Source organism: Nocardioides sp. (assembly GCF_964229035.1).
Taxonomy (GTDB): Bacteria; Actinomycetota; Actinomycetes; order Propionibacteriales; family Nocardioidaceae; genus Nocardioides.
In genome coordinates, this window is record NZ_CAXRAZ010000044.1 from 1 (window position 1) to 115,343 (window position 115,343).

A 115,343-nucleotide genomic window follows, 5' to 3' on the forward strand; every position below is an offset into this window, starting at 1 on the left:
TTTCCGGGCGATCGGTTGCAGTTTCCCACCAATCGACGGGCTCCCGCCGGCGGGCTCACGCCGACGGGCTCCCGCCGGCGGGCTCACGCCGAGCGGCCCCTCGATCAGCGGTCGAGCCCCGACCACCGAATCAGCCGCGCGGCGAGGACTCACGCTCCTCGAAACCGCCGCCGATCCGCGCCGCCACCGCCCGCAGCCGCGCGCGGGTGATCGCCGAGACCGTGGCGAACCCGGCGCGCTCGGCGCGCGAGCCGGCGCGCGTGGGCTCGGCGGCGTTGATCGAGAGACAGGTGCGGGTGCCGTCGTCCGCGAGGTTGGCGAGGGCGACGGCGTGGCCGGTCGTGCCGCTGCCGGCGTAGGGGTCGAGCACGCGGGCGTCGGCGGGCATGGTCGCCAGCAGCCGGAGCAGCAGCCCGGTGGGTTTGGGCGAGTCGAAGACGGGGCCGACGAGCTCCTTCAGCTCGGCGACGGCGGTGTCGGTGGAGCCGATCTCGGCGGCGAGCCACACGGTGCGCAGCTTCTTGCGTCGTCCGCCCGGTGGGTGGCGCCAGTCGCGCTGGAAGACGTCGACGCGATCGCCGCCCACTCCGCGCACGACGCGGCACTCGAGGTCGTCGCCGCGCTCGTCGATGCGGGGGCGCGACCAGCGCCACACCGCGGGCGCGCCGTCGCCGAAGACCGGCGTGATGGCCACCGCACCGTCGAACGGCACGGTGGCGACGCGGCCGGTGGTCGGGTCGCCCCAGACCTCGAAGTGCAGGGTCGGCGCGCTGACGGGGTCGAACCTCTTGTTCGTGTTGCGCAGCGGTAGGCGCCGGTAGCGGCGACCGTCGTCGGTGAGGAGGGGGAAGTCGGCGTCCACGACGCTGCTCTCGGTGGAGGCGTCGAGCACGCACCGGGCGGGATCGCGCGCGTAGACGAGGAGGTACTCGTGCGAGGTCGCGAAGCCGCGGCCGAGCTGGCGCCCCTTGGGGTTGAGGTTCACCACCACCTGCGCGAGGAACGCCTCCTCGCCGAAGACCTCGTCCATCAGCAGGCGCAGGTGCGCGACCTCGTGGTCGTCGATGCTCACCGCGACCGCGCCCCCCGGGGTCAGCACGCGCCGCACCTCCTCCAGCCGGGGCCGCTGGTAGGCGACCCAGGCCGCGTGGCGTCCCGCAGCGCCCGAGCCGCGGCGTCCCTTGAAGTCGTCGTGGTAGGCCAGCCCCGAGCCGGTGTTGTAGGGCGGGTCGAGGTAGGCGAGGTCGTAGGAGGCCTCCGGCTCAGCGGCGAGGACGTCGAGGTTGTCGCCCTCCGCGAAGGTGTTCCACACCCCCGCACTGCCTGCGCCGCCGACCTCGCCCACGCCGCGATCCTGCCCGATCCCGCGGCGCCGCGCGGGAGGTGTGCGTGGCAGGCTCGGGGCGTGTCGAGTCGCCGTTTCACCCGGGCCGAGCTGGAGTCCTTCCGCGATGCCGAGGTGCCCGACCTGCTGCCACGCCCCGGGCAGGCCCTGCGCCTGCTCTTCGTCGGCATCAACCCCGGGCTGTGGACGGCGGCCACCGGCACCCACTTCGCCCACCCCGGCAACCGCTTCTACCCCGCGCTGCTGCAGGGCGGGGTGATCACCGAGCCCGTCCACCCGGCCGAGGGCATGGACGACGCCCAGCGCGACGTGCTGCGCGAGCGCGGCATCGGCATCACCAACCTCGCCCGTCGCGCCACCGCGAAGGCCTCCGAGCTCAGCGCCGACGAGCTGCGGGTCGGTGGCCGGCAGCTCGTCGAGCTGGTGCGCCGCGAGCGTCCGGCGGTCGTCGCGGTCGCGGGCATCACCGCCTTCCGCACCGCCTTCGGCCGCCAGAAAGCGGTGCCGGGCCGCCAGCCCGAGCACCTGGACGACGACCTGCCGGGCGAGCTGTGGGTGGTGCCGAACCCCAGCGGGCTCAACGCGCACGAGACCGTCGCCAGCCTGGCGGCGGCCTATCGCGAGGTGGCGGTGGCGGCGGGCGTCGTCCACGGGGAGGGTTGAGGCGCCCCCTCGGCGTCAGGCGGGGCGGGCGCGCCCCACGACCATCGGGACGACGGTGGCGGCGCCGCCGGGCATGGGCCGGTGCTCGACCTCGACGACCTCGAAGGGTGCGGCGGAGAGCAGGGCGAGGAAGTCGCGGTTGGGCCGGCAGCCGTCGGCGAGTCGACGCTGCACGGGAGCGGCGACCTCCTGCAGCACGCGACGCAGACCCTCGCCGCGCACGTGCTCGTGGAACAGGAAGGTGCCGCCGGGGCGCCGCACGCGGGCGACCTCGCTCAGGGCAGCGGCCGGGTCGGGCAGCGAGCAGAAGAGGAGGGAGGCGGCCACGGTGTCGAAGGCGTCGTCGCCGAAGGGCAGGTGGGCGGCGTCGCCGTCGACGATCTGCCAGGCCGCGGCACGGATGCCCTGGGTGCGGCGCTGCAGCTGGGCCCGCAGCGCCGGGTTGGGCTCGAGCATCACCAACTCGGTGACGCTGCTCGGGTAGTGGGCCACGGAGAATCCGTTGCCGGTGCCGATGTCGAGGGTGCGCCCCCGGGCGGCGGCGAGGTGACGGGCCCGGATCTCGGCCTGGCCGGCCCGCTCGGCCCGGTCCATCACGCCGGGGTACCAGCGGGCGAAGAAGCGCTGCCCGCGCGTGCCGCGGGGTGAGGTCGTCGTGGCCACGCCCCAACCCTAGGGGCGCGGGTCGCGACGGATGGCCAGCACGGTGACGTCGTCGGCCAGCGGCGCGCTGGATCCGAGGGAGCGCACCTCGGCGATCAGGGACCGCGGGCTGCCCGCGCCGGCGGCGAGCGCGACGAGGGGGGCGATGTCGTCGGGGTCGGCGTGGACGTCGACGAGCTCGAGCAGGCCGTCGCTGAAGCACACGATCGTGTCGCCCGGCTCCAGGTGCACGGTGCCGGCCTGCCACGGGTAGGTGTCGAGGATCCCGAGCGGCACCTCCTCGGAGGCGAGGCGCTCGGTGGTGCCGTCGGCGCGCAGCACGACGGTGAGCCCGTGGCCGGCGTCCACGTAGTCGATGCGGCCGGTCACCGGGTCGGCCCATCCGACGAAGGCGGTGACGAAGGCCTGGCTCGACCCGAGGTCGTCGAGCACCGCCTCGTTCACGGCGCGGACGACGTCGGCGACGCTGCCCCGCCGCTCGGCCGCGTCGTAGCGGCCGGAAGCAAGCGAGCGCAGCTCGGCGCGCAGCACCGATCGCACGTTCGACATCAGGATCGCCGCGCCCATGCCCTTGCCCATGACATCGGCCACCACGAAGGCGTGGCGCTCCCCCACGGGCAGGTGGTCGTAGAAGTCGCCGGCCACCGCTGCGGCGGGCAGGCAGACGGCGGCCGCCGAGTACCCGGACACGTCCGGGACCTCCCGGGGCAGCAGGCCCTGCTGCACCGACCGCGCGTGGGCGACCTCCCGCGAGGTGAGCAGCTCCGACTCCACCCAGGTGGCGAGCTGCGTGGCGACCGTCAGCTGGTGCTCGTCGAGCGAGCGGGGTTCGACGTCGTAGAGGCAGAGCGTGCCGAAGGTGACGCCGTGGTGGTCACGCACCGGGAAGCCCGCGTAGAAGCGCAGGTTCGGCTCCCCGGTGACCGTCGGCAGGTGGGAGAAGCGCGGATCGAGCAGCGCGTCCTCGACCACTGTGATCCGACCGGTCGTCACGGCGACGTCGCAGAAGGACTCCGATCGCGGGTTGACCGTGACGTCGGCCCCCACGCAGGACTTGAACCACGAGTAGTCCTGGTCGAGCAGCGTCACCGCGGCGATCGGCACCCCGAAGATCGTGCGGGCGAGCTCGGTGATGCGGTCGAAGCGCTCCTCGCGACCGGTGTCGAGGATGTTCAGCGCGGGCAGCGAGCGGCGCCGCAGTGAGGCGTCGCCGGCGGCCGCACGCCCTGGGGTCGGCGCGGCAGCCAGCCGGGTGCTCGCAGCGCGGTTGTCCATCTCTCCCCCCGAGGTGGGCGCAGGGGCCCGTGGGACGTGGGCCGCTTCGCCAGCCGGCCCGTTGACGTGCCCGAGACTCGGGGGAAGACCCTCGAACGCGCCGAGCGTAGTGGCCGTACCCGGTGCTGCACCCGGAATCCGTGGAGTCGGTCGAGAAAGTCCGCGCCGACGCTTGACTTCCTCAATTTCCTTCAGGAGCCGCGTGGTTCAGGTCGGCACGACCTTGAACAGGAAGCGCTTCTTCACCATGACCCAGATGAGCGCCAGCACGGCAGTGTGGATCGCCAGCCCCTGCCACCAGCTCATCCGGTCGAGCCCCGGGATGTTCGCCACCGCCACCACGAAGAAGACGTGCACGATGAACACGTAGAGGCTGACCTTGCCGAGCGGCAGGTAGAACCAGCCGAACGCCCGGTCGAGCGGCTTCCAGCAGCAGGTGAGCAGCGCGTAGGCCACCACGACCACCAGCACGAGGTCGAGCAGGCGTCCGGGCTGCAGGTCGGTGCGCTGGAACAGGTGGGTGTAGACCCAGGGGTACGGGTCGCCCGCCGCGGTCGGCACCCCGGGCACGCGGGGGAAGGAGGCGAAGGTGTGGGCCGCCCACACCCAGGCCATGAGGACGGCGTAGACGCCGAGCACGGCACCGATCACGATCTTCCCGGTGCGTGCGGTGAGCGCGCGGATCAGCGGCGTGCGGTAGTAGCCGATCACGAGCCCGTGGGTGAAGGCGATCTGCCAGGTGAGCAGCGGGAAGACGTCCTCGAACTGCGAGGGCAGCACCCGCAGGTGCTGGGTGGTGTCGAGCACGTAGAGGCCCCAGCTCGCCGCCAGCACCAGCCACCACAGCCCGCGGCGGATCAGCCACATCAGGGCCGGCAGCAGCAGCGCGAGCACGACGAACAGGCCCATGATGTTGAAGACCCACGGCCCCATCTCGAGCAGCAGCAGCGAGCGCACGGCGTACCACGGCGGCGGGTAGTCGAGCAGGCGGTCGACGTTGGCGTACAGGTCGTAGACCTGCCCGGCGGCGGCCTGGCCGTTCTCGCCCGTGCCGCGGTCGGTGAAGGTCGTGACGCTGGAGGCCGACACGAGGGGCAGCAGCCCCACGAGGTACACGAGGACGACGACCGCCAGCGCGGTGACGTACTGCTTGCGCGCGCGGCGGAACGCCGTCACCGCGGCGGCCCACTCCCCCAGCTTGGCCACCACGACCGGGTGCACCATGCCGAGCACGATGCCCGAGAGCAGCACGAACAGCTCGGCGCCCGTGATGCCGCCGATGCTGTTGAGCGTGATGGAGGAGTACGGCCCGGCCAGCTCGATGTGGGTGATGACGACCGCGACGATGATCCAGCCGCGCAGGAAGTCGAGCCGGTTGTCGCGCGGGTCGTTCTCGCGCGGGTAACGCCAGCTCGGCGCGAGCCGGCTCGCGAGGCCGGAGCCGAGGTAGAGCACGAGCGCCAGCACGACCGCGCCGATGATCCAGGTGAGGTTGCCGGATCGCCAGCACCGTGACGTCGTCGGCGAGCGGCGTCCGGAGCAGCCCATCGACGCGGTCCACGAGTTCCTGAGGCGTCACGTCGCGCGCGGCCAGCCCCGCGAGCACGGCCATCTCGTCCTCGCCGTCGCTGGCGACGAGGTCGAGCAGGCCGTCGCTGAAGCACACCAGGTGGTCGCCGGGCTCGAGGTGCACGGTTCCGAGGTGCCAGCCGAAGGCGTCGGTGATGCCCAGCGGGAGGTTCTCCGAGGTCAGCCGTTCCGCCCGCCCCTCGGCGCGCAGGACGACGGTGAGGCCGTGCCCGGCGTCCACGTAGTCGATGCGGCCGCTGGCCGGGTCGGCCCACCCGATGAAGGCGGTGACGAAGGCGCGGGTGGAGCCGAGGTCCTCCAGCACCGCGTCGTTCACCGCGCGGACGACGTCGGCCACGTCGCCCTGCCGGTCGCGGGTGTCGAAGCGGCCGAGCGCCAGCGAGCGGAGCTCGGCGCGCAGCACAGCCCGCACGGTCGACATCAGGATCGCGGCGCCGATGCCCTTGCCCATCACGTCGGCCACGACGAAGGCATGGCGATCATCGAAGCCGAGGTGGTCGAAGAAGTCGCCGGCGACGGTGGTGGCCGGTCGGCACAGGGCGGCTGCGGAGTAACCGGGCAGGTCGGGCGCCTGCTGCGGCAGCAGAGCCGCTTGCACGGCCCGGGCCCGGCGCACCTCGCGGGAGGCCGCCAGCTCGGCCTCGACCCAGGAGGCGAGCTCGGCGGCGACGACGCGGGCGTGGTCGTCGAGCCGGCGCGGCGTGAAGTCGTAGAGGCACAGCGTGCCGATGGTCGTGCCCTGCTGGTCGCGCACCGGGAAGCCGGCGTAGAAGCGCAGGTGCGGCGCGCCGGCCACGCTGGGCAGGCCCGCGAAGCGCGGGTCGAGCCGGGCGTCCTCGACCACGGTGACGCGACCGGTGGTCACGGCGACGTCGCAGAAGGTCTCCGAGCGCGGGAGCTCGGTGAGATCGAGACCGACGCACGACTTGAACCACGCACGGTCCTGGTCGAGCAGCGTGATGGTGGCGATCGGCACGCCGAAGACGGTGCGCGCCAGCTTCGTGATCCGGTCGAAGCGCTCCTCCCGACCGGTGTCGAGGATGTTGAGCGCCTCGACCGCTCGCTGGCGACGGCGCTCGACCTCGGGGGCTCCGAGGAACAGCTCGGGCGGCTCGGACGGACTCGGCCCTGAGGGGGCCGGGTCGTCGGCGGCGCTGCCGGTGGCGTGCTGATCCTTGGATGTACTCCCGAGCGGGGCCGCGCTGCGGCCCCGGACTACCGGCCGCCCGTGGGCGACCGTTGAAACGGTCGGTGACACGGGCGGGTACCCGCCCGTTCCGGAATCGTGGCGCCCCCTTGCCGTCCGGTCGGACGGGTTGCTCGAGACCGCGTCAGTCCACCTCGGACCGCTCCTGCGAGCGCTCGCCGGCGTTCGGGCCGGTGAGCACCAGCGTGCGCTCGAGTCGCTCGTCGCTGCCGCGCACGATGGTGGTGAGCTCGAGCTGCCGGACGCTGGCGTCGGCGCTGTCGAACTCCAGCGCGACCCTGGCGGTGAAGTACTCGACCCCGTCGACGGCGCGCAGACCGGCCCGCACCTCGCGCACGATGCGATCGAGGTCGAGGTCGTCGAGCTCCAGCGCCGGTGGCACGTAGTCGCCCACCGGCGAGACGTAGACCCGGTAGCCGGGGTCCCCCGGACCGACGCTGAACTCCCGGACGACCCGCGGTGCGTCCGGGGCCGCCTCCGATGGCTCAGCGGAGGGCTGGGCGGGGGGCTCCGCCGAGGGCGCTGCGCCGACCGATCCGACCGAGCCGATCGATCCGACCGAGCCGACCGGCAGCGGTGCCGAGCGGACGACGAGGGAGTAGTCGCTGATGCTTACCTCCAGTGCGCGCCCACCCGTCTCGCGCTCGGCCGCGGTGAGTGCGCCGGTGAGGAAGGCGGTGTCGAGGGTGCTGGTGTCGACCGGGTCCGCGTCGTCCTCCCCACCGCCGACGGCGATCCCGAGCACGACGGCCAGGCCCACGACTCCGATGGCCCCGACCGCCCCGAGTCCTCGGCGGCGGCGACGGCCGGTGGTCCCGCGGGCGCCCGACTCGGCCGCCGCGGGCTTGCGGGTGCGTGTGCGCGTGGGTCTGCCGGCGGGTGTGCGGGTCGGCCTGCGTGCGGGCTTGGCTGCCGGCCGATCGTCGTCCGAAGGGGTTGCGGCGGACGGGCCCCCGCCGTCCTCGGTGCGGGGCTTGCTCGGACGCCGGTAGCGGCGCCACCGCTGCGGCGGGGAGGGCGTGGGCGGATCGGCGTCCGACCACGCGAGCGTCTTCGAACGGGAGCGCCGAGCCATGGCCGCGATGCTAACCCCGCCCCCGGGGCGTCCTCAGACCCGCGCCTGGGCCTCCAGCCACCCGTGCACCAGCGACACGGCGGAGGCGCCCTCGCCGCTGGCCGAGGCCACCCGCTTCATCGAGCCCGAGCGGATGTCGCCGGCGGCGAAGACCCCGGGCACGCAGGTCGCGAGGTTCTCGGGCGGCCGGCCGTCGACCCAGCACTCGGTGGGCACGTCGCGGCCGGTGAGCACGAAGCCGTGGTCGTCGCGGCGGACCGCCTCGGGCAGCCAGTCGCAGTGCGGCTCCGCGCCGAGCAGCAGGAACAGCCCGCCGGCGCCCACCTGCTCGGTGGAGCCGTCGCGCACGTCGCGCAGGGTGAGCCAGCCGAGCTGGCCGTCGGTCGCGCCGCCGTCCACGATCTGGGTGCAGGGGCGCACGCTGATGCGCGGGTTCCACTCGATCTCGTCGATCAGGTAGCGCGACATCGTGCTGGCGAGGTCGGGGCGGCGCACCAGGATGGTGACCGAGCGCGCGAAGCGCGAGAGGTGCACGGCCGCCTGGCCGGCCGAGTTGCCGCCGCCCACCACGAAGACGTCGCGGTCCTCCATCTCGCGCGCGGCCGTCATCGCCGCGCCGTAGTGGACGCCGGCGCCGACGAGCTCCTCCAGCGGCTCGACGCCGAGGCGGCGGTAGTCGACGCCCGAGGCCACGAGCACCGCCCGTGCGCGCACCTCGCCCCCCTCGGTGCGGACGACGTGCGGGGCGCCGTCCACGCCGGGAACGAGCTCGGTGACCGGCCAGCCGGTGAAGAAGCGGGCGCCGAAGCGCACCGCCTGGATGCGGGCGCGCTGGCCGAGGCGCATGCCGGAGATGCCGCGCGGGAAGCCCAGGTAGTTGCGGATCATCGAGCTCGTGCCGGCCTGCCCGCCCACGACCTCCGACTCGAGCACCACGGTGGAGAGACCCTCGGAGGCGCCGTAGACGGCCGCGGCGAGGCCCGCCGGGCCGGCGCCGACCACGACCAGGTCGACCACCGAGTCGAGCTCGATGTCGGAGGGGCGGCCGTAGACGATCGCCGCCAGGTCGCGCACCGACCTCGGCTGCACGAGCGGGGTGGACGCGAAGGGGCCGGTGGTCAGGTGGATGAGCGGGTAGCTGGGCTCCGCGCCGTCCTCGAGCAGGGCGTGGGCCTCGAGACCCTCGGGCGAGTCGGGCGCGTAGGTGCGGTGCGGGAAGCCGGTGCGGTCGAGGAAGTCGCGCACCGCGAGCGCGAGCCGGGAGGCGTCGGGCGTGATGATCCGCACCGTCGCGACCTCGGACGTCGCGACGGTGGCTCCCCAGTCGCCGAGCAGGTCGGTGATCGCGTGGTGGAACTCCTCGTCGCGCACGCCCTGCGGCAGCACCACGTAGGTGTCGATCTTGCCCTTCTGCGCGGCCCCGCGCAGCCAGGGCGTCTCCTCGCCGAAGCGGGCGATCGGCACGGTGATCACGCGCCGGGCGGTGGGCACCGCGGCCCGCCAGTCGTGGAGCGCCTCGTGCATGGGTGCGTCCGGCAGCACCGAGTCGCTCACCACCAGTGCCACCGGACGACGCGATGCCGCGGCGTCGCGCAGCACGGCGGTGGCCTCCGCCGCGGTGCCGGCGCCCCGGACGTCGTACTCGCGCTCGTAGCGGGCGAACTGCGCCTGCAGGGTGGGCAGCTCGTCGCCCGAGACGAGCACGATCAGGGGGGCGTCGCTCACGGGCCCGAGTCTGCCAGTCGGGCGTGACCGGCGGGTGACGTCGGCGTCACGGGTCCGCGAGCCCTGCCGGAGGGCGAGCGGGGTGCACTCGGGCGTCGGGGTCCGGACTCCTGCCGGTCACCTCGGGGCGCCCGACCTCGACTAGGCTCGGGTGAGTGAGCGACCCCGGCACCCACCCCACGCCCGCGATCCCCACCGAGGCCGAACCCGAGGCCGATCTCGAGGCCGCTGCCCAGGGCTCGGACGTCGGCGAGGGGCCGGATCTCTCCGACCTGGTCGACGACCTGCGCCTCGAGCAGTACGAGGTCAGCCAGCCCCTGCCGGGCGTGCTGCACGTGACCGGACGCTTCTCCAACCCCGAGCGCATCGCGCTCAAGGCCGCGGCCGACGCCGGCGACGTGGCGCTGGCCGTGTGGGCCACCAGCCACCACGACGACTGGGCCCTCGTGGCGTGGGACCGTCCCGAGCTCGTCACCGTCACCGTCAAGGGCACCGCGCCGCAGCGCTGGCGCCACCGCCAGCTCCCCACCACCCTGCGCCCCGACGCGCAGACCTTCCTCGAGGGCGCCTCGTCGCCCTTCGACATCGTCACCCGTCCCAAGCACCAGCCCACGGACGCCGCCCGCGAGGTGATCGCGCGCTTCGGCATCACCGACCCCCCTCCGCCGGGCTGGGTGCCGCCGGTGGTGGAGGAGCCCGTCGCGGAGGTGCCGCCGGTCCGGCGCTCGACCGTTCCCACGGCGAAGCCGGCCGGCGAGCGCTCGGCGTCGGCGCGATCGCGCACTGCAGCGCCCGCCAAGCCGGTGAAGCCCGAGCCGGTGGTCGCGGTCTGCCCCACCTGCTTCATGGCACTCCCCGCCACCGGCATCTGCGACAACTGCGGCTGAGGGCGGCTGCGCCGACCAAGGTGCGCGCGGAGGCGCGCCAGCGCCTTCACGACGCCTGGGTGAGGTGAGGGGGAACCGCGGGGCAGGCGGCTATTCGCGCTGGGGGTAGGTGCCGGTGGGGGTGACGAGGAACCGCCTGCCTAGGGGGCTGGTCCACCGGTAGATGCCGGGTGCGAGTGCGGTGTAGCGCCAGCGGCTGTGGGTCTTCGCGCGGTGGTGGCGCCGGCAGAGTGGTGTGAGGTTGCAGGGGCAGGTCGCTCCGCCGGCGGCGTAGGGGTCGCGGTGGTCGAGGTCGCAACTGGTCGCGGGGATGGTGCAGCCAGGGAAGCGGCAGGTGTGGTCGCGCCAGGTGGTGTGGCGGCGCAGGCGGTCGGGGATCTCGTAGGCATCGACGTGGTCGCAGTCGGCAAGGTCGACGACCGGTCGCACGGCGATGTGACTGGCCTGCTGCAACCACTCCCGGATCTGCGCCGTGGCGACAGGTCGGTTGTTGCAACGGCCCACCGGGTTCTCACCGGTGAAGGATTCGGGGGTGACGTGGACGACGACCTCCGCCTTCCTGCCCACGGAGGCGGTGACGACCTCGCCGGTCGTCTCGTCAACCTGGGTGAGGTCGAGCTCGAGATCGTTGCGCGCCATGTCCCCCAACGAGCGTGCCATTCGCACCTCCTGTGTCGACTCGTCGCCGAACTGCGCCCGCGTCGCGGCACGGCGTCGGGCGGCGGCCTCCAAATCGGCGGCATCACCGGCGTCGAGGGTGGCATCGAGGTAGGCGATGCCGTCCGGCGTCGGGTCGGAGAACCGCACGCCCAGCTGCTCGCACTCACGCTGACGCTGCGCCTCAGCCAACTCGGGGGCGAAGCGTTTGATCGCCTCATCGATCAGCCGGTCCAGCTGGGCCCACGACACCTTGTGGGCGGCGAACAACTGCCGGTCCACGAACCCGGCCGCATCAGCGTTGAGGTCGATGGTGCGTTCGGCGATCTTCGCGGCTCGCCACGGCGCCAACCGGCCCGCAAGCACGGCGGCGTAGACGTGCGGGAGCCGCCAGGCGCATTCCAGGATCCGTGCGACGTAGCGGCGTCCACCCTCCGGCGTGCGGCCCAGCACCGCCACGAGCTCCATGAGGGCGAACTCCGCCACCAACGGGGCACCGTCACCCGCCAGGCGCACGCCGGTGTCGAGCGCGGCGACCACGTCTTCGACTGGCTTCTCCGCCTCGTCGTGGAGGTTGCGCTCTGCCCACGCGACGATGCCCTGCCAGGTGCGGATCTCGGAGGCCTGACGAGCCTGCTCCTCACCCACCAACACATCCAGCAGCACCGACGAGGAGACGCCGTCGAACGGCGCGTGCGGGCCGTCGTCCACGCCACCGTTCACGTCGTCGAAGCCATCCCCGAGAGTCATATGAAGATGGTGGCACGAACCCCCGACACAACCCGAACAAGCCGCAGAACCCTGTGGACAAGCCAGTTCCCGCGTTGCCCACCGCGGCGAGTGAGGCCGGCTGGATCAGCCGTAGTGGCAGACGTAGCCGAGGGTCTCGGTGACCTCGATGTCGAAGGAGGAGTCGCCGGGCACGCTGAAGGACTCGCCGGCGGCGTAGGAGGTCCACTCCTCGGAGCCGGCGAGGCGGATGCGGCAGGCGCCGGCGGTGAGCTCCATGACCTCGGGGGCGGCCGTGCCGAAGGTGAGCGAGGCCGGGAAGATCACGCCGGCCGACTTCTTCTCACCGTTGGCGAGGTAGAAGGTGTGGCTCACGCAGGCCCCGTCGAAGTAGACGTTGGGCGTGGTGTCGAGGGTGACGTTCTCGTAGCTGCTCACGGGCGCAGAGCGTAGCGACCGGGCGGCACGACCGGCGGCCGCGGACGCCGAGCGGTCAGGGCCGGTTGCGACCGAGGTCGTCGTGGGCCTGCACCCACTCCTCCGCCACCACGGCCGAGCCGAGGGAGAGCTCGCCGGCGAGCACGGTGGCCGCGATGATCTCGGCGAGCTTGAGCACACCGCCGGTGCCGTAGCAGCCGAGCACCTCGAGGCACTCGCGCTGGGTGGCCAGCCCGGTGCCGCCACCGTAGGTGGCGACGATGAGCGAGGGCAGGGTGATGGCGGCGTAGTAGTCGCCGTTGGGCAGCAGCTCGGAGAAGCCGTAGGCGGCCGAGGACTCCGCGACGTTGGCGACGTCCTGCCCGGTGGCGATGAAGAGGGCCGTGATGCCGTTGGCCGAGTGCAGGCCGTTGTTGTTGACGCCGGCCATGAAGCCGCCGAGGTTGCCGACGAGTCGGGCGCGGAAGAGCTTGTCGGTGCTGACGTGCATCTGCTCCTCCACCAGCGCGGCGGGCAGCGTCACCTCGGCCACGACGCGCTTGCCGCGGGTGTGGAGCATGTTGACCATCGAGGACTTCTTGTCCGTCGCGAACTGGCCCTCGAGGTAGAAGTTGAGCTCGCCAGGGTAGTTCTGCTTGATCCACGCGCAGGCCGCGAAGGTGGCCTTGCCGGTCATGTTCTGCCCCGCGGCGTCGCCGGTGGCGAAGTTGAAGCGCGTGTAGATCATCCGTGCGGCCGAGAACTGCTGGATGTCGAGCAGCCGGCCCGAACGGGTGGTCGCCTCGGCGGCCGCGGCGACGTCGTCGTGGTGCTCGGTGAGCCACCGGCCGAAGTCGCGGGCCTCCCGGGCGCTCGGGAAAAGGAAGACGGGAGCGCGCTGCATCCGGTCGTCGACGACCGTGGTGCGGATGCCACCGGCCGCGGCACACAGCTTCATGCCCCGGCTGTAGGACGCCACGAGCGTGCCCTCGGTGGTGGCGAGCGGCACGTAGAACTCGCCGCGGGCGTGCTCGCCGTCCACCAGGAGCGGCCCGGCGAGACCGATCGGCACCTGGGCCACGCCGAGGAAGTTCTCGATGTTGCCCGGGAGCGTGCCGGGGTCGAGCGAGTACGACGCCACGTGCTCGAGCGCGCTGCCGGTGTGCTCGCGCACGAGCTGCTGGCGCGCAGCGACCGCGCCCTCGGAGTAGTCGTCGGAGCGGTCGCGCGGGATGCGAGGGAGCGAGGACACGAGGGCGAGGATCGCACGCGACGCGGCCCCGAGGGCGTTCATCCGAAGTTCGGCGAGCCGACACGCGTCGCGCGCACCGAGGGACCGCGCCGCGGGCCAGGATGGACGACGGCCGGGTCGCCACTCGGGGCGGCCCCGATCGAAAGGGTGCTCCCATGCGCCTGCCCTCCCGTTCCTCCCGCACCGCGCAGTCGGTGCTCGCCGCCGCCGCACTGGCATTTGCGGCCCTCGCCGCCACCGCCGCACCGGGCAGCGCGTCGTCCACCGTGGGCGCGAACGCGACGACGAGCTCGGCCGCTGTGGCGACCTCCGCGCGCGTGCTGTTCGACAACGCCCACGCCGAAACGGCGGGCAACGCCGACTGGATCATCTCGACCTCGCAGCCGAGCCCCTACAACCAGAAGTCCGCCCCCACCGTGGAGACCGACTGGACCGGGGCGATCTCGGCATGGGGCGTCGCGCTCGCGCAGTACCCGGCGGAGTACACCCTGGCCACCAACCCCAGCGGGCGGGCACTCACCTACGGCAACACCTCGAACGCCCAGGACCTCACCAAGTACGACGTGCTCGTGATCCCCGAGCCCAACACCGCGTTCACCGCCGCCGAGCGCACGGCGATCATGACCTTCGTCAAGAACGGCGGCGGGCTGTTCCTGATCGTCGACCACGACCAGTCCGACCGCAACAACGACGGCGTCGACTCGGTCGACATCGCCAACCAGCTGTTCAACAGCAACGGGGTCGACAACACCGACCCGTTCGGCATGACCGTGGCCTACCAGAACATCAGCAACGAGAACACCGCCAACCTCGGCTCCGGCGCGTCCACCCACCCGGTGGTGAACGGCGCGTGGGGCACGGCGACGAAGTCGATCCTGCGCGGCGCGACCACCTTCACCCTCGACAAGACGGCGAACGCCAACGCGAAGTGCCTGCTGTACCGCGCCTCGGTGTCGAACACCGGCTCTACCGGCTGCTTCTTCGCCGTGTCGACCTTCGGGACCGGTCGGGTCGCGCTCTGGGGCGACTCCTCCCCCGCCGACGACGGCACCGGCCAGTCGGGCAACACCCTCTACGACGGGTGGAACGACCCCGCCGGCACCAACGCCGAGTGGGCCCTCAACGCCACCGACTGGCTCGGCAAGCTGAGCTGAGCCCGCCGCACCCGCCGGCCGGCCTCACAGGGCGAGGACGCCGCGCAGCCCGGCGTCCACCGCGGCCATGAGGTCGGCCGGCAGGTGGCCGGCGGGGATCGGGTCGAGCGCGGCGCGGTCGAGCGTCACCAGTGCGGTGACGTTCACGACCGAGTCGCGCGGCAGGCCCGTGAGGACGGCGGGCGCGGTTTTCGACGCAAGAGCCCCTGCCGCTCTCAGCCCGTCGCCCCGAGGTCGTCAAGGGTGGCCACGCGCAGCTCGAGGTCGTTGGCCAGGTGCACCGGCCAGGGGCTGAGGTCGGCGAGCACCCGCGCCCAGGCGAGGTCGGCGGGCGTGCGCATCGCGCCGCCGGGGCGGGCGTAGAGGAAGGCGGCTTCGGCGCCGGGCGCCACCGCGACGATCTCGGCGATCGCGCCCGGCAGCGACTCGAGGTCGTCCTCGTGCGGTCGCAGCGGGACCTCGAGCTTCATGATCGGCCCCGGCCGACCGTCGAGGATCAGCAGCAGCCACAGCTGCGGCGCGGCGAAGCCGAGCTCGCCCATCAGCAGGCACCAGGTGCGCTCGAGGTCGTGGGCAGTGCGGATCGCGGGCATCCGGTCGGGCGGAACGAGCGCGTCGGGGAAGGGGGTGCCGTGGGTGTCGAAGGGGTCGGGGCGGCTCTCGTGCTGGGTCATGCCCCTACCCTGCGACGGATCGACCGGCGGCGTCGGCGCTCATCCACAGGCCTGCTCCCGACACGCGCCGGCCCTCGCGGAACGGCACCGGCCGGCGTCACTAGGCTCGCCCGGTGACCGCTCCCGACCGCCGAGGCGACCCGCCGACCATCCCCGTGGTGGCCGCGGCGATCGAGCGCGACGGCCGCGTGCTGTGTGTGCGGCGTGCGCCGGGCGGCGAGACCGGGGGCCTCTGGGAGCTCCCCGGCGGCAAGGTGGAGCGGGGCGAGGACCCGCGCGCGGCCCTGCAGCGCGAGATCGCCGAGGAGCTGGGGTGCCGCATCGCCGTCCACGCCGAGGTGGCCACCACCGCGCACGCCTACACCTTCGGCACCATCGAGCTCACCACCTACCGCTGCACCCTCACCGAGGGCGAGCCGCGGCTGCGCGAGCACGACGACGCGCGGTGGGTGGCGTCGTCCGAGCTGCTCGAGCACGCCGACCTGACATGGGCGCCGGCCGACGTGCCGGCGGTGCGCCTGCTCACGGTCGCCGGTCGCGCCGAGCCGGTGCTGATGGCCGACCCGCTGATCGCGTCGATCGGTGTGCAGGAGTGCGGCGAGCCGCTGGTCGACCTGCGCGTCGACGGCGCCGTGGCGAGCACCCCCGAGCAGAACCCCGGCAACCCCTTCTACGCCTGGCTGCGCCGCGGTCTGGCCGAACGGCTGGTGGCGGCGCAGAGCGCCCTGCCCGACGGTCTGCGCCTGCTGGTCGCCGAGGGTTACCGCCCCTATGACCGGCAGGTCGCCGCGTTCGAGGGCCACCGCCGCCGCCTCCTGGACGACGACCCGACCCTCCCGCACGACGAGTCGCACCTGCGGGCCAGCGCCTTCATCTCACCGCCCGCGATCGCCCCGCACGTGGCGGGCGCAGCGGTCGACCTCACCCTCGTCGACGCCGACGGACGCCAGCTCGACCTCGGCACCGTGATCGACGCGAGCCCGGAGGACAGCGACCGCGCCTGCTACACCGCCGCCGCGAACATCTCGGCCGAGGCCCGGCGCAACCGGGCGATCCTCGGCGCCGCGCTCAGCGGCGCTGGCCTGGTGAACTACCCGACCGAGTGGTGGCACTGGAGCTACGGCGACCGCTACTGGGCGCTGCTCACCGGCGCCTCGCACGCGCTCTACGGCCCGGTGGACGAGCCGCTGCGCTGACATCTCCGCGCCCCGCCAACGACCGGCCGAGGTTGTGTCGGACCCCTGCGCGAGGATCGTCGCCGTCGGGCCAGGCGCCCGGCGACTGGGTCACGAGTGTCGACCGCACGCCTGCGGACGGGTCGACCGGCAACCGCGTTCCGACACGGTGCCTCCCGCAGAAGACCTGGGCCATCACTCATCAGTTGGTCAACGACGGAAGGGGCACCTCATGGGGCCTTCACTCACACCGCTCGCCTGGCGCGGGCACCGCTACGACGTCCGGATGCCGGGTGCCGCCTTCGAGTGGCTCGCCGCCCGCAGCAGCGCCGACTGTGCGCTGTCCGCGGGGCAGGATCCGGGTCTCGCCGGGCTCGCCGCGCTGGAGGCGCACGAGATCGTGCTCGCGCAGGCGCGCGACGTCCACGAGCTCTCGGGCACCCGCGACGGCGACGACTCGGTCTGCTCCTGCGGGCTGATCGTTCCCGCGGGGCTCGCCCTCACCGAGGCCACCGGGCACCTCGACCAGCGACGCTGGGAGCCGGCCGCCACGGTGGTCGTCGCGATCGGCCCGGAGCAGCGCGGCTGGGGCGAGGAGCCCGCCGAGGCGCTGGCCTGCTGCCAGGGGTGCGGGTGGACGTCGCCGACCGGCCCGGTGCCGCAGGCGCGGCGGTACGCATCGGCCCACCAGTGCACCGCGGGCGGCTGATGGTCGGCACGGATGGTCAGGTGAGCCCGAGACGCTTCGCCACCTCCGGGCCGCCGGCCGCGCGCACCCAGTCGGGGTCGCCGACCACGACGAGGCGGTCGGTGGCCCGCGACATGCCGACGTAGAGGCGTTCGCGCGCGCGGTCGCCCGCCGACTCCTCGTTGAGGCAGAGGACGACGGCCGCCCGCTCGAGCCCCTTGCAGCCGAGCACGTGACCGTAGAAGACCTCCTCGGCGTCCCAGAAGCTCTGCCAGTAGGCCTCTTGGCCGTGGCGCTCGGCCTGGTCGCGGTGACTGTCGTGGCGGCGGCCGGTGGTGATGAGGGCGACGCGGCCGGGCGCCCAGCCCTCGTCGTCCAGCAGGCGCACGACCTCGTCGTCGGCGACCTCGACGGCCTGCTCGGCCGACGCCGGCACGAAGCGCACCTCGGGGCCGTGGCCGCCGCGCGCCTGCATGCGGGTGGGGGCGAGCGGGGCGAAGGCGCCGTGGATCTCGCGCGTGTTGCGCAGGCAGTGGTCGAGCACGAGCGGCACCAGGGTGACCGGTGGCGCACCGAAGCGCCCGAACACCCGCTGGTGCTCGTCGGAGAAGACGTAGAGCCCGCCCTCCTCCTCGTCGCGCAGGGACTTCAGCACCGGGCGCCACCACGACTCGGCGAAGTCCTGCGCCTCGTCAACCACCACGGCGTCGTAGCGCTTGCCGTCGGGCAGGTCGGCGGCGAGCTCCCCCATGAGCCGAGGCAGCTCGACCTCCCAGAACTCGCTGTCGGCCCGGTCGCCCTCGGGTGCGCCCCACTGGCGACCGAAGTCGTGGAAGGTGCCGACGAAGGCGGGCTGGTGCCGCCGCGGCCAGGTGGCCACCACGCGCTTGAGGTGGGCGGCCAGGCCGAGGGAGTAGCAGAGCAGCGCCACCCGCTGGGCGGGGCGACCGTGGCTCCCGCGGCTGAGGTCCTTGGCCTGCTGCAGCGCCAGCACGGTCTTGCCCGACCCCGCACCGCCGCGCACCTCGACACGGCGCAGCAGCCGGGTGACCGCGAGGATCGTGGCCTGCTGCTCGGTGAGCCGGTCGGCGGCGGCCTCGCGCTCGGCGGCCTCGGCGTTGACGTCCCACGCGGTGGCGTCGAGGCGGCCGGTGAGCGCGTCGACGATCGCCTCCACGTCGTCGGGCTCGGGCGGGCGCTGGGTGTCGCCGGTCGAGGCGTTGGCGCGCAGCCGGGTGAGCAGGGACGACGTGCGCGCGAGGTCGTCGGCGTCGTGCAGCGACGTGCGGGGCAGCTCGGGCACGCGGAAGTCGGCGGGGAAACGCGAGTAGGGCGTGACGACGCCGTGCGCCCACCGCACCCGGGTGCGACTCCCCCACGCCGGGTGCTCCTCGACGTAGGTGCGCAGGGCGTACTTGCCGTCGCGCGCCTGGTCGACGGGGTGGATCCAGTGGGCCTCCCCGCCGCGGGTCTGGATCCAGCCGCCGTCGTACCAGACCGAGGAGCCCTTGACCTCCAGCGTCAGCGCACCGAAGCCGGGCAGCACCACGAGCAGGTCGATCTCGTGGTCGCGCTCGCCGGTGGTGAGGCGCTGGTTGGCGATGAGCACGTCGTCCGGGCCGAGGTGCTCGCGCAGCAGTCGCCAGACCTCCTCCTCGGAGGTGGTGGTGAAGGTGGGGTTCTCGGGGAAGCACCGCGGCATGACGCGCATGCTGCCACCGGGGTCCGATGGTGGGCGTTCGACACCGCGGCTCGACCCCGCGGATCGCCCTCGCGGATCGACCGGGCTCAGGCGCCGGCGGCCCAGCGGGTGAGGTTGGTGATCGCGGCGTCGCGGTGGCGGGCGATGCGATCGATCGCGCTCTCCAGCTCGGGCGAGCGGGCGTCGTCCGGGATGCGGCCGGGGTTGATCGCCACGCCCGCCGCCCACGCGCGGATGTCGGCCTCGGCACCCCACGAGGCCGCCGAGCGCAGCCCGCGCGCGTTCATGTCGGCCCAGTCCTCGAGGCGGTCGCCGAAGGGCGCCGGGTGGCACAGCGCGTTCTTCGTCGCGTCGTCCGCGCGGGTGGCCTGGACGTAGCCGATGAGGGCGGCGCCGAAGCACGGGAACCCGGCGCGCACCGGCTGCAGGCTGATCCGCTGCGGGCCCCACACCGGCACCAGCGGCGGGTTGCGCAGACCGTCGGCCGCACAGTGGACGACGAGCGCGTCCGGCCCGAGGTCGACCTCGCCGTCGTCGCACACCAAACGCCCCTCCTCCGCGCGACGCACGTGCCCGAGCCGCACCACGTGGGTGATCGAGCGCAGCAGGTCGAGCTCCCAGCGGCCGAGGGTCGGCGCCTTCGCCATCGTGGGGCGCACGGTGCGGTCGATGCGTAGCATCACGCCGGCGTCCTCGAGGTGGCCGAAGAGGTCGTCGAGCGTGGCCGAGCTCGCGGCGCCCTCGACGATCTCGGCGAACATGCCCTGGTAGGTCTCGGGCACGGGCTGGATCTGCGCACGGTCGAGCATCCACGGCTCGCGCGGGCGCACCCAGGTGATGGCGTCGGGGTCGACGCCGTTGCGCAGCAGCCACACGCAGGCGTCCGTGGCGGTCTTGCCCGAGCCGATCACGGCGTAGCGGCGGGCGGCGCCGGCGTCCGGCAGGTCGTTGACCGCCACCACCCGCGCGCCGGGGGCGACCTCGAACGGCGGCGGCACCTGGCTCGGGATGAGCGGCGAGAGGTAGGTCGCGTCGACGACCCTCGTGCCGGGCGCCACCGGCAGCGTCGTGCCGTCGGCGAGGCGGCGCACGCGCCCCGCGTCGTCCACCTGCTCGAGCTCGTGGGCGCCGAGGAAGCGCACGCGACCGGTGGCCTCCAACCGGTCGAGCACGCGCGCGTAGTAGGCGGTGATCTCGGCAGCGTTCGAGCGCACCTGCAACCCGGCCTCCGGCCCGTCGGTCTGCAGCTGCCCCCCGCCGAGCACCTCGGAGGCGACCCCGTAGAAGCAGGCGGCCTGGTGCAGCTGCACGAACGGGTAGGCGCTGAGCCAGTGCCCGCCCGGCGCCTCGCGCCGGTCGACGATCGTCACCGTGGCATCGCTGTGGTCCACGAGGGTGTCGACGAACGCCATCGCGGACGCCCCCGCCCCCACCACGAGGTAGTCGGACTCGACCAAGTCGCTCATGTAGGTATCGAACCAGCCGCGTGGGTGGCTGTGGGAGTCGGTGGTCGCCGTGGTGTGCGGTTCACCAACGGATTTTGTCGCTTTTCGCGTCAGGAAGGACGAATTTCGTTGGTGCGTGCGCCTGCCCTGACACGATGCCCCCGTGTTCCGCCGCCGTCTCGCCGTCCCCGCTGTGATCGCCAGCCTGCTCGCTTCGGGCTGCGCACCCCAGCAGCAGGACGCCGCCGAGCCGGCCGACGTGCGTCCGACCCGCTTCACGATCGCTCCCGACGACTACCACGTGCCCTACGCCGGCACGGCCGAGGACGGACGGAGGTTCTTCCTCACCGACGAGCTCTTCGACCCTTCCTCCGAGCCCACGACCGGCTTCGTCGGCCTCTTCCTGTGGAATGCGGACGGCACCTTCGACGAGGTGCGGGTCGACCCCGTCGCCAAGGGCGACGGGCCGCCGGGGCAAGCCGTGAGCGCAGCGGCGGGCGATCTGGTCGAGCGACGACTGCGCGAACTCGGCGACTACACCCTCGAGCCGATCACCGTGGAGCCCTTCACCACCGTCGTCGACGGCGCCACCTTCGGCTGGGAGGTCGGCCGCTACGACGAGGCCGACGGCGGCGGCTACTACATCGGCATCAGGCCGGGCGACTTCATCGTCTACTACGCCCCCTGGGACGGTCTGGACTACGACACCTGATCGCCCACCATCCGCGCGGAGTAGGTTCGAGAAGGCGGCGCGGACGGCGCCCGCCCACCGCCACCCCGCCCCTGGGAGGAACCGTGCAGTACACGAGACTCGGCTCGACCGGACTCACCGTCAGCAGGCTCGCACTCGGCTGCATGAGCTACGGCGACGCCAGCCGCGGCGGACACCCGTGGGTGCTCGACGAGGACGCCGCAGCGACGTTCTTCCGCCAGGCCGTCGAGCTCGGCATCACCTTCTGGGACACCGCGAACGTCTACAGCGCCGGCTCCTCGGAGGAGTTCGTCGGGCGCGCGATCACCCGCTTCTCCCGTCGTGAGGACGTCGTCCTCGCCACCAAGCTGCACGGGCGCATGCACGACGGGCCGGGCGGGTCCGGGCTCTCGCGCCGCGCGGTGCTCGAGCAGGTCGACGCCTCGCTCACGCGCCTCGGCACCGACTACATCGACCTCTACCAGATCCACCGCTTCGATCCGGCCACGCCGGTGGAGGAGACGATGGAGGCGCTGCACGACGTCGTCCGCGCGGGCAAGGTGCGCTACCTCGGCGCCTCCTCCATGGCCGCTTGGCAGTTCGCCACGATGCAGCACGCCGCCGACCTCGGCGGCTGGACCCGCTTCGTCTCCATGCAGGACCACTACAACCTGCTGATGCGCGAGGAGGAGCGCGAGATGTTCCCGCTGCTCGCCCACCAGGGCGTCGGCTCGATCCCGTGGAGCCCGCTGGCCCGCGGTCGCCTCGCCCGCCCCTGGGACGCCACCACCGACCGGGTCGCCACCGACGAGTTCGGCAAGACCCTCTACCAGCCGGACGACGCCCGCATCGTCGCCGCGGTGGCCGCGGTGGCCGAGCGGCACGAGGCCTCGATGGCCGCGGTAGCCCTCGCGTGGGTGCTGCGCAACCCGGTGGTCGACTCCCCGATCGTCGGTGCCACCAAGGCCCACCACCTCACCGACGCCGTGGCCGCGTTCGACGTCCACCTCAGCGAGGACGACGCCGCCGAGCTCGAGGCGGCCTACACCCCGCGCGAGCCGGTCGGCTACGCGCACACCGGGCCGACCGCGCGCAGCTGAGAGGCGGAGGGAAGACGTGGCCAGCAAGCGCAAACAGGCACGGTGTGTCGCTTGTGACTGATCAAGCGACGAGTGCCGATAAGGCGTGGGCAGAGCAGCTTCTCGAGCACCTGAAGCGCGTCCACCGGATGGATGAGAGCGGCGCGTGGCGGTTCCTGTCGCCGTCTGCCCTCGCTGGAGACGAGAGGATCGGCCTCTCGCTCGTTCCCGACGGCGGTGGAGTCAGCGTCATGGTCAGCAAGAAGCTGAGCGGCGAGACCCTCTCGTACGAGATTCGCCTGTCGCCGGACGCGATCGCCAGCAGCTCCGTGTGGGCGCCCGTCCACCGAGGCGAGCCTCTGCGGCGGATTCCGTTGCGGTCGATCGCGCTGGTCGTGGCGATCCACATGATCGACGAACCGCTGGGGGCCGAGTTCATCCAGCGAAGGGACGGCCGCAACATCTTCGTCTACTAGAGCCCCCGAGGCCGACGCCGAGCGCGCCCTGCCGACGCACCAACGATCTTTGTCGCCCCTCGACCCGAAACCCGACAAAAATCGTTGGTGCGCGCGACACCACGGCGACCACCGCCCACCCCGTGGACGACGAACGCCCCCGGCCGCCTCGCAGATGAGGCGCCTGGGGGCGTTCAAGTCAGCTCAGGGCTGACAGGTCGAGCCGATCAGCTGCAGCCGCTGGTGGAGCCGCAGCCCTCGCAGACGTAGCAGGAGCCGGCGGGACGCATCTTGGTGCCGCAGGTCATGCACAGGGGCGAGTCGACGGCGGTGCCGGTGAGCTTCTCGAGCAGCTCGGCGGTGGTCTTGGCGACCTTGACCTCGGGGGCGCCGGCGAGGGGGTCCTCGTCGACGACCTCGGCGGTCTCGGCCGACTCGACCGGCGCGGCCTTGGCGATCGGGGCCGACTCGACGAGCTCGGAGGCCGAGCCGGTCTCCTCGATGGGCTCGTACGAGCCGGTCTCGAGGTGGCGCTGACGCTCGTCGGCGGAGTAGATGCCGAGCGCGGCACGCTCCTCGAAGGGCAGGTAGTCGAGCGCCAGGCGGCGGAAGACGTAGTCCATGATCGACTGCGACATCCGCACGTCGGGGTCGTCGGTGAGGCCGGCGGGCTCGAAGCGCAGGTTGGTGAACTTCGAGACGTAGGTCTCCAGCGGGACGCCGTACTGCAGGCCGATCGAGACGGCGATCGAGAAGGCGTCCATCACACCGGCCAGGGTCGAGCCCTGCTTGCCGAGCTTGAGGAAGATCTCGCCGAGCGTGCCGTCGTCGTGGGCGCCCGAGGTCATGTAGCCCTCGGCACCGGCCACCGAGAACGAGGTGGTGCGTGCCTGGCGCGACTTCGGCAGGCGCTTGCGGGTGGGGGCGTAGACGACCTTCTCCACGACCTTCTCGACGACCTGGGCCTCGGCACCGGCGGCCTCGGCCGCGGCGGCGTCCTTCTTGGCCTTGCCGCCACCGTCGGCCAGGGGCTGGCCGACCTTGCAGTTGTCGCGGTAGATCGCGGTGGCCTTGAGGCCGAGGCGCCACGACTCCATGTAGATCTGCTCGATCTCCTCGACCGTCGCCGACTCCGGCAGGTTGACGGTCTTGGAGATGGCGCCCGACAGGAACGGCTGGCAGGCGGCCATCATTTTGACGTGGCCCATGGGCTTGAGCGCGCGCTCACCCATGGCGGTGTCGAAGACCTCGTAGTGCTCGGTGCGCAGGCCGGGGGCGTCGACCACGTGGCCGTGCTCGCCGATGTAGTCGACGATCGCCTCGATCTGCTCGGGCTGGTAGCCGAGCTTCTTCAGCGCGCGCGGGATGGTCTGGTTGACGATCTGCATCGAGCCGCCGCCGACGAGCTTCTTGAACTTCACCAGGGAGAAGTCGGGCTCGATGCCGGTGGTGTCGCAGTCCATCATGAAGCCGATGGTGCCGGTGGGCGCGAGCACGGAGGCCTGCGCGTTGCGGTAGCCGAACTTCTTGCCGAGCTCGATGACCTTGGCCCACTCCGCGGTGGCGAGCTTGAGGGTCTCGGCGTCGGCGATGTGCAGCGGGCGGACGTCGTCGTTGGCCGCCTGGTGCTTGCGCATCACGCGCTGGTGGGCCTCGGCGTTGCGGGCGTAGCCGGCGTAGGCGCCGACGATGCCGGCGAGCTCGGCCGAGCGGCGGTAGGAGGTGCCGGTCATCAGCGAGGTGATGGTGGCCGCCATCGAGCGACCGCCGTCGGAGTCGTAGCCCAGGCCCATGGCCATGAGCAGCGCGCCGAGGTTGGCGTAGCCGATGCCGAGCTGGCGGTAGTCGCGGGTGGTCTGGCCGATCGGCTCGGTCGGGAAGTCGGCGAAGCAGATGGAGATGTCCATCGCGGTGATGATCAGCTCGACGGCCTTGGCGAACAGCGGGGCGTCGAAGGTGTCGTCGTCCTTGAGGAACTTCATGAGGTTCAGCGACGCCAGGTTGCACGAGGAGTTGTCGAGCGACATGTACTCCGAGCACGGGTTCGAGGCGGTGATGCGACCGGTCTCGGGGTTGGTGTGCCAGGCGTTGATGGTGTCGTCGTACTGCAGGCCGGGGTCGGCGCAGGCCCAGGCGGCCTCGCTGATCTTGCGGAACAGCGAGCGGGCGTCGACGGTCTCGATGACCGAGCCGTCCTTGCGGGCGCGCAGGCCGAACTCGCGACCCTCCTCGACCGCACGCATGAACTCGTCGTTGACGCGCACCGAGTTGTTGGCGTTCTGGTACTGGACGGAGGTGATGTCCTTGCCGCCGAGGTCCATGTCGTAGCCGGCGTCGCGCAGGGCGCGGATCTTGTCCTCCTCGCGCCACTTGGTCTCGACGAACTCCTCGATGTCGGGGTGGTCGACGTCGAGCACGACCATCTTGGCCGCGCGACGCGTGGCGCCGCCCGACTTGATGGTGCCGGCCGAGGCGTCGGCGCCGCGCATGAAGGACACGGGGCCCGAGGCGGTGCCGCCGGAGGAGAGGAGTTCCTTGGAGGAGCGGATGCGGGAGAGGTTCAGGCCGGCGCCGGAGCCGCCCTTGAAGATGAAGCCCTCCTCCTTGTACCAGTTCAGGATCGAGTCCATGGAGTCGTCGACCGAGAGGATGAAGCAGGCCGAGACCTGCTGGGGCGACTTGGTGCCGACGTTGAACCAGACCGGGGAGTTGAAGGAGAAGTACTGGTGCACGAGCAGCCAGGTCAGCTCGTGCTCGAAGGTCTCGGCATCCGCCGCGGACGCGAAGTAGCCGTGCTCGATGCCGGCCTTGGTGTAGGTGTGCACGACGCGGTCGATGAGCTGGCGCAGACCGGTCTCGCGCTCCGGGGTGCCCACGGCGCCGCGGAAGTACTTGGTGGTGACGATCGTGGAGGCGTTGAGCGACCAGAAGTCGGGGAACTCCACGCCCTTCTGCTCGAAGACGGTCTCGCCGGTCTTCCAGTTGGTCTGGACGACGTCGCGACGCTCCCAGGTGATCTCGTCGTAGGGGTGGACGCCGGCGGTGCTGAAGACCCGCTCGATCTTCAGGCCGCGCTTGTGGAAGCCCGACACCTCTGCCGTGGTCGGGTTGGCCGTCTCGGTCATGACTCTCCTGGATCTCCTGGTTGGGGGAACTGCTGCGGCGTGGTGGTGCTGGTGCTGAGCTGCTGCTCAGAAGGTGCGCGGTCCGCGGCTCGCACATCGGGGAAGGCGGAGGTCGGGGCGGGGTCGGGGAAGGGCGTTGGTGTGCCCGGCAGGCAGCTTCCCCACTACCTGCCGGGCGATCGTGGTCAGCCCGTGGGGGCCGGTTGAGCGTGCTCGCTCTGCAGCTGGCGCTCGGCGCGCAGCAGGGCGATCTCGCTCTCGAAGTCCGCGGCGGACTCGAAGCCGCGGTAGACGGAGGCGAAGCGGAGGTAGGCGACCTCGTCGAGGCGCCGCAGGGGCGCCAGGATCGCCAGGCCCACCTCGTGGGCCGCGATCTCCGGGCTGCCCGCCAGGCGGAGCTGGTCCTCGACCTCCTGGCCGAGGCGGGCCAGGTCGTCCTCGTGGACGCCGCGGCCCTTGCAGGCCTTGCGGACGCCGGCGATGGCCTTCTCGCGGTGGAACGGCTCGGTGGCACCCGAGCGCTTGAGCACGGTGAGCTGCATGGCCTCGACGGTGGTGAACCGCTTCTCGCACTCCGGCGAGAGGCACACCCGGCGGCGGCGGATCGAGCAGCCGTCATCGGCCACGCGGGAGTCGAGGACCTTGGTGTCGCTGTGCTTGCAGTAGGGGCAGTGCACGGGTGGTCCTCCTCTCCGAGCGGGGCGTGACGGTGGCGTAGCGGGAGCGAGCGACGTCGTGACGGCGCACGTCGAAGCCCACCTTCGTACACAGGTAGAACGCTGATCTGTGCACAAGTAGTCCGAATCTGTGGACCTCCACCCCGGCCGCTGTGGACTAGATGTGGAGAACTACATCGTTGTAACTACTAGATGTAGTGGTAACCGTACGCCCCTCTCCCCCAGCGCGCAAGAGCGCGTCGACGCCGATCGGCGACGAGCGGTGACGGGCGCCGATCCGCGCCAACCTCTCGCGCGGGGGCACACCCAGACGGCAGGCTGGGCCCATGGATCGCTCCCTCCACACCGCACTCCACACCGCATCCCCCACCGCGCCCCACACCGCACCCGACACCGCCTCGCAGCTCTCGACGGCACCCAGCCGCCCTGCGCCTCGGCGCCGCGCGGCCCGCACCACTCTCGCCGTGCTCGCCTCGACCGCCGCGCTGGGCATCGCTGCCGCCGGGTGCGGCACCGAGACCAAGAAGGCTGACCTCGGGGGCGACGCCGCCGCGTCCTCCGGCCCGGCCAGCGACGTGGGCGCCGGCGCCTCGGGCGTGCCCGTCGACCTGCCGGACGACTTCCCGCAGCAGGTGAGCGTGATCGGGACCCCGACCTTCGCGAACAAGGCCACCACGTCGGCCGGCGATCCCGGCTGGACGGTGACCACCTCGGTGGACGCTGCGGCCGCCGACGCCTTCGCCCAGGCGACCGAGGCCCTGACGACGAAGGGCTTCACCCTGGGCAACCTCTCGCAGGGCACCTACGCCAACGCCACCGGCAACGGCTTCGACGTGGTGCTGACCGCGGCGGACGCCGACGGCGGGGCGAGTCTCACCTATGCCGTGTCGCCCACGAACTGAGCTGTCACCGCAACCACGCCGGCAGGTCGGCCCCGTCGCCGCGGCGGGTCCGCCTCCGCGGCGGGCCCACCATCGGCAACAATGGCGCGCGTGACGGGTAGGCGAGCAGGATCCTCGGGGCGCAGGCCCCGCCTGCGCCTCGACCTGCTCGGTCTCGCCGCCGGCGTCACGCTCGCAATCGTGGCCTGGGGCTACCTCGTGCTCGCCGCCATCGACTTCGGTGCAACCGCCCGCCACGACGGCAAGGCGAGCGCGTGGCTCTTCCTCGCGGTGGCCGCGCTCGGCGCGGTCCTCTGCCTTTTCCTGGCCTTCATGCTCGCCGTGCGCATCGCCCGAGCACTCGGCCTGGTGGGCGAGCCCGCCCCTCCGCGCCCCAAGCGCGACCCGAACGCCCCCAAGGGGGGCAAACGGGCCGCCCGCTGAGACAGCGGACGGCCCGTCTGCGAGGCTCCGCCGGGGTCGAGTCGGCGGAGGGACCATGGGGGTGACGCGGTGGCTCATCGCGTCGGGACGCGGAGCTCCTGCCCGGCGTAGACCACACCGCCGTCGATCACGTTGAGCTGCTCGACGCGCTGGACCGCCTCGCGCAGATCGATGTCGAGGTCGGCCGCGACGTCGCCGGCGATACCCCAGAGCGTGTCGCCCGGGGCCACGGTGACGACGTCGACCCGGGCCGCGCCGCCGGTGGAGTCCGTGGCCGCCGAACCGGCGGCCACCATCACCGCGATCGCGGCCACGACCGCGCACGCCAGCACGAGGACGACGAGCCGACCGCGCCGCGTCAGGCGCACCTCGCCGCGACGGACCGGGCTCGCCACGACCTGCGTGCGCGAGACGGCGACACGACGGGCGGCGGTGCGGTGGGCCGACGTGCGAGGGGCGGCCTGGGGAACCAGGGTCAGCGTGCTCATGGGGACCTCCGGGGGAAGGGACGGAGTGGGTGGTGCGGGCGGTGCGGGCGGTGCGGCCCGGCGAGGAGGAGCGTGGCGGAGGGGTCCGACACAAGTCCGTGGGAGCCGGGCGCGGGGCCCGAACGCCGGGTCGTTCGATCAGAGGTTCGATCGAACATGTGTACGAGACTAGATCACCTGTTCGAACAAATCCAGCATTCGATCGATCGGATGTTCGAACGGCGTGTCGCCCTCACCCGCAGCGCTCGCCCGCAGCACCGCCCGCAGCACCGCCCGCAGCCCGCCCGCCACCGAGGGGCCGAGCAGCGCGCACCCTCGCGACACGCCGTTCGAACAGGTGTTTGAAACCGGGGGGCGTCGATGACTACCGTCAGCGCAGGACGCCGACGCACCACCCGGGCGCCACCGATTCACCACCGAGTCACCAGCGAGTCAGAGGGGCAGCACATGGCCGACCAGCACAGCGGCACGCCACGAGACGCCGGCAGCGGCACCAGCGCGCGGCGTCCGCGGGTGAGCGAGCTCCCCGACGGACCGCCGGACGCGACCGGCCTGACCCCGCGCCAGCAGCGGGTGCTCGCCCACATCAAGGACAGCATCGAGAAGCGCGGCTACCCGCCCAGCATGCGCGAGATCGGCCAGGCGGTGGGCCTGACCAGCACCTCGAGCGTGGCCCACCAGCTGCGCACGCTGGAGGAGAAGGGCTACCTCAAGCGCGACCCCAACCGTCCGCGCGCCCTCGAGGTCTTCCTGCCCGAGGTGATGGCGGCGCGGCGTTCGATCGGCAACGTCGGCGACCCCGACAGCGGGATCGACGAGACCGGCATCAACGACGCCGCACCGGCGCCGGCCAACGTCCCGGTCGTGGGGCGCATCGCGGCTGGCGGGCCGATCCTGGCCGAGGAGCGCATCGAGGACGTCTTCCCGCTGCCGCGCCAGCTCGTCGGCGACGGCCAGCTCTTCCTGCTCGAGGTGCGCGGCGAGTCGATGATCGACGCTGCGATCTGCGACGGCGACTACGTCGTCATCCGCCAGCAGCCCACCGCTGAGAACGGCGAGATCGTCGCGGCCATGATCGACGGGGAGGCCACGGTGAAGACCTTCCAGCGCAAGGACGGGCAGGTCTGGCTGCTGCCGCACAACGACGCCTACCAGCCCATCGACGGCACCCACGCGGTGATCCTGGGCAAGGTCACCGCGGTGCTGCGTCGCGTCTGATCGCCACACCTGCACCGACACGACCTCGAAGCGGTCGGCGACGGCTCCCCGCGAGCCGTCGCCGACCGCTTCGCTGCGCTCGAGGTGACGTAGGGTCGGGCCATCACCGACGAACGAAGGTCACCCATGTCATCTCGGTCCTCTCGGCCCTCCCCCCTGCACGCCCGCGTCGGCGTCGCGCTCCTCGCCGGCCTGCTCCTCGCACCCCTCGGCGCCGCGGGCGCCCGTGCCGACGAGCCTGCGCCCGCAGCACCGGCCACGCCGTCCGCGACCAGCGACCCGTCGTCGCCGGCCCTGTCGGTGCTCGACACCCCCCGCGAGTTGGCCGAGCAGGCCCTCGCCGCGGTGCAGCAGATCGTCTCCCCGGACGACGCGCCCGCCGTCCCCGCGCCCGCCCCGGCGCCGTCCACCACGGCCGCACCGGCGGGCGGCAAGGACCTCACGCTCGCGCTGCGCGACCTCGCGCTGCGCAAGGCCGACCTCGCCCCGGCCGACCGGCGCACTGCCGCGCGCCTGCTCGCGCGCCCCACCGACTCGCGCAACGGCACCGGCGACGGCAACTGCACCGACGAGGGCGAGATCGCCTGCTACACCACCACCGAGCAGCGTCCCGTGTGCGGGCCCACGATCTGCGTGCACTACGTGGCCACCACCAAGGACGCCGCCACGCTCACCTACGCCCAGCAGGTGCTCACCCGCATGGAGGGCGTGGCCTCGCAGTACGTGGCGGCGGGCTACCGTCGTCCGCTGCCCGACGGCACCACCGGTGACACCGCTGGCAACCCCAGCGGTCGCTTCGACGTCTACCTGGCCGACCTCAACGTGCCCGACCTCGGCCAGCTCTACGGCTTCTGCGCCCCCGAGGTGCCCACGCAGAACACCCTGCACACCACCTCGACCGCCTACTGCGCGCTCGACAACGACTTCGCGGCGAGCCAGTTCGGCACGGCCAACAGCCCGGCTGAGAACCTCGCGGTCACCGCGGCCCACGAGTTCTTCCACGCCATCCAGTTCGCCTACGACGTGGGCGAGGACACCTGGATCGTGGAGGCCACTGCGACCTGGGCCGAGGACCAGCTCTTCGACAGCGTCAACGACAACCTGCAGTACCTGCCGTTCGGCCCGCTCGGCCGTCCGCAGCAGCGCCTGGACTCCTCCTTCGGCATCACGCCCTACGGCTCGTGGATCTTCTTCCGCTACCTCAGCGAGCGCTTCCCCCGCGCGCAGGCCGGCCTGCCGGTGATCATCCGCCGCATCTGGGAGTTCCTGGGCGCGCGCCGCTACTCGGTGCAGGGTGTGGCGCTGGCGCTGCGCGAGCTGCGCACCGACCTGCCGCTGCAGTTCTCCTACTTCACCGCGTGGAACCGCCAGCCCCGCACGTACTACAGCGAGGGCGCCTCCTACCGCCCGGCCCCGCTGCGGCTCTCGTACCGCATCGGCGCCTCGGCGTCGCGCACCACGACCTTCGACCTCGAGCAGCTCTCGGCCAAGCACTTCCGCTACACGCCGAGCATGAGCGGGGCCTGGACGCTGCGCGTACGCGTCAACATGAGCAGCATCGCCGCCGGCGGTTCGGCGATCATCACGGTGAAGCCGCGGGGCAAGGCGCCCTACCTGCGCAAGATGGCCCTCAACGCCTCGGGCGACGGCGTGCTCGCCGTGCCGTTCGGCAGCCGGGTCGACTGGATCGAGCTCGACGCCATCAACGCCTCGACCCGGTTCGCGCGCTGCGGGAGCCTGGGCACCAACACCGACGCCACCTGCCAGGGCGTCCCCGTGGACAACGGCCTCAAGCAGGGCGTGATCGTGCGCGCCGTGCGGGGCTGACCCCGGCTGGACGCCGACTACGACGACCCGGCCGCCAGCCGCGTGAGCGCCGCGCGGACGACGGCCGGGTCGCTCGTCGGCCACATCGGCGGCAGGCTGGCGCGCAGGAACCCGCCGTAGCGGGCCGTGGCCAACCGCGGGTCGAGGACGGCGACCACGCCGCGGTCGCTCGTCGTGCGGATCAGCCGGCCGGCGCCCTGCGCGAGCAGCAGCGCCGCGTGGGTGCCGGCCACCTGCAGGAAGCCGTTGCCGCCGGCCTGGTCGGCGGCCTTCTGCCGCGCGCTCATGAGCGGGTCGTCGGGCCGCGGGAACGGGATGCGGTCGATGAGCACCAGCTGGCAGGTGTCGCCGGGCACGTCGAGGCCCTGCCACAGGCCGAGGGTGCCGAACAGGCAGGTGTGGGGGTCGCTCACGAACTGGCGCGCGAGCTCGGGCAGCTGCGCCTCGCCCTGGGCGAGGGTCGTGAGGTGCGGGAGCGCCGTGCGGACGTGCTCGGCGGCCGCCTCAGCCGCGCGGCGACTGGAGAACAGTCCGAGCGTGCGGCCGTCGGCGGCGTCGACGAGCTCGGTGATCTCGGCCAGCTGGGCCGGCCCCAGGCCGTCGCGCCCGGGCGGCGGGAGGTGCCGGGCGAGGTAGAGGATGCCCTGGCGGCGGTAGTCGAACGGGCTGCCGACGTCGAGCCCGCGCCAGGGCTGGGCGTCGTCCGGAAGATCGCCGAGCCCGGACGAGCGCTCGCGGGCCCCCTCCCCCACCCGCTCGGAGGGCTTGAGGCCCACCGAGGTGGCCACGGAGTCGAAGTCGCCGCCGAGCATGAGCGTGGCCGAGGTCATCACGACCGTCTTGTCGGCGAGCAGCCGGTCGCGCATCGGCCCCCACACCTGGAGCGGCGCCACGCAGAGCGTGGGCGGCATCCGGTCGGAGCCCTCGGTGCGCCAGATGACGTCGCCCTCGGAGGCCGCCGCCATGCGCTCGGCGGTGGTGAAGACCTCCTGCAGCGAGGCCTTCGCCTGGGCCAGGGCGGGGTCGGCCTCACCCGCCTCTCCCGGCTTGGCACGGGGGAACGCCGACAGGCAGGCGCGAGCGGCGTCACGCACCAGCGCCAGCGCGTCGGCGAGCTCCTCGGGCAGCGGGTCGAAGCGGCCGGCGGGGGCGTCGGCCACGGCCGCGCGCAGGGCGTCGGCGGCGTCGGCGAGGTCGTCGCCCTCGCTGCCCTCGACGTGGCGCACGCTGCGGCGCGCGGCGCGCTCGACCTCGGCGGCCCACAGCTCGTCGGTGGCGGCCTGCGTGACGCGGGCGGCGAGCTCGTGGGCCTCGTCGATCACCACGGCGTCGTAGTCGGGGATCATCGGGATCCCCTCGATGGCGTCGATCGCCAGCAGCGAGTGGTTGGTGACGATAAGGTGGGACTTCGCCGCCTTCTCCTTGGCGCGCTCGGCGAAGCACTCCTCGGCGAACTGGCAGCGCGTGGCGCCGAGGCACTCGCGCGCCGACACGCTCACCTGGCGCCACTCGCGCTCGGTGTGGCGGGGCGCGTCGTCACGCTCGCCGGTGCCCTTGTCGGCCGACGACCTCTCAGCCCATTCGCGCAGCTCGAGCACCTTGCGCCCGAGCGCACCGAGGGCCTCCTCGGCCTGGATCAGCTCGCCCTGGTCGTCGGGCGCACCCTCGCGCACGCGGTGCAGGCACGCGTAGTTGGAGCGCCCCTTGAGCACCGCGAACTTCGCGTCGACGCCCGGGGTGGTGCCCACGGCGTCCACGAGGCGCGGGAGGTCGCGCTCGACCAGCTGGTGCTGCAGGGCCAGGGTGGCGGTGGCGATCACCACGCGGCGATCGTGGAGCAGCGCGGGCACGAGGTAGCCGAGCGACTTGCCGGTGCCGGTGCCGGCCTGCACGAGCAGGTGGCGGCGCCTGCCGAAGGCGTCGGCCACCGCCTCGGCCATGGCCACCTGGCCGTCCCGCTGCTGGCCGCCGAGGGCGGTGACGGCCTGTGCCAGCAGCTTCTTCACCGCGGCGGCGTCGGCCTTCGGACGACGCGCGGGGGCGCTCGCAGTCGTCTTCTCGGGCGGGCTCTCGACGGGCTCGGCGGTGGTCACCGGCAAACCCTACGGCGTGGACGACGCCCGCCCGCACCTCCCTCCACACCCCCGACCCGGCGGCATGGCATCGACCACACGCCCGTATCCGAGCGGGGGCGAGCGGGGGCGAGCGGGGTCAGCGCGCGGCCAGCAGGCCCTCGACACGCGCGGCGACGCGGTCGCCGAACCGGCGCTGGCCCGCGGAGGTGGGGTGGAGCCGGTCGGGCAGGTAGCCCAGCCGCAGCCCCAGCATCGAGACGTAGGGCAGGTCCGCCTCGGCGGCGAGGCGCGCGAGGGTGGCATCGACGCGTCGCACCTGGGCACGTGGGCGCGCCGGGGCCGGAGCAGGACCGACGACGAGCGCGGGGCGCCCGTCGAGCACGCGGACGACGCGCGCGAACCCGCGGCGCAGCTCCACGTCGGGGCGGTCGGTGTCGTTGAGGCCGCCCTCGAGCACCACGAGCGCGGGTCGGGGGTGCTCGCGCAGGGCCAGCGCGAGGCGCGTGGCGTAGGAGCGGTCGCCGCAGGGGCTGGCGTAGCGGGTGAAGCCGCTGCCGCCGAAGCCCGCCACGTGCACCCGCCCGGGCAGTCGCACGGGCCAGCTGCGCTCGGGCGGCAGCGAGGCTCCCACCGAGTACGAGTCGCCCACCACCAGCACCTGCTCCCCGGCGCGTGGGCCGGTGACCAGGTTGGCGCGGGCCACCGAGCGCTCGGCCAACCACGTGCACCGGTCGGTGCCGGCGCCGGCGCGGGCGAGCAGCACCGTGGAGAGCACGCCGGCCAGGAGCAGGCCGCACAGGAGGGCGACGCGCGTGCGTCGTCCACGCGGGTGGGGGGGACGAGGCAGGGCGCGCGGGAGGCGCGCGGCGGGGGCGTGGTGCCGAGTCACGCGCACATCATCACCCACGGATCGCCATGGCGTTCATCGAACCCGCGGGCAGCCCACCAGCCGACGTGTCGGGGTGGCCCCGGGGGCCGACCGGCCCGCTCAGACCGCGTAGGCGGCTAGCTCGCCGGCGAGCGCCTCGGAGGCGCGGCCGGTGACGTGGGTGCCGTCGGCGGTGTGCTCGATGGTGGCGATCTCGCCGTCGCGGTGGATGCGGTCGATGAGGTCGCCGCGGGCGTAGGGCACCAGGGCGGTGAACTCCACGCGCGGGCGCGGGAGGTCGGCCTCGATGGCGGCCAGCGCCTCGGCGATGCCCTCGCCGGTGCGGGCGGAGACGGCCACCGAGTGGGGCTCGCGACGGCGCAGGCGGTCGACGACGAGCGGGTCGGCGGCGTCGACCTTGTTGATGACGACGAGCTCGGGGACGTCGCCGGCGTCGATCTCGGCCAGCACCGCGCGCACCGCGGTGAGCTGCCCCTCGGGGTCGGGGTGCGAGCCGTCGACCACGTGCACGATGAGGTCGGCGTCCGCGACCTCCTCGAGGGTGGAGCGGAAGGCCTCGACCAGCTGGTGGGGCAGGTGGCGCACGAAGCCCACGGTGTCGCTCATCGTGAACACGCGACCGTCGGGGGTCTGGGTGCGGCGGGTGGTGGGGTCGAGGGTGGCGAACAGCGCGTCCTCGACGAGCACGCCGGCGCCGGTGAGGCGGTTGAGCAGCGACGACTTGCCGGCGTTGGTGTAGCCGGCGATCGCCACCGACGGGACCTGGTTGCGACGGCGCCCCTGGCGCTTGGTCTCGCGGGTGCCGCGCATCTCCTTGAGCTCGCGGCGCAGCTTGGCGATGCGGTCGTTGATGCGGCGGCGGTCGGTCTCGATCTTGGTCTCACCGGGGCCGCGGCCACCGATGCCGTCACCGCCGGCAGCGCGTCCACCGGCCTGGCGCGAGAGGTTGCCACCCCATCCGCGCAGACGCTGCTTCATGTAGTTCAGCTGCGCCAGCTCGACCTGCGCCTGGCCCTCCTTCGACTTCGCGTGCTGGGCGAAGATGTCGAGGATCAGCGCGGTGCGGTCGACGACCTTGACCTTCACGCGGTCCTCGAGGTTGCGCAGCTGCGAGGGGGCGAGCTCGCCGTCGCAGATCACGGTGTCGGCGCCGGTGGCCTGCACGATCTCGGCCAGCGCCTCGACCTTGCCGCGGCCGATGTAGGTGGCCGGGTCGGGCGAGGACCGGCGCTGGTAGATGGCCTCGAGCACCTCGGAGCCGGCCGTCTCGGCGAGCAGCGCGAGCTCGGCCATGGCGTTCTCGATCTCGGCGACCTTGCCCTCGGTCCACACCCCCACGAGGACGACGCGCTCCAGCCGCAGCTGGCGGTACTCGACCTCGGTGATGTCGTCGAGCTCGGTGCGCAGCCCGGCCACGCGGCGCAGCTCGTGGCGCTCGACGAGGTCGAGGTCGCCGGTGGTGGGCTCGTCGGCGTAGCCGGACTCGAAGTCGTCGGCCACCATCGCGTCGGGCGCGAGGTCGTCGACCTCGTCCCACCCCTCGGTGGAGCGCAGCGCGACCTCGAGGGTGAAGTCGGGGTCGACCGGTGCCGCGCCCTCGCGGGGGTCGCGGTCGAGGTCGTAGTCGGGGCTGAGTCGTTCGGCAGGGTTCGTCATAAGCGTCCTCAGGGTAACCACGGGGTCCGCGTGATGCTTCCCGATTTCGGCTGGACGACGCCCCGGGACCCTGCGGGACCTGTGGCTCAGATCGCGCCGCCCACGGCCTCGCGGCCATGACGTTGTCGGGGCGGCGTCGTTGACCTCCATGTGATCCCGAACGCCTTCCGCCACTGGCGCCACGTGCTGGCCCACCGCTGGCGCCACGACCGCCGGCCCTTCTACGCCGTCGGTGCTGTGGCCGCGGTGCTGCTCGCCGCGATGGTCGCGTTCGTGGTGCTGCCGGGCGACGACGATGTCTCGGCCAACCAGAAGCCCCTGCCCGACCCCTCCGGATCGGGGTCGATCACCGACCCCTACGTGATCCGCGACGACCCGCAGGCGGGCGCCAGCGGCTCGACGACCGCGACGAGCGGTCGCGGCGCCGGTACCGCCGACAACCCGTTCGCGAACCTGCCGGGCTACGACCCCGACGGCCTCGGTGGCACGGGCGGCTCGAAGTTCGCGGTGCCGCACCGCCTCGTGCTGCGGGTCTCCTCCTCCGCCCCCATCCCGGTGGTCGGCTACCAGGTGCCGACGAGCACCGACAAGCCCACCGGCACCGTGCGCGACGTCGGCCGCGAGTGGTCGCTCGCCACGATCGTGTACGGCAAGCCCGACTACGCCCGCCTGTTCGTGCAGGCCGGGCCCACCGGTGCCGGCATCACCTGCACCGTCACCGTCGACGGCAAGGTGCGCGACCAGCGCACCACCCAGGGGCCCTACGGGCTCATCATGTGCCAGGGCTGAGCTGTCGGTCGCCGGCTCATCACGCCGGCGCGTCAGCGCCTCGGCTGCTGCTCGTCAGGCTCGAGCGTCGTCGTCCACAGCACCGAGCCGGCCGCGTCGCGCAGGTTGACGGTGAGCTCACCGCTCACGGCGATCTGCAGCTGGCCGAGGTACTGGTTGGTGGGGCGCGGGGCGACGTCCAGGCGGCCCTTCTCCGACTCGCCCTGCGAGAAGACGACCTGGGGGCCGAAGGTGCCGTCGAGCTCGTCGTCCTTGCGCCAGAAGGGTGAGGCGGCGAGCGGGCCGGAGATGAACTCCCAGAACGGGTCGAAGTCGGTGAAGGTGGCGCGCGCCGGGTCGTAGCGGTAGGCGGCGGTGTAGTGGACGTCGCCGCTGAGCCACACGACGTTGCGCACGCCGTCGCGCTTAAGCGTCGAGAGCACGCGGGCGAGCTCGGGCTCGCGACCGAGCGGCGGGCCGTCGTCCTTGTTGGCGTAGCCGTCGAGGTCGGTGACCCGGTTGGTGGGCGCCGAGAGCGGCAGGTCGGCGCACACCACCTTCCACGTGGCCCGCGACTCGCGCAGCGTGCGGATCAGCCACTCCTCCTGCTCCGCGCCCAGCAGCCCGTCGGTGGCCTGACGCCGGGCCCGGCGCGGATCGGTGGCGGGGTTCGGGCCGCGCCAGCTGCGCATGTCGAGGCAGATGACGTCGAGGTGACGACCACGCGGGATGCGGCGGTACATGCGGGCGGTTGCGAAACCGTCGCCATCGCCGCCGACCACTCGCCGCAGCGGGACGGGCTGGTACTCCTGCCACGCGCGCAGACCGCGCCGAGCGAGGACGTCGGCGCGCCGCTCGGTGTAGCGGTCGTCGCCGATCGTCTCGCCGGGGTACCAGTTGTTGGCCGTCTCGTGGTCGTCCCACATCGACACCGTGGGCACGGCCGCGTGGAAGGCGCGCACGTTGGCGTCGCGCAGCGGGTAGCGGTGGCGGCCGCGGAACTGGCCGAGCGTCTGGGCGACCACGAGGACGTCCTCGGTGAGGTCGTTGACCCAGGTGGTGCCGTCGTCCAGGTGCACGGTGGAGGTCATCGGCTCATCGGCGTAGATGGTGTCGCCCACGTGCACGAAGAGGTCGGGGCGCAGGTCGAGCACCGCGCGGTAGGAGGTGAGGCCGCCGCGAGCGGTGTCGATGCCCCAGCCCTGGCCGCAGGTGTCGCCCGACCACACCAGGCTCTGCGCGGCGGTGTGCACCGGCGCGGTGGAGAACTCCACGAGGTGCGGCGCCGACCGCTCGCCCTCGGGCGTCTCGAACCAGACGTCCACCTCGTAGGCGCGGCCGGGGGCGAGGCCGGTGAGGTAGTGGCGGGCGGTGAGGTCGACGCGCGGGTCGGTCCACGGGCCGCGCACCCGGCGCAGCACCCGCCCGCCGCTGCGCACCCGCAGCATCATCCGCCCCGGTTGTGGCGCCCGCGACCAGATGAGCGCGGACGACGTGGTGACCTCACCGCTGCGGGCGCCGTCCACGAGGTCGCGGCGGCGCTCGACGAAGGCGGGGCTGCCGCCGAGGAGGCCGGGGAGGCCGAGGCCGGCCGAGGAGCCGACGACGGCGGGCACCGCGATGCCGGCGAGGCCGGCGACGATGGTGGTGCGGCGCGGGAGCCGCAGGTCGCCGGGGGCCTGGGGACGCAGGCGCCCCGGACCGGCAGGTGCGGGAGCGGGAGCGGGCGGACGGGGCTCGGGCCGGAGCGTCACGACCCACAGACGACACCCGCGCGTCGACCGGCGGTGGAGCGCCGGTGGACGCGCGGGTGAAGTCCGGCCGTCGGGCCGGGTTCGATCAGGCCCTGGTCACTTCTCTCATCACTTGGGAGGCATCCGGATGCCGCCGTCGACGCGGATGACCTCGCCGTTCATGTAGGCGTTGGTGAGGCACTCGATGACCATGCTGGCTAGCTCGTCGGGAGCACCGAGGCGCTTGGGGAAGAGGACGTTCTTGCCGAGGTTGGCCTTAAACTCCTCGGCCGCCTCGCCCTCGCCGTAGATCGGGGTGTCGATGAGGCCCGGCGCCACGGTGTTGAGGCGGATGCCGGCCGCCGACAGGTCGCGGGCCACCGGCAGGGTCATGCCGACGACGCCGCCCTTGGACGCCGAGTACGACGCCTGGCCGATCTGGCCGTCGAAGGCGGCCACGCTGGCGAGGTTGACGATCGCGCCGCGGCAGCCGTCGGCGTCGGGCTCGTTCTGGCTCATCACGGTGGCGGCCTGGCGCACGACGTCGAAGGTGCCGATGAGGTTGATGTGGATGACCTTCGTGAAGGCCTCCAGCGAGTGGGCCGACTCGAGCTGGCCGTCGCGACCGATGGTGCGCTGCGCCCAGCCGATGCCGGCGGAGTTCACGACCGCGCGCAGCGGGGCGATCTCGGCGGCCGCCTTCACGGCACCGGCGATCTGCTCGGTGTTGGTGACGTCGACGGCGGCGAACACGCCGCCGATCTCGGCGGCGAGCGCCTCGCCCTTCTCAGCCGACAGGTCGGCGATGACGACGGTGGCACCGCGCGCGGCGAGCTGGCGGGCCGCGGCAGCGCCGATGCCCGAGGCGCCGCCGGTGACGATGGCGGAGGATCCGTTGAGTTCCATGGGGCGGAGCGTAGCGGGCGGTGGAACGGGTTCTCGGCGACTCCCCCGGGTGGCCGAGGGCGAGGGTCGGCGACGTCGCAAGACCCGTCGGCGGAGTGGGTCCTAGAGGTCGGTCGTGCCGCGCGCGACGACGACGGCCGGCCCGGTCATGAGGATGCGGTCGGCATCGGTCCAGGTGATGCGCAGCGTGCCGCCGGGGAGGTCGACGACGTACTCGGTGCCGCGCGGTGCGTCGTCCTCGAGGCTGGCGGCGACCATGACGGCGCAGGCGCCGGTGCCGCACGACCGCGTCTCGCCCGACCCGCGCTCGTGCACGCGCATCGCCACGTGCTGTGGGCCGCGGCGCACGACGAACTCGACGTTGACGCCGTGCGGGTAGGCCGCGGGGTCGTGGTGCGGTGCGTCGAGGAGCGGACCGACGGGGCCGGTCGGCTCGAGGCCGACGCCCTCGGGCAGCAGCGCCACCGCGTGCGGGTTGCCCATGTCGACGTGCCGTGCGGCGAAGTGCACTCCCCCGATGCTCACCTCGGTGACCCCGTGGACCCCGGGCCGCCCCATGTCGACGGTGATCTCGCCGTCGGCGTCCCCGCCCTCGAAGGTGAGCACCGTGATGCCCGCGCGGGTGGCGACCGGCACCGGCTGCGCGGGATCGACCAGGCCCTCCTGCGCGAGGTGACATCCGAAGACCCGCACGCCGTTGCCGCACATCTCCGAGATCGAGCCGTCGGCGTTGCGGTAGTCCATGAACCACTCGGCGTCCTGACCCTCGGCGTCGGGCCCGGCCGCGGCCGTGCGGACGACGCGCAGCACGCCGTCGCCGCCGATGCCCGCGCGCCGGTCGCAGAGCGCGCGGACGCGAGCCTCATCGAGGTCACCGTGCACCGTGCCGTCGTGGTCGGGCAGGAGCACGAAGTCGTTCTCGGTGCCGTGACCCTTGAGGAACGGGTAGGGCGCGGTCACGGGGCCAGCCTACGGGGCCTCGGCCGACGAGCCGTTCGCGATCTCGAAGAGGTTGGAGCTGAGGAGCTCCGGCTCACGAAGCACTTCCAGGTAGTAGGTACCGCTCAACGTCGCGTCGGCTGTGGCCTCGAAAGTGACTGACGTACGGCCCTTCGCAAGCGTGACCTCCTCAGGGACCGAGAAGAGGCCGTTCACAGGATGAAACCGCTGGTCGATCGACGAGGGACCGTCGGCTGTGATCGTGACGGTGAAGGGAACACCAGCCTCCACCTGTGCGGGCACGGCCACCGAGGCCGTCGGATGGACGGTGATCGGCGTCCTGAGGTCGAACCCGGCGCCGACGGCGCGGACGCGCAGGGTCGTGGTGCGAGTGACCCTCGGAAGCTCGATGCTGAACAAAGTGCTCACGCCCCCGGTAGCACTGATGCGAGTCGGGTTCGCCGGGTTCTCCACCGCGGAGCCATCGGGGTAGATCAGCGAGATGCGCGCGTCGACGTCGTCCGTGCCCGGAGGCCTCATCGATCCGAAGGATGCCGTGACGACCTGCCCTCCGAAGGTCAGGGGTCCGGGCTCGCTCGTTACCAGTTTCAGCGGGTCGCCCGGGCGGTAGGGCCGCAGGACCAACGACCGTGCCGTCACGACCTGCGTGCCCAACCGAGCGGCGACGGTGACGACCGTGTCGCTGCTGACCGGATCCATCGCGACGTCGAGATCGGAGCCACGAACGCTGCCGGAGAAGGACTTCTCCCGCTGGAGGTGGAGGTTCTGGTTGTCCGAGCCGAGGGCGACCGCTATCGGTCCACGCTCCCCGGGCGACTCGGTCAGCTGCAGGTTGAGGCGGGGGGAGGAGGCCCCGAAGGAGGTGAACGTGAGCGTCGCGATCCCGATGTCGAGCTGCGCCGATTCCGTCCTGGCCCGGCCGACGTAGGTCGCACTGATCGTCGTTGCGCGAGGACGGTCGAAGGGCAGCCTCGACGCATCGACGCGGACCGGGAAACGCGCCGCGCGGCTGCCGGCAGGAACGGTCACGGTCGTGACGTGAACCATGGGATGATCTGCGGCGAGGTTGACGCGCACAGGACTGCCGGGGGCGCACGCGAGGCGCACAGTGGCCGAGGCGGTCTCGCCAGCGTGGATCAGTGGCGGGACGGCCAACGACTCGAGCCGCGAAGCACATCCGGAGTGGATCCTCAGCAGTGCCGACCGCCCCGCTCCGATCGAACGGGCCTGGATCCGAACGGCTCCGGATCGGGGGCGTGGTGCAGTCGTCACGTTGAAGCGGGTGAGGCTGCGCCCCCGCGGCACAACCACCGTCGCCGGCAGCGCGACTCCGTCACCGCCTGTCAGCCGGACGGTGACGTCGCGGCGGACCGCGCAGTTCAGCACCACACGGCCAGCGACGGTGCCGGTGGCTTCGACGGTCGACCGTGAGAGCGAGAGCGTCCGGACCTTCGAACAGGTGGCCGCCTGCGCGGGGGTCGCGCCGACGACGGCCACTAGCCCTCCGATGCACGCCAGCAGCAGCACGCGGGCGGTCAGTGACTCGAAACGCAGCATGGTGATCCCTCCGAGAGGGCGTCAGTGCGCCCCGCGGCCACCATCCCATCACGGCCGGCAGGCACGAGGACGCGAATCCGTCAGGAATTCAGTCCAGCGCTCAGCGGTACAGCCCCTCGGCGTACGCCGGCCCGTAGTACTCGTCGAGCGCGGCGAGATCCTCGTCCGGTCGCTCGTGCAGCTTCGCGAGCACCGCGCGCCGGGGCACGGTGCCCTCGGGGTCCCAGGTCTCGGGCTGCCACAGCTGCGAGCGCAGGAACGCCTTGGCGCAGTGGCTGAAGATCGTGTCGATCTCGACCACGAGGGCGAGCACCGGCCGGTGCCCCTTCACCACGAGGTCGTCGAAGAAGGGCGCGCCGCTGACGAGGCGGGCGCGTCCGTTGATGCGCAGCGTGTCGCCGCGGCCGGGGATGAGGAACTCCAGGCCGACGTGGGGATTGGCGAGCACGTTGCGGTAGCCGTCGGCGCGGCGGTTGCCGGGGCGTTCGGCGATCGCGATGGTGCGCTCGTCGACCACGTGCACGAGCGAGCCGGCGGGATCGCCCTTCGGCGAGACGTCGCAGTTGCCGGCCGCGTCGGCGGTGGCGATGACGCAGAACGGCGAGGCGGCCAGCCAGTCGCGATCGGTTTCGGTGAGGGCGGAGCGCTCCTTGTCGCGGGCCGCTGCGGTGGGCTCACCAAGCAGCGCGGTGAGCGCGGCGTCGTCCGTGATCTCGTGCCAGTCGTCCCGGGGGCTCATGCCCCCGAACCTAGGCCGTGGACGACGCTCAGCGCCTCCCGATTCGCACCACCATGGCCGAGCCGCCACCGCGACGCGTGGGCTCGGCGACGGCGGTGAGGGCACCGCGTCGTCCGAGCTCGATGGCGGCGACCGCGCCGATCTCGGCGGCGCTCGTGCCGGGGGCACCGGCGGGCGTGAAGGTGTGGCCGTAGGCGCCGAGCGCGGTGCCGTAGCGGTCGATGAACGCCTGCTCGGCGGTGACGGCGGCAGTGTTGCGCTGGCTGGCGCGCGGAGCGGCGACCGCGGCGGGCAGGCTCATGCCGAGGTCGAGGCGGTTGAGCAGCACCTGCAGCACGGTGGTGATGATCGTCGACCCGCCGGGGCTGCCGATGGCGAGCACCGGGCGGCGCGTCGTCGGGTCGAGCACGATGGTGGGCGCCATCGAGCTGCGCGGCCGCTTGCCGGGCTGCAGGCGGTTGGGGTCGGCGGGGTCGTAGACGGTGGTGAAGTCGGTGAGCTCGTTGTTGAGCAGGAAGCCGCGGCCGGGCACGACGATGCCCGAGCCTCCGGTCTGCTCGATGGTGAGCGTGTAAGAGACGACGTTGCCCCACCGGTCGGCCGTGGTGAGGTGGGTGGTGGAGATGTTCTCGGTGTCGGCGTCGTCGCGACCGGTGGCGGCGGCCGGCGTGGCGCAGCGACCGTCGTAGCCGCGGACGTCGCCCGGTGCCACCGGCTTGTTGGCCGCGCGGGTCGGGTCGATCGAGCACGCGCGCTCGGCTCCGAAGCGCGGGTCGAGCAGCGCGCCCGTGGGCACCGGGGTGAAGGCCGGGTCGCCCACGTAGGCACCGCGGTCGGCGAAGGCGAGGGCGCTCGCCTCGAGGTACCGGTGCAGCGCCTGGTCGCGGGGCAGTCGACGCAGGTCGCTGCGCGCGAGGATGGTGAGGGCCTCGCCGATCGTCGTCCCACCGGACGACGAGGGGGCCATGCCGTAGATGTCGTGGCCGCGGTAGCGCACGCGGGTGGGCTGCTGCACCAGCGCGCGGTAGCGGGCGAGGTCGGCGGTGGTCATCGTGCCGACCGGCACAGGGAGATCGGTGGCAGCGCTCTTCGGCGGGGCCTGCACGGTGCGGGCGACCTCGCGCCCGAGGTGCCCGCGGTAGAGCCAGTCGGTGCCGCGGCGGGCGAGCTCGCGATAGGTGCGCGCGAGGTCGGGGTTGCGGAAGCGGGTGCCGACGGCCGGGGCCGTGCCGCCGGGGCCGCGCAGGAAGAGATCGGTGCTGCTGGTGAAGGTGCGGAAGCGCTCGGCGTTCTCGCGGGTCTGGAGCGCGAAGGTGGGGTCGACGACGAAGCCGCGCTCGGCCAGCCGGGTGGCGGGCGCGAGGGCGCGGCCGAGGGAGAGGGTTCCCCAGCGGCGCAGCGCGGTCTGCCAGGTGGCGGGCGTGCCGGGCACGCCGACGCTCACGCCGCTGGTGACCAGCTCGGGCGTGAAGGGGTACGGCTTGCCGGTGGCGGGGTCGACGAAGCTGTCGGGGCGCACGCCGGCCGGTGCGGTCTCGCGGCCGTCGATGGTGTGCACGCGCCGCGAGCGGGCGTCGTACACGACGAAGTAGCCGCCTCCCCCGACCCCCGCGCTGTAGGGCTCGGTGACCCCCAGGGCCGCGGCGGTGGCCACGGCGGCGTCCACGGCGTTGCCTCCGCGGCGCAGCACCTCGATGCCGGCGGCGCTGGCGTCGGCGTCCACCGAGCTCACCGCTCCCCCGTAGCCGGTGGCGACCGGTTGCTTGCGGGGTGGGGACGACGGCCGGTCGGCGTCGGCTGTGGGCGCGGTCGGCGCAGCAGCGGCTGGCCCGGTGACGGCGGGTGGGGCGGCCAGTGCGAGGGCGGCGCTGAGGCCGGTGGCGAGCAGGGCGGGGACGGTAGTCCGCATGGTTCCTCCCGAGAACGCGGTGACCCTGGTCCGGTGCCCCGATGCCGGGCGTCGAAACGGTGCTGCGGTTGGCGCGCGGCGGTGGGCTCCCGTCGGGGCGCCCGGGGCCGGCGACGACCGCGAGTGGTCAGCGGTCCTCCAGCAGCACGCCGTCCACGGCGTAGCGCGCCACGACGAACGCGCGGTTGCGGTCGGCCTCGAGCAGGCGCAGGTCGAGGCGTCGCGGCAGCAGCGGGGCGCCAGCGCCGAGGGTGATCGGCGCGATCGACACGATCACCTCGTCGAGCAGGCCCGCATCGGCGAACTGGCCGGCGAGGTCGCCGCCACCGACCACCCAGACGTCGCGCTCCCCCGCGGCGCCCACGGCGTCCTCGTGGACGACGCGCACGTCGCCGCGGGCGAAGCGGACGTCGGCTCCCGGGACCTCGGCCAGCTCGCGGGAGGTGAGCACCCACGTCGGCAGGGCGTAGGGCCACGGCTCGCCCGCGCCGACGACGTGGCGCAGCAGCCACTCGTAGGTGGCCGAACCCATGGCGAGCGCGCCCACGCCGTCCATGAAGGCGCCGTGGTTGAGCGGGCCGTCCTCGTCGATGTCCTGGCGAAGCAGCCAGTCGAGACGGTGCTCGGGATCGGCGATGAAGCCGTCGAGCGTGGTGGCGGTGCAGAAGATCGTGCTCACGGACTCACTCTGGCGGCGAGCACCGACATCTCAGCGCGCCGAACCCTCCACCTCGACGCACCAGGCACGCGATCTCGGCGGTCAGGTGAGGACGGCGGGGGCGAGGTGGCGGCAGGCGATGAGGGCGAGCTCGAGGTCGAGGCGGTCCTCGGCCAGCGGCCGACCGCGCAGCGCGACGGCGCGGTCGACGCGGTACTTCACGGTGTTGCGGTGCAGGTGCAGGCGGGCCGCGGTGGCGACGTGGCTCTCGCGCTCCTGCACGAACACCAGCAGCGTCTCGCGTAGCCGTGCCGCCGCGTCGCCGTCGGCGGCGAGCGGGCCGAGCGCGTCGGCGACGAGGGCGCGGGTGGCGGGCAGGTCGCCCACCAGCAGGGCGGCGGCCCGCACGGTGGGGTCGGCGGCCGAGACCAGGCGACCGGGCGGCACCTGCCCCACCTGCGCCACCCGCTGGGTCGCGACCGCGCTGCGATGGGTGGCGAGCAGCCCGTCGAGACCGTGCGCCACCCGGCCGGCGGCCACGCGCAGCGAAGAGCCTGCGGGCAGGTCCAGGCCGCGCGGGTCGGCGCCCGCGTCGACCGGCAGCCACGCCCACCACGTGCCCCGGTCGTGCGGGACGACGAGCGGCGTCCCCGCCCCGAGGTGGGCGACGATGCGGGCGATCGCCTCCTCCGGCGCCCCGGCGGCGGCGACGGTGGCCTCGTCGTCCCAGAGCAGGAGGCCGAGGTGGTGCTGGGCGAGCCGGTAGCCGAGAGCGGCCTCGACGTGGGCGGCGTCGCGGCGCTCACCGCGCAGCAGGGCCTCCACCACCTCGCGGCGGGTCGCGCTGCGGTGGGCGAGCCAGCGCTCGCGCTCGCCCTGGTAGGCGCCCATGACGTCCTCGGAGACGGCGTCGATGTAGGCGAAGGAGGTCTCGGTGAGCAGCTGGCTGGTGCGCAGCGCGGTGCGCGGATCCCGCACCCGGCCGGCGATCTCGTCGCCCGCCCACGCCAGCACGAGCTGCTGGCCGAGCCGGTAGGCGCGCAGGAGCGCGCCGGGCGGGGTGCCGCGCTGGGCGAGGCGGCGGGCGTACTCCACCGCCGCGGCGGGCGCGCGGACGTCGTCCACCGGGACGTGGCCGCGCAGCAGGTGGGTGAGCGTCTCGAGGTTGGAGCCGACGCTGCCGGCGAGCAGGTCGACGAGACCGGGGTCGTGCGGCAGCTCGGCGATCAGCTCGGTGGACCGGGCGACGAGGAGCTCGGTGAGCATCTCGGCCCGTTGGCCCATGACGGTGGCGAAGGAGCGCAGGGCGTCGCGGGCAGCCGCCTCGACGTCAGGCTCGCCCATCCGCACCCCTCCCGACCGATTGGTCGATCGACCCAAGTCGTGACCACCGTCACCGTAGCGCCGCACGCTTGCTCATGGGGCGTACAGCCCCAGGTGTGACCTGGGTTTCGTGCTCACAGCACAAGAATCCGGGGACGGCGCGCGCCTACCGTCGCAGGGCACGACGCGGCACCGCCGCCTCGCCAGCCCGCCCCACCCGAACACCCACCCGCACAGCCCGCCCGGAGGTCGACCCATGGGCTTCATCTCGCCGTCCCCGCCGCCGATGCCGCCGGCCGACTTCCTGCGCCTGCCGCTGATGGAGCGCATCCGGGTGCTCACCCAGCACTGGGTGAGCGACGGCTTCGGCACCCCGCGGGTGCTGAACATCGTCTACGTGCTGAAGATGCTCGGCCTCTACTTCGCCGTCGGTCTGGCGATCACCTCGGCCACCACCGACTTCGTGTCGTTCACCGAGCCAAGCACCTGGTTCGACAACGTGGTCGTCTACCAGAAGCTCGCGGTGTGGCTGATGCTGCTCGAGGTGCTCGGCCTGGGCGGCGCGTTCGGGCCGCTGTGCGGGCACTTCGCGCCGATGCTGGGCAACGTGCGCTTCTGGGTGCGCCCGGGCACGATCCGCATGGCGCCGTGGGCGGGCAAGGTGCCGTTCACCGACGGCGACACGCGCACGGTGGGTGACGTCGTCCTCTACCTCGGGGTGCTGGCGGCCCTCGTCCTCCCGCTCGCCACCCCGGCCGATCGCGTGCTCGACGTGCCTGTCGGCACCGGGCCGCAGGAGCTCGTGCCGGCGTGGGCGTTCGTGCCGATCCTCGTGCTGATGCCGCTGATGGGCCTGCGCGACAAGGTGGTCTTCCTGGCCGCGCGCTCGGAGCAGTACCTGCCGATCATGCTGTTCTCGGCCACCCTGGGCGCGATCGCGCTGAGCGATGCCGCCTCACCGGAGAACTTCGTCGACCTCGTGGTCGCTTTCAAGATGATCATCTGCGTCGTGTGGATCGGCGCGGGCGTCTCCAAGCTCGGCCAGCACTTCATCAACGTCGTGCCGCCGATGGTCTCGAACACGCCGGGCCAGCTGAACGTCGTCAAGAGGCTGCACTACCGCGACGCCCCGCACGACCTGCGGCCCAGCCGCCTGGCGTGGTTCATGGCGCACGTGGGCGGCACCACGGTGGAGATCCTCATCCCCGTCACCCTGCTGCTCACCACCAACGACACGGTGGCGATGCTCGGGGCGATCGCGATGCTGGTCTTCCACATCTTCATCACCTCCACCTTCCCGCTGGCCGTGCCGCTGGAGTGGAACGTCTACTTCGGCTACATCGCGATCGTGCTGTGGGGCGGCTTCGGCGACGGCTTCTCGGCGAGCACCTACAACATCTGGGACTTCTCCTCTCCCCTGCTGCTGATCCCGATGTTCGCGCTGCTCTTCTTCGGCCCCGTGCTCGGCAACTTCCGCCCCGACCTGGTCTCGTTCCTGCCCTCGATGCGCCAGTACGCCGGCAACTGGGCCACCAGCGTGTGGGTGATGCGCCCCGAGGTGCGCGACCGCCTCGCCGAGCTGCCGCTCGTGGAGGACCAGCGCGACCAGCTGATGCGGATGCAGCCCATGCCCTACGAGCGCGACGAGGCCGAGCTGACCCTCACCAAGGTCGCCGCCTGGCGGGCGCTGCACAGCCAGGGGCGCGGCCTCTACTCGGTGCTGCTCGAGCACGTGCCCGACATCGACGACATCGAGCGTCGCGTCGTCCGCGAGGGCGAGTTCATCGCCTCGATCATGCTGGGATGGAACTTCGGCGACGGCCACCTGCACGACGAGCGGCTCGTGGCCGCCGTCCAGCGCCGGTTGGGCCTGGAGCCGGGCGACCTCATCGTCGCCTACGCCGAGAGCCAGGCGACGCCGTGGAGCAACCCGCCGCAGCACTACCGCGTCATCGACGCGGCGCTGGGCGTGGTTGAGCGCGGCACGTGGAACGTCAGCGACTGCGTGGCCGAGCAGCCCTGGCTGCCGAACGGCCCGATTCCGCTCGAGGTTCGGTGGACGGCGCCCGGGTACCGTCGAGGAGGCAACCCCGCCCGCCGGAAGGATCCCGTGTCGTGACCACCGCCGTCGTCGTGGGCAGCGGGCCCAACGGGCTCGCCGCCGCCATCCACCTGGCTCGCGCCGGGCTCGAGGTGACGGTGCTGGAGGCCTACGAACGACCCGGCGGCGGCACGCGCACCGAGGAGCTCACGCTGCCCGGCGTGCTGCACGACGTGTGCGCCGGCTTCCACCCCACCGGCGTGGCCTCGCCCTTCTTCTCCTCCCTCGACCTCGCCCGCCACGGCCTGGTGTGGCGCTGGCCCGAGGTCGACCTCGCCCACCCCCTGGACGACGGCCGCGCCGGCGTCGCCTCGCGCGACATGGCCCGCACCGAGGCCTCCCTCGGCGTGGACGCCGCGCGCTGGCGGCGGCTGTTCGCGCCGGTGGTGCGCCACTTCGACGACCTGGTGGGCGAGGTGTTCGGGCCGGTCGTGCACGTGCCCTCGCACCCGATCACCCTGGCGCGCTTCGGCCTGCAGGCAGCGCTGCCCGCCACCGTGAGCGTGCGGCGCTTCGGCGACGAGCCCGCCAAGGCGCTGCTGATGGGCGTGGCCGCGCACAAGTTCGGGCGCCTCGACACCCCGCTCGGCGCCTCGGTCGGCATGCTGCTCACCGGCGCCGCCCACGCGGTCGGGTGGCCGGTGGCCGAGGGTGGCTCGGAGTCGATCAGCCGGGCGCTGGTGGCCGAGCTGGAGTCGCTCGGCGGTCGCGTGGTGTGCGGCGTCCACGTGCACTCGCTGGCCGAGCTGCCCGAGCTCGCGGGGCTGAGCGCGAAGCCCGACGTCGTCCTGCTCGACACGGCGCCGGCCGGTGCCCTGGAGATCGTGGGCGACGCCCTGCCCGGGCGGGTGCGGCGCGCGTTCACCCGCTACCGCTACGGTCCGGCGGCCTACAAGGTCGACTACGCGATCGAGGGCGACATCCCCTGGACCAACCCCGAGGCGCGGCGGGCCGGGACGCTGCACCTGGGCGGCTCGGCCGCCGAGATCGCAGCCGTCGAGGCGGCGACCGGTCGCGGCGAGATGCCCGAGCGGCCGTTCGTGCTGATGGGCCAGCAGTACCTGTGCGATCCACAGCGCTCGAGCGCGAAGGCCAACCCCGTCTACGCCTACGCCCACGTGCCGGCCGGCTACACCGGCGATGCCACCAAGGCGGTGACGGCGCAGATCGAGCGCTTCGCGCCCGGCTTCCGCGACCGCATCCTCGCCGCCGTGCCGCGCACGCCGGCGCAGTGGCAGGAGTACAACGCCAACTACGTGGGCGGCGACATCGGCGCCGGCGCCAACGACGCGCTGCAGATCGCCTTCCGCCCGCGGCCCGCGCTCGACCCCTACTTCCTGGGGGTGGACGGCGTGTACCTGTGCTCCTCGGCCACCCCGCCCGGCGGCGGCGTGCACGGCATGAGCGGCTACCGGGCCGCGCAGTCGGCGCTGCGACGCCTCGGGATCAGCTCTCCGCCGCTGCGTCAGCTCGCCCGGCCCCAGCCGACCCCGGTCGTGCGCTGAGGGTCTCGATCGCGCCGATGGCCTTGATCGCACCGACGGCGTGCAGCGCCCGGCCGACGCGGTCGGGATCGTCGTGGCGGACCCAGGTGATGCGCGGGTCGTCGCGCCACCACGCCAGCTGGCGGCGGGCGAAGCGGCGGGTGGCGGCCGCGGTGCGCTCGATGGCGTCGTCCACGCTCATCTCGCCGGCGAGCACCGCCATCGCCTGGCGGTAGCCGATGGCCAGCGAGGCCGTGCGCCCCTCGGCGAGGCCCTCGCCCAGCAGGCGATCGACCTCCTCGAGCAGGCCGCCCGCGAACATGGTGCGCACCCGCGCCTCGATGCGCTCGTCGAGCACCTCGCGCTCGATCTCGACGCCGATCTGCACCGTGCGGGCGTCGACGTACTCCTGCACCGGCAGCGAGGCGCTGAACGGGCGACCGGTGATCTCGACGACCTCCAGCGCACGCACCACCCGCCGCGCGTTGCCGGGCTCGATGCGCGCGGCGGCCTCGGGGTCGACCGCGGTGAGACGCGCGAGCAGAGCGGGCAGTCCCTCGCGCTCCACCTCCTGCTCGAGGCGGTGGCGGACCGCCGGGTCGGTGCCGGGGAACTCGAAGCGGTCGAGGATCGCTCGGGTGTAGAGCGCCGAGCCGCCGACGAGGACGGGGGTCGCGCCGCGGGCGCGGAGGTCGGCGATCGTCGTCCGCGCCCAGCCCTGGAACTCCGCGACGGTGGCGGCGTCGCGCACCTCGAGGGTGTCGAGCAGGTGGTGCGCGATGCCGCGGCGCTCGGCCGGGGGCAGCTTCGCGGTGCCGACGTCCATGCCCCGGTAGACCTGCATCGCGTCGGTGTTGACGATCTCGCCGCCGAGTGCCTGGGCGAGGTCCAGCGACAGCGCCGTCTTGCCGCTCGCCGTCGGGCCGACGATCGCCACGATCGGTGCGATCGGCGCGCTCTGCGGTGGGGCGGTGGTCACGGGGTCAGTCTGGTGGGTCGGCGGGGGCTGCAGGAATCGCCCCGGTCGACCGGCGAGTCCTGCACGTGGCGCGCGTTGCAACACGTGCCACGTGCAGGAAACACGTGCCACGTGCGGGTAGGGGTCCCCTGGCTACGCTGAGGACGACGCCCGCTCGCCGCGGGCGCACACCGACCGACCTCCCGGCGAAAGGACCGATCATGGGTTTCCTGGACGACGCGAAGAAGAAGCTCGGCGACGCCGTCGACAAGCACGGCGACAAGATCTCCACCGGCATCGACAAGGCCGCCGACGTGGCCTCGAAGAAGACCGGCGGGAAGTACGACGACAAGATCGCCACCGGCAAGGTGAAGGCCAAGGAGGCCCTCGACAAGCTGGACAACAAGAAGGACGACCTGAAGTGACCCTGGCGCCCGCGGCTCTGCGCGTCGTCCTCGTGCAGGGCGCGGGCGGCCGGTGAGCATCACCGACCCGCACTCGGGAAAGGTGCGCTTCTCCGTCGTCCCGGCCGCCTACGTCTACCTGCTGCGCGGAGGGGAGATCGGGGCGCCCGGAGGCGCGGGCGTCGAGGTGCTGCTGCAGCTGCGGCAGAACACCGGCTTCATGGACGACCACTGGGCCGCCGCCGCGGCCGGCCACATCGAGAGGTGGGAGACCGCTGCGGAGGCGATCGCGCGCGAGGCGGCCGAGGAGATCGGCGTCCACGACGTCGTGCTCGACTTCGCCACCTCGATGCAGCGCACCCAGCGCGGCCTGGAGATCGACGAGCGCGTCGACTTCTTCTTCACCGCGCGCTCGTGGCGCGGCGAGCCGCGGATCATGGAGGGCGCCAAGTGCGCCGACCTGCGCTGGTTCGCCCTCGACGACCTCCCCGAGGCCGTCGTCCCCCACGAGCGGTTCGTGCTCGACGGCCTGCGCGACGCCACCCTCGCGCCCCTCACCGCCCACGGCTTCTGAGGTCAGCGCGCCTCGTGCGGACGGCGCTGCCCGACACCAGCCAGCAGCTCGACCGCCACGTTGAGCGCGATCACAGCCGGCTGCTTGCCCTGCAGCCCCGTGCGGTCGGGGTCGCCGATGGGCGTGCGGACGCGGTCGAGGGCGGCGGCGGCGTGGCCGAGCTCGCCCAGGCGGGCGCGGAAGCGCACCCACTTGGCGCGCGAGCCGATCACGCCGATCGAGCCGATCGCGCCGGGGGTGGCGGCGTCGTGGCGCAGCAGGGCGTCGAGCAGGGCGAGGTCCTCGGCGTGGTCGTGGGTCATCACGAGCGCCTGCGTGCCGCGCGGCAGGGACGCGACGGCCAGCTCGGGCAACAGCGCCAACCGGTGAACGTGGACGACGGCCGGTCCCTCGCGCAGGGCGGCGAGGCGGGCGTCGTCCACGGCCTCGGCGCGGGAGTCGACGAGGTGGAGCTCGACCTCGTGACGCGCCAGCACGAGGGCGAGCTCGAGGCCCACGTGGCCGAGACCGAAGATCGCGATCGCCGGGCGCACCGGCATCGGCTGCAGCAGCACGGTGACCTCGCCGCCGCAGCACTGCACGCCGTGCTCGGCGGGGCCGCGGTCGCTGAGCTGCGAGCGGTGGACGACGGCCGCGGTGGCGCCGTCCGCGATGAGGGTGCGGGCGCGGCGCAGGGCGACCTCCGCGAGGTTGCCGCCGCCGATGCTGCCCCAGGCGGCGTCGGCGGTGACGACCATGGCTGCGCCGATCTCGCGCGGGGCATGGCCGCGCACGTCGCTGACGGTCACCAGCACGGCCGGCTCGCGGCGCTGGCGGGCGGCGGCGAGGGCGCTCACCCAGTCCACGAGCGCACCTCCTGCACGGCCCAGTACACGGCTTCCGGCGTGGCGGGCGAGGCGAGCTCGACCGGACGCCGCGAGGCGCCGTCCTCGGCCGGGGCGAAGGCGGCGACCGCGTCGCGCAGGGCCTCGCGCACGCAGAAGGCGAGCATGAACGGCGGTTCGCCCACGGCCTTCGAGCCGTGCACCACGCCGTCCTCGGTAGCGCGTTCGAGGAGGGCGACGTTGAGCTCGGCGGGCAGCTCGGAGAGGCTCGGCACCTTGTAGGTGGAGGCTCCGGCGGTGAGCAGGCGCCCGCGGGCGGGGCCGTCGGCGTCGTCCCAGCGCAGGTCCTCGAGCGTCAGCCAGCCGATGCCCTGCACGAGGCCGCCCTCGATCTGGCCGAGGTCGATCAGCGGCGAGAGGCTGTCGCCCACGTCGTGGACGACGTCGACGCGGCACACCCGGTAGGCGCCGGTGAACGCATCGACCTCGACCTCCGCGGCCGCCACCCCGTAGGCGAAGTACTTGAAGGGGGTGCCGCGCATGGCGGTGGCGTCCCAGGTGAGGCCCTCGGTGCGGTAGTAGCCGGCCGCCCACAGCTGCACCCGCTCGAGGTAGGCGCGCTGCACGACCTCCTCCCACGAGGCGTCGGGTCCGGCGAGGGCGCGCACAGGCACGAGGCGGGCGAGGATCTGCTCGCAGGCGTCCTTCACTGCGGCGCCGTTGAGGTCGGCGCCCGAGCTGGCGGCGGTGGCGGAGGTGTTGGGCACCTTGTCGGTGCGCGTGGGCGCGAGCCGCACCCGCTCGTAGGGCAGCCCGAGGGCGGTGGCGGCGACCTGGCGCATCTTGGTGTGGAGGCCCTGCCCCATCTCGGTGCCACCGTGGTTGATGAGCACCGAGCCGTCCTTGTAGACGTGCACGAGGGCGCCGGCCTGGTTGAAGGCGGTGAAGTTGAACGAGATGCCGAACTTCACCGGGGTGATCGCCAGCCCCCGCTTGCGATGGGGGTTCTGAGCATTGGACGACGCCACGGCAGCGCGCCGCTCGGCGAACCCGCTGCCGGTGAGCACCTGCTCCCAGGCGCGCGCGAGGCGCTCGGCGTGCCGGACGGGCTGGCCGTAGGGGGTGGCCTGGCCCTCGATGTAGAGGTTGCGCCGGCGCAGCTCCTCCGGCGCGAGGCCGAGCACGGGGGCGCAGCGGCCGAGGATGTCCTCGATCACGATCATGCCCTGGGGGCCGCCGAAGCCGCGGAACGCCGTCTGCGAGGTCTTGTTGGTGCGCGCGATGCGCCCGTCGACGCGCAGGTGCGGCAGCCAGTAGGCGTTGTCGATGTGGCACAGGGCGCGCGAGAGCACGGGCTCGGAGAGGTCGAGGCTCCAGCCGCCGTCGGCGGTGAGGGTGGCCTCGAGCGCCTGGAGGCGACCGTCGTCGTCGAAGCCGACGCGCCAGGAGGCGTGGAAGCCGTGACGCTTGCCGGTCATCGTCATGTCCTGCCGGCGAGTCAGCCGCACGCGCACCGGGCGCCCGGTGAGGCTGGCACCGAGGGCGGCGATCGCGGCGAACCCGTGCGGCTGCATCTCCTTGCCGCCGAACCCGCCGCCCATGCGCAGGCACTGCACGGTGACCTGGTGGGAGGCCAGCCCCAGCACGTGGGCAACGATCTCCTGGGTCTCGGTGGGGTGCTGGGTGCTCGACTGCACGAACACCTGGCCGTCGTCCTCGACGACGGCGTAGGAGGCGTGGGTCTCGAGGTAGAAGTGCTCCTGGCCGGCGAACTCGAACTCGCCCTCGATCACGTGGGCGCTTGTGGCGAGGCCGGCGGCGACGTCGCCGCGCTCCAGCACCGGGCGCGCACCCTGGAAGCTCTGCTGCTCGATCGCCTCGCGCACGGTGACGACGGCGGGCAGCGGCTCGTAGTCGACCTCCACCGCGGCCGCACCGAGCCGGGCCGCCTCGAGACTCTCGCCCAGCACCCACGCGACCGCGTGGCCGTGGAACATCGCGACCTCGGGGAACAGCGGCTCGTCGTGCTTGATGCCGGCGTCGTTGACGCCCGGCACGTCCGCGGCCGTGAGCACGCGGACGACGCCCGCGACGGCGTAGGCGGGGGCGACCTCGAGGCGCGTGATGCGGGCGTGGGCGTGCGGCGAGCTCACCGGATGCGCGTGCAGCACCCCGCGCAGCCCGATCGCCACGTCGTCGGTGTAGAGCGCGCGGCCGGTGACGTGGAGCACGGCCGCCTCGTGCGGCAGGGCACGGCCGACCTCGGGGGGCGCGGTCGCCTTCGCGGGGGCCGGGACGACGGGGTCGGTGAGGGTCATGCGAGGGCTCCCCTGTTGAGGCCCGGCGCCGGGTTCTCGGCGACGAGTCGCTGCAGCGCGCCCGCGAGCATCGCACGGCGGTAGGCGGCGCTCGCGCGATGGTCGTCGAGCGGCGTGCCCTCGGCGGCGAGCGCCGTCGCCGCCTCGGCGACCCCGTCGACGCTCCACCGGGCGCCGGTCAGCGCCGCCTCTGCGGCGGGGGCCCGGATCGGCGTCGCCGCGACGCCGCCCAGCCCGATCGCCGCACGCTGCACCACGTCGTCCACGACCTCGACGGCGAACGCCACCGCCACCGAGGAGATGTCGTCGTAGCGGCGCTTGGCGATCTTGTGGAAGGCGGTGAGCGGGGGTGGCGCGGTGGCAGATTCACCGGCCGGCCGGTGAAACTGGAACTTGGACGACGGAACTCCGTCGTCCAAGTGCCGGTTTTCTCGTCCCAGTCCGCCCTCGCCGACCACATCAGCCCCACCAGCCGCATGGGCCCCAGTTGCTTCGTGGGCGGCGGAGAGCGGGGGCACCGCGGGGCCGGATTCACCGGCCGGCCGGTGAAACTGGAACTCGGACGACGGAACTCCGTCGTCCAAGCGCCGGATTTCTCGTCCCAGTCGCCCCTCGCCGACCCCATCAGCCCCATCAGCCCCATCAGCCCCACCGCCATCAGCCCCACCACCACCGCCCCCGTGGACGACGCCCGCCACCGGCACGCGGACGCTCACGATCAGCTCGTCGACCGCCCGCACGCTCGCGCGGTAACCGGTGAAGTAGTCGCGCAGTGCGACGACGCGGGTGCCGCGAACCGAGGCGAGCACCAGGTCGGCGTCGAGGGCGAGGAGGGCGGGGGCGAGGTCGCCGATCGGCGAGCCGGTGCCGAGGTTGCCGCCGATGGTGGCGCTGTTGCGGATGAGCCGGGAGGCGAACTGCGGCAGCACCTGCGCCAGCAGCGGCACCAGCGCGCCAGCCTGCCGCTCGACCTCGGTGAGGGTGAGCGCGGCCCCGATCTCCAACACCCGCCCCTCGGAACCCGGCACCGGCCGCAGAACCCTCAGCTCCTCGAGCCGGTCGATCGCCACGAGCAGCCCGGGGCGTCGTCCGTGCAGGTTCATCTCCACGCCCACGTCGGTCCCGCCCGACACCGCCACCGCGCCGGCGGGAGCGCCTCCGCCGAGCAGCTCCAGCGCCTCGTCGAGCGTCGCGGGCCGCACGAAGCCCGGTCGGCGGTAAGGGGTCGGTTGCGGCGGCGCCGCGGCGGCGCGGGCCGCGAGGACGTCGACCGCCGCGCCGCCGTCGTCCACGTCGCCGTCGTCCACGCCGGGGGCGGGCAAGGCACCCAGCGCGTCGGCCGCCTCGAGGATCGGGCGGTAGCCGGTGCAGCGGCACAGGTTGCCCGAGAGCGCGTGGTGGTCGAAGCCGGACTCGCGGCCGGGCCGGTGGAACTCCGCGGCCATCGAGCAGACGAAGCCGGGGGTGCAGTAGCCGCACTGCGAGCCCCCGCGGACGGCGAGCTCGTGCTGCACCGGGTGCAGCGCATCAGGCGTGCCGAGACCCTCCGCGGTCACCACCTCCTGCCCCGCCAGCGCCGCCGCCGGCACGAGGCAGGCGTTGACCGCCGTCCACGCCGACCCACCACCCCCGCCACCAGCACCAGCACCAGCACCAGCACCAGCACCAGCAGGATCGGGCCGCACCACCAGCACCGCGCACGCACCGCACTCCCCCTCCGCGCAGCCCTCCTTGGCGCCGGTGAGCCCGAGGCCGCGCAGCCAGTCGAGGGCGGTGAGCGGCGGGCCGGCGTCCTCGAGGGAGCGGTGCTCGCCGTTCACGAGCGCGCCGAGGGGCGGCGTCGGGGCGGCGCGCTCGTCGGCCGGGAGGTGCGGGGGGTGGGTCGTACTCATCGCCGTCACCGTAAGCCGGATCGGCCCTACCTCACCCGCGAGCACGACGGAATTAACCGCCCGGTTACGAGACGACCCGACACTGAAACGCTCGTCTCATAACGTCCTCGCTCAGCAACGGCTGTTGCGTCTCGGCACCACCACAGCACCGACACGACGCCCCAGCGACGAGCCACCGGCACCCGTCGCCGAGTCCCCGCAGGAGAGAACCACACATGACCACCACCCCCACCCGGCCACGCCGCCGCCGCGGCGTCCGCCTCGTCGCCGCCTCGATGATCGCGGCGGTCGGCATGCTGGGCCTCGCGGCCTGCGGCAGCGACGACTCCTCGGCCTCCGGCGACGGCGGCAGCAAGCACGGCAAGATCAGCGTCCAGTACTCCTGGATCAAGAACGAGGAGTTCGCCGGCGAGTTCTACGCCGAGGAGAAGGGCTACTACAAGGACGCCGGCTTCAGCGAGGTCAACGGCATCTCCGGGCCCGACACCGGTGTCGCCAAGCTGCTCAGCGGCAAGGTGCAGGTGGCGCTGAGCGACGCGGCGTCCGTGGGTGCGGCGATCGCCAACGAGAAGGCCCCGCTGAAGATCATCGGCGCGACCTTCCAGAAGAACCCCTTCACGATCCTGTCGCTGAAGGACGGCGCGAACATCCAGACGCCGCAGGACCTCATCGGCAAGACCATCGGCGTGCAGGACTCCAACGCCAACGTCTTCAAGGCCATCCTCGCCGCCAACGACATCGACCCCAAGCAGGTCAAGGTCGTGCCGGTCGACTTCGACCCGACCCCGCTGATGGAGAAGAAGGTCGACGGCTTCATGGCCTACCTGACCAACGAGGCCCTCACCGTGCAGCTGGCCGGCTTCGACATCACCAACCTGCCCTACGCCGAGAACGGCGTGCCCTACGTGGCCGAGACCTTCACCGTCACCGACCAGTACCTCGCCGAGAACCGGGAGCTCCTCAAGGACTTCCTGATCGCCGAGATCAAGGGCTGGACCGAGACCTTCAAGCAGCCGACCGAGACCACGGTCGATCTGGTCACCAAGTACTACAACAAGGCCGCCTCGGACAACGCCGAGGGCCTGGAGAACACCTTCGGCGCACTCGACCCGAAGAAGACCGGCCTGGGCCTGGAGGCGCAGGCGAAGCTGATCTCCACCCCGGAGACCGAGGCCAACGGCCTGTTCACCATCAGCGACGCGCTGAAGCAGCAGACGGTCGACTCGCTGGGTGCGGCCGGCTGGAAGGTCTCGGTGGACGAGCTGTTCGACACCTCGATCATCGACGAGATCTACAAGGACGACCCGGAGCTCAAGAAGTACCTCCCCTGAGCCCCGCAGCGGCCCGCCGAGCGATCTCGGCGGGCCGCTGGTCCGTCCGGCCCCGACCATGTGACCCATCCGCCGACCGCGCCCGCTCGCCCGAGCGCCGAGAACTGAGGGATCCTTCTCCCATGTCGATCGACGACACCACGGCACCCGGCACCTCCTCCACCCCCACCTCCGGGTCGGGGACGACGGGCGGCACCGGCATCCAGGTCAGCGGCCTCACCAAGACCTTCAAGGTCGGTCGCGGGCGCACCGTCACCGCCCTCGAGGACGCCGAGCTCCACACCGAGCAGGGATCCTTCCTGGCCCTGCTCGGCCCTTCGGGCTGCGGCAAGTCCACGATCCTGCGCATCCTGGCCGACCTCGAGCACCCGACCGCGGGCACGGCGCTCGTCGACGGCAAGACGCCCGCCGAGCTGCGCAAGAACAGCGAGCTGGGCATCGCCTTCCAGGACCACGCGCTGCTGCCGTGGCGCTCGGTCACCAAGAACATCCGGCTGCCCTTCGAGGTGGCCGGGCGCGACGTCGACAAGGCCTACGTCGACGAGCTCATCGCCCTCGTGGGCCTCACCGGCTTCGAGGACTCCCGCCCCGCCCAGCTCTCCGGCGGCATGCGCCAGCGCGTCTCGATCGCCCGCGCCCTCGCGCTCAAGCCCTCGGTGCTGCTGCTCGACGAGCCCTTCGGCGCCCTCGACGACATGACGCGGCAGAACCTCAACCTCGAGCTGCTGCGCATCTGGACCGAGAAGCCCGCCACCACGCTGCTGGTCACCCACGGCATCTCCGAGGCGATCTTCCTCTCCGACCAGGTGGCCGTGATGTCGCCGCGACCGGGCCGCATCAAGGCGATCATCGACGTCGACCTGCCGCGCCCGCGCACCCCCGACATGATGCGCACCCCCGAGTTCCACGCCCTAGTCGATCAGGCCTCCGAGCTGCTGTTCGGCGCCGACGGACGCGCGGACGCCGAGTCGTGACCCGCCGCCTGCCGGGCTGGTTCGCCCCGATCATCGGCACCCTCGGCCTCCTGGCCGCCTGGTGGGCGTTCGCCACCTTCGCCTTCACCCCCGACGCCGGCAAGACCTACGACCCCGTGCCCTCGCCGCTGGCGGTCTTCAACCAGATCGTGGACGACGGCTTCTCGGCCTACTGGGACTTCTTCTCCGTCACCATCAACGAGGCCGCCATCGGGTTCCTGTGGGGCAACGCGCTCGCACTGCTGCTGGCCGCCACGGTGCTGCTCGTGCCGCGCATCGAGCCGGTCGTCGTCCAGGTGGCGGTGGTGACCTACTGCCTGCCGCTGGTGGCGGTGGGCGGCATCTCGATCGTCGCGCTCGGCGGCGCGGAGGAGCCGGGCGACCCGTCGTCCACGGCGATCTTCCTGGCCGCGCTGTCGGTGTTCTTCACGACCGTGGTCGGGGCGCTGCTGGGCTTCAAGGCGGCCGACAAGGCCAGCCTGGACGTCGTCCGCGTGTTCGGCGGCGGGCGTCTGCGCCAGCTCTTCACCGTGCGGCTCATCGCCGCGCTGCCGGCGGTGCTCAACGCGCTGCAGGTGGCCGTGCCCACCTCGCTGCTGGGCGCGGTGCTGGGCGAGTACCTCGGCGCCACCGACCGCAGTGTCGGCATCACGCTGATCCGCCTGCAGGGCCAGCTCGACTCCGTGCGCGTGTGGGCGGTCTTCCTGCTCTGCGCGCTCGTGGCGATGCTGGGCTACGCCGTGTTCGGACTCATCACCCGCCTCGTCACGCCCTGGGTGGCCGGAAGGGGAACCGCATGACCGCCCTCGCTCCCTCTCCCGCCGCGGCGAAGGGCCGCGCCTCCGGCGGCTCGAGCTCCGGCTCGGGCAGCAGCGGCTCGCGCGGCGCCACCGGCCGCGCCATCGGTCGGGCGGTCGGTCGCTCGCTGCTCAACGCCGTGGTCACGCTGCTGATCGTGCTGGCGATGTGGCAGTCGGTCGTGAGCTTCCTCGGCGTCTCGCCGTACGTGGCGAAGGGGCCGGTCGACGTCTACAAGTTCCTCTTCGTCGACGAGCCCGGCGCCGCCGCCGGCCAGCTGGCCGCCGACAACCGCGCCGCGATGCGTCCGCTCACCGTGCAGACCCTGCAGGACGCCGGTCTCGGGTTCGCCGTCGGCATGAGCATCGCCGTGGTGCTGGCGATCCTCTTCTCGCTCTCGCGCACAGTGGAGGCGGGCATCATGCCGCTCGCGCTGCTGCTGCGCAGCGTGCCGCTGGTGTCGATCTCGCCGGTCATCATCCTCATCACCGGCCGCGGTTCCACCGCCTCAGTGGCGGTGATCGGCTCGATCGTCGTGCTCTTCCCCGCGCTGGCCTCCGCGCTGTTCGGGCTCAGTCGCGCGAGCAAGGAGAGCCTCGACCTCATCCGCGTCTACGGCGGCTCGAACGCCACCGCGCTGCGCAAGGTCGCCCTACCCGGCGCACTGCCCTCACTGTTCGCCGCTGCACGAGTGTCGGTGCCCGGCGCCGTCACCGGCGCCCTGCTGGCCGAGTGGCTCTCCACCGGCCAGGGCATCGGCGGCTCGATCCAGAAGTTCAGCACCGCCGCGCAGTTCGACGACCTGTGGGCCTCGGTGGCGATCATCACCGCCATCACCCTCGTGCTCTACAACCTCGTGCAGCTGGCGGAGAACGTCGTCCTCGCTCGGATGGGGATGAGCCAGAGCGCAGGCTGAGGCGCCGCTCGCGCACGCGCCGTCGAGGGTTGCGGTTTGGCGCCAAACCACAACATTTGGGGGCTTCGAGCTGCGGTTTGCCACCAATCGACGCATCAGCACCGCCCGCCGACCGGCCACCACCGAGCAGACCGGACCGATCAGCCGAACCCGGCCAGGCCCCTCAGCGGACGACGGGCAGGCTCAGCGTCTGCGCGGCGCCGGAGGCGATCGTCACCGGGCCGGGCAGGACGCCGCCGCGGTAGTTGATCGACCCGCCGGCCACGACGAGCTGCAACCGGTGCCCGCGGGCGAACTCGTGCACGATCGCGGGCAGCCGCACGGTGAAAGGCTTGGTGGCGTCCGGCACGCGCACCGGGGCCTCGAGGCCATTGATGAGCTTGGCCTTGCCGTCGGGGCCGACGTCGGCGACCTTCACGAACAGCACCAGCTGGCCGGCCGGACCGGCGGCCTGGGCGACAGCGGCCGGCGCATCGACCTTCAGTCGCACGGTGGGCGCGCCCGCCACGCGCAGCGGCGCGCTTAGCGGCGCGGTGCTCCAGGAGGCGGCGGTGCCGGGCAGGTCGCTGACGATGTTCGGCACGGGGCCGACGAAGTTGCCGAGCACGTCGAACTCGTCGAGACGGGTGGGCAGTCCGGCGCCGGGCACGAGGAGGCTCTGGGTGCCTGCCTTCGCGGTGCCGGTGGTGAGCGCGTTGGTGCCGCTGAGGCGCCAGGTGCGCGTCGTCCCCACGGGGAAGATGGAGGACGTGGCGTAGGCCTTGCGGGCGTTGCCGGAGTAGCGCACCCAGTCGCGGAAGTAGGCGAAGCGGGGGCCGACGTCGACCTTGCGGTCCTTGAGGTGGCGGTCGAACCAGGCGAGCACCCGGGAGGGCAGGTAGGTGCCGGTCGGCTTGGTCCAGTCGAACTCGCCGGGAGCGGCGGGGCCGCTGTGCCCGCCCTGGTACCAGACCATCCGGGCCTCGGTGCCCTGGCGGCGTAGGGCGCGGTAGGTGGCGGTGGCCTCGTTGAGGTTGAACAGGGTGTCGCGCTGGCCCTGGATGAGCAGGGTCGGCACGCGCACCTTGCTCACGTAGCTGGCCACCGAGGCGCGGCGCAGGGCGGCGCGGTCGCCGGGCTGCAGGTAGCCGGTGGTGCCGGCCGTGATGAGCGCCGGGCACACGAAGGTGGCGAAGTTCGGGCAGGGCAGGTCGGGCACCTGGTTGTTGCGCAGGTCGGCGGCCACGCCGAGGCCGCTGAAGCCGGCCGCCCACAGCAGCTTGGTGACGCCGGGCGTCGAGCTCGTCACGCCGCTCGTCTGGCCGGTGTTGTTGGGCGCGAGGCTGTAGCTGAGGTCGTTCCAGGTGATGAACGGGATCAGCGCGTCGACGCGGGAGTCGACCGAGGCGAGCGCGAACTGGAACCCGCCGCCGTAGGAGAAGCCGTAGGTGCCCACACGCGGGTCGTTCGCGCGGGCGGTGCCGCGGTGGTCGCGGCGATCCCGCTGGACGACGGTCAGCGGCGGCACCGGCTGGGTGTGGGCGGCGTCGCGGAAGGCGATGCCGCGGGCGCCACCCAGGAAGCCGACCAGCTGGCTGGCGGCGATGCCGTCGAACTGCGGGTCGTCGAGGGTGATCGCGCACGACGACCCGCCGAACCCGAGGCCCGAGTAGGAGAGGACGGCGTACCCGCGCGCGGCGAGTGCGCGGCCGGCGTCCGCCTGGTCGTTCTTCGACCCTCCGAAGCCGTTAGTGGTGAGCACCGCCGGCACGCGGCGCCGGCTCGACGCGGTGCTCGGCAGGTAGAGGTCGCCGACGATGTCGCACACCTGGGCGCGCTGCGGGCCGACCTTCACCTTGAAGTGCAGCGGGATCTTGCGGATGCCCGCGCGGGCGGCGCCCTTGCCGGTGGGGGCGGCGGTGGGGGCGGCGGTCGGGGCTGCGGACGGCGCGGGTGCGGCGTCCGCGATGGGGAGACCGGCACCGAGCGTGCCCGCGAGGGCCGTGCCGAGCAGGGTCGCGGCAGCGAGCGCGCGCGGCGCGCGGGTGCGGGAACCGCGAGGGGTGAGGATGCGTGACACCGACCGACCGTCCTTCCGGCCGACAGCGTTGCCGGCACACGGGGGCAACGAGGCGGGTGTGATCGTCGTTACGGGCGGCGGTCGCGGGTCGCGGGGTCGGGGTGCAGGAATCGCCGGTCGACCGGCGTGTCCTGCACTTGGCACGCGTCGCAACACGTGCCAAGTGCAGGAAACGCGTGCCAAGTGCCCCGACACCCCCACCGGCACCCCCACCGCCACCCCCCACCGCCCGCCACCCACCGCCCTACGGGACGACGGGCAGGCTCACCGTCTGCGCGCGGTGCTCGGACGCAGGGCGGAAGCGGCGAGCGACGGACCCGTGGTGCCGGAACCGCACGATCGTTCGATCGCAGGTCGACCGCGCGGCGCAGCGATGCGGGGTGAGACGGGTGCCACGTAGATTCGACGCCGTGACGAACCCGCCCGCAGGCATCGACTGGTCCGCTCCCCAGAACCCCGAGGCTGTCCGGCTCGTACGAGCCGGGATACCCGCGCTCGTCGAGGCCGTGACCTCCGGAGCCGTGTCGGCCGGTGACGTCGCAGCGGCCTCGCTCGACGTCGTCCGCCGCCTCGACCGCAAGCTGGGCGCGTTCTCGCACGTGCTCGTCGACGAGGCGCTCGCCGAGGCCGCCGAGCGTGACGCCGCCCGCAGCAGCGGTGCCGCGCCGGGGCCGCTGCACGCCGTGCCGGTGGCGATCAAGGAGGAGAACGACGTCCGCGGCGCCGTGACCACCTTCGGCGGCTCGGCCAATCGCACGCCGGCCCCGGCCGACGGCCACGTCACCGCGCGCCTGCGGGAGGCGGGCGCGGTCGTCGTCGGCAAGACGACGATGCCGGAGTTCGGGCAGATCCCGTTCACCGAGTCGCGGCGCTACGGCTGCGCGCGCAACCCGTGGGGCACCGACCGCACGCCCGGCGGCTCGTCGGGCGGCACGGCCATCGCAGTGGCCACGGGCATGGTGCCGGTGGGCATCGGCGGCGACGGCGGCGGCTCGATCCGCATCCCCGCCGCGCTGAACGGACTCTTCGGCCTCAAGCCCACCCGTGGGCGCGTCTCCACCGCACCGCACCCGTTCCTGTGGGGCGGGCTCGGCGTGGTCGGCCCGCTGAGCCGCTCGGTGCTCGACTCCGCGATCGTCTTCGACGTCATCCGCGGCAACGTGCCCGGCGACCGCTTCGTGGCCCCGCCCACCACCGACTTCGTGGACGCCGCCCGCGCGGGCGCCGCCGGCGACGTGGCGCCCCTGCGCATCGGCTGGTCGACCGCCTCCCCCACGCCCGGGGTGAAGCCGTGCGCGGAGCACGTGGCCGCCGTCCGCGAGACCGCGGCGCTGCTGACCGACCTCGGCCACCACGTCGTCGAGGTCGACCCCCGCTACCCCGACGCCACGGCCGCCTTCGTGCCGCAGATGCTGGGCGGCGTCCGCTTCGAGGCCGATCTCGTGGAGGACCGCTCCGCCCTCGAGCCCCGCACCCGCCGGTTGGCCGCCGCCGGGTTCTGGGCCACCCCGAAGGTCGTGGACGCCGCGATCCGCCGCGGCGAGCGCCTCGCCGACCGCGTCGACGCACGCGTCTTCGACGGCTGCGACGTGCTGCTCACCCCGGTCGTGCCGCACCGCCCGCGCCGGGTGGGCGCCTTCGAGCGCGCAGGGCTGGTGACGTCGATGCTGCGCTCGCTGCCGGCGATCGCCTACACGGCGCTGTGGAACGTCACCGGCCACCCGGCTGCCTCGGTGCCCGCCGGCTTCGCCGCCGACGGGCTGCCCACCGCGGTGCAGCTGGTGGGACGTCGCGGCGCCGAGGTCGACCTGCTGCGGCTCGCGGCGCAGCTCGAGGTCGCCCGCCCCTGGGCCGACCGTTGGCCGCCGCTCGCCGACTGAGCCGGCCGGGCCGCGCCCTCTCGGCAGCCGGGCCGCGCCCTCTCGGCAGCCGAACCGCGCCCTCTCGGCAGCCGGACCGCGCCCCCTCGGCGACTAGGCGGGCAGGGTGACGCCGGTGGCCTCGGTGACGTGGTCGAGCAGGCGGGCGACCGCCGCGGGGGCGGGCGGGCGCTGGCCGGGGAAGACGACGGGACGCTGGGCGCGGTCGTGCCAGAAGTGCGGAGCGGTGCTGGAGGGGCGGGTGGCGATGAGCCACACGGCGGTGTCGACGCCGTCGGAGGGGGTGCGCAGCAGCGGGCGCAGCAGCTTCTCGAAGCGGGGCAGCGAGTCGGTGACGCCCGGGGTGGCGGCCCAGCCGGGGTGCATCGACTCCACGCGCACCTCGCGCACGCCGATGCCCTGCAGCGCGGCCGACCACGCGTCGGCCATCACCACCTGCATCCGCTTGGTGCGGGCGTAGGCCTGCACTCCGTCGTAGGCGCCGTTGCGGAACTCGATGTCGTCGGCGTCGTCGGCGTGCAGTCGCGCGCCGTACATGCCGCCGGAGCTCATCCAGACGACCGACGCGCCGCCGTCGTCCTGCGCGGCGCGCAGCGGCTCGAGCAGCAGCTGGGTCATCAGGTGGGGCCCGAGCACGTGCACGGCGAGGGTCATCTCGTGGCCCTGCTTGCTCTCCTCGCGCTGCTTCGGCATCACGCCCGCGTTGTGCAGGACGCCGTGCAGCGAGTTGACGCGTGAGGTGAAGTCGCCGGCCCAGCGGCGCACGTCGTCCAGGTCGCCGACGTCGCAGACCTCCCCCACGACCTCGGCGCTCGGCACCGTCGAGCGCAGTGCCGCCACCGACTTCTCGACCTTCTCGGGGTTGCGGCCGAGCAGGTGCACGGTGGCGCCGAGCCGCGCGAAGTCCTCGGCCGCCGCCTCGCCGAGCCCGGACGTCGCGCCGGTGACCAGCACCCGCTTGCCGGCCAGCGAGCGCGGCGCGGGGTCGGCGGGCCACCACTTCGCCCGCAGGTTGCTGCCCACGCTGGTGTAGCCGAGCACGATCGAGCGGTCGAGGACGACGTCGGTCGCCTTGGTCAGTGCACGCCGGAGGTCCATGCCCCCAGGCTAGGAAACGGTCCCAATCGAACCGTCCGTCGCGAGACGTCCGCCCCCGGCCGCGCCTCAGCCGAGCGCGAGCTTCGCCGCCACCGCGAGCATGGTGAGCGCTACGAACACGTCGAGCACCTGCCACGCCCGGGGACGCGCCAGCAGCGGCGCCAGCAACCGGGCGCCGAATCCGAGCCCGGTGAACCACAGCAGGCTCGCTGCCATCGCTCCCGCACCGAACGCCCACCGGTCAGCCGCCCCGCCCTGCGTGGCGGCGATCGAGCCGAGCAGGAGCACGGTGTCGAGGTAGACGTGCGGGTTGAGCCAGGTCAGCGCCACGGCCTTGAGGACGACGCCCCGCCGCCCCTCCTGCGCCGCTCCCTCGGCCTCGCGCAGCTGCCCGCCCCCGCGCGCCGCGCCGCGCAGGGCGAGCACGGCGTACCCGACGAGGAAGGCCACCCCGAGCCAGCGGACGACGTCCAGCACCCACCCGGCCGACTCGACGACGACGCCGAGGCCGCCCACGCCGGCCGCGATCAGCAGGGCGTCGGAGAGCGCGCACACCGCCACGACCGCGCCGACGTGCGAGCGGCGCACGCCCTGGCGCAGCACGAAGGCGTTCTGCGCGCCGATGGCCACGATCAGGCTGAGGCCGGTGGCGAGGCCGACGAGCAGACTGTGCACGCGCCGAGGCTACGGCTGGGCATGCCTGCAGGCCAGCGATAGTTTCTGCACATGATGAAGCAGCACTTCACTGCCGCACACCCGCCGCGATGAGGTTCGACCCCGATCACCTGACCGCCCTCGTGGCGATCGCCGAGGAGGGCACTTTCGAGGCTGCGGCGCGGCGACTGTCGCTCACCCCCAGCGCGGTCAGCCAGCGCATCAGGGCGTTGGAGCGGGTGGTGGGCGGCGTCGTCGTGCAGCGGACGACGCCCGCCACCCTCACCGCGGCCGGTGAGCCGCTGGTGCGACTGGGCCGACAGTGGCGGCTCCTCGAGCTCGAGGCGCGCGCCGAGCTGGGCGGCGACGAGCAGGTCGTCGCCGAGCTGGGGGTGGCGGTCAACGCCGACTCGCTCGCCACCTGGTTCCGGCCCGTGCTCGCGGCGGTCGCGCAGCGGCCGGAGGTCGCGCTGCGCCTGCACATCGAGGACCAGGGCTACACCGACGGCCTGCTGCGTCGCGGGGAGGTGCTGGCCGCCGTCACCGACTCCCCCATCCCCGTGCAGGGCTGCTCGGTGGAGCCGCTCGGGACGCTCCGCTACCGCCCCGCCGCGGCGCCCGCCCTCATCGAGCGGCACCGCCACGGGCGCGGGGTCGACTGGCGCATGATGCCGATGGTCGTGTTCAACGAGCGCGACCACCTGCAGGACGACGTGCTGGCCGCCCGCGGCCTGCCGCGACCACCCGTCGTCCACCGGGTGCCGAGCACCGAGGACTTCCGCGCCGCGCTGATCGCCGGTCTGGGGTGGGGGCTGCTGCCGCTAGCGCACCTCGACGCCGGCGTGGCGGCGGGGCAGCTGGCGCCGATGCCCGGCACCCGCCCCCACGAGATCGCCCTCCACTGGCAGCGCTGGCGCCTGGAGAGCCGGGCGCTCGCCGCGCTGACCGACGACGTGCGGGCCGCGAGCCGGGCCCTGCGCCGCCGGTGACGCGGATCATGGCCGGTCACGGGTCGCCGGGCGGTCGAACCCCGCCGGGAGGATCGGGACCGATGGGACACTCGCCGGTGACGCCCGACCCACGGCGCCCTCGCCCACCCCGGAGATGACGATGCACGACGCCACAGCCGCGGTCACCGCCGTCGCGGCCGAGCTCGGCGACGTCGCGGTCGGCGTCGCCCCGTTCGCCACCCGCGCCTCGGGCGGCACGGGGCAGCACCTCGCGCAGGTCGCGGTCGCACTGGAGGCCGCAGGCCGCGACGTCCACGTGGCCCCGGGTGCGGCCGAGGCGCTGCCGGCGGCACCCGCCCGGCGCAGCCTCACCGGCTCGGATCCCTACGAGCGGCTCGACAGCTACGACACCTGGGTCGCCGAGCAGTGGCTCCCCCGGCAGCAGCCGCTCGGTGCCGTCGTCGGCGTCCCCGGCGCGAGCCGCCGCCTCTTCGAGGCCGTCCCGCACGCGCGCCGCATCCTCGTGGCCACCAATCTGCATGCCGCGACGAACCGGCGCTGGGCGATGGCGGCGATCCGCCGCACACCCCTCGAGGCGTCCTGGCTATCGCGGCGGCTGGTGCGCCGCATGTGCGCGGAGTACGAGCTCGCCGACCTGATCCTCACCAACAGCCCCCTGTGCCACGAGGTCTTCCTCGACGCCGGCATCGCGGAGTCGAAGCTCCGGCTCGCACCGATCACCCTGCCCGAGCAGCCCGCGCGGCCCGCGCAGGCCGAGCCCGACCCGGCCGTCGACGTCCTCTACGTGGGCGGCCTCACCGTCGAGAAGGGCGTCGTCGACCTCCTCCACGCCTTCCGCGCCGCCGCCCCGGCCCACGCGTCGCTGAGGCTGATGGGCGGGCCGCGCTCGCCCGGCATGCGGCGCTACCTCGCCCGCGCCGCCGGCCGCGACCCACGCATCACCTGGGGTCCCGGCCAGGCGTGGCAGCAGCTGCCGACCGCACGCCTGGTGGTGGTGCCCTCCCACGCCGACAGCTTCTCCTTCGCCGTGGCCGAAGCGGTGGTGAGCGGCGTGCCGGTGGTCACCACCGACCACGTCGGAGCCGCTCACCTCATCGCGGACGGCGCCGCCGCCCCAGGCTCTGCGATCGTGCCCGCGGGCGACCGTGCCGCGCTGGCCGAGGCGATGCGTCGTCACCAGCGCTGAACCGGCCCGGGCGCCGTGAGCACCGCCACGTCCGCGGAGTTCGGCATTCGGCTCCGGTCTCTACCACCGCGGGCCTACGCTCCTGCTGCCTCCTCCATCTCACCGGGAGCCACCGTGACCCTGGCGTTCATCACGTGCCTGCGGCATCCCGCCAACTCGACGTCCTACGCCGAGGTGGAGCGGCTGCTCGAGGCCACCTTGCACTCGGTGGCGCAGCAGACCACCGATGACTTCGTGTCCATCGTCGTGGGGCACCGGCCGCCTCCCTTCGAGCTGCCGCGGTCGACGTACTTCGTGCCGGTCGACTTCGACTCGCCGCCCGCGGTCAACGGCCCCCATGCCGCGATCGAGACCTTCGTCTGGGACAAGGGCACCAAGATCGGCATCGGCCTGCTCGCCGCTCGCGAGCACCGGCCCGACCGCGTGATGGTCTACGACGCCGACGACTTCGTCAGCTCGCGTCTGGCCGCCTTCAGCAACGCCCGTCCCGGGCCGTTCGGCTGGCTGATCACCGATGGCCTCATCTACTCCGGACGACGCGGGGTCTCACGTCGCACCGATCGGCTCAACCGGATCTGCGGCACCTCCGCGATCGTGCCGTGGGAGGCCTTCGCGGTGCCCGACGACCTCGGGCTGGACGCGACCCAGGAGGAGGTCGGCGCCGCGTTCGGCGAGCGCCTGCGGCGGATCATGGGTGCTCACCGGGAGGCCGGCGAGTGGCTGGTGGAGCACGGCTTCGCGATGTCGCCCCTCCCCTTCCCGGGCGCCGTCTACCACGTCGAGACCGGCGAGAACCACGCTGGCTTCACCCTGCTCGGGGTCACGCGCCCCGCCACACGAGCGGTCCGCGCGGAGTTCGGCATCCCAGCCGCGGGGCCGTTCCACCGATCCGCCCGACACGCCTACGCACCGGCCGCTGTGCGGCACTCGCTGCTCTCCACCGCCCGACGGGTGCGCAGCGCCCGCCGAGGCGTCGGCGCATCGACGTGAGCACCACCGCGGCCGCGAAGGAGGCGTGGTGAGCGACGCACCGCTCACGCGCCGGCTCGGACGCCAGGCCCGCCTCGCGAGCGGCCGCACGGCGATCGCGGCCCGGCGGGCCGCGCGGTCACACCCGATCGTGGGCGTCGTCTCCGGCATCGGCGACGACAACTTCGGCGACGAGTGGATGGCCGAGGCGCTGGCCGAGGGTCTCGCCCCGTGCACGCTGGTGCCGGTCGAGCTGCCCGCCACCGAGGCCCGCCTCGAGCGCGTCGGCCTCTCCGGGCCGCGCTTCTTCGACGGCCTCGTCGTCAGCGGCGGCACGCTGCTCAACCCCTACTTCCTCGGCCGCGTCGAGCCCCTCCTGCAGCGCGGCATCCCCCTGTGGACGACGGGCACGGGCGTCGGCAGTGCCGGGTTCGGTGTCAGCGAGGAACGGGCGGATCCCTCGGCCTGGTTGCCGCACCTGGCCCGCTTCGAGGCGATCACCCTGCGCGGGCCGCTCTCCCACGCGCGCCTCGGACTGCCGCAGGCGCAGGTGGTGGGCGACCTCGCGCTGCTCCACACGCCGGACGAGCCCCGCAGCAGCCGGCCGGAGCGGCGGGTGGCCCACCTCAACGTCAGCGGCACCGCGAGCGAGGAGCGCGCCGGCATCCCCGCTGCCCGCACCATCGAGGTGGGTGTCGCGGTCGTGGAGCAGCTGCGCGCCGACGGGTGGCAGTGCCGACCGCTCGAGGTCCACCGCGACGACGCTCCCCTGCTGCGGCGCATCGGCGAGGAGATCGGCGGCTGGGACGGCCAGGGCACGCGACTGCGCACCGGCGCCGACGTCGAGCACTTCGCCCGCGGCAGCGACCTCGTCGTCGCGATGCGCCTGCACGCCGCGGCGGTCGGCTGGATGTGGGGCATTCCCACGCTGGCGCTCGGCTACCGCGACAAGAACCGCGACTTCGCCCACCACCTCGGCGTGGCCGATGGCGACGTGGTCGACCTGCGCGAGGCCGACGCGGACGACGCCCGCGCGGCCGTCGCGCGCCTCGCCGCCCGGGGCGGCGCCGACCCGGTGATCCGCGAGCGCGCCCTCGCCTCCCGCGAGCTGCTGCGCACCCACCTGACGGCGATTCGCGAGCACCTCGCGCGCTGATCCGCTCTCGACGCCCCCGACCGGGTCAGCGCGCTGCGACCTCTGCGTAGAGCTCGGCGAAGCGCGGCATCACCGCGTCGGGTGCGAAGCGAGCGGCCCAGAGCTCGCGCGCCTCGACCCCGCGCTGCTCGAGCCACGCCGGCGCCGCGAGCGCGCGGTCGATGGCCCGAGCCCAGGCCGAGGGGTCCGCAGCGTCGGGCACGACCTGGTCGTCGTCCGCCACGAGCTCGGGCAGCCCGCCGCGGCCGCTCACCAGCGCCACCCGCCCGCGCGAGGCGGCCTCCATCGCCACGAGACCGGCCGGCTCGGGCCACTGGCTCGGCACGAGCAGCACGGTTCGCAGCGTGTGCAGACCCTCCACCACCGACCGATCGCGCCAGCCGAGGAAGCTCACCCGGTCGGCCACACCGAGCGACCGGGCGAGATCCTGCAGCCCACGCATCTCCTCGCCGTCGCCCAGCACCGCCATCCGCGGCTGCAGGGTGGAGGCCGCGAGCGCGCGGATCGCGACGTCCATGCCCTTGTTGGGGCGGGCCCGGCCGGCGAGGAGCAGGTCGAAGTGCCCGAGACCGTGGTCGCTCTCGCGGGGCTCCACCTCGGGCACCGGCGCGTAGATCACGCTCGAGCGGCCGGTCGCGTGGCCGCTCGCGTGCAGCCGCTCCTCGACCCACCGGCTCACGCAGTGCTGGTGGTGCGCGGCGCGCTGGCGCCGCAGGTCGCGGTAGGAGCGCAGGTTCTCGGCGATCTTCTGCGGCCGACGCGACCCGCACTGGTCCTTCAGCATGTGCCACGTGCAGGCCGCCGCCGACGGCGTGATGGAGCACGGGCCCAAGCTGGGCGACCACTTCGTGCCCGACGGGCAGTAGAGCCCGTGCCCGTGCACGGTGCTCACCACCGGCACACCGGCGAGATCAGCGCTGTCGAGGTCGGGCAGCACGTGCCCCCCGTGCAGGTGGACGACGTCCGGGCGCACCGCACGCACCGCCTGGGCCAGGCTCGCGACCATGCCCTCGGGGGCACCGGCATCGGTGGGCGAGGCCAGCGCCACGTCGACGTCGCGCGCTCGTTGCTCGGCCACCATCGTCAGCACGTAGGAGCGCAGTCCACCGGCCCGATCGAGCGACGGGGCGTAGTGCAGAACCCTGGACTCACCCACGGTTTCGGACCTTAGCGGCTAGCGTTCCACCGTGCGGCAACACGGCCCGGATGTGCTCGTCTCCTCCGGAGCGCCGTTCGACCCGCGCGGCGGCATGGCCGCCAGCTACGCCAACATCGCCCGACTGCTGCGCGAGCGCGGCTACGAGGTCGCCGAACGCTACGGGCCCGTCGCCTCGGGCCGCCTCGGCTGGTTCAAGCGGCAGAGCGAGTACGCGCGGGTGGCCGGCGCCCTGCAGCGGCAGCGGCCGCGCGTCGCGATCGTCAGCAGCGCCGACTCCTCCGTGGCCGCGCTGCTACCGCACCGCACGCGCGTCGTCGCGATGTCGAACGGCATCGAGCACCTCGCCCGCCAGGCCGCCGACACCCACGGCTACGGCCAGCACCACTTCACCTGGGGGCACCGCCACGTGCGCGAACCCCTGCTGCGGGTGGCCTTCCAGCGGGCCGATGCGTGCGTCGTCCTCTCGCGGGGGCAGCGCGACTTCGTCACCGCGACCTGGGGCATCGACCCGGCGAGGGTGCATGTGCTGCCGCAGTCGGTGGAGGACGCCTTCCACAAGCGCCGCGACCTCCCCCGCGACCCCGACCGGGTGCTGTGGATCGGCCAGTGGGCGGAGTTCAAGGGCCTCGACCGGTTGCGCGAGATCGTCGCCGCGGTCGTGGCCGAGCGCCCGTCGACGCGCTTCGTGCTGGCCGGGGTGAAGACCGACCCCCAGCAGGTGATCGCCTCGTTCCCCGCGCACCTGCGGGGCAATCTCGAGGTGCATCCCGTGGTCGAGCGCGGCACGATGGTCGACCTCGTCGCCACCGCGCACGCCGGCCTCGTCACCAGCTACTTCGAGGGTTTCGGCAAGATGATCCTCGAGAAGCTGGCCGGCGGCCTGCCCACCGTGGCCAGCCGGGTGGCCGCCTCGGAGGACTACGTCGAGCACGGGGTGTCGGGCTACCTCTACGACACCGCGGAGGAGGCGACGCGGCTCCTGCTCGAGGTGATGGCCGCGCCCTACGACGCCGCGATGGGCGATGCCGCCCGCGCCGCGGTGCGCACCTGTCGCCGCGCCACCGTGGGCGACGCGTGGAGCGCGATCGTCGCCGAGCAGCTCTCCGCCGGCCCCCGAGGGCGTGCCTGATGCGCGTGCTGGTGGTCTCCCACGCCTGCACGATCGAGCCGAACCGCGATGTCTACCGGCTGCTCGGCGGGCTGGGGCACGACGTCCACCTGGCCGTCCCGGAGCACTGGCCCACCGAGTACGACGCGAGCGCTCCCGACCACCCCTTCTGGGCCGGGCGGCTGCACCGCCTCCCGGTGCGCGCCGCCGGCGCCATCCAGCGCCACGTCTACCGCACCCGCGATGCCCTGCGGCTGCTGCGGCAGGTGCGCCCCGACGTGGTGGTGGTCGAGGAGGAGGCGTTCTCGCTGGCCGGCCTGCAGTGGGCCTTCCTGGCGCGCCGGCACCACCTCCCCTACGCCCTGCAGAACGCCGAGAACCTCGACCACCGGGTGCCCCGCTGGTGGCGACCCCTCATGGCCACCGCGCTGCGGCCAGCGGCACTGGTGATGGCGCGCAGCGAGAGCGCCGCCGCCCTCACGCGGCGCTGGGGCACCGACGCCGAGATCGCGTTCGTGCCGCACGCCCTGCCCGATGCCCTGGTCGAGCGTGCGGCGCACCCGGTGCCCGCGCGCAGCCCCGACACCCCCTTCACGATCGGCTACGCCGGGCGCCTCGTGCCGCAGAAGGGCATCGCCTTCCTCGCCGACGTCGTGCGACGCATCGCCGAGCAGCGGCCGGTGCGGCTCAAGGTGGCCGGCCAGGGCCCGGAATCCGCTCTGTTGAGCGCGATCGCGGGCACCCCCCATGCGGTCGACGTGGACCAGCGCATCTGGGCCCATCACGAGATGGCCGACTTCTACGCCGGTCTCGACGTGCTCGTGGTGCCCAGCCGCACCACCGACACCTGGGTCGAGCAGTTCGGTCGCGTGATCGTCGAGGCCGCCCTGGCGGGGGTGCCGGTGGTCGGCTCGGCGAGCGGCGAGATCCCCTGGGTCATCGAGAGCCTCGGTCTCGGCTGGGTCATCGACGAGGACGACGCCGACGCCTGGACCGCGCGCCTGCTCACCGTCGCCGCCGAGCGCCCCCGGCTCGACCAGGCGACCCGGGAGCAGGTGCGCCGCACCTACGCCGCCGCGCCGATCGCGCACCGCCTCGCCGACTCCCTCGCCGCCGTCGTGGAGCACCGGCGATGAGCGGGCGGCGACCGGCCGTCGTCCTCGCGGTGCACGACCTGCGCGGGGGCGGCGGCATGGAGACCGTGCTGCGGCGCCAGCTGCCCGCGCTCGCCGAACGCTTCGACATCACGGTGGTCTCCTTCACCCTGGACGACGCCCTGCGCGATGTCGTCGCCTGGGTGCCCGTGCGCGGCCCCCGGTTCCCGGCCTGGCTGCGCACGCTCGGTTTCTGGTTGCTCGGGAGTGCGGCCGTGGCGCGCACCCGGCGTCGGATCCGCCGACGCGACGGCGAGGCTCCGCTGGTGTGGGCGATCGGCGGCATCGTGCTGCAGCGCGCCGACCTGGTGTCGGTGCACTTCTGCCACGCCGGCTACGTCGAGTCGGTCGGGTGGGCCGTGGGGGTGCGCGGGATCCGACGGCTCAACGCCGTGTGGTCACGACGGATCAGCCTCGCCCTGGAGCGCTGGAGCTACCGCCCGTCGCGGGCGGGGCGGCTCCTGGCGGTGTCGGGCGGGCTGCGCGACGAGGTCGCGCGGCACTACCCCCGCTTCCCCGTGACGTCGATCGACCTCACGCCCAACGGCGTCGACCTCCCCCGCGACCCCGTGCGCCCCCTCGAGACGTCTGGGCCCGCGCGTCGCGCGCTCTTCGTCGGCGGCGACTGGGGTCGTAAGGGTCTCGCCGCCGCCATCGAGGGCGTGCTGGGCGCCGACGGCTGGAGCCTCGACGTGGTCGGCGAGGGCCCCGCCGCGCTGGGCCCGGAGTACGCGGCGCGCCTCGGTGCCGGCGACCGCGTGCGCTTCCACGGGCGATCGGACGACGTCGCAACCTTCTACCGCGACGCCGACGTGCTCCTGCTGCCCTCGCACTACGAGACCTTCGGCATGGTCGTCTACGAGGCCGCCGCCTTCGGCGTCGTGCCCGTGACCACGCCGGTGCACGGCGTCACCGACCTGCTCGACGGGCACAGCGCGGGTCGGCTCGTGGCCGCGGGCGACCCCGCGGCGATCACGCGGGCACTCGACGAGCTCGCCGATCCGCTCCTGCTGCGCGAGCAGCGGTCGGCCGTGGCGGCCGCTGCCGCCGGCTTCGACTGGGAGCACTCGGTGGCCGCGGTGGCCGCGGCGATCAGCCGCGCGCGCTGACCTCGTCGTCGGCGGCCGCGGGGCTCGTGCGCGACCCGCGCCGCAGCCGGTCGGCGAGCGCCCGCAGCCGCAGCCGGTCGAGCAGCAGTCGGACGAAGCCGACGACGTCCGCCCAGCGCGGACGCACGTCACGCACCCCCTCCCGACGCAGGGCGACGATCACCAGGGCCAGCCGTGTCCAGTACGCCACGACCGAGGTGATCGCCGCACCCATCACGCCGATCGTCGGGAGGAGGACCACCAGCCCGACGCCCGTGACGACCACGCCGCCGATCTGCGCCCACGACTGCACCCCCGGGCGCCCGGCGATGGTCAGCGAGGCGCCGGCGACGCCGTAGATGCCGTTGGCCACGGTGCCGAGCAGCAGGACCATCGCGAGCGGGGCCGAATCCCGGAACGGCTCGCCGTAGAGCAGCGGCACCAGCCACGGGACGACGCACGCCAGCCCCGCCGCGAGCGCCGCCACGGCCACCGCCACCCGGCGGATCGACAGCTCGGTCCGCCGGGGATCGAGCCCTCCCTCGGGCGCGGCGTTGTCGCGCACCGAGCGGGCACCGAGCGCCTGCGCCAGACCGAGCGGGATCCCCGCCACCGTGACGGCGGCGGCGTAGATGCCGAGGTCGCGGGTGCCCAGCACCGGTGCCACCAGCAGCTGGTCGAGCTGGGAGTTCGCCAGGTGCGAGAGACCACCGGGGAAGGCCCGCAACCCGAAGCCCATGAGCTGCAGCGGACTGCGAGCACCGCGCGGACGCACGCCGAGCAGCCGCAGCGCCAGGGCGAAGTTGAGCACGCCGCCGACCACGCTGAGCGCCAGGAAGCTGGCGATGGTGAGCAGCCCGAACGGGAAGAGCACCACGACGCCGACGGCGCTGAACAGCACCGGGCTCAGCTGCAGCAGGGCGACGGCCTTCAGGTCGCCCATGCCCACCAGCAGGTTGAAGGAGCACTGCTGGAGGATGCTCATCGGGATGAGCAGGGCCGACACCGCGAGCGCCCAGTTGGCGTCGGGCGGCAGCAGGCCGAGCCACATCACCACGCCCGCGGCCACCAGCGCGAACGGCGTGAGCCACAGCGCGAACCGCACCGCCGTGGCCAACACCACCTCGCGGTCCCACTTCAAGGTGAGCTGGGCGTAGTTCATCGTCTGCCCGAACCCGATGCCGAACACCAGCACGAGCAGGGCGGAGTAGGACATCACCGCCGCGTACTCGCCGCGTCCCTCCGGGCCGAGCGCCCGCGCCACCAGCGGTCCGGTCAGCAGCCCGAGCGCGGTGCCGAGATAGCTGGACGCCGCCAGCTTCGCCACCGACCCGCGGCGGGTGCCGGCCTGCGCCGACGCCTCCTCCGGGGCCTGGGTCACCGCGCGGCTCCCCGCAGCGTGGACGACGTCGACGGGCGGGCCGACTCCGGCGCGCGCTCGGCGGGGCCGTCGTCGTCCTCGTCGCCGGAGGAGGGGCCCGCCCGCAGGACGGCGGGCAGCGCCGCACCGACCGCCAGGTAGAACAGCGCCATCTGCGCGTAGTTCCCGGCGGTGACGAGCGGACCGAACGGCAGTGCCACCACCGAGACGAGCCACAACCGTCGCGGGTCGCTCCAGCGTCCCGCGGGCCAGGCCGATCGGCTGAAGGCGGTGTGCGCGACGAGGGCCACGAAGCCGAAGGCCGCGATCAGGCCGAGCACGCCGAGGGCGAGGCCGAGGTCGCCGTAGCTGGTCTCGGTGCCGCCGGCGGTGCCGATGCTGCCTACGCCCGAGCCGACCGGGTTCAGCAGCGCCTCGGTGACGCCGTTGACGAGGCGGGCGACGTGGCCGGGCAGCGTCGACTCCTCGCCGAAGGGGTCCTGGAAGCCCTGGATCTGGCGCGCGACGGCGGCGCTGTTGGTGTCGGTGGCCTCGGCCACGGTGCCGAGCCGGGCGGTGAACCGCAGCGCCACCGCACCCGCGACGACCATCAGCGGGTAGGCGTAGCGCGCCTTGAGCCCGCCGGCGCTCAGGCAGCACATCGTCAGAGCGGCGACCACGGCGACCACCGGTCCTCGCGACCCGACGAGGATGATCTGCTCGAAGAGTCCCGCCGCGAACACCAGGGCGATCAGCCGCAGCACGAGCGGGTGACCGCTCGAGAGGGCCAGCACGATCGCCGCGGTGGTGCCGAGCAGCAGCACGCCGCTGTAGTCGGAGGCGGCGGTGTAGGAGGAGAACGGGCGGATGAAGCCGCCGATGTCGAGCGAGGCCAGCCCCGACTCTCGGATGAAGCGCTCGTCCCAGCTCGGGAAGCCGAAGGCCACCTGGTAGCGGGCGTAGAGGGCGGAGACGGCGGCCAGACCCACGAGGCCCCACAGCAGCCCGCGGAACCGGGCCGGCGTCCACCAGCCGAGGGAGCCCGCGGCGTAGAGCCAGGTCATCGGCAGCGCCACCACCAGGAACTGCCGCAGCGAGGCCACCGGGCCGCCGCCGAGCGGGTTCAGCGCGCTGACGAGCAGCAGTGCCTGCAGCACGAGGACCAGCCGCTCCAGGCGCGTGTAGGGGCGCCGGACGACGAAGTGGCGGTGGAGGGCGAGCACGACGGCGATGGCCGGCGAGACGAACAGCAGCGGGTCGCCCAGCTGCGCGAGCAGGTCGGTGGGCGGCAGCACGCGCCGCAGGAAACCCTGCGCGCAGATGTAGAGAGCGAACACGGCGATGCCGATCGCGGGCCGCCACAGCGCGAGGAAGGCGATGAACGCGATGATCCCCATCGCGATGAGCCAGCGGGCCGACGGCGGGCTGGTCAGCGCGACCGCGGTGAGCGCGGGCGCGCCGAGGATGCCGACGAGGTCGCCGCGCCACAGCCGACGTGCACGGGGTGGAGCGCTCTTCACCTCCTCCCCCTGTCGCCCGCGGGCCTCACCGCGCGACCTGCCCGACCGCCATCGTGGCCACCGCCTCGAGGGCGGTGTCGACGAGCTCCTCGTATTCCTCCACCGGGCCTCCGGTGGGGTCGTGCAGGTCGCGCGCCTGGATCTGCGACCACCGATCGCGGCGGATCACACCCCACTCCACGGCGATCTCGCGCAGCGGGCGGCCACCGATGGGCGTGGCCCCGAAGCTGGTGACGAGCTCGACGGCTTCGTGGATGGTGAACGAGAGGGAGTCGGTGCCCGGGGCGACGATGCCCATCTGGCCGCGGATGTCGCGGGTGGCGGTGAGGATCAGGTCCGCGGCGCCGAGCAGACGACGCTTCACCGCTCGGGGGCGGTGGTCGCGCAGGTCGCGGGCCACCGCGTCGATGCCGCGTCGACGGACGACCTCGACGAGCTGGGGGTCGGCGCCGGAGCGCGCGGGCAGCGCGTGGGTGCCGGCGGATCCGACCACCAGACCGGGGACGTTCTGGCGGAGCAGGCTCGCCACGAGAGGGCTGCGGGTGTGGTTGGCCCGGCAGACGACGAGCAGTTGGTCACTGCGCACGGGGGATCCTTCTACGGGGTGCGTGCCTCGTCGACCGCCTCGGCGGCGGCCGACCCTCCAGTTTCATCCGAACGGACCTCGTCGTCCGCACCGGCGACCCCCCGCCGATCACGCCGACCCGACCGGCCGCGCGCATCCGTGCTCCTATTGTCGCGGCCGCTGCGCGCCGCGCGGGTCCGGGTCCGCTCCTCGGCCTTCGAGCCGCCCGTCTTGCGGGCGTCCTCCTTGGCCCGTGCCCGGGCGATGCGGCGGGCCCGGCGTCCGGCCCGACCGGTGGACGCCGCCTCGTCGCCGTAGGCCTGCCCGTACCCCTGACCGCGGCCGTAGCCGTAGCCGTAGCCGGCGCCGGCGAGCTTGCTGCGCACGCGGTTGAGCACGACGCCCAGCACACGGCCGCCGACGTCGTCGATCATCGTGAGCGCCTGCACGGCCGCCTCGCGCGCCACGCGGTCGAGGCCGAGCACGAACAGCGCGCCGTCGGAGCTCTGGATCAGCGTCAGCGCATCGGCGACGGGCAGCACCGGCGGGCAGTCGAGGATGATGAAGTCGTAGTCCTGGCGAGCGCGCTGGATCAGCATCTGCATGCGCTCGGTGGCAAGCAGCTCGCTGGGGTTGGGCACGAGCCCACCCGAGGCGAGCACGTCGATGCCGTCGACGCGGTGCAGGGTGGCGCCGAGCAGGTCGGGCTCGACGAGCACCTCGGTGAGGCCCGGCTGGTCCGACACCTCGAAGGCCAGCGCGCCCCGCGGACGACGCAGGTCGACGTCCACGTAGAGCACTCGCGAGCCCTCGCTGCCCAGCGCGACGGCGAGGTTCACGGCCACCGAGGTCTTGCCCTCGGCGGGCACGCTGCTCGTCACCGCCACGACCTGCGGCGGGTTGTCGAGGTCGGAGAAGCGCAGGCTGGCGCGCACCTGGCGGATCCGCTCGGCGCTGAGGGACTGCGGGCTCTGCGAGACGACACGTCGCTGGGTGGCCATCGAGACGTCGAACGGGATGATGCCGAGCACCGGCGCCGTGACTCCCTCGCGGGCGTCGGTGACGCTGCGGAAGCGGGTGTCGGTGACCTCGCGCAACGCCGAGACCAGCAGGCCCAGCAGCAGACCGAAGCCGAAGCCGAGCGCGTAGTTGCGCGACGGCACCGGCGACACCGGGCTGCCCGAGGCCACCGCCTCCCGCGTGACCGCGGTGGTGACCGACGGCAGCGTGGTGCCCGAGCCGAGCGCCTCGAGACGGTTGATGATCGTGCCGAGGTTGCGGGCGATCGAGTTGGCCACGTCGGCGGCCAGGTCCGCGTCGGGGTCGGTGACGGTGACGTTGATCAGGAAGGTCGCCGGCTCGATGGCCGCCTCCACGCTCTGCGCCACCGGCGCCCCCTCGGGCAGGCCGAGGTCGGCGCGCACCAGGCGGAAGACCTCCTGCGAGGTGGTCAGCGCGACGTAGGAGAGCATCCGGCCCGCGACGCTGGAGTTGGACGACAGCGGGTTGGCCGCGTCGGCGGTGCGGTCGGAGGCCGAGACGAAGATCTGCGAGGTGCTCGAGTACTCCTTGACGGCTGCGCGCGTCAGCAGCACCGACACGGCCACGCCGAGCACGATGCACACGAGCACGCGCAGCAGGTGGCGGCGAAGCAGCTGGAGAATTCGGCGGTAGTCCACGAGTACTTTCCTGTTCGCTGCGACGGAGCCTCAGGCTACCGTCCGCAGGGGGTCGGGGGGCGGGGTCGGGCGCGATCCGGTCAGGGCGCTCGCCCGCGGGTCAGCCGGGCCGTCAGGTCGGCCAGGTCGCCCGCCGTCGCGGAGTCCGACCCGTCCGAGGTGTCCGGCAGCGGCTCGCGCGTGCCGTCGTCGAGGTTGATGATCGCCAGCCCGTGCTCGCGCATCGCGCCCACGACGCTCGACTTGTCCATCACGTCGGCGGGGATGTCGACCGCACCCCAGCGGCAGGCCTGCAGCCACCGGCTCACCTCCGGTGCCTCGAGGTAGCCGAGCGAGCACACCCGCGACGAGCGGGCCTCGCCCCCCAGCTCTCCCGCCCCGAGGTCGAGGATGGGGGTGTCGGGCGCGAGGCCTTCGGTGCCGGGGGCGTGGTCGAGCAGGGCGCTGATGACGGCGGTGCGCTGCGCGGCCGCACCGAACACCGCGATCGCGTCGCGGCGCGCCACGTCGGAGGGCACCTTGACGATGTTGGACGGCGTGGGGACGAGGTCGGCGTCCACACCGGGGAGGCCCTGCTGCCAGCGGCGGCAGTTGACGATGACGTGGTCGGCGGCGCGCAGCGCCAGGCGCAGCACCGCGCGCTGCGCCCAGGCCCGCAGCCCCGCCGGCGAGCGGCGACGCGCGGGCTGGTCCCACCCCTCGTGGACGACGACCGTCAGCGACGCCATGCGCCTCCGGGCGCGGCGCAGCATCAGCGCGAACACCAGCGGCACGCCGATCGGGCGCAGGTGCGCCAGGCCGTAGGCCGACCAGTTCACGACGACGTCGTCGCCCGGTCGCACCGCGGCGAAGGCTCGACGCAGCGGCGCCGCGGTCTCCGTGACGCCGGGGGCCGGCGGTGCGGGGCGGAGGCGGGCGGCCCCCGGCGCCCGCAGGGGCGCCACCGCGACCGCGCGTCCCTGGCCGGCCGCCTCGCGGGCCACCAGCCGCGCCTGGTCGACGACGCCGTGCGCACTCGTCGCTCCGCACGGCGCGAGGAGGTGCAGCCTTCCCGGCCCGTTCGTCGACGCGGTGCTCGGCGCATCACCCCGCGGGCCCTCCCCGGGACCGATCGCGTCGCCGAGGGCGCGCCAGAAGGCGTCGGCACCGAAGGGCGCAGCGTCGAAGGAGTCGGCGGGCACGTCTCCCCCATCGACCGGTGAGGCCCCCGGCGCAAGCAGATCGGCCACCTCGGCGGCCACCGCCTCCGCCACTGCCTCCGCCACCGCCTCGGGTTCGCGGACGACGCGCCGCACCCGGCCCGCGGGGAGTCGGGCGAGCAGCTCGTCGGCGCCCCCGCCACCGGCCGACACGAGGATCGCGCCGGCGGCGGCCGCCTCGACCAGCACGAGCCCGAACGGCTCGTCGCGGCTGAGGTGGAGCACCACGTCGGCTGCCCGCATCCAGGCCGCCCCGTCGGGCTGCTGGCCGACCACGCGCACGCGATCGGGCTCGGAGCACCGGGCGATCGCCGCCTCCACGCGGGCCGCGTAGGCGGGCTCGGTGGGCACCGGCCCACCGACGAGCACCAGCGTCGTCCCGGCCGGCCACCTCTCGCTCGCGGCCGCCTCCACCGCGAGGTGCACGCCCTTCCACTCCTGCCAGCGCGACACGAGCACCACCCAGGGGCCGGGGTGCTCGGCGCGCACCTCCGCCGCAGCCGTCGGGACGGCCGTCGGGGTCAGCGAGGCGGCGGGCAGGGCCGGCGGCACGACGGTCACCGGCACGCCGCGCCAGGTCTCGCGGCAGCTCGTCGCCACCCACTCGCTGCAGGCGAGCACGAGGTCGGTCGGCACGCGGGCGGCCCAGCCGTCGAAGCTGCGCGCACCGCGCCCGGCGGCGGGCCCGTGCTGGTAGACGACGTGCCGCACGCCCGCCCCGTGCCGGGAGCGGGCCGTCCCGAGGCCGGCGAGGCGCGCGGCCGGCCCGGCCACGAACGCCGCCTTGGTCATCCACGACAGCACCACGTCGGAGCGCTCGCGCCGCAGCAGCAGCGCGAGCCCGCCGACGGCGCGGGCGAGGCTGCGGGCATCGCTCACCCGGGTGAGCGGCACGAGCTCGACCCGCACCCCGGCGGCGCGCAGGTGGTCGGCGAGGTCGCCGTCCTCGAGCAGGACGACGCACCCCAGCGCCGCGCGCAACCCCGGCGACTCGCACGCCGCCAGCAGCGCGCGCTCGGCGCCGCCGAGGAGACGCCCGGTCGGCATCACGATGGTGAGTCTCACCGCAGCCTCCCGACGCTGTCCCACGCGCTGCGCAGGGCGGCGACCGCCCTGGCCGGGCTGAAGTCGACGGCGCGCTCGCGGGCCTGCGCGCCGAGGGCCGACGCCAGCGCCGGGTCGCCCAGCACGTGGCGCAGCGCCGCGGCCATCGCCTCGACGTCGCCGGGTGGCACGAGCAGGCCGTCCACGCCGTCGGTGATCACCTCGGCCGGGCCGCCGGCGCCGGTGGCGATCACGGGCAGGCCCGCGGCCATCGCCTCGACCACGACCATGCCGAAGGGCTCGGCGATCGTGGAGGCGTGCACGGCCACGCCCCAGGTGGCGCGCTCGGCGCCGAGGTCGTCGCAGTGGCCGAGCCAGTCGATGCGCTCGGCGATGCCCAGCTCGGCGGCGAGCGCCTCGAGGGAGTCCTGCACGGGCTGCTCGTTGAAGAGCGGCGCACCGGCGACCCGCACGCGCAGGCCGGCCAGACCCGGGGCGTCGTCCTCGAGGAGGGAGGCGACCGCGCGCAGGAGCACCGCGTGGCCCTTCCAGTCCGCGATGCGTCCCGCCATGCCGATCACCGGCGCCCCCGGGGCGATCGCCCGCGGCTGGGCGGGGATCGGCGAGTAGCTCACCGTGCGCGTCATCCGGTGGCCGGGCACGGTGGTGAGCGTGGAGTGGCTGTTGGCCACCACGCCCTGCGGCACGGCGTACGCGAGCAGGCGCAGGAGCCGGGCGCCGAGGCGGGAGAAGTAGGACTCCTCGATGCGGTCGCGGGCGTGCCAGATCGCGGGGAGCCCGGCGGCGCGGGCGGCGAGGCCGCCGTACACCCAGGCCTTCGCGGTGTTCACGTGCACCACGTCGGGCGCGAGCTCGCGCAGGCGGGCGCGCAGGCGGACGACGTCGACGAGCATGCCGACGGCCACGTGGCGCAGGGCGCGCACGCCGCCGGCGCGCGTCATGCCGGCGGTGCTGGCCGACAGCGGGCGGATCTCGACGGTGGCGCCGGCCGCGCGCCAGCGCTCGACCATCGGGCCGCCCTCGCCGCAGATCAGGTGGATCGCCACCTCGCCGGCGGCCTCGGCGATCACCCGCTCCATGGCGATCTCGGCGCCCGAGGGCTTGGCGCTGTGGTTGAGCACCACGACCTGGGTGACCCGGTCGCCGGCGGCGGCGGCCGCCCGCTCCTCGGCGCCGTCGACGTGGGCGGCCCACGAGAAGGTCTCCGCGTGGGCGCGGGCGAGCGTGCCGATCGAGGGCTCGGCAGCGAGGCGCGCCCGCATCCGACGCAGGGCGGCCGCCAGCGAGGCCGGATCGCCCGGAGCGGCGAACTCGTGGGCTCCGCTGCCCTCGAGGGCGTCGACCAGCCCGCCCTGCTCGGAGGCCACCACGGGCGTGCCGGTGGCGAGGGACTCCAGCGAGATGAGCCCGAAACCCTCCAGCGCGGTGGTGGGCACGACGCTGAGGTCGGCGGCGCGGTAGGCCAGCACGAGGTCGTCGTCGCTGAGGCGGCCCGCGAACGTCACGGTGTCGTCGAGCCCCAGCCGCGCCACCTGCGCCCGCAGCGCGGGCTCCTCCGGCCCGGTGCCCACGATGAGGAGCCGGCGACGGCCGAGGGGGTCGTCGTCCGCGAGACTCGCCCAGGCGTCGAGCAGCACGTCGTGGCCCATCCGGCGCACGAGCCGGCGCACGCACACCACGATCCGGTCGGCGTCGTCGAGCCCGAGGGCGGCGCGGGCCCGCCGGCGGGCCGCTGCGGCCGTCTCTCCGCCCTCAGCCGGGGTGAACCGGTCGAGGTCGACGCCGAGGGGGCACACCTGCACCCGACCGGGGTGCACGCCGTACTCGGCCACGAGCAGCTCGGCGAACGCGCTGCTGGCCACCATGATCGAGCGGCAGCGACGCAGCACGTAGCCCTCCACGCGCTTCTTGGCCGCCACGCGCAGGGTCGCCTGGCCGAGCACCGACGACTCGCCGGCCCACGGCCCGTGCCAGAACATCACCATCGGCGGGCGTCGTCGCCCCAGCACCGCCAGCGCGGTGAGCGCGAAGTGCACCTGGACGACGGCCGCCGACCGCAGCTCGCGACGCGCCCGCCTGCGCAGCGCCCACAGGCGCCGCGGCAGCGCGGCCCGGCCCGGGGGCACCGGGCTCAGGCCTGCCACGTCGGTGCGCTCGCCCCAGGCGAGCACGCTGCCGGGCAGGCCGCGGCGGTGCCGCTCGCGCGCCGTCTCGGCCACGACGCGGTTGAGTCCGCCGTCGCGCGTCTCGGGGACCTCGAGCCCCACCACGACCGACACCACGCCGTCGACCGACCCGTCGACCAGCCCGTCTACCGGCCCGACGACCGGCTCGGCGGGCGGGTGCGGGCGGGGGACGGTGCTCGGCTCGGTCACGGCTCACTCGCCTCCGCGGCCGCACACCGACGGCAGGACGTCGGCGCTGGCGCCCGGCTCGATCGACGGCGTCGTGCGCAGGTCGGTCGGCGCGGTCTGGCCGGGCCCGGAGAACGCCGCCCACGAGAGGTCGATGCTCTGGCCGGGGCTGAGCGTGAGGTACGACATCGCCACGGGGCGGCCGTCGTCCAGCACGTCGATGGTCTCCGAGGCCACGCCGTCGACCGAGTAGGAGGAGATGCGTCCGCCCTGCGGGCCGAAGAGGCGCAGCGTCACGATCTGGCCGCCCGGAGGCGCGCCGTCGTTGCCACCGCCGGTCACGAAGCGCGGCAGCCGCGCGGCGTCGCGCGGGGCGATCGAGCGCACCCGGGCGCGCACGGTGTAGGCCTGGCGGTCGTCGCGGCACGACGTGGCCAGCGCGGTGGCGTCGAAGCGCAGGAAGTACGACATCTTCGAGCCGGTCGTGTCGTTGACGGTGAGGTCGAGCTGCGGGCGCCCCGTGCCGGCGGTCGCGGTCATCGGGTCGCCGCCGATGGTGGAGGCGGCCAGGGTCTCGTCGGTCGCCTCGTCGAAGGAGTGGACGACGAGCCGCCGCTCGCGCACCGCACGGCCGAGCGCGGAGAACGCCGCCTTCGGATCGCCGAAACCGGCGCTGAAGCGGTCGAAGGTCTGCTGGGCCACCCGGGCGAAGAAGGCGTCCTGGTCGGCCGCGCGCGGCAGTCGCAGGTAGGTGCGGTGCAGCAGCTCGTCGACCACGTTGTCGCCCGTGAGGCGGAGGTCGTCGACCGTGATGGAGCCGGTGGCGTCGAGCAGGTACGACACCGCCACGGCGTCCACGAGGACGACGCCGTCGACCGGGCTGGCGGGGAAGCGCTGGTTCCACCGGGCCCGCATGAGGTCGGCCGCGCGCGGCACGTCGGGCGTCATGTTCGCGTCGAGGAAGTACTGGCCCACGATGTCGGAGTAGAGGCTCCGCTCGGCGCTGCTCAGCGGCAGCACCGGACGATCGACGCCGCCGAACGAGCCGCCGCTCACCTGCTGGCGCAGACTCACCCGGCCGTCGGCGGCCTGGAGGTACGACACGGAGCCGGGGAGGCCGCCGGTGGCGCGCACCTCCGCGTTGTTCTGGAACACGAGCAGGTAGTGGCGCGTGCCGTCGCCGCCCAGCATGGCGGGCAGCACGCGGGTGGCGACCTCGGCCGAGCGCAGCCCGGTGGCGGCGTCGTCCACGCGGTCGCGGAACTCGACGAACTGGCTCTGCAGCTGCGCCACGTAGCCGGAGGGCTGCTCGCCGTCGAGCAGCGCCCGGGCCTCGGCGAAGGCCTCCTCGGCCTGCGCCACCGGGCCGGCGATGCGCTGCACCACCGCGAGGTCGACGCCGCCCTTGCTCGGCAGCACGGCGTCGAGCTGGCCGGCGGTCTCGATCATCGGGCCGACGCCGCGCCGGGCGAGCACGTCGAGGGCAGCGCTGGTGGCCTGCACGCCGGAGGCGTCATCACCCACGACGGGCAGGTGGGTGAGCACCTTCCAGGTGGGGGTCGAGGTGCGCTCGGCAGCAGCCGCGGACGACGCCCGCAGCGCCGCGATGCGCGGGTCGTCCGCGCTCACCGTGGCGTCGCCGGCCAGGGCGTCCTGCAGGGCGCGGCCCTGGTCGACGGCCTCTCGCAGGTCGCGCACGACCTGCCACGCCTGCCAGCCGGCCCACGCACCGCCGAGCACGACGACGACCGCGAGGCCGACGAGCGTGAGCCGGAGGACGCGGAAGCGATGCATGGTGGTCTCGCCTGACGGTTCGGGACCGCACCCGGACGACCGAGGGTCGGCGGGAGGGCCGTGCGGACGGGGGCACGAGGACGTGGCGCGGACGCAGTGTGGTGGCTGCGAGTGTCACCCGGGTGTCCCGCGGGTGTCGCCGCGGGGCCGAAGCGGCCGGTCCGGGCGGATCAGGACGCGCGGGAAGGACGCAGGGCCTCGGAGGTTCGTCCCGAGGCCCTGCGTGGCGAAGCAGTGCGACCCTGGGGTCGCGGTCGCCCGGCGGGTCAGTAGACCCGGACGCGCACCGGCTTGGAGATGCTGGAGGCGAACACGGTGTCGCCGCCGCGGTACTGGATGCGGCAGCTCCAGAAGGTGCGGGTGACGAGCGTCGGGCCGGCCACGCGCTGCACGCCCGTGGTGTAGCGGACGCCGGGGCCGACACGGGTGACGGTGCGGCCCTTGATGATGGTGCGGCACACGACGCGCAGGGCACCGCCGGTCACGCGGCCGTTGCCGGCCTGCTGGGTGACGCGGCCGCGCAGCACGACGACGCCGGACGACGGGATGTTCCGCTTGGCCACGATGGCCGTGCGGGTGGGCACGGAGCCCTGGTACGGGCCGGGAGCGGCCTCGGCGGGCACGGCGGTCAGGCCGGCCAGAACGGTGACGGCGGCGACGAGCGCCAGTGCCATCTTCTTCATGTGGTCCCCTCACGATGGAGCCGGCAGCGGGCGGTTCGCTGCCGACGGTGTCCGGGGCCCCATCCCCGGCTACGTCGCGAAGCATCGCACGTTCCGGGGGGCGACGAGGCCGATCGGACGAATCGCAAGAAAATGAAATCCTTTGTTCACGCGCCGGTCCCGCTCGGACGCACCGCCCGGGTGGCGCAGGTCACGCCGAGTGGGCCCGCTGCGCCCGGGCGTGCGCCTCGCGCACGAGATCGACGACCGAGCGACCGTTGGCCCGCGGGCCGGCCGCGGCCTGGCGCTCGATCCACGTCGCGGCGTCGAGGGCGTCCGAGGCCAGGCGACGCAGCTCGGCGGCGCCCAGGTCTCCCGCCCACCCGCCGGTCGTCGCGTCCTCCGCGATGGACGCCGAGTAGCCGGCGTCCCCGTCGGCCTCCTCCGCGGGCACTCCCCCCTCCCCCGTGCGCTCGACCCAGTAGGTGCGCAGCAGGCCGAAGCGCGGCCCCTCGTGCACGCGCGCGTCGGGATCGTCGCCGGCGTGCTCGGCCGCCGGGGTCACGCACCACGAGGGGCAGCGGGTGGGCGTCGTCTCGGGATCGCTCATGCCGCACTGATCGGCCACTCGTCGTCCGATCTGATGCGCGCCGACCGCCCCGGGGCCCGGCTACGGTCACCCCGCTAGGATCGGCAGCACTATGGAAGCCGGCTTCGCACCCGCCATCAACATCGCCGAGGCGGTGTTCAACATGAGCGTGTTCTGGGTGTTCCTCGTGGTGAAGATCTTCGCCTTCGTCACGGCGGTCACCTACTCCAACGAGGCCTACGAGGCGGCGAGCAAGCAGAACAAGGCCACCTGGTGCGCCATCCTCGGCATCGGCATGGTGCTGCAGTTCTTCCCGCTGCTCAGCATCATCAACCTGGCCTTCATCGTGGCCGCCTTCGTGTTCCTGGCCGACGTGCGCCCGGCGATCGCCAGCCTCCGCCGCCGCTGAGCCGAACTTCTCCCATCCGGTCCTCGGGGCCGCTCCGAAACGTGTCCGACACACCTCGGACACCCCGGTTAAGCGGATGCGGCCGAGGTCACAGTCGTTTTTACCGAGCGTTTCGCTAAAGCGTCATCGCGGCCTGCCGACGAGCCTTAGATTGGTGGCTCACCCCCACCGGCGCACTGCTGCCCCGGCCCTCCAGCTCCCAGGAACGGCCACCTGAATGACCACCACTGCTGACGTTTTCCGCCAGACGGCGACGACGACTGCCGGAGCGTTCCGCTCCTCCGCCACCGTGGCGCGCAGCCGCGCGCTCCGCTACCTGCCGGCGACGGCTCTGCTGCTCGACCTGGTGCTCATCCTCGCTGCGATGGGTGTCGCGATCGCCGGTCGCCGGGCCCTCCCGATCTTCGACACCTGGGCCGACGTCTCCGGCTCGCTCACCATCGCCGCGCCGCTCATCGCGCTCGGATGGCTGGCCGTGCTGGCCGTCTCCAGCGCCTACGAGCAGGAGAACTTCGGCGCCGGCACCGACGAGTACCGCCGCGTGCTCAACGCGACGCTGATCGCGGCGGCCCTCACCGGCATCGGCTGCTACCTGGCGCAGTACGAGCTCTCGCGCGGCTTCTTCGTACTGCTCTTCGCCACCGGCGCTCCGATGCTGCTCGGCGGACGACGCGTGCTGCGCGCGCAGCTGCACTCGGCGCGCCGCCGCGGGTTCCTCCAGCGTCGCGTGCTCATCGCCGGCAGCCGCGCCCACGTCGACGAGCTCGCCATGGTGCTGGGCCGTGAGGACTGGCTGGGCTACAACGTGGTCGGCGCCGTCACCCCCGCCTACGACCTGAGCGAGACCACCGCCTCGGGCATCCCGGTGCTGGGCGACACCGACGACATCACCCGCTCGGTCATCCGCCACGACGCCGACATGCTGTTCGTGGCCGGCGGGGCCATCGCCTCCTCCGAGCAGATGCGCCGCGTGTTCTGGGAGCTCGAGGCCCGCTCCGTCTCCGTGGTCGTCGCCCCGAGCCTCAGCGAGGTCTCCACCGAGCGCATCGCGGTGCGCCCGGTCGGCGGCCTGCCGCTGATGCACATCGAGCCGCCCACGTGGACCAACGCCGCCCGCTGGGGCAAGCGCACCTTCGACTTCGTCTTCGCCCTCGGTCTGGTCGTCGCCCTGTCGCCCGTCATGCTCGCGATCGCGCTGTGGATCAAGCTGCACGACGGCGGCCCGATCCTGTTCCGCCAGGCGCGTGCCGGACTGCACGGCGAGACCTTCTCCTGCCTCAAGTTCCGCACCATGGTGGTCGACGCCGAGGCGCGGCTGGCCGAGCTCAAGGCCGCCGCAGGTGTCGACGGCATGCTCTTCAAGATGAAGGACGACCCTCGCGTCACGCGACCGGGGCGCTTCCTGCGCCGGCTCTCGCTCGACGAGCTGCCCCAGTTGTTCAACGTGCTGCGCAGCGAGATGAGCCTCGTGGGCCCGCGCCCCCCGCTGCCCTCGGAGGTCGCGCAGTACAACAACGACGCCACCCGCCGTCTGCACGTGCGCCCCGGCATGACCGGGCTCTGGCAGGTGTCGGGTCGCTCCGACCTCACCTGGGACGAGGCGATCCGCCTCGACCTCTACTACGTCGACAACTGGTCGATGGTCGCCGACCTCGCGATCCTCTTCCGCACCGTCGGCGCGGTCTTCGCCAGCCGCGGGGCCTACTGACCCCCGGCCCGTCCGCTCACCACCGCTTCAGGTCCCCTCTGCCGATCCCGATCGGCGGAGGGGACCTGCATCTGAGAGGTTCGCGCACCATTTCTTCTCGACCTGCAGCACCCGGCCGGATCCGGTCGGACGTGCGGATAGCGTGCTCCCCGTGCCCGGCCTGATCGTCCACGAGTGGGTCGAGGCGACCGGCGGCGCCGAGCGCGTCGTCGACGCCTGGGCCGAGATGTACCCCGATGCCGAGATCGGCTGCCTGTGGGCCGACGCCCCTGAGCGCTACGCCGGACGCCGGATCCGCGAGTCGTGGCTCGCGCGCACGCCGCTGCGCCGACACAAGGGACTCGCCGTGCTCGTGATGTGGCTGATCTGGCGGCGTTGGAAGGTGGCCGGCTACGACTGGATCCTGGTCAGCTCGCACTCCTTCGCCCACCACATCGCCAAGGCCGGGCGGCGCCACGGCGTGCCCGTGTACGTCTACGTCCACACACCGGCGCGCTACCTGTGGGCGCCCGAGCTGGACCCGCGGGCCGGCGGTCGTGCCGGGCGGCTGCTGGCCGGCATCTTCCGACGCATCGACCGCCTCGGCGTCGACGCCAGCGCGCACTACGTGGCCAACAGCCGCTTCATCGCCGAGCGCTGCCGACTGGCCTGGGGCGTGGAGCCCGAGGTCATCTACCCGCCGGTCGACCGGCCGGGCGACCCCGACGTCCTCGATGAGCCCGAGACGGCGATCGTCGCGGGCCTCCCCTCCGACTACGTCGTCGCAGTGTCGCGCTTCGCACCGCAGAAGCGTCTCGACCTCGCCCTCGAGTTCGCCACCCACGCGCAGCGGCCCCTCGTCCTCTGCGGCCGGGGCCCCGAGGAGGACGCCCTGCGCCAGCGGGCCGCCGAGCTGGGCACGGACGTCACCTTCGTGATCTCACCGTCCGACAACCTGATGGCCCGACTGATCCGCGACGGCGAGGCCTTCGTCTTCCCGCCCGTGGAGGACTTCGGCATCATCCCGGTCGAGGCGCAGCTGCTCGGCTGCCCGGCGATCGTCAACGAGGAGGGCGGCGCCGCCGAGAGCCTGCAGGCCACCGGCGGCGGCGCCACGCTCGACTTCGACGCCCTGGACGCCGCGGGCTGCACGAGCGCGCTCGAGCGGGCCCGGGCCGCGACGTCAACGCCCGAGCAGGTGGCCGAGGTGGTGGCGCGAGCCGAGGAGAGCTTCGGAACAGCGGTCTTCGCCGACCGGGTGGCCGCCTGGATGGGCCAGCCCGCCAGCTGAGGCCGCGAACCTCCGCTCCTGGACGACGACGGCCCCGTCACCTTCGCGGTGACGGGGCCGTCGTGCTGCGGGGGCGGAGAGCCTCAGGCGGAAGCCTTCTTGGCCGGGGCCTTCTTGGCGGCCGGAGCCTTCTTCGCCGGCGCCTTCTTGGCAGGAGCCTTCTTCGCGGTGGTCTTCTTGGCCGGGGCCTTCTTCGCCGGCGCCTTCTTGGCAGGAGCCTTCTTGGCGGCGGTCTTGCGCACCGTGGTGGCGGCCTCGTCGGCAGCCTCGGCGGTAGCGGAGGCGGCCTTCTTGACGGCCTGCTTGGCGGCCGGGGCGGGGGCCTCGCCGGAGCGGAACTTCACCACGACGCCCTCGCCGCGCTTGGCGAGGTCGCCGTAGAGGCCCACCACGGTGGCGAGGCTCTCGTCGTAGGTGGCCTTGGCGTCGGCCTGGAGCTCGGCCACGCGGGCCTCGGCCTTGGCGCGACGGTCGGCGACGGCGCTGACGGCCTTCTCCTGCAGCGCCTTGGGCTGCGGCACCTCGAAGGAGGTGACGGTGCTCTGCACCTCGGCGACGCGGTTCTGCACGCCGGCCACGCGGGCGTTGACGCGCGCCTGCACGTCGGCGACGTACTCGCGCACCTTCTCGACGGCGAGGTCGGTGGCGCCGACACCGGCGTAGATCGGCTTGGCGGCGGCCGGCGGGATCTCGGGGATCTCGACCTTGGAGAGGTCGACCTTCGGGATCTCGACCTTGGGCAGCTCGACCTTGGGGAGGTCGAGCGAGGGGATCTCGATCTTGGGGAGCTCGAGCTTCGGCATAGTGTGGTTCACCCTTCGTGAGCGACGGGCGAGGTGCCCGTCGCGATGGTCATCGGCGCGTCCTCCTGCGCCGCCTCGACGGCGTCGCGCACGACCCCCTCCTCCACGACAGCGACCACGTCGTCGTGGACGCCGGGCTCATCGGAGTCGGAGGTCTCGGCTGCTGCCGCGTTCAGCGCGAGGAACGATGCGTAGACATCGAGGAGCGACTGCTTCTGCCGCTCGGTGAGGACGGCATCGCTCAGGATGGCGAGCTCGACCGACCCCCCCACGCCGTCATCCGGGCTGAGGATCCCGGCCCGGATGTAGAGCTGCTCGGCGGAGATCCGCAGAGCCTTGGCGATCTGCTGGAGCACCTCAGCCGACGGCTTGCGGAGCCCACGTTCGATCTGGCTGAGGTACGGGTTGGAGACACCGGCCTCGACGGCGAGCTGCCGCAGCGACAGCGACGCGGACACGCGCTGCTCCCTGAGGTACTCACCGAGCGAGCCGACCGTCTTGCCGACCTTTCCCTTCGCCATGGTTCCCATTGTGCTAGCAAGAGTTAGCACACTCAAGCCGACGACGGGGTGAAATCCTTCACAAACCGCAGGTCAGCGGCACTGCGTACCCGCTAGCAGCCTGTTTGCAATCCCTCTCCACACGCGTGCTGGCCTAGGCTGCCGCCGTGGTGAGGTCGACGGTGGCGCCCGCGACCGGCGTCCCCCTGCCCTCGGCCGCGGTCGAGGAGCTCCGCCGACTCCTGCGGGCTGCCCTGACCGTCGACGCGGGGGCTGCGCCGGCAGCGGCGCGCGACCCGCACGTGCCCGCGGCCGAGCTGCTGGCCGCGGCGCGCCGTCACCGCGTGGAGATCGCCCTGGCACCGCACGCGGCGACGCTGGGCTGCGCGGACGCCGAGGTGGAGGCGCTCGCACGGGCGAGCCGCGCGCAGCGGGTGGCGGCGATGCGGCTGGTCGCGCAGGTGCACCAGGTGCAGGCGGCGCTCGAGGCCGCTGGCGTGCCGGCACTGTTCATCAAGGGCCCGGTGCTGGCGGCGCAGACCACGGGCGATCCCCTGGCGCGCGGCGGTGGGGACGTCGACGTGTGGGTGGCACCGAACTCGGTGGCGCGGGCCCAGGAGGCGCTGATCCCCCTCGGGTTGCAGCCGCGGGCCGCCTATCCCGTGCCGACCGAGCCGGCCGCGTGGCGGCTCATGATCGCCACGATGTACGAGACGCCTCTGATCGCTCCCGCGTGGGCCGTCGACCTGCACTGGCACCTCGACTACAACCGCGCCGGCCTGCCCTCCTTCGAGGAGGCGTGGCAGCGGCGGATCGAGGTCGACCTCCTCGGCCGCACCGTCTCGACGCTGGGGCTCGCCGACGCCCTCGACCACTCCTGCCGCCACGCGGCCAAGGACGGCCACGCCTGGCTGCGCAGCCTGCTCGACGTCCACCGCCTCGACCTCCTCACCCGGGGCACTCGGACGACGCGGACGACGCGGCGGCCGGTCACGCGGCGCACGGTCGAGGTCGCGCGCGCCCTCCTCGCCCCGGAACCGGAGCCCGCCTCAGGGCCGAGCCGAGCGCCGAGCCGCGCGGTCCGGCGGGCGGTGCGTCACCACGAGCGCGACTGGCCGCGGCGCTACCCGCTCGGCGTGGGCGAACTGGTGCACCTGGCGCAGCGGCTCGCCGGAGCCGGTTCGCTGGGCGACGTGGTCCGCGACCTCGCGCTGATAGCGCTGCCGCCGAGAGCCCTCGGCGGCGTGCGCACACGGAGCCTGCCGCTCGCTGTCGCGTGGGCGCTGTGGCTGCGCCTGCGGCGGGTGGGCCGCGGGGTCAGCCCCGAGCGGTGAGCAGGCCGCCCAGGAGGCGGGCGGCGTCCTCGCCCCGGGTGCGCTCGTCGCTGCCGTGGGCCAGGCGCCAGGCGGGCAGCTGCGCCGCCGCCGCGGCGACCGCGAAGACGCCGCCGATCGTGGCGGGGTGGACGCCGTCCATCGTGCTGCACCGCAGGAGGTGCAGGACGTCGCGCCCCTCGGCTGCCTCGAGGGTGCTGCGCTCCGCTGCGCCGTGGCTGATGACGACGACGCCGGAGAGGGTTCGGAACTCGCTGGCGCACGGCACGTCGTCGACGAGGAGCCGCCGACGCGGATCGCCCTCGATCGGCACGCCCGCCAGATCGTCGGTGGGCGGCACGGCGAAGGGCAGCGGCAGGGCGGCGACCTGCACCTCGCCGTCGTGTCGGCGGAGCGCGACGAGGTCGTCGGCCAGCGCGGTGCCGCCGGCGGCGAGCAGGCCGGCGACGGCCGTCGACTTCCCGGCACCGCTGTGGCCGAGCAGCAGCAGGACGCCGTCGGCGCTCCCGACCGCGCCGCCGTGCACCACCACGCCGGGCAGCAGCTCGCTCAGCGCGGGCAGCAGCAGCGAGTGCACACCGCGCACGACGCCGGGGGGCGGATCGAGCACGGCCACGCCGGCCCCGACGTGCGCGAGACCGCGGGGCCCTTCGATGAGCACACCGCTCCCCTGTGTCCAGATCCGATGGCGGTGGACCTCGCGGTCGGGCTCACGGTCGGGCGCCCGGAGCGCGCCGGGGCGATGGGCGATCTCCAGCTCGGGTGCGGCTCGGGTCTCGACGGCTCGGGCGAGCGAGGCGACCAGCTCGGCCTCGGCCTCGGCAGTGGCGCCCGTCAGCTGCACCGCCACGCCGGCCAACCCCACCGTCCGCGCCATTCGGACCCCCTCTTCGCGGCGCCGAGCGTACTATTCGGCTGGCCCCGACGCCGTCGGATGGCACGGCTGCACACACGGTGACGAGGAGCCCATGCCCGACCTGCTCACTGCCGAGGCAGCCCAGCTCGTGGCTCGCGCCGCGGCAGCGAACGAGTTCGTCGTGGTCGACCATCGCGTGCCGGACGACGTGATCCCCGGCCCCGCGGAGCAGGAGCGGTTGGCCGCGGAGCTGCCGAAGCACTGGGTGCGCGGCATGGATTCCGCGCCCGCCGCGGTCGCTCCGTACGGTCGCGAGCTGGGCGCGGTGCTGCCCCACCAGGTCGACCGGCCCGCGGTCACCCGGCTCTACCACGTGCACCTCTCGCCGCGCTTCCGCGCGCTCACCGATGCGGTCTACGGCCCGCTCGAGGCCGCCTGGTCGCCCACCGAGCCGTGGACGGCGCGCGACGCCGGCTTCTTCATCAGCTCCCTCGACGGCACCACGCCGGCCCACGCCGACGCGCACCACAACCTGCTCGTGCAGATCCGGGGCGCCAAGGAGATCGGCATCGCGCTCCCCGGCACCCGGGAGCACGCCGCCATCCTGGCGGCCACCTGGCCCACTCGGCGGGCCGGTCACATGCCGGCCGCCAGCGAGCGCATCGAGCTGACGGCGGGCCAGGCTCTCTACCTGCCGCCGTACGCCCTGCACTGGGTGCGCAGCACCGAGGAGTCGGTGGCCCTCTCCTGCGGCTGGAGCTCGCACGTCACCGCGCAGCTGGGTGAGGCGCATGCGGCGAACGCCACCCTCCGCAAGGTCGGCCTGCCGCCCACGGGAGTCCCCGGCCGCTGGGACGCCGCCCGCATCCGGGCAGCTGACGCCGCCCGCGCCGGCCGGCGCCGAGTGTCCAGGTTGCGCTGATCGTCTGCGGTGGGTGGCCGACCCGCCTATCGTTCTCCCCATCCGCCCCGCGCCAGGAAGGCACCCGCCATGGACTACCAGCCGCCCGCCATCACGAACGTGACCCCTGTCGGGCAGCCGCTCATCGGGCTCGCGCCGGTCGATCCCAACAACCCGGGCGGCGGCACCATCGGTTCCCCGTGATCGACCGCGCTGCCGGCGTGCTCGCGAGCGAGGTCGACGGCACCGCTGTGCTGGTCGACCCGGCCGGACGCGCCGTCATCGAGCTCAATGCGGTCGGCTCCCTCGTCTGGGGCTCCATCGACGGCACCCGTGACCTCGACGGCCTCGTCGATGTCGTCGCCGCCGCCGTGTCGACCCCGGTCGCCCGCGAGCAGATCGCAGCCGACGTCCGCACCTTCCTGGCCGCGCTGGACGAGCACGGCCTCCTCGCCGCCGGCTGAGCCGGCCGTCGTCCGAGCGCCGCGGCGCTACGACCGCTCGCCCACCAGCCGGGGCAGGACCGCCTGCAGCAGGCCGTCGATCTGATCGCCCGCCTCCTGCGCGGCGGCTCGTCCGCGCCGGTAGGGGTCGGCCACGTCGTGCTCCGGCGAGGCGCCCGCGCGGCGGTGGCCGACCGCGCGCAGCAGGGCGGCGCCGGTGACGTCGTCGTCCACCCGCGACACCGAGGCGGCGAACTGCCCGAGGGTGAACGCCTTGCGGAACGCGGTGGGCACCTCCTCGAGCACGTAGGCGCGGTGCTCGGCTTCCGCGGTGAGCACGAGGTCGGCGTCCTCGATGAGCTCGCGGGTGAGGCGGCGGCTCGCGAACGACTCGATCGACGCCTCCGCGACCCCGCGCTCGCGCAGGACCTCGGCGATCGTCGTGTCGACGCGGTGGGAGCGGAAGCCGTGGGTGCCCGCGCTGATGAACTCCACCGCATCCTGCTCGCCGGCGATCTCGCGGGCGCGCAGCTCCATGTAGGGCGAGCGGCAGATGTTGGCCGTGCAGACGAAGAGCACCCGCAGCGGACCGGGCGGATCGGCGACGGTGAGGGTCGGCCGGGGCGCCGCCTCGGCCGGCGGCGGGGTGGGGGCCACCGGGGTGGGCGCGGGGGCCGCAGCAGGTCGCGGGGTCCGACGCTGCGGCGCGCGGGCCTGCGAGGCGGGCGTCGGCGCGGAGTCGCCACCGAGATCGAGGTGCCCGCTGGCGGCGAGGGCGCGGACGACGTCCTGGAGCGCGTCGTCGATGCTGCGCCCGGTGGTGTCGACGACCACGTCGGCGTCGTCGGGCTCCTCGTACGGTGACGAGATGCCCGTGAACTCGGGGATCTCGCCGCGCCGGGCCTTGGCGTAGAGGCCCTTGCGGTCGCGGCGCTCGCACTCCTCCAGCGGCGTGGCCACGTGGACGAGGAAGAACCGACCGCCCGCCTGCTCGACCATCGCGCGCACCTGGGCGCGGGTCTCGGCGAACGGCGCGATGGGAGAGCAGACGGCGAGCCCACCGTGGCGGGCGATCTCGGCCGCCACCCAGCCGATGCGGCGGATGTTGGTCTCGCGGTCCTCCTTCGAGAACGTGAGGCCCGCCGACAGGTGGCGACGCACGACGTCGCCGTCGAGGCTGGTGACGTGGCGTCGGCCCTGCTCCAGCACGCGGTCGATGAGCGCGCGCGCCAGCGTGCTCTTGCCGCTCCCGGAGAGGCCGGTGAAGAACAGCACCAACCCCTGGTCGGCGGGCGCGGGATTCTCGTGGGCGGCGATGTCGGCGAGGGCGGGCAGCACCGCGCCGCCGGGCTCCAGCTCGACGACGGGGTCGGCCCCGGCGTACCAGGCGAGGACGCCGGCGCGCAGCGCGTCGTCGCCCGGGGAGTCGTGGTGGGTGAGCGGCACCGCGATCACCTCGGCGTCGATCAGCTCGGCCACGCGCAGCGTGCCGCGCAGGAGCCCGACCGGGCTCAGCGCGGGCGTGCCCGCGCCCACGAGCGCGGCGAGCAGCACCGGGCCGAGCTCGCGCAGCCGGTCGAGCTGGGTGTCGGTGACGAGGTCGACGACCGGCACCACGGTGCGCCCGGCGTAGCGCTCGCGCGCGACCTCGGGGCGCAGGTGCAGGTGGCGGAAGGGTCCGAACTGGGCGTGCGCGAGCGGGGCGACGTCCAGACCTCGCAGGCCCTCGGTGAGGCGGGCGAGCGGGAGGCCCTCGGGGTCGACCAGCTCGACCTGCCCGCCGTCGGCGAGGTGCCGGCGCAGGGCGTCGGGCAACTCGAGGGTGATGGGGCTGCCCGGCTCGTTGAAGCCGACGATCGGCCCTGCAGCGCCCGAGGTCAGCAGCTCGAGGTCGTCGAGCTCGCGCGGATCAGGGCAGTGCTGAGGAACCGGCGGCGTCGACACGATGGAAGCCTAGCCAGCGCACGCGGGACGTCGTCGCCCGGTGAGCGCGAGTGGGACCGCTCGCTCAGCGCGTGACGGCGAGCGCTCCCCCGGGCGCCGCGCCCGGACGGTTCTCGATGCGGAACGGCTGCTGCTTAGCAGCGGTTCGCGCAAGCGCGACGGTGAGGGTCCCTGCAGCGAGGAGCCACGTTGCTGCGAGGCCCAGGCCGATTCCGACGCCGATGTCCATCTGACCCACCTCCCTTTCACCTGTTCACACGGTAGCCACCCTGGGTTCGGTTCAGACCGTGTCTTCGGTTGGTGTGAAGTAAATCTTCTCGGCTAGCCACCCGGGACGGGGAGTCCCAGATTCCGATGCGGACGCCGTGGGGACGTGATCCGCCCCACGTCGCGCGTGCGCGCCGGCTTCAGGCGCTGGCGCGGAACCACCCGGTGGCGCGCACGAGGCGGGTGGAGGTGACACCGCCGCCGCTGCTGAATGGGCTCACCGGATCGAGGGCACCCGCGACGTCCTCGCAGGCGAAGCTGCCGGCCACGGTGGTGGCGGTGAGCTCGGTGAGCTCGACCTTGCAAGCCTGGCCGATGGAGTCGTCGAAGTACTCGTCCTTGATCGAGATGCCCATGGGGGCCGAGACCTGGCCCAGGGCGAGCGGCTTGTCGCCGTCGTCGGTGAAGGCGATGACGGCGACGCTGAGGCCGAGGGCTCCGTCGCCGAGGTCGAGGCCGATCTGCACGTTGCGGCCGGCCTTCTCGAAGGTGCCCTTGGCCACGACCTTCTCGGCGACCTCGCACTCGGCTGCGCCGGCCGACGTCGCGTAGTTGATCGCGAAGTCCGCGGTGGCGTAGGTGACCGTGCCGGTGGGCTCGGCGTAGGTGCCCGCGCTCTTCGGCGGCACGCAGGGGCTGGCGGGCGCCTTCGCCGCGGGGGGCTCGTCGTCCGAGCCGCTGCAGGCGACCAGCAGCGGAGCGGCCAGCACGATGGCGGCGAGGCGGACGCGGCGGAGGGCGAGCGGAGCCGTCATGGCCGTATCGTCGCACCCGCCGAGCCGGGCGGCGCGCACGTATCAGTCCCGGCCGTAGATGTCGCGGGTGTAGACCTTCGCGGCGACGTCCTCGAGCACGTCGGTGCGGCGGTTGGCGATGATCACGTCGGCGCGCTGCTTGAACTCCTCGAGGTCGCGCACGACCTCGGAGTTGAAGAAGGTGTCGTCGACGAGCTCGGGCTCGTAGATGATCACCGGCACGCCCTTGGCCTTGATGCGCTTCATGACGCCCTGGATCGACGACATGCGGAAGTTGTCGCTGCCGGCCTTCATGATCAGGCGGTAGACGCCGACCACGGCGGGCTTGCGGGCGAGGATGTCGGTGGCCACGAAGTCCTTCCGGGTGGTGTTGGCCTCCACGATCGCGCTGATGAGGTTCTGCGGCACGTCGCGGTAGTTGGCCTGGAGCTGCTTGGTGTCCTTCGGCAGGCAGTAGCCGCCGTAGCCGAAGCTGGGGTTGTTGTAGTGCGAGCCGATGCGCGGGTCGAGGCCGACGCCCTCGATGATCTCGGCCGTGCTGAGCCCGTGGGTGGCGGCGTAGGTGTCGAGCTCGTTGAAGTAGGCCACCCGCAGCGCCAGGTAGGTGTTGGCGAAGAGCTTGATCGCCTCGGCCTCGGTGGAGCCGGTGAAGAGCACCGGCACGTCGTCGTCCTCGGCGCCCTCGACCATGAGCTCGGCGAAGCGGTGGCCGGCGGGGGTGTCGGAGCCGACGACGATGCGCGAGGGGTGCAGGTTGTCGTAGAGGGCGCGGCCCTCGCGCAGGAACTCGGGGCTGAAGATGATCGTGGCGCCGGGGTGCGCCTCGCGCAGCCCCTGGGTGTAGCCCACCGGCACGGTCGACTTGATGACGATCGTGGCCTCGGGCGCGATCGCCAGCGCCTGCGCGGTGACGGCTTCCACGGTGGCGGTGTTGAAGTAGTTGGTGACCGGGTCGTAGTCGGTGGGCGTGGCCACCACCACGAACTCGGCGCCTTCGTAGGCGGCTTGCGGGTCGGTCGTGGCCTGCAGGGTGAGGTCGCGGGTGGCGAGGTGATCCTGCAGCTCGACGTCGATGATCGGCGACTCGCGCTTGTTGACGAGGTCGACGCGGTGCTGATCGACGTCGAGCGCCCAGACGTCGTGGTGCTGGGCGAGCACCACGGAGTTCGACAGGCCCACGTAGCCCGTGCCCACCACCGCGATCTTCATGGCCGCGAGCCTAGGCGGATTTACGCGGCCTCGGCGCAGGTTGCCGTCAGTCGTCACCTGACGTTTTCGCAGAGCGTGGCGCGCGTCACGCCCGAGCCGCCCCCGGGGCACCCAGCGCCGCACCGATCGGCAGCACGCACAGTCTCGGACCGTCGACCGGGCCGACCCAGTGGCCGCGCGCAGCAGTCGAGAGCACCACCCCGAGTCGGAACCGTGCACCGGCGCGAGCGGCGAGCGAGCGCAGCCGCATCACCTGGTGGGGGCGGTAGGCGGCGGCGGTGCGCACCTCGATGCCGATCACGCTGCCGTCGTCGAGCTCGACGAGCAGGTCGACCGCGAGGCCGTTGCGCTCGCGCAGGTGCGCGACGCGGTGCGGCACCGAACCGGCGCCCTGCTCCCCCATCAGCTCGCGCGCCACGAGCCCGTGCAGCAGGGGCTGGAGGTGGCGTCGGCCCCGCAGGTCGGTGAGCTCGTCGGCGCTCACGCCGGCCAGCCGTCGCGCCAACCCGACGTCCTCGTGGACGACGCGGGGCCGGGCGATCGCGCGGTTGGCCACGGCCGAGCGCGCCCCCGGCAACCACCGCACGAGGTCGAGCTCGGCGAGCACGTCGAGGTAGGGCGGGAGCGTGGTGGCGGGCACCCCGGCGGCGGCAGCGACGGCCGCCTGGTTGAGCTCGGCCGTCGGCGGCCGCGCGAGGGCGGTGAGCACGGCCAGCAGCCGGTCGGAGTCGACGCGGCGCAGCGGCCGGGCGGCGGCGTGCAGCCGCGCACGCAGCTCATCCATCGATTCCTCGGAGCGCCCGGCGAACAGCGCGGCGTACTGCTCGAGGTCCGGCCCTCGCACGTCGGCGGGGTCGAAGCCGCGCGAGCACAAGCGCGCGACGAGGTCGACCACCCACCCAACCTAGGCGGCGACGACCCCGCGAAGCGAGCCGAACTCGTAGATTTGTCTAGACCGATCGAGACGATCTCGTGCTGGTAGGCCCTGCATGGCACGATGAGCGGGTTTGCGCGCCTCACCGCCGGCACCCCCGCGGCGAGCCCAGCGCAGCGCGACATCCCGAGGAGAACCGCCACCTATGACGCAGACCCACAGCGACTACCGCTTGAGTCAGCTCGACCAGCTCGAGGCCGAGTCGATCCACATCTTCCGTGAGGTCGCGGCCGAGTTCGAGAAGCCGGTGCTGATGTTCTCGGGCGGCAAGGACTCCATCGTGATGATGCGTCTGGCCGAGAAGGCCTTCTACCCGGCCAAGATCCCCTTCCCGGTGCTGCAGGTCGACACCGGCTACGACTTCCCCGAGGTGCTCGCCACCCGTGACAACTGGGTGCAGCGCCTGGGCGTGAAGCTCATCGTGGCCAGCGTGGAGCAGGCCATCGCCGACGGCGTCGTGATCGACGACGGCAAGACCTCGCGCAACCGCCTGCAGATCGGCACCCTGCTCAACGCGATCGAGGAGAACGGCTTCACCGCCGCCTTCGGTGGCGGCCGCCGCGACGAGGAGAAGGCCCGCGCCAAGGAGCGCGTCTACTCCCACCGCGACGAGTTCGGCCAGTGGGACCCGAAGAACCAGCGTCCCGAGCTCTGGAGCCTCTACAACGGCCGCCTCCACGAGGGCGAGCACATGCGTATCTTCCCGATCTCGAACTGGACCGAGCTCGACATCTGGGACTACATCGGGCGCGAGGGCATCGAGATCCCCACCATCTACTTCAGCCACCAGCGCCGCGTCTTCGAGCGCGACGGCATGCTGCTCAGCGAGAGCGAGCACAACCCGCTGCGCGCCGGCGAGAGCGTCGAGGAGCGCACGGTGCGCTTCCGCACCGTCGGCGACCTCACCCTCACCGGATGCGTGGAGAGCACCGCCTCCACCATCGACCAGATCATCGACGAGGTCGCCGTGGCCCGCGTCACCGAGCGCGGCGCCACCCGTGGCGACGACCGGTTCTCCGAAGCAGCCATGGAGGACCGCAAGAAGGAGGGCTACTTCTGATGGGCACCGACACCAAGCCGATGGACCTCCTGCGCTTCGCCACCGCCGGCAGCGTGGACGACGGCAAGTCGACCCTCATCGGTCGCCTGCTGCTCGACTCCAAGTCGATCTTCGAGGACCAGCTCGAGGCCGTGGAGGCCACGAGCGAGGCCAAGGGCTACGACTACACCGACCTCGCGCTGCTCACCGACGGCCTGCGCTCCGAGCGCGAGCAGGGCATCACGATCGACGTGGCCTACCGCTACTTCGCGACCCCGAACCGCAAGTTCATCATCGCCGACACCCCGGGCCACGTGCAGTACACGCGCAACATGGTCACCGGCGCCTCCACCGCCGACCTCGGCCTCGTGCTCGTCGACGCGCGCCACGGCCTCACCGAGCAGTCGCGCCGCCACGCGGTGATCCTGTCGCTGCTGCGGGTGCCGCACCTGGTGCTGGCGATCAACAAGATGGATCTCGTCGACTACTCCCAGGAGGTCTACGCCAAGATCCAGGCCGAGTTCACCTCCTTCGCCACCAAGCTGAACGTGCCCGACCTCGAGGTCATCCCGATCTCGGCGCTGCAGGGCGACAACGTGGTGACCCGCTCGGAGAACATGAGCTGGTACTCCGGCCCCACGCTCATGCACCACCTCGAGCACGTGCACGTGGCCTCCGACCGCGACCTCATCGACGCCCGGTTCCCGGTGCAGTACGTCATCCGCCCGAAGTCCGACGACTTCCACGACTACCGCGGCTACGCCGGCCAGGTGGCCGGCGGTGTGTTCAAGCCCGGCGACGAGGTCGTCGTGCTGCCCTCGGGCATGACCTCGAAGATCGCCAAGATCGACCTCTTCGACTCCGAGATCTCCGAGGCCTTCCCGCCGATGAGCGTCACCCTCCACCTCGAGGACGACGTGGACGTCTCGCGCGGCGACATGATCGCCCGCGTCAACAACGCCCCGAACTCCACGCAGGACATCGACGCGATGGTGTGCTGGATGACCACCACTCCCCTGCAGCCCCGGCAGAAGCTAGCAATCAAGCACACCACCCGAACCGGCCGTGCGCTGGTGAAGGACATCGCCTACCGCCTCGACGTCAACACCCTGCACCGCGACCAGGCCACCAAGGAGCTCGGCGTCAACGAGATCGGCCGCGTCACCCTGAGGACGACGGTGCCCCTGCTCGTCGACGCCTACTCGCGCAACCGCACCACCGGCTCGTTCATCCTCATCGACGAAGCTACTGGCGTGACCGTCGGCGCGGGGATGATCAACGGCTGAGGCCGCCGCCTGGCGCTCAGGACCCTGCCCTTGCGGTCCTTCCTCGGCGGTGTTGCAAACTCCGAGCGGGAAAGGCCGCCGCAGTCTGACGACTTCGCCTAACCTCAGCGGTGGCACCCAGCGGAGCGCCGGTGCCGACGAGACAGCGGTTCAATGACTGCGCAACGACGCGCTCAGCCCAGATCGCCGCACAACCCCGAGTGGAAGCAACTCGCCATGGGCCCACGTGCCGTCCCAGCAGCAGTCACGGCTGGAGCCGTGCTCCGCATCGAGGCAGTGTCGGCAGTTCCTTCGGGTTGGCCCGCTCCGAGCACCCCCTGCGGCGAAGGTCATCGATGAAGTCCAGACTTGCTTACTTCGCGCTCGGAATCGTCCTTCTCGGGGTTTCCTCGCTCCTCGCGGTTCCGGCACAGATCCATGCCAGTGGCCTGGCAGCCTTTGCTGACATCGCTGTCGGCCAGGGGCTCGGTGGCTTCTGCTTCGCCATCATCACGTGGGGATGGGCGGTGACGGGCCCCGCGGCCGTTGCCAGCGCTGGCGACGCGGTGAGACGCCAAGAATTCATCAGCTCCCTCCTCGCGCGACTGGTCGTCGCCTCGGTGACCCTTCCGCTCTTCCTTCTCATCGCCATCGCCTCGGCCCAGACCTCCGCGGTACTGGCCTGCTTAGGCCTACTCTCTACTGCCCTCACGGGGCTTTGCGGCAACTGGTACTTCACTGGCACGGGCGAAGCCGGCGTGCTCTTCTTCATCGAGACACTTCCGCGAATCATGGGGACGATCGTCGGAACCGGCGTGATGTTGGCATTCAGCCTTCCTGCCGAAGCGAGCCTGCTCGGCATCGTTGGTGGAGTGCTCGTGGCGATCCTTCTTGAGGTGATGTGGGTGCGGCGCAAGGTAGCGCCCGACGACCCGTACATCCGACAGCCGCTGATCCCGCTGATCGCATCCCAGCGGCAGAGCGCGACGGTGTCGCTCGTGGGCGCCGCGTACACCACCATGCCCGTCGTGATCGTGAGCCACGTGAACCCTTCGGCAGTCGCGGTGTTCGCAGTTCTCGACAAACTGAACAAGCAGAGCGTCACTGCCATGCAACCCATTTTGAGCGTCTTCCAAGGTTGGGTGCCCAAGACAGGCCGCGACATCAAGCGCCGTGCCCAGCGCGCAATCGCGATCACCTCGGGCGTCGCCCTCTTTCACGTCGCCGGCTACGCAGTGCTCGGAACTTTCGTCATCGGACTGCTGTCCAATGCGGAGGTCTCGGCGACTCTCGCCGAAGCCGTACTCACCGGTCTTGCCGGCAGCCTCTACCTGCTGGACGCCGTCGTCGGACGCGCCGCGATGGTGCCCTTGCGCCAATTGAAGTCGCTGCATCGATCGACCCTCGCCTGCACGATTGTGGGGGTGTCGGCGGTCGCAGCCCTGGGCCTCGAGTTCGGCGCAGCCGGCGCGATGGCTGGTTACTGCGTCGGGCTCACTTTGAGGCTGCTTTGGGGCGTGGCGGTCGTCGCGAGATCCCCCGATCCCCAGCTTGCGAAGCGAGCCGAGCGGGAGGGCACGCCGTCAGTCGTGTGACCAGCGCGGGCTGGCCACTCCGAGCGCAATGGGTACCTGAACCCTCGTGGGACTCGTCACTGATCATTCTGACCGTTCGTAACAAGGACGTACGCGCGGTCACCTAGGCTCGGAATCGTGGACTCCCTGCTTCTTCCGGTCGGGCTCTTGGGCGCGTTCCTCCTCGCCATAGCCGCCACCCGAATGAAGCCGTCAACGAGGCTCGTCATCGCGGCCGTGCTGTGCGTCCCGCAGATCTTCTACAAGGCTCCCGTTCCACTGGCCGGTGCCTGGATCCTGGTGATCGGACTCAGCGCCATATTGGAATCGACCAAGAAGGTGGAGAGGCTGCGCTCCGCCACCTTCGGCATTGCGATCCTTCTACTGATCGCAATGCTCCTCAGCCTCATGTGGGCAATCGATGACCGCGAGGGTCAGGGCAAGACCTTGCGTATGGCCATGTTCGCCATCTTGTTGTGGTACGCACTTCGTGTCGGCCGTGAGTCGAGGTCGAGCCTCGACAAGGCTGTGATCTGGTCCGCTCCTCTACTGATGGCGCACGCAATCATCACCATCATCTTCAGGGTCTCGCCGGACATCGAAGAAGCCTTCCTCAAGTCCTCAGCAGGAGCCCTACTGGTCGGCGGCAGCGCGGCTGACCTGTTCAGCGGCATTGTCGCGCTACGCAACAACGTCCTGGACCCGGAGAAGGCCGGCGGCCTCTTCGTGAACGGCAACACAGCCTCCATGTTCATGGGGGTTGGCGGAGTCGCGTGCCTCCTCGTGTGGCAACGGACGAAAAGGCGCTCCATGCTCCTTGCCTCACTGGTCACCTTCGCCGGAGTGATCGGCACGGGCTCCAAGACCGGGCTGGCGCTCGTGATCATGCTCCCCCTCGCCGCGGTGCTTCTCGATCGGTTGTCGCGAAGGGGATACGGAGTGTTCATCCCACTGCTGGCGTTGTTCTTCGCAACGTGGGTCGTGTCTGGTGGCGCCGAGGCGACCCTGAACCAGCTCTTCCCGGTTTACGCGGAGAAGTCAGCGCTGAGCCTCGACTCGCGCCAACAGATCTGGTCGACGGCGTGGCTGCTGTTCAAGGAGAACCCGATGCTCGGCCTGGGCTTCGGAGGCTGGCTGGCCACGGCCAGCCAGTACTTGGGGACAACGCGATATCCACCCCACAACACCGTTCTCCAGGCCTGGGCCGACAGCGGCGGAATCGCGGCGCTGCTCACGATCGTCTTCATCTTCGTCGCGCTCGCAACCGCCTATCGCGCCATGACGGCGCAGACGACCGACCGTGGCCGGCGGTCGGCCGCGCTGTGCCTCGTCGGAGTTGCCTGGCCACTGATCCACGGAATGGGCGACAACACGACGATCTTCGGCGACCCTCACTCCATGGCTCTCATGGCGGTGATGATCGGCTACTCGGTCAGCTACCTGCGTCAGCCCGAGCACAAGAGGCCAGACGTCAACGCCGGGCGTGCTCCGAGCAACGAGCTCCAAGGGGTTGTGAGTTGAAGCTGTCGACCTTGAAGGCCAAGCTGCGGCGCGAGGGGAACCGTGTCCGCGCAGAACGTGCCGCTCACAAGCTCTCACCTACCGATCGCTGCGACCCGACCAGTCCCTACATCGTCTCCTTGACGACCTTCCCCGCCCGCGTCGGCAAGGCTCACTTGGCGCTGCACACGGTGTTGAAGGGAAAGACGCGGCCGAGGGCGATCGTCCTCGTGCTGTCGAGCGACGAGTTCCCTCAGCAATCGGCTCCCACCCCCGAGCTTGCCGCCCTGCAGGACCGTGGGCTGGTGCTGCACTTCGCTCCTGGGAACATCCGAAGCTACAAGAAGCTCCTTCCAGTTCGGGACCTCTATCCGGACGATCCGATCATCACGATCGATGATGATGTGCTGTATCCGCCTGAGTGGCTTGATGAGCTCGCTCACGCCCACCGCGAAACACCGGACGCCATTGTCGGTGTCCGCGGTCGCGAGATGCTTGTCCACGACAACACGCTCGCTCCGTACTCGACATGGCCGCTGGCTACCCCGGACGTTCCCTCCCTGCGCGTGATGCTCACAGGCATGGGCGGCATCGTCTATCCGCCACGCTCACTGCCGGCAGAGGCGTTCGATGCCGATCTCGCCATGAAGCTATGCCCCACTGCGGACGACATCTGGTTCAAGGTCACGTCGATGCTCGCGGGAACGCAGGTGCGCCAGGCCACGGCACCTCAGGACTACCTCACGGTGCGGAGCGCACAGACGAGCGCCCTCATGAAGGTCAATGTCGACGGTGGCCGAAACGACCACCAGTTCCGCTCGGCACTCGATCACTTCGGGCTCTGGAGCGCGCTCGTAACGCCTGAGGGCTGAGTGAATGCGGCTCGGGGCCTCGTAAGGTCCCGCGGACGCACCTTCCAGCGCTAAGCCGGCTGGAGCGTGGCGATGAGGCGGCGAGCCTCGGCACCTCGACCGACCCAGCTGTTGCCGTGGGCGATGGAGATCCGCTCATCACTCGCCGGCGTCGCAAGTTGCCGGTGCACAGCCTCGACGAAGCCTTCCCGGGTCGACTCCACCTCGACGTGCCCGGGGCGAGCGACAACTGCTGGAACCGGCGTAGAGACGACGCCTAGCCCGGTGGCCAGGTACTCGTAAGTCTTGAGCGGGTTGACGCCGCGCGTGTACTCGTTGATCGAGTAAGGGATCACTCCCACCTCAGCCGTCCAGTACAGCTCGGCGAGCTCGGGCAGGCTCAGCATGCCGTGGTAGGTCGCGCCCTTGCCGACGAGCGTCCGCAGCTCGTCATCTGCGCTGCCGCCGCCCTCGGCCACCGGGCCGGCCAGATGCAGGTCGATGCCAGCGTCGACGAGGGCGCCGAGGAGCTCGAAGTCGACCTTCCAGGTGCTGAGGTTGCCGGCGAAGACCGCACGGCCGGGCTGCCGCTCGAGCACCGCAGGGCGGGCAGCGTCGAACACTTCGGTGTCGGCGACGTTGGGCCAGTGCAGCACGTCCTTGAAGCCCATGCGCTCGAGATGCTCTACCACGACCTCGCTACTGCCGACAGCCTGCACTCCCGCCGCGGCCAGGCGCCGCTCGGAGCGCTCGACCAACTCGTTGTCGATGCCGTCGACCGTGCCCAGCAGATCCACGCAGTGATACACCGCGGCGTCGGCGATGTCTTCCAAGCCGTAGGTGACCGGCGTGTAGGTCCAGAGGATGCGCGGCGAGGGCTGGGCGATCCAGTCGGAGACCAGGCGGTGGACCGCCGGCCGGTTGAGCTTCGCAGCGACGCCGACGTGGCGCGGGATCACCCGGGGGGAGCGCACCTCGACTCCGGCCGGGATGGCGCGCTTGGTGGCGGCGTCCGCGACGCGGTCGCGCTTCAGGCGCCGCGCGATGCGCTTGACGTCGCGCATCTTGAGCTCAGGCTGACGCAGACCCATCGACTCTGTGTAGATCAGCGGATACTCACGAGCGAGCTCTCTCACCATCGTGTGCTGGTTCGTGGCGATCGCCTGGTTCCAGTCGGCGGTTCCGAGAACGAGCAGCCGGCTCATATGAGATCCCTTTCCAGAGACGCTGCCGAGGGGGAATCGGCAGAAACGCAAAGCGGTCGAGCGCTAGATCGTCACGACGCGTCGTTGCGGTGAACGTTCGGGCGGCGCAGCCGCCGGAGAGGACGATCCCACACGAGAACCCGTGCGAGTCGGGGTACGTCCAAAATGATGCTGGCGATGCGACGAAGATGGGCACGCCGACGGCCCGAGCCGTCAGGCCGCAGGCCGTGGCGTCGCAAGGTGGCCTCGTTGTCGGTCACGACGGCCCGCCACAGGATGCGCGGGCGCTCACGGAGCGGGGCGTCCCGGAGCTTGCGCACCCAGCCGAGGCCTCGGACGCGCCCGTACTCGGTGAGGGCCAGCCACTCCCGCATCGCCGTCGCGTCGGCTGGGTCGGACGCGGCATCGATACCGATGCGCCGCAACAGCGACACCGCGGTCTCGGTTGCCCCGGTACGTGCAGCGAGATCAACCAGGCTGCGGTGGGCGTCGTCGTCGGCCCCGCGGGCAGCGATGAGGTGCTTCATCCGGGCCTCGCTCCGCGGGTGCTCCGGTTCCCGCAGGGCGTGCAACGCGGCGATCAGAGTGGACCCGTCACGACCTGAGGCGAGCACGTCGCACTCGGCCACCCGGATCGTCGCCCGCTCGGCCCAGAGTGCCTCGAACACCACTGAGGGATCGGCGAGGAAGCCCGGGAAGCGGTGGTGCAGGTCGATCGTGATGGGCCATGACCGATGCCCGAGCGTGGCCGAGTGAGCCGGCAACAACCGCCCGTCGATCGGGGTGTCCATCGGCAGCCAGCCGTGCCCGGCCAGCACCTGCCGGAGAGCGGCGCTCTGATTCGGATCGACGAGCACGTCGACGTCGACCGAGGCGCCAGGAGGCTTCAACCCGTGGGCCGCCGAGACCGGGCCCTTGATGGCGAGGCATCGCATGCCTGCTCCGCGAGCGATGTGGTCGACCATCGCGTAGCCGAGCGTGACCGCATCGGCCGCGTGCAGCAAAACGCCAGTAGGACCCCCGTCGTCGTCCTCGAGATAGCGGGGGTCCACTGGCGTTCGCTGTGCTTCTGTGCCCCCGGAGGGGCAAGGGTCAGCCCGTGATGGTGCCGGCAGCCACGGAGACACCCGGGGCCGGGACCGACACGGCGTAGTCGACCGAGACGCCAGCAGCGCCGCCGCCGAGCAGCCCGCCGAGGACCTCGCCGAGGTCGGGGACGATCGTGAAGGTGAGCGTGGTGTTCGACCCCGCCGGGATGCCGGCAAGCGACGAGGTGGTGGCGGTCTTCGAGCTGAGCGTGATGCCCACGAAGTTGAGGCCAACCGTCGCCCAGGTGGCGGCGTCGGGCTTGAACGGCACGAAGGGGCCGCCGGGCTTGCGCTGCACACGCAGGTTGCTGAAGACCACGGTGACCTGACCGGTCGGCTTGACGCCCTCGTTGGCGAGGATGATCGTGCCGGTGAAGAGGTTGCCGAGCTTGTTGATCTGCGCGCCGGAGGCGGTGACCTTGGCGTCGGGGCTCACGGCGGCGAACGCCGGGACAGCGGTGGCCAGCGAGACGGCCGGGACGGCCCAGGCGGCGTTGGCGCCGACACGGAGCACGGAGCGACGGGTGGCGCCGGACTTGGCGGAGACGGGAGCGTTCTCAGTCATGATGTGCGTCCCCCCATAGGACGCGCGACCAGCGGGGGTTCGAGGACAGGTGGAGATGTGGTCCGCGGTCGATGGGATGAGATTAGCGGCCCGCGCTGGGACCCGGACCCGGATTTCAAGAATGCTGTGTTAAATCCGAATGTCGTGCCTCACGTTCGCGCCCCGCCCGCCGATGGGAACCGGTTGAGGCCTCACTCGGGATCAGCAGCATCGCCCGTCACGACCACCGCCTCGCCGGCCAACTGCTCCAGCAGGCGCCCCAGTGCCTCATCTGGCTGATCGGGCAGGTCCAGCTCCCTCGCCAACGACGCGAGCAGCTCGGATCGGGTCATCGGCCCGCCCGCGGTCAGGTGGCGGTGGATGGCCGCAGCCACCGGGGAGAGCAGCACGACCCGCTCGCCGATCAGGATGAGACGCTCACCCTCTACGTCGAGGACATCGAGCGACGGGGCCGCGACCACCTGCTCGGCGTCGAGCTCGACCGGGTCGTCGTCGCCCACTCCGGGGCCGGAAACTCCCCCCGCAGAACCCTCGATCGGGGCCTCATCCGAGGGACGCGGAGACTCCGAGGATCGGGAGAGGAGGCTCTCCACCGCCTGCTCGAGTCCGTCAAGATCGCCGTACGTCACGCGCCAGACGCCGGCCGCCCGGCTCAGCGCGCGATCGAGGTAGTGAAGAGGGCGTGGGAGCCGCGCCAGGTACGACGTCTCCCTCGCCACCAGCGCGACCGCGTGAGCGCGGGGCAACTCCTCGACCAGGGGGACGTCCCGCCCGTCACGCTCAAGAAGCACGACCGCCCCGAGGTGGAGGTCTCCAGAGGTCTCGACGAGACCGGCCTCATCCGGGCTGACCTGCCTCTTGAGATACGTGCCCTCAACGACCACGGAGACGGGCTTGGGGTGGGCGAACACCCTGCCCTCGGCGTCGATACCGACGGTCTCGTCGGACAGGTAGGCCCAGCGTCGGCCCAGGTGCTGAGCAGCGGTCGACTTGCCCGTGCCGGAGGGAGCGACGAGCGCGACCACAGCGCCGGTGGACGGGTCGGCGAGGCCCGCTGCGTGCACCGTCCACAGCTCGTGCGATCGGGCCTCGATCGCGGCGACCGTGACGTCGCGCGCCAGCGCGTGCTGCACCTCTTCGTCCGATCCCGCGATCGCCGTCACCTGCGCGTCCGGTTCCGGCACGTGAGCCTGGGTGGCATCGACGAGCGCACGCGACCACAATCGCCGGAAGGAGGCGACAACGGCGTCGTCGCTTTCGAAACACACGGCGACGGTGCCTCCCAAGGTCTGCACTGTGACGATCGCCGCGCGTCGATCCGACGATTCCACCCCAGGCTGCACGCGGTCACTGTAATGATTCGGACGCGCGGCTACGGAGGAATGCGGTAACGCGAGAGCCGCCGACCAATCGAGGGAGTTGACGCAATCATGGGGATCCAGGACTACCTGCGGGCACTGCGTTCGCACTGGATCGGCTCGCTGGCGATCCTGGCGGCCGTGTTGATCGCCGTCGCCGCGTACACCGTGACGCAGCCGAAGGTCTACGCCGCCAATGCCACCGGGTTCGTCGGCACCGGCGAGAGCGACAACCCCGCGCTCGGATCGATCAACGACCAGCTCGCCAAGAGTCGTGCGACCTCGTACGTCGACATCGCCAAGAGCCGCGCCACCGCCCAGCAGGTGATTGACGACCTGGGGCTGAGGGAGTCTCCGGCGAGCCTCGTCGGCAAGGTTGAGGTGTCGCAGCCGGTAGAGACCGTCCTGCTCAAGATCACGGTGCGAGCCAGCACACCAGAGGAAGCTCAGCGCCAAGCCGACGCCTACATCGCCGCAGTGGCGGATCAGGTCAAGCTGATCGAGTCGCCGAACGCTCCGACCCCCGATGGCACCCCGCGCGTGGTTCCGATCGAGTCCGCTGAGCTGCCCGGTGCTCCCGTCTCGCCGGATCCCATCATGAACGGCGCCCTTGGCTTCACCTTGGGACTCATCCTCGCCACCGCCTACGCCGTCGTCCGCCAGCAGTTCGATCGACGTCTTCGCCGCCCCGACGAGATCGAGAAGCGCGTGGGCCACTCGGTCGTCGCCGCGATCCCGGCCGCGCCCGTGCTCGAGCACGACCGCGGCTACGAGGGCGGCATCGCCGTGCGCGGCGCCCGCACCGCCAACTCCCCCGCAGCTGAGGCCTTCCGCAAGCTGCGCACGAACCTCACCTACATGCGCGTCGACAACCCGGTGCGCTCGATCGTCGTCACCAGCGCCCGCCCGGGCGACGGCAAGAGCACGGTCGCGGTCAACCTGGCCGCCGCACTCGACTCGACCGGCGCGCCCGTCGTCCTCATCGACGGCGACCTGCGCCGCCCCTCGGCCGCCTCGGCCTTCGGCGTCGACACCACCGGCGTGGGCCTCACCAGCGTGCTCGCCGGCCTCGTGCCGCTCGAGGACGCTCTGCAGCGTCCCGAGGGCTTCCACAACCTCCAGGTGCTGCCCGCCGGCCCGCCCGCCCCGATCCCGAGCGAACTGCTCGGCTCGCGGGCCATGCGTGAGCTGGTCAAGAAGCTGCGCGGCCAGGGCTACGTGATCATCGACGCCCCGCCGCTCCTGCCCGTCACCGACGCCGCCGTGCTCTCGGTGGCCGTCGACGGCACGCTGCTCGTGCTCTCGAGCGGCAAGACCCTCGACACCGAGATCCAGCAGGCCATCGACTCCCTCGAGACGGTCAACTCCGAGATCCTCGGCCTCGTGGTCAACCGGGTCAGCAAGAAGACCGGCGTCTACGGCTACGGCTATGGCGACATGTACGACGGTTACGTGACCGAGGACGACGGCTCCGCCCCTGCACCCCGCCAGTCGCGGCGCGACGACCGCGACGACTACCGCGGTGGCGGGCGTCGCGGTGGCCGCGGTGGCGGCAAGTCGCGCCGTAGCCGTAGGCGCCAGTACGCCTGAGCGCGGTGGAGCGGACGGAACACGAGGTCGAGCGGGTCGTCGTCGCCAAGGGTGACGACGTCGCCGTGGCGTCGTCACCCCAGCGCGTGTCGCTGCTCGACCTCGCGCACCTCGATCGGCCGCCGGTGGTGCTCGAGGGCTCGGCGGCGATCATCTGGAAGGCGATCGACGGCGAGCGGGACCTCGAGGGTGTGGTCGCGGCGGTCGCCGACGAGGTGTTCGTCGAGGCCGACGTGGTGCGCGACGACGTGCTGACCTTCATCGATCAGCTGCTGGGCCTCGGGCTGTTGCGGCGCCGGTAGGACGGCCGGGGCTCAGCAGGCCGGGGCGAGCTGACTCGGCGGCACCTTGCCGTCGATGGTCGGCGTGACGCGCACGTCGGTGGGGCCGAGCTGGCCCTTGGCCGACTCCATCGTCCACGACAGGTTGATGGTCTGGCCCGGCGAGAGCTGCAGGAAGGTCATCGCGACGGGGCGGCCGGCGTCGTCCACGCGGTCGACCTCGAGCGGCTGGCCGTTGGAGCGCACCTCCCCGATGGTGCCGCCCTGCGGGGCGAAGAGCCGCACGGACACCAGCTGGAGTCCGGGCGGAGTGCCGAACAGCCCGCCGCCGGTGATGTACTCCGGCAGCTGCGCGGCGTTCTTGGGCGCGATCGAGGTGGCGCGCAGGCGACCGGTGTAGCTCTGGCGGTTGCCCGTGCAGCCGGCCGTGTCGATCACGGCCTGCGTGCGCAGGTAGTACGACATCTTCGAGCCGGTGTTGTCGTTGTAGGTCACCAGCACATCAGGACGACGCTTGGCCGGCGCCCCCGCCACCGGCTCGACCTGACCGGCCACCCGGGTGCCGTCGATCTCGCCCTGGATGGTGCGGTCGTAGCTGTGCAGGAAGACCCGGCCCTCCTGGGCGGCCTGGGCGACGCCGCGCAGCAGGGCCGCGGGGTCCTTCACGTCGGAGGTGATCTTCTCGAAGGCTACGCGCGCGGCCTCGGCGAAGAAGACGTTCTGCTTGAGCGGGTCCTTCTCGCGCAGGTAGGTGTTGTTGAGCAGCTCGTCGACCAGGTTGTCGCCGTTGAGCTCGCGCCGCTGCACCGTGATCGGGCCGGTGGCCTTGATGAGGTAGCCGAGCGAGACGGTGTCGACCATCAGCACGCCGTCGATGCGGTCGTTCGGGAAGGAGCGCAGCCACAGCGCCTTCATGATGTCGCTGGCCCGCGGCACGTCGGGGGTCATGTTGGCGCTGAGGTAGTACTCCCCCACCGGCGTGCCGTAGAGCGCCTGCTCCGCCTCTGTCAGCTTGAGGACGGGCTGGGAGGTCTTCGGGAAGTCGAAGCCGTCGGTCTGGCGCAGCAGGCTGATCTTGCCGTTCGCCGCCCGCAGGTAGGCACCCGCGCCCGGGAGGCCGCCGGTGGAGCGCACCTCGGCGTTGTTCTGGAACACCAGCATGTAGTTGCGCGGACCGTCGGCGCCCAGCATCGACGGCAGGATGCGGGTGGCGATCTCGGCCGAGCGCAGCGCCGCGGCGGCGTCGTCGGTCTCCTTCGCGAGCCGGTCGAACGCCGAGCGCACCGGGCCGACGTAGCCGCTCGGGTCCTCGGCGGCCAGCTGGCGCTGCGCGCGCTCGAAGGCCTGGGCTGCGCTCGCCACCGGCGCCTGCAGTGCCGTGACGCGGTCGAGCGGGATGCGGCCGTCGCGCACCGTCAGCTTGTCGACCTCGGCCGAGGCGGTCACCAGCTGGCTGATGCCGTCGCGGGC

99 protein-coding genes, 1 pseudogene and 1 riboswitch (1 of these 101 running past the window's edge) are annotated in these 115,343 nt (G+C 72.8%); of the genes and pseudogenes, 42 read left to right on the forward strand and 58 right to left on the reverse strand.

Features of this window, described 5'->3' with window-relative positions:
• Positions 1 to 130: 130 nt before the first annotated feature.
• Complete coding sequence (locus ACERUN_RS13835) at positions 131 to 1,345, reverse strand: site-specific DNA-methyltransferase (protein ID WP_370290594.1); 1,215 nt, start codon at positions 1,343 to 1,345, stop codon at positions 131 to 133.
• Positions 1,346 to 1,405: 60 nt separating this feature from the next.
• On the opposite strand from ACERUN_RS13835, the gene ACERUN_RS13840 reads away from it, so the two are divergent.
• Positions 1,406 to 2,008, forward strand: coding sequence for a mismatch-specific DNA-glycosylase (locus ACERUN_RS13840; RefSeq protein ID WP_370290595.1), 603 nt, complete (start codon positions 1,406 to 1,408; stop codon positions 2,006 to 2,008).
• Positions 2,009 to 2,023: 15 nt separating this feature from the next.
• Here ACERUN_RS13840 and ACERUN_RS13845 read toward each other — a convergent pair whose 3' ends face one another.
• The 6 genes and pseudogenes from ACERUN_RS13845 to ACERUN_RS13870 all read right to left on the reverse strand — a co-directional run bounded on the left by ACERUN_RS13845 (position 2,024) and on the right by ACERUN_RS13870 (position 9,543).
• Positions 2,024 to 2,671 (reverse strand): class I SAM-dependent methyltransferase, encoded by a 648-nt coding sequence (locus ACERUN_RS13845; protein ID WP_370290596.1) that lies wholly within the window; start codon positions 2,669 to 2,671, stop codon positions 2,024 to 2,026.
• 9 nt (positions 2,672 to 2,680) lie between these two features.
• Complete coding sequence (locus ACERUN_RS13850; RefSeq protein ID WP_370290597.1) at positions 2,681 to 3,946, reverse strand: PP2C family protein-serine/threonine phosphatase; 1,266 nt, start codon at positions 3,944 to 3,946, stop codon at positions 2,681 to 2,683.
• A 207-nt stretch (positions 3,947 to 4,153) separates the two neighbouring features.
• Positions 4,154 to 5,413 (reverse strand): OpgC domain-containing protein, encoded by a 1,260-nt coding sequence (gene opgC / locus ACERUN_RS13855; RefSeq protein ID WP_370290598.1) that lies wholly within the window; start codon positions 5,411 to 5,413, stop codon positions 4,154 to 4,156.
• Positions 5,414 to 5,501: 88 nt separating this feature from the next.
• Positions 5,502 to 6,794, reverse strand: a pseudogene (locus ACERUN_RS13860) (PP2C family protein-serine/threonine phosphatase); the annotation flags it as partial.
• Between the two features lie 73 nt (positions 6,795 to 6,867).
• A complete protein-coding gene (locus tag ACERUN_RS13865; RefSeq protein ID WP_370290599.1) occupies positions 6,868 to 7,503 on the reverse strand; it encodes a hypothetical protein in 636 nt (211 codons plus the stop codon).
• A 348-nt stretch (positions 7,504 to 7,851) separates the two neighbouring features.
• Positions 7,852 to 9,543 carry an FAD-dependent oxidoreductase gene (locus ACERUN_RS13870; protein WP_370290601.1) on the reverse strand — a complete coding sequence of 564 codons (1,692 nt, stop codon included), beginning with the start codon at positions 9,541 to 9,543 and terminating at the stop codon, positions 7,852 to 7,854.
• Between the two features lie 155 nt (positions 9,544 to 9,698).
• Here ACERUN_RS13870 and ACERUN_RS13875 point away from each other — a divergent pair, with 155 nt between their 5' ends.
• Positions 9,699 to 10,430, forward strand: a complete 732-nt coding sequence (locus tag ACERUN_RS13875) for a hypothetical protein (protein WP_370290602.1) — start codon at positions 9,699 to 9,701, stop codon at positions 10,428 to 10,430.
• Positions 10,431 to 10,520: 90 nt separating this feature from the next.
• Here ACERUN_RS13875 and ACERUN_RS13880 read toward each other — a convergent pair whose 3' ends face one another.
• From ACERUN_RS13880 to ACERUN_RS13890, 3 genes are all read right to left on the reverse strand, one after another.
• Complete coding sequence (locus ACERUN_RS13880; RefSeq protein ID WP_370290603.1) at positions 10,521 to 11,837, reverse strand: HNH endonuclease signature motif containing protein; 1,317 nt, start codon at positions 11,835 to 11,837, stop codon at positions 10,521 to 10,523.
• A gap of 105 nt (positions 11,838 to 11,942) precedes the next feature.
• A complete protein-coding gene (locus tag ACERUN_RS13885; protein ID WP_370290604.1) occupies positions 11,943 to 12,254 on the reverse strand; it encodes a pyrimidine/purine nucleoside phosphorylase in 312 nt (103 codons plus the stop codon).
• 55 nt (positions 12,255 to 12,309) lie between these two features.
• The gene (locus ACERUN_RS13890; RefSeq protein WP_370290605.1) at positions 12,310 to 13,485 is read right to left on the reverse strand and encodes a hydroxymethylglutaryl-CoA reductase; all 1,176 of its coding nucleotides are present in this window, start codon (positions 13,483 to 13,485) and stop codon (positions 12,310 to 12,312) included.
• A gap of 155 nt (positions 13,486 to 13,640) precedes the next feature.
• On the opposite strand from ACERUN_RS13890, the gene ACERUN_RS13895 reads away from it, so the two are divergent.
• A complete protein-coding gene (locus ACERUN_RS13895; protein ID WP_370290606.1) occupies positions 13,641 to 14,639 on the forward strand; it encodes a hypothetical protein in 999 nt (332 codons plus the stop codon).
• A 24-nt stretch (positions 14,640 to 14,663) separates the two neighbouring features.
• On the opposite strand, the gene ACERUN_RS13900 is transcribed toward ACERUN_RS13895, so the two are convergent.
• Positions 14,664 to 14,786, reverse strand: coding sequence for a hypothetical protein (locus ACERUN_RS13900; RefSeq protein WP_370290607.1), 123 nt, complete (start codon positions 14,784 to 14,786; stop codon positions 14,664 to 14,666).
• A 68-nt stretch (positions 14,787 to 14,854) separates the two neighbouring features.
• Complete coding sequence (locus tag ACERUN_RS13905; RefSeq protein WP_370290608.1) at positions 14,855 to 15,313, reverse strand: hypothetical protein; 459 nt, start codon at positions 15,311 to 15,313, stop codon at positions 14,855 to 14,857.
• Between the two features lie 113 nt (positions 15,314 to 15,426).
• Between ACERUN_RS13905 and ACERUN_RS13910 the strand changes: the two genes are divergently transcribed.
• A complete protein-coding gene (locus tag ACERUN_RS13910) occupies positions 15,427 to 16,509 on the forward strand; it encodes a M15 family metallopeptidase (RefSeq protein ID WP_370290609.1) in 1,083 nt (360 codons plus the stop codon).
• A gap of 88 nt (positions 16,510 to 16,597) precedes the next feature.
• Positions 16,598 to 16,711, forward strand: a riboswitch (SAM riboswitch).
• Positions 16,712 to 16,720: 9 nt separating this feature from the next.
• Positions 16,721 to 17,197, forward strand: coding sequence for a hypothetical protein (locus ACERUN_RS13915; RefSeq protein ID WP_370290610.1), 477 nt, complete (start codon positions 16,721 to 16,723; stop codon positions 17,195 to 17,197).
• Positions 17,198 to 17,213: 16 nt separating this feature from the next.
• Here ACERUN_RS13915 and ACERUN_RS13920 read toward each other — a convergent pair whose 3' ends face one another.
• Together ACERUN_RS13920 and ACERUN_RS13925 are read right to left on the reverse strand one after the other, a co-directional pair.
• Positions 17,214 to 18,878, reverse strand: coding sequence for an NERD domain-containing protein (locus tag ACERUN_RS13920; RefSeq protein ID WP_370290611.1), 1,665 nt, complete (start codon positions 18,876 to 18,878; stop codon positions 17,214 to 17,216).
• A gap of 86 nt (positions 18,879 to 18,964) precedes the next feature.
• On the reverse strand, positions 18,965 to 20,344 hold the full coding sequence (locus ACERUN_RS13925) for an NAD(P)-binding protein (RefSeq protein WP_370290612.1): 1,380 nt from the start codon (positions 20,342 to 20,344) through the stop codon (positions 18,965 to 18,967).
• Positions 20,345 to 20,486: 142 nt separating this feature from the next.
• Between ACERUN_RS13925 and ACERUN_RS13930 the strand changes: the two genes are divergently transcribed.
• The 3 genes from ACERUN_RS13930 to ACERUN_RS13940 all read left to right on the forward strand — a co-directional run bounded on the left by ACERUN_RS13930 (position 20,487) and on the right by ACERUN_RS13940 (position 22,569).
• Entirely contained in the window at positions 20,487 to 21,035 is a 549-nt protein-coding gene (locus tag ACERUN_RS13930) for a hypothetical protein (RefSeq protein ID WP_370290613.1), read from the forward strand.
• A gap of 83 nt (positions 21,036 to 21,118) precedes the next feature.
• A complete protein-coding gene (locus tag ACERUN_RS13935) occupies positions 21,119 to 22,114 on the forward strand; it encodes an aldo/keto reductase (protein WP_370290614.1) in 996 nt (331 codons plus the stop codon).
• Between the two features lie 53 nt (positions 22,115 to 22,167).
• Entirely contained in the window at positions 22,168 to 22,569 is a 402-nt protein-coding gene (locus ACERUN_RS13940; RefSeq protein ID WP_370290616.1) for a hypothetical protein, read from the forward strand.
• A 206-nt stretch (positions 22,570 to 22,775) separates the two neighbouring features.
• Here ACERUN_RS13940 and ACERUN_RS13945 read toward each other — a convergent pair whose 3' ends face one another.
• Complete coding sequence (locus ACERUN_RS13945) at positions 22,776 to 25,673, reverse strand: vitamin B12-dependent ribonucleotide reductase (protein WP_370290617.1); 2,898 nt, start codon at positions 25,671 to 25,673, stop codon at positions 22,776 to 22,778.
• A gap of 185 nt (positions 25,674 to 25,858) precedes the next feature.
• Positions 25,859 to 26,350: a transcriptional regulator NrdR gene (gene nrdR / locus ACERUN_RS13950; protein ID WP_370290618.1), complete on the reverse strand. Its 492-nt coding sequence runs from the start codon at positions 26,348 to 26,350 to the stop codon at positions 25,859 to 25,861.
• A gap of 326 nt (positions 26,351 to 26,676) precedes the next feature.
• Here nrdR and ACERUN_RS13955 point away from each other — a divergent pair, with 326 nt between their 5' ends.
• Positions 26,677 to 27,252, forward strand: a complete 576-nt coding sequence (locus ACERUN_RS13955) for a hypothetical protein (protein WP_370290619.1) — start codon at positions 26,677 to 26,679, stop codon at positions 27,250 to 27,252.
• Positions 27,253 to 27,333: 81 nt separating this feature from the next.
• Positions 27,334 to 27,675, forward strand: coding sequence for a hypothetical protein (locus ACERUN_RS13960; protein ID WP_370290620.1), 342 nt, complete (start codon positions 27,334 to 27,336; stop codon positions 27,673 to 27,675).
• Positions 27,676 to 27,749: 74 nt separating this feature from the next.
• On the opposite strand, the gene ACERUN_RS13965 is transcribed toward ACERUN_RS13960, so the two are convergent.
• On the reverse strand, positions 27,750 to 28,163 hold the full coding sequence (locus tag ACERUN_RS13965; protein WP_370290621.1) for a LysM peptidoglycan-binding domain-containing protein: 414 nt from the start codon (positions 28,161 to 28,163) through the stop codon (positions 27,750 to 27,752).
• 447 nt (positions 28,164 to 28,610) lie between these two features.
• On the opposite strand from ACERUN_RS13965, the gene lexA reads away from it, so the two are divergent.
• Both lexA and ACERUN_RS13975 read left to right on the forward strand, forming a co-directional pair.
• Positions 28,611 to 29,381 (forward strand): transcriptional repressor LexA, encoded by a 771-nt coding sequence (lexA, locus tag ACERUN_RS13970; protein WP_370290622.1) that lies wholly within the window; start codon positions 28,611 to 28,613, stop codon positions 29,379 to 29,381.
• A gap of 126 nt (positions 29,382 to 29,507) precedes the next feature.
• Entirely contained in the window at positions 29,508 to 31,208 is a 1,701-nt protein-coding gene (locus tag ACERUN_RS13975; RefSeq protein WP_370290624.1) for an MXAN_6640 family putative metalloprotease, read from the forward strand.
• A 17-nt stretch (positions 31,209 to 31,225) separates the two neighbouring features.
• Here the strand turns inward: ACERUN_RS13975 and ACERUN_RS13980 are convergent, their stop codons facing one another.
• The 3 genes from ACERUN_RS13980 to hflX form a co-directional block, all read right to left on the reverse strand.
• Positions 31,226 to 33,301 (reverse strand): ATP-dependent DNA helicase, encoded by a 2,076-nt coding sequence (locus tag ACERUN_RS13980; protein ID WP_370290625.1) that lies wholly within the window; start codon positions 33,299 to 33,301, stop codon positions 31,226 to 31,228.
• 118 nt (positions 33,302 to 33,419) lie between these two features.
• Positions 33,420 to 34,172, reverse strand: coding sequence for an SGNH/GDSL hydrolase family protein (locus tag ACERUN_RS13985; RefSeq protein WP_370290626.1), 753 nt, complete (start codon positions 34,170 to 34,172; stop codon positions 33,420 to 33,422).
• 99 nt (positions 34,173 to 34,271) lie between these two features.
• The gene (gene hflX / locus ACERUN_RS13990; protein ID WP_370290727.1) at positions 34,272 to 35,675 is read right to left on the reverse strand and encodes a GTPase HflX; all 1,404 of its coding nucleotides are present in this window, start codon (positions 35,673 to 35,675) and stop codon (positions 34,272 to 34,274) included.
• A 303-nt stretch (positions 35,676 to 35,978) separates the two neighbouring features.
• Between hflX and ACERUN_RS13995 the strand changes: the two genes are divergently transcribed.
• Complete coding sequence (locus ACERUN_RS13995) at positions 35,979 to 36,617, forward strand: hypothetical protein (RefSeq protein WP_370290627.1); 639 nt, start codon at positions 35,979 to 35,981, stop codon at positions 36,615 to 36,617.
• Positions 36,618 to 36,649: 32 nt separating this feature from the next.
• Here the strand turns inward: ACERUN_RS13995 and ACERUN_RS14000 are convergent, their stop codons facing one another.
• The 8 genes from ACERUN_RS14000 to ACERUN_RS14035 all read right to left on the reverse strand — a co-directional run bounded on the left by ACERUN_RS14000 (position 36,650) and on the right by ACERUN_RS14035 (position 46,402).
• Entirely contained in the window at positions 36,650 to 38,350 is a 1,701-nt protein-coding gene (locus ACERUN_RS14000) for an alkaline phosphatase (protein ID WP_370290628.1), read from the reverse strand.
• A gap of 108 nt (positions 38,351 to 38,458) precedes the next feature.
• Positions 38,459 to 39,235, reverse strand: coding sequence for an SDR family oxidoreductase (locus tag ACERUN_RS14005; protein ID WP_370290629.1), 777 nt, complete (start codon positions 39,233 to 39,235; stop codon positions 38,459 to 38,461).
• Positions 39,236 to 39,337: 102 nt separating this feature from the next.
• Complete coding sequence (gene dapF, locus ACERUN_RS14010; RefSeq protein WP_370290630.1) at positions 39,338 to 40,195, reverse strand: diaminopimelate epimerase; 858 nt, start codon at positions 40,193 to 40,195, stop codon at positions 39,338 to 39,340.
• 9 nt (positions 40,196 to 40,204) lie between these two features.
• Entirely contained in the window at positions 40,205 to 41,752 is a 1,548-nt protein-coding gene (locus tag ACERUN_RS14015) for a hypothetical protein (protein WP_370290631.1), read from the reverse strand.
• A 100-nt stretch (positions 41,753 to 41,852) separates the two neighbouring features.
• On the reverse strand, positions 41,853 to 42,491 hold the full coding sequence (locus tag ACERUN_RS14020; RefSeq protein ID WP_370290632.1) for a pyridoxamine 5'-phosphate oxidase family protein: 639 nt from the start codon (positions 42,489 to 42,491) through the stop codon (positions 41,853 to 41,855).
• Positions 42,492 to 42,519: 28 nt separating this feature from the next.
• Positions 42,520 to 44,400, reverse strand: coding sequence for a gamma-glutamyltransferase (gene ggt, locus ACERUN_RS14025; protein WP_370290633.1), 1,881 nt, complete (start codon positions 44,398 to 44,400; stop codon positions 42,520 to 42,522).
• Positions 44,401 to 44,527: 127 nt separating this feature from the next.
• Entirely contained in the window at positions 44,528 to 45,079 is a 552-nt protein-coding gene (locus ACERUN_RS14030) for a dihydrofolate reductase family protein (RefSeq protein ID WP_370290634.1), read from the reverse strand.
• Positions 45,080 to 45,160: 81 nt separating this feature from the next.
• Positions 45,161 to 46,402, reverse strand: a complete 1,242-nt coding sequence (locus tag ACERUN_RS14035; protein WP_370290635.1) for a PucR family transcriptional regulator — start codon at positions 46,400 to 46,402, stop codon at positions 45,161 to 45,163.
• Positions 46,403 to 46,637: 235 nt separating this feature from the next.
• Between ACERUN_RS14035 and ACERUN_RS14040 the strand changes: the two genes are divergently transcribed.
• Together ACERUN_RS14040 and ACERUN_RS14045 are read left to right on the forward strand one after the other, a co-directional pair.
• Complete coding sequence (locus ACERUN_RS14040; RefSeq protein WP_370290636.1) at positions 46,638 to 48,500, forward strand: DUF3556 domain-containing protein; 1,863 nt, start codon at positions 46,638 to 46,640, stop codon at positions 48,498 to 48,500.
• On the forward strand, positions 48,497 to 49,987 hold the full coding sequence (locus ACERUN_RS14045) for a phytoene desaturase family protein (protein ID WP_370290637.1): 1,491 nt from the start codon (positions 48,497 to 48,499) through the stop codon (positions 49,985 to 49,987). The genes ACERUN_RS14040 and ACERUN_RS14045 overlap by 4 nt, the downstream gene beginning before the upstream one ends.
• Here the strand turns inward: ACERUN_RS14045 and miaA are convergent.
• A complete protein-coding gene (miaA, locus tag ACERUN_RS14050) occupies positions 49,929 to 50,945 on the reverse strand; it encodes a tRNA (adenosine(37)-N6)-dimethylallyltransferase MiaA (RefSeq protein ID WP_370290638.1) in 1,017 nt (338 codons plus the stop codon). The genes ACERUN_RS14045 and miaA overlap by 59 nt on opposite strands.
• A gap of 200 nt (positions 50,946 to 51,145) precedes the next feature.
• Here miaA and ACERUN_RS14055 point away from each other — a divergent pair, with 200 nt between their 5' ends.
• Both ACERUN_RS14055 and ACERUN_RS14060 read left to right on the forward strand, forming a co-directional pair.
• Positions 51,146 to 51,349 (forward strand): antitoxin, encoded by a 204-nt coding sequence (locus ACERUN_RS14055; RefSeq protein WP_370290639.1) that lies wholly within the window; start codon positions 51,146 to 51,148, stop codon positions 51,347 to 51,349.
• A 52-nt stretch (positions 51,350 to 51,401) separates the two neighbouring features.
• Complete coding sequence (locus ACERUN_RS14060; RefSeq protein ID WP_370290642.1) at positions 51,402 to 51,902, forward strand: NUDIX domain-containing protein; 501 nt, start codon at positions 51,402 to 51,404, stop codon at positions 51,900 to 51,902.
• 2 nt (positions 51,903 to 51,904) lie between these two features.
• On the opposite strand, the gene xdhC is transcribed toward ACERUN_RS14060, so the two are convergent.
• From xdhC to ACERUN_RS14075, 3 genes are read right to left on the reverse strand one after another with little or no spacing between them, the layout of a single operon-like run.
• Positions 51,905 to 52,747: a xanthine dehydrogenase accessory protein XdhC gene (gene xdhC, locus ACERUN_RS14065; RefSeq protein ID WP_370290643.1), complete on the reverse strand. Its 843-nt coding sequence runs from the start codon at positions 52,745 to 52,747 to the stop codon at positions 51,905 to 51,907.
• Entirely contained in the window at positions 52,735 to 55,044 is a 2,310-nt protein-coding gene (gene xdhB, locus ACERUN_RS14070; RefSeq protein WP_370290644.1) for a xanthine dehydrogenase molybdopterin binding subunit, read from the reverse strand. The genes xdhC and xdhB overlap by 13 nt, the downstream gene beginning before the upstream one ends.
• Entirely contained in the window at positions 55,041 to 56,936 is a 1,896-nt protein-coding gene (locus ACERUN_RS14075) for an FAD binding domain-containing protein (protein WP_370290645.1), read from the reverse strand. Before ACERUN_RS14075 ends, xdhB begins: the two co-directional genes overlap by 4 nt.
• Before the next feature lie 215 nt (positions 56,937 to 57,151).
• Between ACERUN_RS14075 and ACERUN_RS14080 the strand changes: the two genes are divergently transcribed.
• The 4 genes from ACERUN_RS14080 to ACERUN_RS14095 all read left to right on the forward strand — a co-directional run bounded on the left by ACERUN_RS14080 (position 57,152) and on the right by ACERUN_RS14095 (position 60,955).
• A complete protein-coding gene (locus tag ACERUN_RS14080) occupies positions 57,152 to 58,267 on the forward strand; it encodes an ABC transporter substrate-binding protein (protein WP_370290646.1) in 1,116 nt (371 codons plus the stop codon).
• Between the two features lie 122 nt (positions 58,268 to 58,389).
• A complete protein-coding gene (locus ACERUN_RS14085) occupies positions 58,390 to 59,241 on the forward strand; it encodes an ABC transporter ATP-binding protein (protein ID WP_370290647.1) in 852 nt (283 codons plus the stop codon).
• The gene (locus ACERUN_RS14090) at positions 59,238 to 60,041 is read left to right on the forward strand and encodes an ABC transporter permease (protein WP_370290648.1); all 804 of its coding nucleotides are present in this window, start codon (positions 59,238 to 59,240) and stop codon (positions 60,039 to 60,041) included. The genes ACERUN_RS14085 and ACERUN_RS14090 overlap by 4 nt, the downstream gene beginning before the upstream one ends.
• Positions 60,038 to 60,955: an ABC transporter permease gene (locus tag ACERUN_RS14095; protein ID WP_370290649.1), complete on the forward strand. Its 918-nt coding sequence runs from the start codon at positions 60,038 to 60,040 to the stop codon at positions 60,953 to 60,955. Before ACERUN_RS14090 ends, ACERUN_RS14095 begins: the two co-directional genes overlap by 4 nt.
• A gap of 163 nt (positions 60,956 to 61,118) precedes the next feature.
• Here the strand turns inward: ACERUN_RS14095 and ACERUN_RS14100 are convergent, their stop codons facing one another.
• Entirely contained in the window at positions 61,119 to 63,014 is a 1,896-nt protein-coding gene (locus ACERUN_RS14100) for a CocE/NonD family hydrolase (RefSeq protein ID WP_370290650.1), read from the reverse strand.
• Between the two features lie 410 nt (positions 63,015 to 63,424).
• On the opposite strand from ACERUN_RS14100, the gene ACERUN_RS14105 reads away from it, so the two are divergent.
• On the forward strand, positions 63,425 to 64,894 hold the full coding sequence (locus ACERUN_RS14105) for an amidase (protein WP_370290651.1): 1,470 nt from the start codon (positions 63,425 to 63,427) through the stop codon (positions 64,892 to 64,894).
• A gap of 93 nt (positions 64,895 to 64,987) precedes the next feature.
• Here the strand turns inward: ACERUN_RS14105 and ACERUN_RS14110 are convergent, their stop codons facing one another.
• The gene (locus ACERUN_RS14110) at positions 64,988 to 65,992 is read right to left on the reverse strand and encodes an SDR family NAD(P)-dependent oxidoreductase (protein ID WP_370290652.1); all 1,005 of its coding nucleotides are present in this window, start codon (positions 65,990 to 65,992) and stop codon (positions 64,988 to 64,990) included.
• A gap of 66 nt (positions 65,993 to 66,058) precedes the next feature.
• Positions 66,059 to 66,667 (reverse strand): LysE/ArgO family amino acid transporter, encoded by a 609-nt coding sequence (locus tag ACERUN_RS14115; RefSeq protein WP_370290653.1) that lies wholly within the window; start codon positions 66,665 to 66,667, stop codon positions 66,059 to 66,061.
• Between the two features lie 89 nt (positions 66,668 to 66,756).
• Between ACERUN_RS14115 and ACERUN_RS14120 the strand changes: the two genes are divergently transcribed.
• The 4 genes from ACERUN_RS14120 (at position 66,757) to ACERUN_RS14135 (ending at position 70,928) form a co-directional block, all read left to right on the forward strand.
• Positions 66,757 to 67,635, forward strand: coding sequence for an ArgP/LysG family DNA-binding transcriptional regulator (locus ACERUN_RS14120; RefSeq protein ID WP_370290654.1), 879 nt, complete (start codon positions 66,757 to 66,759; stop codon positions 67,633 to 67,635).
• A 121-nt stretch (positions 67,636 to 67,756) separates the two neighbouring features.
• A complete protein-coding gene (locus ACERUN_RS14125) occupies positions 67,757 to 68,803 on the forward strand; it encodes a glycosyltransferase family 4 protein (RefSeq protein WP_370290655.1) in 1,047 nt (348 codons plus the stop codon).
• A 114-nt stretch (positions 68,804 to 68,917) separates the two neighbouring features.
• The gene (locus tag ACERUN_RS14130; RefSeq protein WP_370290656.1) at positions 68,918 to 69,793 is read left to right on the forward strand and encodes a hypothetical protein; all 876 of its coding nucleotides are present in this window, start codon (positions 68,918 to 68,920) and stop codon (positions 69,791 to 69,793) included.
• A 28-nt stretch (positions 69,794 to 69,821) separates the two neighbouring features.
• Positions 69,822 to 70,928 (forward strand): polysaccharide pyruvyl transferase family protein, encoded by a 1,107-nt coding sequence (locus ACERUN_RS14135; RefSeq protein ID WP_370290657.1) that lies wholly within the window; start codon positions 69,822 to 69,824, stop codon positions 70,926 to 70,928.
• A 25-nt stretch (positions 70,929 to 70,953) separates the two neighbouring features.
• Here the strand turns inward: ACERUN_RS14135 and ACERUN_RS14140 are convergent, their stop codons facing one another.
• Positions 70,954 to 72,084 carry a glycosyltransferase family 4 protein gene (locus ACERUN_RS14140; RefSeq protein WP_370290658.1) on the reverse strand — a complete coding sequence of 377 codons (1,131 nt, stop codon included), beginning with the start codon at positions 72,082 to 72,084 and terminating at the stop codon, positions 70,954 to 70,956.
• 31 nt (positions 72,085 to 72,115) lie between these two features.
• On the opposite strand from ACERUN_RS14140, the gene ACERUN_RS14145 reads away from it, so the two are divergent.
• The 3 genes from ACERUN_RS14145 to ACERUN_RS14155 are packed head-to-tail and all read left to right on the forward strand — an operon-like array spanning position 72,116 to position 75,458.
• Positions 72,116 to 73,216, forward strand: a complete 1,101-nt coding sequence (locus ACERUN_RS14145; RefSeq protein ID WP_370290659.1) for a glycosyltransferase family 4 protein — start codon at positions 72,116 to 72,118, stop codon at positions 73,214 to 73,216.
• Positions 73,216 to 74,331, forward strand: coding sequence for a glycosyltransferase family 4 protein (locus ACERUN_RS14150; protein WP_370290660.1), 1,116 nt, complete (start codon positions 73,216 to 73,218; stop codon positions 74,329 to 74,331). The genes ACERUN_RS14145 and ACERUN_RS14150 overlap by 1 nt, the downstream gene beginning before the upstream one ends.
• On the forward strand, positions 74,328 to 75,458 hold the full coding sequence (locus ACERUN_RS14155; RefSeq protein ID WP_370290661.1) for a glycosyltransferase family 4 protein: 1,131 nt from the start codon (positions 74,328 to 74,330) through the stop codon (positions 75,456 to 75,458). Before ACERUN_RS14150 ends, ACERUN_RS14155 begins: the two co-directional genes overlap by 4 nt.
• On the opposite strand, the gene ACERUN_RS14160 is transcribed toward ACERUN_RS14155, so the two are convergent.
• From ACERUN_RS14160 to ACERUN_RS14200, 9 genes are all read right to left on the reverse strand, one after another.
• A complete protein-coding gene (locus ACERUN_RS14160) occupies positions 75,442 to 76,818 on the reverse strand; it encodes an oligosaccharide flippase family protein (protein WP_370290662.1) in 1,377 nt (458 codons plus the stop codon). The two genes, ACERUN_RS14155 and ACERUN_RS14160, sit on opposite strands and share 17 nt — an antisense overlap.
• A complete protein-coding gene (locus ACERUN_RS14165) occupies positions 76,815 to 78,317 on the reverse strand; it encodes a hypothetical protein (protein WP_370290663.1) in 1,503 nt (500 codons plus the stop codon). Before ACERUN_RS14165 ends, ACERUN_RS14160 begins: the two co-directional genes overlap by 4 nt.
• 25 nt (positions 78,318 to 78,342) lie before the next feature.
• A complete protein-coding gene (locus ACERUN_RS14170; protein WP_370290664.1) occupies positions 78,343 to 78,903 on the reverse strand; it encodes a hypothetical protein in 561 nt (186 codons plus the stop codon).
• A gap of 11 nt (positions 78,904 to 78,914) precedes the next feature.
• Entirely contained in the window at positions 78,915 to 80,561 is a 1,647-nt protein-coding gene (locus ACERUN_RS14175; RefSeq protein WP_370290665.1) for a polysaccharide biosynthesis tyrosine autokinase, read from the reverse strand.
• 80 nt (positions 80,562 to 80,641) lie between these two features.
• A complete protein-coding gene (locus ACERUN_RS14180) occupies positions 80,642 to 82,825 on the reverse strand; it encodes a glycosyltransferase (protein ID WP_370290666.1) in 2,184 nt (727 codons plus the stop codon).
• Positions 82,822 to 85,200: a glycosyltransferase family 4 protein gene (locus ACERUN_RS14185; protein WP_370290667.1), complete on the reverse strand. Its 2,379-nt coding sequence runs from the start codon at positions 85,198 to 85,200 to the stop codon at positions 82,822 to 82,824. The genes ACERUN_RS14180 and ACERUN_RS14185 overlap by 4 nt, the downstream gene beginning before the upstream one ends.
• 3 nt (positions 85,201 to 85,203) lie before the next feature.
• The gene (locus tag ACERUN_RS14190; RefSeq protein ID WP_370290668.1) at positions 85,204 to 86,973 is read right to left on the reverse strand and encodes a DUF4012 domain-containing protein; all 1,770 of its coding nucleotides are present in this window, start codon (positions 86,971 to 86,973) and stop codon (positions 85,204 to 85,206) included.
• Between the two features lie 266 nt (positions 86,974 to 87,239).
• Positions 87,240 to 87,656: a hypothetical protein gene (locus ACERUN_RS14195; RefSeq protein ID WP_370290669.1), complete on the reverse strand. Its 417-nt coding sequence runs from the start codon at positions 87,654 to 87,656 to the stop codon at positions 87,240 to 87,242.
• A 190-nt stretch (positions 87,657 to 87,846) separates the two neighbouring features.
• Complete coding sequence (locus tag ACERUN_RS14200; RefSeq protein ID WP_370290670.1) at positions 87,847 to 88,245, reverse strand: hypothetical protein; 399 nt, start codon at positions 88,243 to 88,245, stop codon at positions 87,847 to 87,849.
• 91 nt (positions 88,246 to 88,336) lie between these two features.
• Between ACERUN_RS14200 and ACERUN_RS14205 the strand changes: the two genes are divergently transcribed.
• The 3 genes from ACERUN_RS14205 to ACERUN_RS14215 all read left to right on the forward strand — a co-directional run bounded on the left by ACERUN_RS14205 (position 88,337) and on the right by ACERUN_RS14215 (position 91,611).
• Entirely contained in the window at positions 88,337 to 88,633 is a 297-nt protein-coding gene (locus tag ACERUN_RS14205; protein WP_370290671.1) for a DUF2516 family protein, read from the forward strand.
• A gap of 217 nt (positions 88,634 to 88,850) precedes the next feature.
• The gene (locus ACERUN_RS14210) at positions 88,851 to 90,341 is read left to right on the forward strand and encodes a sugar transferase (RefSeq protein WP_370290672.1); all 1,491 of its coding nucleotides are present in this window, start codon (positions 88,851 to 88,853) and stop codon (positions 90,339 to 90,341) included.
• 151 nt (positions 90,342 to 90,492) lie between these two features.
• Positions 90,493 to 91,611, forward strand: a complete 1,119-nt coding sequence (locus ACERUN_RS14215) for a glycosyltransferase (protein WP_370290673.1) — start codon at positions 90,493 to 90,495, stop codon at positions 91,609 to 91,611.
• A gap of 83 nt (positions 91,612 to 91,694) precedes the next feature.
• Here the strand turns inward: ACERUN_RS14215 and ACERUN_RS14220 are convergent, their stop codons facing one another.
• Together ACERUN_RS14220 and ACERUN_RS14225 are read right to left on the reverse strand one after the other, a co-directional pair.
• Positions 91,695 to 92,414 (reverse strand): hypothetical protein, encoded by a 720-nt coding sequence (locus tag ACERUN_RS14220; RefSeq protein WP_370290674.1) that lies wholly within the window; start codon positions 92,412 to 92,414, stop codon positions 91,695 to 91,697.
• An 8-nt stretch (positions 92,415 to 92,422) separates the two neighbouring features.
• A complete protein-coding gene (locus ACERUN_RS14225; RefSeq protein WP_370290675.1) occupies positions 92,423 to 92,935 on the reverse strand; it encodes a helix-turn-helix domain-containing protein in 513 nt (170 codons plus the stop codon).
• 146 nt (positions 92,936 to 93,081) lie between these two features.
• Between ACERUN_RS14225 and ACERUN_RS14230 the strand changes: the two genes are divergently transcribed.
• The gene (locus tag ACERUN_RS14230; protein WP_370290676.1) at positions 93,082 to 94,248 is read left to right on the forward strand and encodes a nucleotidyltransferase family protein; all 1,167 of its coding nucleotides are present in this window, start codon (positions 93,082 to 93,084) and stop codon (positions 94,246 to 94,248) included.
• On the opposite strand, the gene ACERUN_RS14235 is transcribed toward ACERUN_RS14230, so the two are convergent.
• On the reverse strand, positions 94,232 to 95,125 hold the full coding sequence (locus tag ACERUN_RS14235; RefSeq protein WP_370290677.1) for a hypothetical protein: 894 nt from the start codon (positions 95,123 to 95,125) through the stop codon (positions 94,232 to 94,234). The two genes, ACERUN_RS14230 and ACERUN_RS14235, sit on opposite strands and share 17 nt — an antisense overlap.
• Before the next feature lie 91 nt (positions 95,126 to 95,216).
• Here ACERUN_RS14235 and ACERUN_RS14240 point away from each other — a divergent pair, with 91 nt between their 5' ends.
• Together ACERUN_RS14240 and ACERUN_RS14245 are read left to right on the forward strand one after the other, a co-directional pair.
• The gene (locus ACERUN_RS14240) at positions 95,217 to 96,026 is read left to right on the forward strand and encodes a JmjC domain-containing protein (protein ID WP_370290678.1); all 810 of its coding nucleotides are present in this window, start codon (positions 95,217 to 95,219) and stop codon (positions 96,024 to 96,026) included.
• A 179-nt stretch (positions 96,027 to 96,205) separates the two neighbouring features.
• Entirely contained in the window at positions 96,206 to 96,469 is a 264-nt protein-coding gene (locus ACERUN_RS14245) for a PqqD family protein (RefSeq protein WP_370290680.1), read from the forward strand.
• Positions 96,470 to 96,496: 27 nt separating this feature from the next.
• Here the strand turns inward: ACERUN_RS14245 and cysC are convergent, their stop codons facing one another.
• From cysC to ACERUN_RS14270, 5 genes are all read right to left on the reverse strand, one after another.
• On the reverse strand, positions 96,497 to 98,392 hold the full coding sequence (cysC, locus tag ACERUN_RS14250; protein ID WP_370290681.1) for an adenylyl-sulfate kinase: 1,896 nt from the start codon (positions 98,390 to 98,392) through the stop codon (positions 96,497 to 96,499).
• A 64-nt stretch (positions 98,393 to 98,456) separates the two neighbouring features.
• On the reverse strand, positions 98,457 to 98,621 hold the full coding sequence (locus ACERUN_RS14255) for a hypothetical protein (RefSeq protein WP_370290682.1): 165 nt from the start codon (positions 98,619 to 98,621) through the stop codon (positions 98,457 to 98,459).
• Positions 98,622 to 98,799: 178 nt separating this feature from the next.
• Positions 98,800 to 99,414, reverse strand: a complete 615-nt coding sequence (locus ACERUN_RS14260) for a hypothetical protein (protein WP_370290683.1) — start codon at positions 99,412 to 99,414, stop codon at positions 98,800 to 98,802.
• Positions 99,415 to 99,456: 42 nt separating this feature from the next.
• Positions 99,457 to 100,623, reverse strand: coding sequence for a nucleotide sugar dehydrogenase (locus ACERUN_RS14265; protein ID WP_370290684.1), 1,167 nt, complete (start codon positions 100,621 to 100,623; stop codon positions 99,457 to 99,459).
• Between the two features lie 85 nt (positions 100,624 to 100,708).
• Positions 100,709 to 101,518 (reverse strand): DUF4143 domain-containing protein, encoded by an 810-nt coding sequence (locus ACERUN_RS14270; RefSeq protein WP_370290685.1) that lies wholly within the window; start codon positions 101,516 to 101,518, stop codon positions 100,709 to 100,711.
• Between the two features lie 184 nt (positions 101,519 to 101,702).
• On the opposite strand from ACERUN_RS14270, the gene cysD reads away from it, so the two are divergent.
• From cysD to ACERUN_RS14295, 5 genes are all read left to right on the forward strand, one after another.
• The gene (cysD, locus tag ACERUN_RS14275; protein ID WP_370290686.1) at positions 101,703 to 102,617 is read left to right on the forward strand and encodes a sulfate adenylyltransferase subunit CysD; all 915 of its coding nucleotides are present in this window, start codon (positions 101,703 to 101,705) and stop codon (positions 102,615 to 102,617) included.
• The gene (locus ACERUN_RS14280) at positions 102,617 to 103,882 is read left to right on the forward strand and encodes a sulfate adenylyltransferase subunit 1 (protein ID WP_370290687.1); all 1,266 of its coding nucleotides are present in this window, start codon (positions 102,617 to 102,619) and stop codon (positions 103,880 to 103,882) included. The genes cysD and ACERUN_RS14280 overlap by 1 nt, the downstream gene beginning before the upstream one ends.
• Before the next feature lie 335 nt (positions 103,883 to 104,217).
• Positions 104,218 to 105,456 (forward strand): hypothetical protein, encoded by a 1,239-nt coding sequence (locus tag ACERUN_RS14285; protein ID WP_370290688.1) that lies wholly within the window; start codon positions 104,218 to 104,220, stop codon positions 105,454 to 105,456.
• Between the two features lie 117 nt (positions 105,457 to 105,573).
• Complete coding sequence (locus ACERUN_RS14290) at positions 105,574 to 106,956, forward strand: O-antigen ligase family protein (RefSeq protein ID WP_370290689.1); 1,383 nt, start codon at positions 105,574 to 105,576, stop codon at positions 106,954 to 106,956.
• Positions 106,953 to 107,807: a hypothetical protein gene (locus tag ACERUN_RS14295; protein WP_370290690.1), complete on the forward strand. Its 855-nt coding sequence runs from the start codon at positions 106,953 to 106,955 to the stop codon at positions 107,805 to 107,807. The genes ACERUN_RS14290 and ACERUN_RS14295 overlap by 4 nt, the downstream gene beginning before the upstream one ends.
• A 50-nt stretch (positions 107,808 to 107,857) precedes the next feature.
• Here ACERUN_RS14295 and ACERUN_RS14300 read toward each other — a convergent pair whose 3' ends face one another.
• From ACERUN_RS14300 to ACERUN_RS14315, 4 genes are all read right to left on the reverse strand, one after another.
• Positions 107,858 to 108,991, reverse strand: a complete 1,134-nt coding sequence (locus ACERUN_RS14300; RefSeq protein ID WP_370290691.1) for a glycosyltransferase — start codon at positions 108,989 to 108,991, stop codon at positions 107,858 to 107,860.
• Between the two features lie 71 nt (positions 108,992 to 109,062).
• A complete protein-coding gene (locus tag ACERUN_RS14305) occupies positions 109,063 to 110,043 on the reverse strand; it encodes a nucleotidyltransferase family protein (RefSeq protein ID WP_370290692.1) in 981 nt (326 codons plus the stop codon).
• A gap of 40 nt (positions 110,044 to 110,083) precedes the next feature.
• The gene (locus ACERUN_RS14310) at positions 110,084 to 110,644 is read right to left on the reverse strand and encodes a hypothetical protein (RefSeq protein ID WP_370290693.1); all 561 of its coding nucleotides are present in this window, start codon (positions 110,642 to 110,644) and stop codon (positions 110,084 to 110,086) included.
• 191 nt (positions 110,645 to 110,835) lie between these two features.
• Positions 110,836 to 111,987 (reverse strand): hypothetical protein, encoded by a 1,152-nt coding sequence (locus ACERUN_RS14315; RefSeq protein WP_370290694.1) that lies wholly within the window; start codon positions 111,985 to 111,987, stop codon positions 110,836 to 110,838.
• Between the two features lie 87 nt (positions 111,988 to 112,074).
• On the opposite strand from ACERUN_RS14315, the gene ACERUN_RS14320 reads away from it, so the two are divergent.
• Positions 112,075 to 113,592 (forward strand): polysaccharide biosynthesis tyrosine autokinase, encoded by a 1,518-nt coding sequence (locus tag ACERUN_RS14320; protein ID WP_370290696.1) that lies wholly within the window; start codon positions 112,075 to 112,077, stop codon positions 113,590 to 113,592.
• Between the two features lie 5 nt (positions 113,593 to 113,597).
• Positions 113,598 to 113,894, forward strand: coding sequence for a PqqD family protein (locus ACERUN_RS14325; protein WP_370290697.1), 297 nt, complete (start codon positions 113,598 to 113,600; stop codon positions 113,892 to 113,894).
• Positions 113,895 to 113,906: 12 nt separating this feature from the next.
• Here ACERUN_RS14325 and ACERUN_RS14330 read toward each other — a convergent pair whose 3' ends face one another.
• Positions 113,907 to 115,343, reverse strand: partial view of a DUF4012 domain-containing protein gene (locus ACERUN_RS14330; RefSeq protein WP_370290698.1) — the 3' portion only. The gene runs 384 nt beyond the window's last position; 1,437 of the gene's 1,821 nt are visible here — the last part of the coding sequence; its start codon lies off the right edge, out of view; it ends in the stop codon at positions 113,907 to 113,909.

Coding starts and splice junctions, on each gene's coding strand:
- ACERUN_RS13850 (WP_370290597.1), bottom strand. CDS start 3,946: ATGGACAACCGCGCTGCGAGCACCCGGCTGGCTGCCGCGCCGACCCCA.
- ACERUN_RS13880 (WP_370290603.1), bottom strand. CDS start 11,837: ATGACTCTCGGGGATGGCTTCGACGACGTGAACGGTGGCGTGGACGAC.
- ACERUN_RS13895 (WP_370290606.1), top strand. CDS start 13,641: ATGCGCCTGCCCTCCCGTTCCTCCCGCACCGCGCAGTCGGTGCTCGCC.
- ACERUN_RS13905 (WP_370290608.1), bottom strand. CDS start 15,313: ATGACCCAGCACGAGAGCCGCCCCGACCCCTTCGACACCCACGGCACC.
- ACERUN_RS13915 (WP_370290610.1), top strand. CDS start 16,721: ATGGGGCCTTCACTCACACCGCTCGCCTGGCGCGGGCACCGCTACGAC.
- ACERUN_RS13920 (WP_370290611.1), bottom strand. CDS start 18,878: ATGCCGCGGTGCTTCCCCGAGAACCCCACCTTCACCACCACCTCCGAG.
- ACERUN_RS13925 (WP_370290612.1), bottom strand. CDS start 20,344: ATGAGCGACTTGGTCGAGTCCGACTACCTCGTGGTGGGGGCGGGGGCG.
- ACERUN_RS13945 (WP_370290617.1), bottom strand. CDS start 25,673: ATGACCGAGACGGCCAACCCGACCACGGCAGAGGTGTCGGGCTTCCAC.
- ACERUN_RS13955 (WP_370290619.1), top strand. CDS start 26,677: ATGGATCGCTCCCTCCACACCGCACTCCACACCGCATCCCCCACCGCG.
- ACERUN_RS13960 (WP_370290620.1), top strand. CDS start 27,334: ATGGCGCGCGTGACGGGTAGGCGAGCAGGATCCTCGGGGCGCAGGCCC.
- ACERUN_RS13965 (WP_370290621.1), bottom strand. CDS start 28,163: ATGAGCACGCTGACCCTGGTTCCCCAGGCCGCCCCTCGCACGTCGGCC.
- lexA (WP_370290622.1), top strand. CDS start 28,611: ATGGCCGACCAGCACAGCGGCACGCCACGAGACGCCGGCAGCGGCACC.
- ACERUN_RS13975 (WP_370290624.1), top strand. CDS start 29,508: ATGTCATCTCGGTCCTCTCGGCCCTCCCCCCTGCACGCCCGCGTCGGC.
- hflX (WP_370290727.1), bottom strand. CDS start 35,675: ATGGTGGCCGACGACTTCGAGTCCGGCTACGCCGACGAGCCCACCACC.
- ACERUN_RS14005 (WP_370290629.1), bottom strand. CDS start 39,235: ATGGAACTCAACGGATCCTCCGCCATCGTCACCGGCGGCGCCTCGGGC.
- ACERUN_RS14015 (WP_370290631.1), bottom strand. CDS start 41,752: ATGCTGCGTTTCGAGTCACTGACCGCCCGCGTGCTGCTGCTGGCGTGC.
- ACERUN_RS14020 (WP_370290632.1), bottom strand. CDS start 42,491: ATGAGCCCCCGGGACGACTGGCACGAGATCACGGACGACGCCGCGCTC.
- ggt (WP_370290633.1), bottom strand. CDS start 44,400: ATGCGGACTACCGTCCCCGCCCTGCTCGCCACCGGCCTCAGCGCCGCC.
- ACERUN_RS14035 (WP_370290635.1), bottom strand. CDS start 46,402: ATGGGCGAGCCTGACGTCGAGGCGGCTGCCCGCGACGCCCTGCGCTCC.
- ACERUN_RS14040 (WP_370290636.1), top strand. CDS start 46,638: ATGGGCTTCATCTCGCCGTCCCCGCCGCCGATGCCGCCGGCCGACTTC.
- ACERUN_RS14055 (WP_370290639.1), top strand. CDS start 51,146: ATGGGTTTCCTGGACGACGCGAAGAAGAAGCTCGGCGACGCCGTCGAC.
- xdhB (WP_370290644.1), bottom strand. CDS start 55,044: ATGACCCTCACCGACCCCGTCGTCCCGGCCCCCGCGAAGGCGACCGCG.
- ACERUN_RS14075 (WP_370290645.1), bottom strand. CDS start 56,936: ATGAGTACGACCCACCCCCCGCACCTCCCGGCCGACGAGCGCGCCGCC.
- ACERUN_RS14080 (WP_370290646.1), top strand. CDS start 57,152: ATGACCACCACCCCCACCCGGCCACGCCGCCGCCGCGGCGTCCGCCTC.
- ACERUN_RS14085 (WP_370290647.1), top strand. CDS start 58,390: ATGTCGATCGACGACACCACGGCACCCGGCACCTCCTCCACCCCCACC.
- ACERUN_RS14095 (WP_370290649.1), top strand. CDS start 60,038: ATGACCGCCCTCGCTCCCTCTCCCGCCGCGGCGAAGGGCCGCGCCTCC.
- ACERUN_RS14110 (WP_370290652.1), bottom strand. CDS start 65,992: ATGGACCTCCGGCGTGCACTGACCAAGGCGACCGACGTCGTCCTCGAC.
- ACERUN_RS14120 (WP_370290654.1), top strand. CDS start 66,757: ATGAGGTTCGACCCCGATCACCTGACCGCCCTCGTGGCGATCGCCGAG.
- ACERUN_RS14125 (WP_370290655.1), top strand. CDS start 67,757: ATGCACGACGCCACAGCCGCGGTCACCGCCGTCGCGGCCGAGCTCGGC.
- ACERUN_RS14150 (WP_370290660.1), top strand. CDS start 73,216: ATGCGCGTGCTGGTGGTCTCCCACGCCTGCACGATCGAGCCGAACCGC.
- ACERUN_RS14155 (WP_370290661.1), top strand. CDS start 74,328: ATGAGCGGGCGGCGACCGGCCGTCGTCCTCGCGGTGCACGACCTGCGC.
- ACERUN_RS14190 (WP_370290668.1), bottom strand. CDS start 86,973: ATGCATCGCTTCCGCGTCCTCCGGCTCACGCTCGTCGGCCTCGCGGTC.
- ACERUN_RS14195 (WP_370290669.1), bottom strand. CDS start 87,656: ATGAAGAAGATGGCACTGGCGCTCGTCGCCGCCGTCACCGTTCTGGCC.
- ACERUN_RS14200 (WP_370290670.1), bottom strand. CDS start 88,245: ATGAGCGATCCCGAGACGACGCCCACCCGCTGCCCCTCGTGGTGCGTG.
- ACERUN_RS14205 (WP_370290671.1), top strand. CDS start 88,337: ATGGAAGCCGGCTTCGCACCCGCCATCAACATCGCCGAGGCGGTGTTC.
- ACERUN_RS14210 (WP_370290672.1), top strand. CDS start 88,851: ATGACCACCACTGCTGACGTTTTCCGCCAGACGGCGACGACGACTGCC.
- ACERUN_RS14220 (WP_370290674.1), bottom strand. CDS start 92,414: ATGCCGAAGCTCGAGCTCCCCAAGATCGAGATCCCCTCGCTCGACCTC.
- ACERUN_RS14225 (WP_370290675.1), bottom strand. CDS start 92,935: ATGGCGAAGGGAAAGGTCGGCAAGACGGTCGGCTCGCTCGGTGAGTAC.
- ACERUN_RS14235 (WP_370290677.1), bottom strand. CDS start 95,125: ATGGCGCGGACGGTGGGGTTGGCCGGCGTGGCGGTGCAGCTGACGGGC.
- ACERUN_RS14240 (WP_370290678.1), top strand. CDS start 95,217: ATGCCCGACCTGCTCACTGCCGAGGCAGCCCAGCTCGTGGCTCGCGCC.
- ACERUN_RS14255 (WP_370290682.1), bottom strand. CDS start 98,621: ATGGACATCGGCGTCGGAATCGGCCTGGGCCTCGCAGCAACGTGGCTC.
- ACERUN_RS14260 (WP_370290683.1), bottom strand. CDS start 99,414: ATGACGGCTCCGCTCGCCCTCCGCCGCGTCCGCCTCGCCGCCATCGTG.
- ACERUN_RS14265 (WP_370290684.1), bottom strand. CDS start 100,623: ATGAAGATCGCGGTGGTGGGCACGGGCTACGTGGGCCTGTCGAACTCC.
- cysD (WP_370290686.1), top strand. CDS start 101,703: ATGACGCAGACCCACAGCGACTACCGCTTGAGTCAGCTCGACCAGCTC.
- ACERUN_RS14280 (WP_370290687.1), top strand. CDS start 102,617: ATGGGCACCGACACCAAGCCGATGGACCTCCTGCGCTTCGCCACCGCC.
- ACERUN_RS14285 (WP_370290688.1), top strand. CDS start 104,218: ATGAAGTCCAGACTTGCTTACTTCGCGCTCGGAATCGTCCTTCTCGGG.
- ACERUN_RS14300 (WP_370290691.1), bottom strand. CDS start 108,991: ATGAGCCGGCTGCTCGTTCTCGGAACCGCCGACTGGAACCAGGCGATC.
- ACERUN_RS14310 (WP_370290693.1), bottom strand. CDS start 110,644: ATGACTGAGAACGCTCCCGTCTCCGCCAAGTCCGGCGCCACCCGTCGC.
- ACERUN_RS14320 (WP_370290696.1), top strand. CDS start 112,075: ATGGGGATCCAGGACTACCTGCGGGCACTGCGTTCGCACTGGATCGGC.